96 protein-coding genes and 1 other RNA gene (1 of these 97 cut by a window edge) are annotated in these 115,343 nt (G+C 32.2%); 43 read left to right on the top strand and 54 right to left on the bottom strand.

The genetic code is table 11. The annotated features are described in order from the left end of the window. Positions 1–38: 38 nt before the first annotated feature. The 4 genes from LY08_RS05700 to LY08_RS05715 form a co-directional block, all read right to left on the bottom strand. Positions 39–380: a DUF2853 family protein gene (locus tag LY08_RS05700; protein ID WP_111659487.1), complete on the bottom strand. Its 342-nt coding sequence runs from the start codon at positions 378–380 to the stop codon at positions 39–41. Between the two features lie 125 nt (positions 381–505). Further along, positions 506–2,254 carry a 2-succinyl-5-enolpyruvyl-6-hydroxy-3-cyclohexene-1-carboxylic-acid synthase gene (gene menD / locus LY08_RS05705; RefSeq protein ID WP_111659619.1) on the bottom strand — a complete coding sequence of 583 codons (1,749 nt, stop codon included), beginning with the start codon at positions 2,252–2,254 and terminating at the stop codon, positions 506–508. A 42-nt stretch (positions 2,255–2,296) separates the two neighbouring features. After that, positions 2,297–3,409, bottom strand: a complete 1,113-nt coding sequence (locus LY08_RS05710; protein WP_111659488.1) for a chorismate-binding protein — start codon at positions 3,407–3,409, stop codon at positions 2,297–2,299. A 3-nt stretch (positions 3,410–3,412) separates the two neighbouring features. Beyond that, positions 3,413–3,838 (bottom strand): PaaI family thioesterase, encoded by a 426-nt coding sequence (locus tag LY08_RS05715; RefSeq protein WP_111659489.1) that lies wholly within the window; start codon positions 3,836–3,838, stop codon positions 3,413–3,415. Positions 3,839–3,883: 45 nt separating this feature from the next. Here LY08_RS05715 and LY08_RS05720 point away from each other — a divergent pair, with 45 nt between their 5' ends. Next, positions 3,884–4,456, top strand: coding sequence for a GNAT family N-acetyltransferase (locus tag LY08_RS05720; protein ID WP_111659490.1), 573 nt, complete (start codon positions 3,884–3,886; stop codon positions 4,454–4,456). Here the strand turns inward: LY08_RS05720 and LY08_RS05725 are convergent. The 5 genes from LY08_RS05725 to lon all read right to left on the bottom strand — a co-directional run bounded on the left by LY08_RS05725 (position 4,453) and on the right by lon (position 10,847). Next, positions 4,453–5,736, bottom strand: a complete 1,284-nt coding sequence (locus LY08_RS05725; RefSeq protein ID WP_245907557.1) for a hypothetical protein — start codon at positions 5,734–5,736, stop codon at positions 4,453–4,455. The two genes, LY08_RS05720 and LY08_RS05725, sit on opposite strands and share 4 nt — an antisense overlap. 95 nt (positions 5,737–5,831) lie before the next feature. Then, positions 5,832–6,854 (bottom strand): type IX secretion system protein PorQ, encoded by a 1,023-nt coding sequence (gene porQ / locus LY08_RS05735; protein ID WP_146603201.1) that lies wholly within the window; start codon positions 6,852–6,854, stop codon positions 5,832–5,834. 55 nt (positions 6,855–6,909) lie between these two features. Continuing rightward, positions 6,910–7,857 (bottom strand): LysM peptidoglycan-binding domain-containing protein, encoded by a 948-nt coding sequence (locus LY08_RS05740; protein WP_111659493.1) that lies wholly within the window; start codon positions 7,855–7,857, stop codon positions 6,910–6,912. A 46-nt stretch (positions 7,858–7,903) separates the two neighbouring features. Continuing rightward, positions 7,904–8,392, bottom strand: a complete 489-nt coding sequence (locus LY08_RS05745) for a LysM peptidoglycan-binding domain-containing protein (protein ID WP_111659494.1) — start codon at positions 8,390–8,392, stop codon at positions 7,904–7,906. 7 nt (positions 8,393–8,399) lie between these two features. Then, positions 8,400–10,847: an endopeptidase La gene (gene lon / locus LY08_RS05750; RefSeq protein WP_111659495.1), complete on the bottom strand. Its 2,448-nt coding sequence runs from the start codon at positions 10,845–10,847 to the stop codon at positions 8,400–8,402. A gap of 263 nt (positions 10,848–11,110) precedes the next feature. Here lon and LY08_RS05755 point away from each other — a divergent pair, with 263 nt between their 5' ends. The 4 genes from LY08_RS05755 to LY08_RS05770 are packed head-to-tail and all read left to right on the top strand — an operon-like array spanning position 11,111 to position 14,049. Then, positions 11,111–11,665, top strand: coding sequence for an RNA polymerase sigma factor (locus tag LY08_RS05755; RefSeq protein ID WP_111659496.1), 555 nt, complete (start codon positions 11,111–11,113; stop codon positions 11,663–11,665). 5 nt (positions 11,666–11,670) lie between these two features. Next, positions 11,671–12,222, top strand: coding sequence for a hypothetical protein (locus LY08_RS05760; RefSeq protein ID WP_111659497.1), 552 nt, complete (start codon positions 11,671–11,673; stop codon positions 12,220–12,222). Next, on the top strand, positions 12,206–13,288 hold the full coding sequence (locus LY08_RS05765) for a hypothetical protein (protein WP_111659498.1): 1,083 nt from the start codon (positions 12,206–12,208) through the stop codon (positions 13,286–13,288). The genes LY08_RS05760 and LY08_RS05765 overlap by 17 nt, the downstream gene beginning before the upstream one ends. Positions 13,289–13,314: 26 nt before the next feature. Then, positions 13,315–14,049, top strand: coding sequence for a head GIN domain-containing protein (locus LY08_RS05770; RefSeq protein ID WP_111659499.1), 735 nt, complete (start codon positions 13,315–13,317; stop codon positions 14,047–14,049). Between the two features lie 70 nt (positions 14,050–14,119). Here the strand turns inward: LY08_RS05770 and LY08_RS05775 are convergent, their stop codons facing one another. From LY08_RS05775 to LY08_RS05800, 6 genes are all read right to left on the bottom strand, one after another. Then, a complete protein-coding gene (locus LY08_RS05775; RefSeq protein WP_111659500.1) occupies positions 14,120–15,466 on the bottom strand; it encodes an MFS transporter in 1,347 nt (448 codons plus the stop codon). A gap of 89 nt (positions 15,467–15,555) precedes the next feature. Continuing rightward, positions 15,556–16,386 carry a M48 family metallopeptidase gene (locus LY08_RS05780; RefSeq protein WP_111659501.1) on the bottom strand — a complete coding sequence of 277 codons (831 nt, stop codon included), beginning with the start codon at positions 16,384–16,386 and terminating at the stop codon, positions 15,556–15,558. 128 nt (positions 16,387–16,514) lie between these two features. Next, positions 16,515–18,920 (bottom strand): glycoside hydrolase family 31 protein, encoded by a 2,406-nt coding sequence (locus LY08_RS05785; RefSeq protein WP_111659502.1) that lies wholly within the window; start codon positions 18,918–18,920, stop codon positions 16,515–16,517. Positions 18,921–19,090: 170 nt separating this feature from the next. Further along, the gene (gene glgB / locus LY08_RS05790; protein WP_111659503.1) at positions 19,091–21,004 is read right to left on the bottom strand and encodes a 1,4-alpha-glucan branching protein GlgB; all 1,914 of its coding nucleotides are present in this window, start codon (positions 21,002–21,004) and stop codon (positions 19,091–19,093) included. Between the two features lie 3 nt (positions 21,005–21,007). Beyond that, positions 21,008–22,273, bottom strand: coding sequence for a glucose-1-phosphate adenylyltransferase (locus LY08_RS05795; RefSeq protein WP_111659504.1), 1,266 nt, complete (start codon positions 22,271–22,273; stop codon positions 21,008–21,010). Between the two features lie 5 nt (positions 22,274–22,278). Continuing rightward, positions 22,279–23,682 (bottom strand): glycogen synthase, encoded by a 1,404-nt coding sequence (locus LY08_RS05800; protein WP_111659505.1) that lies wholly within the window; start codon positions 23,680–23,682, stop codon positions 22,279–22,281. 132 nt (positions 23,683–23,814) lie between these two features. Here LY08_RS05800 and msrB (LY08_RS05805) point away from each other — a divergent pair, with 132 nt between their 5' ends. Next, a complete protein-coding gene (gene msrB, locus LY08_RS05805; RefSeq protein ID WP_111659506.1) occupies positions 23,815–24,303 on the top strand; it encodes a peptide-methionine (R)-S-oxide reductase MsrB in 489 nt (162 codons plus the stop codon). After that, on the top strand, positions 24,296–24,688 hold the full coding sequence (gene msrB, locus LY08_RS05810) for a peptide-methionine (R)-S-oxide reductase MsrB (RefSeq protein WP_111659507.1): 393 nt from the start codon (positions 24,296–24,298) through the stop codon (positions 24,686–24,688). Before msrB (LY08_RS05805) ends, msrB (LY08_RS05810) begins: the two co-directional genes overlap by 8 nt. A 34-nt stretch (positions 24,689–24,722) precedes the next feature. On the opposite strand, the gene LY08_RS05815 is transcribed toward msrB (LY08_RS05810), so the two are convergent. Continuing rightward, complete coding sequence (locus tag LY08_RS05815; protein ID WP_111659508.1) at positions 24,723–26,006, bottom strand: NAD(P)/FAD-dependent oxidoreductase; 1,284 nt, start codon at positions 26,004–26,006, stop codon at positions 24,723–24,725. 118 nt (positions 26,007–26,124) lie between these two features. On the opposite strand from LY08_RS05815, the gene lpdA reads away from it, so the two are divergent. Then, positions 26,125–27,501 (top strand): dihydrolipoyl dehydrogenase, encoded by a 1,377-nt coding sequence (lpdA, locus tag LY08_RS05820; RefSeq protein WP_111659509.1) that lies wholly within the window; start codon positions 26,125–26,127, stop codon positions 27,499–27,501. A 97-nt stretch (positions 27,502–27,598) separates the two neighbouring features. Here lpdA and aroQ read toward each other — a convergent pair whose 3' ends face one another. Both aroQ and LY08_RS05830 read right to left on the bottom strand, forming a co-directional pair. Further along, positions 27,599–28,015: a type II 3-dehydroquinate dehydratase gene (gene aroQ, locus LY08_RS05825; protein ID WP_111659510.1), complete on the bottom strand. Its 417-nt coding sequence runs from the start codon at positions 28,013–28,015 to the stop codon at positions 27,599–27,601. 81 nt (positions 28,016–28,096) lie between these two features. After that, positions 28,097–28,627, bottom strand: coding sequence for a hypothetical protein (locus LY08_RS05830; protein ID WP_111659511.1), 531 nt, complete (start codon positions 28,625–28,627; stop codon positions 28,097–28,099). A 176-nt stretch (positions 28,628–28,803) separates the two neighbouring features. Here LY08_RS05830 and xerD point away from each other — a divergent pair, with 176 nt between their 5' ends. Then, a complete protein-coding gene (gene xerD / locus LY08_RS05835) occupies positions 28,804–29,700 on the top strand; it encodes a site-specific tyrosine recombinase XerD (protein ID WP_111659512.1) in 897 nt (298 codons plus the stop codon). Between the two features lie 105 nt (positions 29,701–29,805). Next, positions 29,806–30,954: a sensor histidine kinase gene (locus LY08_RS05840; RefSeq protein WP_111659513.1), complete on the top strand. Its 1,149-nt coding sequence runs from the start codon at positions 29,806–29,808 to the stop codon at positions 30,952–30,954. Between the two features lie 32 nt (positions 30,955–30,986). Here LY08_RS05840 and rny read toward each other — a convergent pair whose 3' ends face one another. The 4 genes from rny to LY08_RS05860 all read right to left on the bottom strand — a co-directional run bounded on the left by rny (position 30,987) and on the right by LY08_RS05860 (position 33,396). After that, positions 30,987–32,558, bottom strand: a complete 1,572-nt coding sequence (rny, locus tag LY08_RS05845; RefSeq protein ID WP_111659621.1) for a ribonuclease Y — start codon at positions 32,556–32,558, stop codon at positions 30,987–30,989. Between the two features lie 52 nt (positions 32,559–32,610). Next, a non-coding RNA gene (gene ssrS / locus LY08_RS05850) (6S RNA) lies at positions 32,611–32,737 on the bottom strand. Between the two features lie 58 nt (positions 32,738–32,795). Then, positions 32,796–33,089 (bottom strand): cell division protein ZapA, encoded by a 294-nt coding sequence (locus LY08_RS05855; RefSeq protein WP_111659514.1) that lies wholly within the window; start codon positions 33,087–33,089, stop codon positions 32,796–32,798. A 16-nt stretch (positions 33,090–33,105) separates the two neighbouring features. Continuing rightward, a complete protein-coding gene (locus tag LY08_RS05860) occupies positions 33,106–33,396 on the bottom strand; it encodes a hypothetical protein (protein WP_111659515.1) in 291 nt (96 codons plus the stop codon). Positions 33,397–33,572: 176 nt separating this feature from the next. On the opposite strand from LY08_RS05860, the gene LY08_RS05865 reads away from it, so the two are divergent. From LY08_RS05865 to LY08_RS05875, 3 genes are all read left to right on the top strand, one after another. Beyond that, complete coding sequence (locus LY08_RS05865) at positions 33,573–35,261, top strand: M23 family metallopeptidase (RefSeq protein WP_111659516.1); 1,689 nt, start codon at positions 33,573–33,575, stop codon at positions 35,259–35,261. Between the two features lie 9 nt (positions 35,262–35,270). After that, on the top strand, positions 35,271–37,736 hold the full coding sequence (locus LY08_RS05870; protein ID WP_111659517.1) for a TonB-dependent receptor: 2,466 nt from the start codon (positions 35,271–35,273) through the stop codon (positions 37,734–37,736). A gap of 116 nt (positions 37,737–37,852) precedes the next feature. Continuing rightward, positions 37,853–38,020: a Lacal_2735 family protein gene (locus LY08_RS05875; RefSeq protein WP_111659518.1), complete on the top strand. Its 168-nt coding sequence runs from the start codon at positions 37,853–37,855 to the stop codon at positions 38,018–38,020. Here LY08_RS05875 and LY08_RS05880 read toward each other — a convergent pair whose 3' ends face one another. Further along, positions 38,021–38,803, bottom strand: a complete 783-nt coding sequence (locus LY08_RS05880; protein WP_111659519.1) for an alpha/beta fold hydrolase — start codon at positions 38,801–38,803, stop codon at positions 38,021–38,023. 38 nt (positions 38,804–38,841) lie between these two features. After that, on the bottom strand, positions 38,842–39,981 hold the full coding sequence (locus LY08_RS05885; protein ID WP_111659520.1) for a cysteine desulfurase family protein: 1,140 nt from the start codon (positions 39,979–39,981) through the stop codon (positions 38,842–38,844). 110 nt (positions 39,982–40,091) lie between these two features. Between LY08_RS05885 and LY08_RS05890 the strand changes: the two genes are divergently transcribed. Further along, positions 40,092–41,045, top strand: coding sequence for a hypothetical protein (locus LY08_RS05890; RefSeq protein ID WP_211305920.1), 954 nt, complete (start codon positions 40,092–40,094; stop codon positions 41,043–41,045). On the opposite strand, the gene LY08_RS05895 is transcribed toward LY08_RS05890, so the two are convergent. Together LY08_RS05895 and LY08_RS05900 are read right to left on the bottom strand one after the other, a co-directional pair. Beyond that, a complete protein-coding gene (locus LY08_RS05895) occupies positions 41,042–41,602 on the bottom strand; it encodes a Smr/MutS family protein (RefSeq protein ID WP_111659521.1) in 561 nt (186 codons plus the stop codon). The two genes, LY08_RS05890 and LY08_RS05895, sit on opposite strands and share 4 nt — an antisense overlap. Further along, a complete protein-coding gene (locus tag LY08_RS05900) occupies positions 41,599–41,811 on the bottom strand; it encodes a hypothetical protein (RefSeq protein WP_111659522.1) in 213 nt (70 codons plus the stop codon). The genes LY08_RS05895 and LY08_RS05900 overlap by 4 nt, the downstream gene beginning before the upstream one ends. A gap of 74 nt (positions 41,812–41,885) precedes the next feature. Between LY08_RS05900 and LY08_RS05905 the strand changes: the two genes are divergently transcribed. Both LY08_RS05905 and LY08_RS05910 read left to right on the top strand, forming a co-directional pair. Further along, a complete protein-coding gene (locus tag LY08_RS05905; RefSeq protein ID WP_111659523.1) occupies positions 41,886–42,902 on the top strand; it encodes a tail fiber domain-containing protein in 1,017 nt (338 codons plus the stop codon). A 15-nt stretch (positions 42,903–42,917) separates the two neighbouring features. Further along, positions 42,918–44,690 (top strand): T9SS type A sorting domain-containing protein, encoded by a 1,773-nt coding sequence (locus LY08_RS05910; protein ID WP_111659524.1) that lies wholly within the window; start codon positions 42,918–42,920, stop codon positions 44,688–44,690. Between the two features lie 76 nt (positions 44,691–44,766). Here the strand turns inward: LY08_RS05910 and rocD are convergent, their stop codons facing one another. After that, the gene (gene rocD / locus LY08_RS05915; protein WP_111659525.1) at positions 44,767–46,047 is read right to left on the bottom strand and encodes an ornithine--oxo-acid transaminase; all 1,281 of its coding nucleotides are present in this window, start codon (positions 46,045–46,047) and stop codon (positions 44,767–44,769) included. A gap of 223 nt (positions 46,048–46,270) precedes the next feature. Here rocD and rlmD point away from each other — a divergent pair, with 223 nt between their 5' ends. The 3 genes from rlmD to LY08_RS05930 are packed head-to-tail and all read left to right on the top strand — an operon-like array spanning position 46,271 to position 48,905. After that, positions 46,271–47,683, top strand: coding sequence for a 23S rRNA (uracil(1939)-C(5))-methyltransferase RlmD (rlmD, locus tag LY08_RS05920; protein WP_111659526.1), 1,413 nt, complete (start codon positions 46,271–46,273; stop codon positions 47,681–47,683). Between the two features lie 9 nt (positions 47,684–47,692). Then, entirely contained in the window at positions 47,693–48,211 is a 519-nt protein-coding gene (locus LY08_RS05925) for a DUF6452 family protein (protein WP_111659527.1), read from the top strand. Next, the gene (locus LY08_RS05930) at positions 48,177–48,905 is read left to right on the top strand and encodes a DUF6048 family protein (protein ID WP_111659528.1); all 729 of its coding nucleotides are present in this window, start codon (positions 48,177–48,179) and stop codon (positions 48,903–48,905) included. The genes LY08_RS05925 and LY08_RS05930 overlap by 35 nt, the downstream gene beginning before the upstream one ends. Here the strand turns inward: LY08_RS05930 and LY08_RS05935 are convergent. Genes LY08_RS05935 through LY08_RS05945 form a run of 3 tightly spaced genes read right to left on the bottom strand, consistent with a single transcriptional unit; the run spans position 48,902 to position 52,768 of the window. Then, positions 48,902–49,972: an acyltransferase family protein gene (locus LY08_RS05935; protein WP_111659529.1), complete on the bottom strand. Its 1,071-nt coding sequence runs from the start codon at positions 49,970–49,972 to the stop codon at positions 48,902–48,904. The two genes, LY08_RS05930 and LY08_RS05935, sit on opposite strands and share 4 nt — an antisense overlap. Position 49,973: 1 nt before the next feature. Beyond that, positions 49,974–51,605 carry a sulfatase-like hydrolase/transferase gene (locus tag LY08_RS05940; RefSeq protein WP_111659530.1) on the bottom strand — a complete coding sequence of 544 codons (1,632 nt, stop codon included), beginning with the start codon at positions 51,603–51,605 and terminating at the stop codon, positions 49,974–49,976. Continuing rightward, on the bottom strand, positions 51,605–52,768 hold the full coding sequence (locus LY08_RS05945) for a THUMP domain-containing class I SAM-dependent RNA methyltransferase (protein ID WP_111659531.1): 1,164 nt from the start codon (positions 52,766–52,768) through the stop codon (positions 51,605–51,607). The genes LY08_RS05940 and LY08_RS05945 overlap by 1 nt, the downstream gene beginning before the upstream one ends. Positions 52,769–52,972: 204 nt before the next feature. Between LY08_RS05945 and LY08_RS05950 the strand changes: the two genes are divergently transcribed. The 7 genes from LY08_RS05950 to LY08_RS05985 all read left to right on the top strand — a co-directional run bounded on the left by LY08_RS05950 (position 52,973) and on the right by LY08_RS05985 (position 61,962). After that, positions 52,973–53,704, top strand: coding sequence for a class I SAM-dependent methyltransferase (locus tag LY08_RS05950; RefSeq protein ID WP_111659532.1), 732 nt, complete (start codon positions 52,973–52,975; stop codon positions 53,702–53,704). An 8-nt stretch (positions 53,705–53,712) separates the two neighbouring features. Then, positions 53,713–54,384 (top strand): ZIP family metal transporter, encoded by a 672-nt coding sequence (locus tag LY08_RS05955; RefSeq protein ID WP_111659533.1) that lies wholly within the window; start codon positions 53,713–53,715, stop codon positions 54,382–54,384. A gap of 217 nt (positions 54,385–54,601) precedes the next feature. Beyond that, complete coding sequence (locus LY08_RS05960) at positions 54,602–55,030, top strand: DUF4268 domain-containing protein (protein ID WP_111659534.1); 429 nt, start codon at positions 54,602–54,604, stop codon at positions 55,028–55,030. Between the two features lie 367 nt (positions 55,031–55,397). Further along, a complete protein-coding gene (locus tag LY08_RS05965; RefSeq protein WP_111659535.1) occupies positions 55,398–57,308 on the top strand; it encodes a hypothetical protein in 1,911 nt (636 codons plus the stop codon). 175 nt (positions 57,309–57,483) lie between these two features. After that, on the top strand, positions 57,484–59,589 hold the full coding sequence (gene dndD, locus LY08_RS05975; RefSeq protein ID WP_111659536.1) for a DNA sulfur modification protein DndD: 2,106 nt from the start codon (positions 57,484–57,486) through the stop codon (positions 59,587–59,589). Beyond that, complete coding sequence (locus LY08_RS05980) at positions 59,582–61,150, top strand: DndE family protein (RefSeq protein ID WP_111659537.1); 1,569 nt, start codon at positions 59,582–59,584, stop codon at positions 61,148–61,150. Before dndD ends, LY08_RS05980 begins: the two co-directional genes overlap by 8 nt. A gap of 281 nt (positions 61,151–61,431) precedes the next feature. Next, positions 61,432–61,962: a DUF4440 domain-containing protein gene (locus tag LY08_RS05985; protein ID WP_111659538.1), complete on the top strand. Its 531-nt coding sequence runs from the start codon at positions 61,432–61,434 to the stop codon at positions 61,960–61,962. A 2-nt stretch (positions 61,963–61,964) separates the two neighbouring features. On the opposite strand, the gene trhA is transcribed toward LY08_RS05985, so the two are convergent. Next, positions 61,965–62,591: a PAQR family membrane homeostasis protein TrhA gene (gene trhA / locus LY08_RS05990; RefSeq protein WP_111659539.1), complete on the bottom strand. Its 627-nt coding sequence runs from the start codon at positions 62,589–62,591 to the stop codon at positions 61,965–61,967. Beyond that, the gene (locus LY08_RS05995) at positions 62,591–63,277 is read right to left on the bottom strand and encodes a DUF4294 domain-containing protein (protein WP_111659540.1); all 687 of its coding nucleotides are present in this window, start codon (positions 63,275–63,277) and stop codon (positions 62,591–62,593) included. Before LY08_RS05995 ends, trhA begins: the two co-directional genes overlap by 1 nt. Before the next feature lie 120 nt (positions 63,278–63,397). Between LY08_RS05995 and LY08_RS06000 the strand changes: the two genes are divergently transcribed. The 9 genes from LY08_RS06000 (at position 63,398) to LY08_RS06040 (ending at position 74,530) form a co-directional block, all read left to right on the top strand. Further along, positions 63,398–64,486, top strand: a complete 1,089-nt coding sequence (locus LY08_RS06000) for a M42 family metallopeptidase (protein WP_111659541.1) — start codon at positions 63,398–63,400, stop codon at positions 64,484–64,486. A gap of 80 nt (positions 64,487–64,566) precedes the next feature. Next, positions 64,567–65,727 (top strand): aminotransferase class V-fold PLP-dependent enzyme, encoded by a 1,161-nt coding sequence (locus tag LY08_RS06005; protein ID WP_111659542.1) that lies wholly within the window; start codon positions 64,567–64,569, stop codon positions 65,725–65,727. 1 nt (position 65,728) lies between these two features. Beyond that, complete coding sequence (locus tag LY08_RS06010; RefSeq protein WP_111659543.1) at positions 65,729–66,277, top strand: NUDIX hydrolase; 549 nt, start codon at positions 65,729–65,731, stop codon at positions 66,275–66,277. Between the two features lie 9 nt (positions 66,278–66,286). Further along, positions 66,287–66,964 carry a PrsW family intramembrane metalloprotease gene (locus LY08_RS06015; protein ID WP_111659544.1) on the top strand — a complete coding sequence of 226 codons (678 nt, stop codon included), beginning with the start codon at positions 66,287–66,289 and terminating at the stop codon, positions 66,962–66,964. Positions 66,965–67,041: 77 nt separating this feature from the next. Then, a complete protein-coding gene (locus tag LY08_RS06020; protein ID WP_111659545.1) occupies positions 67,042–67,527 on the top strand; it encodes a biotin/lipoyl-containing protein in 486 nt (161 codons plus the stop codon). 1 nt (position 67,528) lies between these two features. After that, on the top strand, positions 67,529–68,971 hold the full coding sequence (gene accC / locus LY08_RS06025) for an acetyl-CoA carboxylase biotin carboxylase subunit (protein ID WP_111659546.1): 1,443 nt from the start codon (positions 67,529–67,531) through the stop codon (positions 68,969–68,971). 108 nt (positions 68,972–69,079) lie between these two features. Then, positions 69,080–70,621, top strand: coding sequence for an acyl-CoA carboxylase subunit beta (locus LY08_RS06030; protein WP_111659622.1), 1,542 nt, complete (start codon positions 69,080–69,082; stop codon positions 70,619–70,621). Positions 70,622–70,822: 201 nt separating this feature from the next. Then, positions 70,823–71,692: a serine hydrolase gene (locus tag LY08_RS06035; RefSeq protein WP_394341193.1), complete on the top strand. Its 870-nt coding sequence runs from the start codon at positions 70,823–70,825 to the stop codon at positions 71,690–71,692. A 75-nt stretch (positions 71,693–71,767) separates the two neighbouring features. Then, positions 71,768–74,530, top strand: coding sequence for an Npt1/Npt2 family nucleotide transporter (locus LY08_RS06040; protein ID WP_245907558.1), 2,763 nt, complete (start codon positions 71,768–71,770; stop codon positions 74,528–74,530). A gap of 1 nt (position 74,531) precedes the next feature. On the opposite strand, the gene LY08_RS06045 is transcribed toward LY08_RS06040, so the two are convergent. The 5 genes from LY08_RS06045 to LY08_RS06065 form a co-directional block, all read right to left on the bottom strand. Beyond that, positions 74,532–75,848 carry a serine hydrolase gene (locus tag LY08_RS06045; protein ID WP_111659548.1) on the bottom strand — a complete coding sequence of 439 codons (1,317 nt, stop codon included), beginning with the start codon at positions 75,846–75,848 and terminating at the stop codon, positions 74,532–74,534. A gap of 4 nt (positions 75,849–75,852) precedes the next feature. Then, entirely contained in the window at positions 75,853–78,756 is a 2,904-nt protein-coding gene (locus LY08_RS06050; RefSeq protein WP_111659549.1) for a PEP/pyruvate-binding domain-containing protein, read from the bottom strand. A gap of 217 nt (positions 78,757–78,973) precedes the next feature. Then, the gene (locus LY08_RS06055; protein ID WP_111659550.1) at positions 78,974–81,652 is read right to left on the bottom strand and encodes a T9SS type A sorting domain-containing protein; all 2,679 of its coding nucleotides are present in this window, start codon (positions 81,650–81,652) and stop codon (positions 78,974–78,976) included. An 18-nt stretch (positions 81,653–81,670) separates the two neighbouring features. Continuing rightward, complete coding sequence (locus LY08_RS06060; RefSeq protein WP_111659551.1) at positions 81,671–84,259, bottom strand: exo-alpha-sialidase; 2,589 nt, start codon at positions 84,257–84,259, stop codon at positions 81,671–81,673. A gap of 130 nt (positions 84,260–84,389) precedes the next feature. After that, on the bottom strand, positions 84,390–85,916 hold the full coding sequence (locus tag LY08_RS06065) for a helix-turn-helix transcriptional regulator (protein WP_146603202.1): 1,527 nt from the start codon (positions 85,914–85,916) through the stop codon (positions 84,390–84,392). Positions 85,917–86,087: 171 nt separating this feature from the next. On the opposite strand from LY08_RS06065, the gene LY08_RS06070 reads away from it, so the two are divergent. Together LY08_RS06070 and LY08_RS06075 are read left to right on the top strand one after the other, a co-directional pair. Continuing rightward, positions 86,088–87,284 carry a multidrug effflux MFS transporter gene (locus LY08_RS06070; RefSeq protein ID WP_111659553.1) on the top strand — a complete coding sequence of 399 codons (1,197 nt, stop codon included), beginning with the start codon at positions 86,088–86,090 and terminating at the stop codon, positions 87,282–87,284. Between the two features lie 54 nt (positions 87,285–87,338). Next, positions 87,339–87,626, top strand: a complete 288-nt coding sequence (locus tag LY08_RS06075; protein WP_111659554.1) for a DUF2188 domain-containing protein — start codon at positions 87,339–87,341, stop codon at positions 87,624–87,626. A 15-nt stretch (positions 87,627–87,641) separates the two neighbouring features. Here LY08_RS06075 and LY08_RS06080 read toward each other — a convergent pair whose 3' ends face one another. From LY08_RS06080 to LY08_RS06130, 11 genes are all read right to left on the bottom strand, one after another. Continuing rightward, complete coding sequence (locus LY08_RS06080; RefSeq protein ID WP_111659555.1) at positions 87,642–90,785, bottom strand: type I restriction endonuclease subunit R; 3,144 nt, start codon at positions 90,783–90,785, stop codon at positions 87,642–87,644. A 20-nt stretch (positions 90,786–90,805) separates the two neighbouring features. Beyond that, positions 90,806–92,542, bottom strand: a complete 1,737-nt coding sequence (locus LY08_RS06085; RefSeq protein WP_111659556.1) for a DUF262 domain-containing protein — start codon at positions 92,540–92,542, stop codon at positions 90,806–90,808. A 21-nt stretch (positions 92,543–92,563) separates the two neighbouring features. Beyond that, positions 92,564–93,133: a hypothetical protein gene (locus LY08_RS06090; protein ID WP_111659557.1), complete on the bottom strand. Its 570-nt coding sequence runs from the start codon at positions 93,131–93,133 to the stop codon at positions 92,564–92,566. Beyond that, a complete protein-coding gene (locus LY08_RS06095) occupies positions 93,123–93,794 on the bottom strand; it encodes a hypothetical protein (protein ID WP_111659558.1) in 672 nt (223 codons plus the stop codon). The genes LY08_RS06090 and LY08_RS06095 overlap by 11 nt, the downstream gene beginning before the upstream one ends. 2 nt (positions 93,795–93,796) lie before the next feature. Continuing rightward, a complete protein-coding gene (locus tag LY08_RS06100) occupies positions 93,797–94,315 on the bottom strand; it encodes a hypothetical protein (RefSeq protein ID WP_111659559.1) in 519 nt (172 codons plus the stop codon). 14 nt (positions 94,316–94,329) lie between these two features. Beyond that, complete coding sequence (locus tag LY08_RS06105; RefSeq protein WP_111659560.1) at positions 94,330–96,123, bottom strand: AAA family ATPase; 1,794 nt, start codon at positions 96,121–96,123, stop codon at positions 94,330–94,332. A 10-nt stretch (positions 96,124–96,133) separates the two neighbouring features. Then, the gene (locus LY08_RS06110; RefSeq protein WP_111659561.1) at positions 96,134–97,291 is read right to left on the bottom strand and encodes a restriction endonuclease subunit S; all 1,158 of its coding nucleotides are present in this window, start codon (positions 97,289–97,291) and stop codon (positions 96,134–96,136) included. After that, the gene (locus tag LY08_RS06115) at positions 97,275–98,849 is read right to left on the bottom strand and encodes a type I restriction-modification system subunit M (RefSeq protein WP_111659562.1); all 1,575 of its coding nucleotides are present in this window, start codon (positions 98,847–98,849) and stop codon (positions 97,275–97,277) included. Before LY08_RS06115 ends, LY08_RS06110 begins: the two co-directional genes overlap by 17 nt. Positions 98,850–98,852: 3 nt before the next feature. Further along, positions 98,853–99,086 (bottom strand): HTH-like domain-containing protein, encoded by a 234-nt coding sequence (locus tag LY08_RS06120; protein ID WP_111659563.1) that lies wholly within the window; start codon positions 99,084–99,086, stop codon positions 98,853–98,855. A 627-nt stretch (positions 99,087–99,713) separates the two neighbouring features. Further along, entirely contained in the window at positions 99,714–100,097 is a 384-nt protein-coding gene (locus LY08_RS06125) for an HU family DNA-binding protein (protein WP_111659564.1), read from the bottom strand. Between the two features lie 464 nt (positions 100,098–100,561). Then, positions 100,562–102,586 carry a hypothetical protein gene (locus LY08_RS06130; RefSeq protein WP_111659565.1) on the bottom strand — a complete coding sequence of 675 codons (2,025 nt, stop codon included), beginning with the start codon at positions 102,584–102,586 and terminating at the stop codon, positions 100,562–100,564. Between the two features lie 243 nt (positions 102,587–102,829). On the opposite strand from LY08_RS06130, the gene LY08_RS06135 reads away from it, so the two are divergent. After that, positions 102,830–103,567 (top strand): SOS response-associated peptidase, encoded by a 738-nt coding sequence (locus LY08_RS06135; RefSeq protein WP_111659566.1) that lies wholly within the window; start codon positions 102,830–102,832, stop codon positions 103,565–103,567. Positions 103,568–103,610: 43 nt separating this feature from the next. On the opposite strand, the gene LY08_RS06140 is transcribed toward LY08_RS06135, so the two are convergent. Together LY08_RS06140 and ahr are read right to left on the bottom strand one after the other, a co-directional pair. Next, complete coding sequence (locus LY08_RS06140; protein ID WP_111659567.1) at positions 103,611–104,486, bottom strand: sterol desaturase family protein; 876 nt, start codon at positions 104,484–104,486, stop codon at positions 103,611–103,613. 152 nt (positions 104,487–104,638) lie between these two features. Continuing rightward, positions 104,639–105,643 carry an NADPH-dependent aldehyde reductase Ahr gene (gene ahr, locus LY08_RS06145; protein ID WP_111659568.1) on the bottom strand — a complete coding sequence of 335 codons (1,005 nt, stop codon included), beginning with the start codon at positions 105,641–105,643 and terminating at the stop codon, positions 104,639–104,641. Between the two features lie 160 nt (positions 105,644–105,803). Here ahr and LY08_RS06150 point away from each other — a divergent pair, with 160 nt between their 5' ends. After that, on the top strand, positions 105,804–106,292 hold the full coding sequence (locus LY08_RS06150; RefSeq protein ID WP_111659569.1) for a YybH family protein: 489 nt from the start codon (positions 105,804–105,806) through the stop codon (positions 106,290–106,292). Positions 106,293–106,381: 89 nt separating this feature from the next. Here LY08_RS06150 and acs read toward each other — a convergent pair whose 3' ends face one another. Further along, positions 106,382–108,328 (bottom strand): acetate--CoA ligase, encoded by a 1,947-nt coding sequence (gene acs, locus LY08_RS06155; protein ID WP_111659570.1) that lies wholly within the window; start codon positions 108,326–108,328, stop codon positions 106,382–106,384. A 421-nt stretch (positions 108,329–108,749) separates the two neighbouring features. Next, complete coding sequence (locus tag LY08_RS06160; protein ID WP_111659571.1) at positions 108,750–110,135, bottom strand: alanine/glycine:cation symporter family protein; 1,386 nt, start codon at positions 110,133–110,135, stop codon at positions 108,750–108,752. A gap of 60 nt (positions 110,136–110,195) precedes the next feature. Here LY08_RS06160 and LY08_RS06165 point away from each other — a divergent pair, with 60 nt between their 5' ends. Next, entirely contained in the window at positions 110,196–111,284 is a 1,089-nt protein-coding gene (locus LY08_RS06165; protein WP_111659572.1) for a heparan-alpha-glucosaminide N-acetyltransferase domain-containing protein, read from the top strand. Between the two features lie 142 nt (positions 111,285–111,426). On the opposite strand, the gene LY08_RS06170 is transcribed toward LY08_RS06165, so the two are convergent. Further along, complete coding sequence (locus tag LY08_RS06170) at positions 111,427–112,377, bottom strand: phosphoribosylaminoimidazolesuccinocarboxamide synthase (RefSeq protein WP_111659573.1); 951 nt, start codon at positions 112,375–112,377, stop codon at positions 111,427–111,429. Between the two features lie 81 nt (positions 112,378–112,458). After that, entirely contained in the window at positions 112,459–113,412 is a 954-nt protein-coding gene (locus LY08_RS06175; RefSeq protein ID WP_111659574.1) for a PhoH family protein, read from the bottom strand. 120 nt (positions 113,413–113,532) lie between these two features. Between LY08_RS06175 and LY08_RS06180 the strand changes: the two genes are divergently transcribed. The 3 genes from LY08_RS06180 to gldF form a co-directional block, all read left to right on the top strand. Next, on the top strand, positions 113,533–114,366 hold the full coding sequence (locus LY08_RS06180) for an SAM hydrolase/SAM-dependent halogenase family protein (protein ID WP_111659575.1): 834 nt from the start codon (positions 113,533–113,535) through the stop codon (positions 114,364–114,366). Positions 114,367–114,407: 41 nt separating this feature from the next. Beyond that, positions 114,408–114,704, top strand: a complete 297-nt coding sequence (locus LY08_RS06185; RefSeq protein WP_111659576.1) for a putative quinol monooxygenase — start codon at positions 114,408–114,410, stop codon at positions 114,702–114,704. A 77-nt stretch (positions 114,705–114,781) separates the two neighbouring features. Further along, a protein-coding gene (gene gldF, locus LY08_RS06190) for a gliding motility-associated ABC transporter permease subunit GldF (RefSeq protein ID WP_111659577.1) crosses the window boundary here: on the top strand, positions 114,782–115,343 show its 5' portion. It continues 152 nt past the right edge of the window; 562 of the gene's 714 nt are visible here — the first part of the coding sequence; the start codon lies at positions 114,782–114,784; its stop codon lies off the right edge, out of view.

The raw sequence follows: 115,343 nt of genomic DNA on the forward strand, positions 1-115,343 counted from the left end.
TTACATAAGTGTAACGCTTTTTTTATATTTTTTTTATCCTATTTATAAACAGACTCTTTTTTAAAGTGTTTAGTCAATAAATAATATACAACAGCTCTGTATTTGTTTTTGTTAGATCTTCCGTAAGTATCCATAACAGAATCTATTGCTTTGTCTAAATCTGCACTATTTTTTAATCCTAATTTTTTGATTAAAAAATTATTTTTAACTGTATCTAATTCCGATTGATCACTTCCAGATACTGTTGCAGCATCTTTATTGTATATAGAAGGTCCACATCCAATTGTTACTTTTGTTAATAAATCCATGTCTGCTTTTACACCACATTTATCCTTTAAATCTGCAGCGTACTTTGCGATTAGCTCATCACGTTTACTCATAATTTCAAATAATTTTAGATTAATAATTTTTTAGCATTTTAAAGGTACACTTTTTTTGTGTTGCTAAATAAACTACGCTTTAATTATAAGATGTTTCCGATAAACGTCAATTTTTATCGACAAAACTATTTAATAAACTGAAAATAATCCAATAAAATCGCATCATTGTCTGTAGAAGGTGTCATAATTTCTAATAATTTAGGCTTACCTTCATCCTTGTAAAAATCTGATAATGTGCCTTCTAGATCATTTTTATTATTAACCGTATAATATTTAAAATTAAACATAGCACACAAATGCTGAGCAGTTAATTGATGTTTAGTTTCAAAAAATTGATCAAAATTTTCTGTGTTTTTATGTCCTGGAAGAATTCTGAAAATTCCTCCACCTTGATTGTTAATCAATACTATTTTAAAGTTGTTAGGAATATAGTTATTCCATAGCGCATTACTATCATAGAAAAAACTTAAATCACCAGTAATAAAAACTGTAGGTTTTGAATTTGCTAATGCAGCACCAATTGCAGTACTTGTGCTACCATCAATTCCGCTTGTCCCTCTGTTACAAAAGACTTCTAAAGTAGGATTTAAATTAAACAACTGCGTGTAACGTATTGCAGAACTATTTCCAACCTGAAGTTGGCTAAAATCTGGTATACTATTTAAAATAAGATCGAAAGCTTTAATGTCTGAAAACGGAATTTGTTGCATGTATAACTGATGCTTTTGGTTTCTAATATCCATTTGATGACTCCAAAACGGATTGTAAGTGCTTTTAACGCTTTGCGTTAGAGGTAAAAATTGTTTAAAAAAAGAATTTATAGACTGTTTAAATACGTTGTTTAAAACAAAATAGGTGTCATTTGCACCTTGCTCTGCAACATGCCAATGGTGATTTGGCTTGAAGGTCCTTAAAAACTTCTTTATTTTTTTTGATACAACCAAACCTCCAAAAGTTAAAAGGATTTCGGGTTGTAGTAATTTAAATTCGTCTTCTGTTAAAGCACCTATTAATTTATCTATGCTTGGACAAAATTGATTATGGTGTAAATTAGAAGTGGTTTCTGTAAGTACCAGTACACTTTCATCGTTTGCAAGTTGGTCTAAATAGTATTGTTCCACGCTATGTGGTGGTAAAACACCAACCAATACTAGTTTTTTAGTTGAGTTGTTCCAGAGGTTTGCATATTTGCTATAATCTTCCGTAATGGTTTCTGTCTCTACTGGAATTATTTTTGGATTTACCGATAATTCTTCAACCATATCATATAATGGTTCATCAAACGGAATATTAATATGTACAGGACCTTGAGATACAATAGCAGTATTTAGCGCTTTGTTAATTTCGGTTTCATTTTGTTGTTGGATGCTTTGTTGCAAGCCTAAATATTTTTCAATTTTATTTTCAATACTCTTCATAATCGGCAAGTCTTCCGCGAAAGCGTTATCCTTTTCTGGATTTAAATCTTGCTTTAAATTTGCTGAATATTGAATATGATTATTATAGACATGTTCTTGATTTATTGTTTGTCCATCGCCAATTCCGACCAGATATTTAGGTCTATCTGCACTTAAAACTACTAATGGAATGTGGCTATAAAAAGCTTCTGAAACTCCTGGATAATAATTAAGTAAAGCACTACCAGAGGTACAAACTACTGCAACAGGATGTTTGATTTGTTGGGCAATACCTAGAGCAAAAAAAGCAGCACATCGCTCGTCCACAATACTATAACACTTAAAAAAAGGATCATGTGTAAACCCAATGGTTAAAGGTGCATTTCTGCTACCAGGAGAGATAACTATATGCTGAATATTCTTAGCTTTACATAGCTGAATAACGGTTTGTGCTAACGGAATTTTTGGGTACTTAATCATTAGTGTAAAAATACAAAACGTTAAACCTATTTTATACCTTTATAAGAGGTTTTTAACAGTTTTAGTTTTTGCTACAGTTTCTTCCCACTCTTGTACTGGGACAGAATCTTTTGTTATACCACCACCAACATAAATATGTGCTTGATTATTTTTTATTTGTAAGCATCTTAAGTTAACAAACAGATGCGAGGTTGTTTTTATTGAAGTATAGGCATTATTCTCTACATTTCTTCGGTTGGTGTTTCTGGATTTGGATTGCTTAATATTGATTTCGCCTAAAAATCCAGTATAAAATTCACGATTATAACCTTCGTTTTTTAATATAAATTCTTTAGCAGTGTGCTTTGGTAATCCACACACTGCAGGAGTTGGATGTAGTATATTAATTACTGAAAGCAATCCGTTTTCAGGATTTAAAAGACCTGATATTTTGGTTTTTAAATGTAATAAATTACCTGCTTTTACAGTTTCTAGTTTACCTACATTTAGGCTACTAACAGACGATTTTAAATTACTAACTATATAGTCCGTTACTAATTGCTGTTCTTCTAATTCTTTAGTTTTCCATGTCACCTCAGCAGAATTTGAAAAAGATTGTGTGCCAGCTAAAGACATGGTCTTAAACCTTTTACCTTCCACTTGTAATAATGTTTCTGGAGTGGCTCCCAACCATAATCCAACTTGTGGATGATACCAACAATATACCATTGCTGTTGTATAGCTTGCTAGTAAATTTTTGAATAATTGAACAATATCTTTATCAAATTCTTGAATTTGTACTCTAGACAAAACTACCTTCTTCAAGGTACCACTTTCAATACTTTTTATGCCTTTTTGAATCAGTTGAATGTGTTGTTGTTTTTGGTCTATTTCAGTATCAATGGTGTCATTGTTATCATTGTCTAGGTCTTCAAAATTTTCTTCTAAAGAGATGACATCACACTGGTTTAAAGGAAATAGAACTGATTGTTTATTAGTATCGAATGGCGAAAACACAAAACCACTTTCTTTAAAATCTATTACAGAGTGAAGCTGGGCATCTTTTTGAAGCAACGCCTTAACTTCTAAGCTGTTTGGTTTTCTGAAAGCGACAAAAGGTAATTTGGCTAAAAAGTGACTGGACAGTTGATTGAAAAAATCTTGAACAATCATGAATTATTTCTTTTTGGGTAAAGAAATGGTCGATAACTTACACACAGAAATAAGATTATCCTGCTCATCTGTAACACGAATATCCAATAATTGCGTGGTACGACCTTTATGAATAAAGGTTGCTTTGGCATAAATAAAACCAGAGCTTACACTTTTTAGATGGTTGGCTGTAATCTCTAAACCTCTAATCATTAGCTTGTCGGCATCTAAAAAAATATGAGACGCAAAACTACCAACACTTTCTGCTAAAGCAGCAGTAGCACCACCATGTAAAACGCCATCTGGTTGATGTACCCTTGGAGTAACAGGCATTTTAGCTACTAAAAAATCTTCACCATAATCAATCATTTCTATTTCTAATGTTTCCATTAAAGTGTTTTTACTGGCTTTATTTGCTGTTTCTAATAGTTGTGCTTTAGAATAGTTCATGTATCTTTAATTTTGATTACAAAAATACAAAACAAACCGCTTACAATGACTGCACCTACACTTGAAAACCAACGTGCAAAACTAATTCCTTTAGATTTAAGTAATTACAAGCATCTGTTAGACATAGCTCAAGAGAAAAATTTAATTTATTACTCGCCAAGCAACATTTCTACACCTGAAACATTAAAACAATATGTACAAACAGCAGTAGATGGACTGTATCACAATACCACGTTACCATTTATTATTTACGACAAATTAAAACAAGCGTATGCTGGAAGTACACGATTTGGGTTAATTAACTTTAATAATAAAGTATTACATATTGGCTGGACATGGATAGGTCATAATTTTCAAGGGACTGGATTAAATAAACATGTGAAATTTTTAATGCTACACTATGCGTTTGAAACCTTACACTTTGAAAAAGTTGAATTTAGAATAGATGAGCGTAACATAAAATCTAGAAAAGCAGTAGAAAAATTAGGTGCTACATTAGAAGGCATATTACGTGAAGATACTGTAATGGCAGATGGTTTTAGACGAAGCACGTGTTGTTATGGTATATTAAAACGCGAATGGAACAATATTAAAGACCATGTATTTAAAAATTTTTAATTCTTGTTAATACACTCGAAACACTCCATTAATCTAGAATCGATATCTAAATCTTCAGACCCTTTTAACTGTTGCTGTAGTTTACCTTTTTCATCAATCGAAGCTTTAAACGCTTTAGCATAGTTTACTAAATCATCTCTTCTAGATTTAATTTTATTAATAATTTCTTTTCCATCTAGATCAGCAATACTTTTAGGCCAAACTTTTAGAGCTTGCTCTAAAACAGAATCATTAAGCATGATTTGAAGTTGTTTTGCTTGATCTACAAATAAAGCTTCTGGAGTATTTAATAAGAAATATCTATCAAAAGGATATACTAAACCAGGCATAAAGTCTATGTCATTCTCAAAAGGTCTTAATTCTTCAACAACATATTTATTAGACAGTAAAGTAGGTACTATCCCTTCAAGATTAAAAAAAGCATTATCCCTATCTCCTGCTATAGGATGCGCAATATACTTACCATTAGTATCTTGAATAGCCCAACCCCATTGTTTGGTATGTCTGTCCCAATCGCCAATTAATAAATCAAATAGTCTTGCTCTAATTAGTTCTGTTTTATTGATAAAAACTTTTTCTGGATATTTTAATTTTAATTCTTGTAAATCTTCTGTATCTATGGTGTTAACAATACTATCTAGTTCAGTCCAATTGGTTTTACTTTCGGTTTCATATTCTAGTAAATACAATCGGTTACGGTATTTATCGCTATACTGCTTTAAAGTTTTTTGTTTAGGCACAAACACTACTTTAGGTTTAGTGTTTAAAAGATTAGCTTTATCTGCCAGCTCTGCTGCTAAAATGGCACCATAAGGATGTTGAGCAGAAATACCATCTACAATTATATTTTCTAAACCCAAAGTTTCAGCTATTTCTGGTATTAATTTTTTAGGATCTTTATTAACACCTCTAAGCGTTAATTCTATACTATCTTTAGTAATTAGTTTTAACGAATGGGTTTGTTTACCACCTCCTTCTTTTAAAATAGTTACGCCTCCCAACAACGTATCCAAGTACATTACCGGAACCTTAATAGGTGTTGCCCAAGCTTGTCTATACTGCTCACCTTGAATTAAAGTTTTAATCTCATCTGCCTTATACAAAGAGCTAGCGGTAACCATAACGGAATCAATCGCTTTAAAATTTACAGCATTCACATTATCATAATTAACTAAATCTGATTTTATAAATGTTTTTTCTGTGGAAGATACTGACCAATACATTAAGCCTATAAATATAATAAGCACTATTATGATTAAAGAGACTATTTTTTTTATCAATGTAATGGAGTTTGGTTGTTACTGCAAGTTACTAAAGATTTATGTTCTTAATCTTAAAAAAAAATTAAAACAAATAGTACTAATCAATAAACTAGTTATTGCAAATCAATATGCAATCCAAAAAAGTTAGCATTACTAGCTGCAGTGTATTTAGCATGTGTGTAGCTAAAGCGTAGTTTGTTTATTTTGATAGCAAATCCTGCAGATAGCCCAGAAAAGTTACGTTGGTCTACAATTCGCAATTCTTCTGCACGTCTAAAGTTATAGCCTAGTCTGATATTAAATCCTTTGTCTGGAAATAACTCTGCACCAATTATAGTATGACGCATGACATTACTAATAAATCCAACCTCTTCTTGTGTTTGGTTACCTTCTAAATCTGTGGTTGCTCTAGCAGGGTTGGACACACCTATTGGCCACTGCTGTAAATTCTCGAAAGTTAAGTGCCAACGCAATGGAATGTGCTCTAAGGTTTGGGATAATCCTAAGGTAATATCTAGAGGCAAGCTTTCGCGCTGTCCAGCATACGTTGTTATTTGTGTTCCCAAATTACGGACTACCAATGCTGCTTGAAACTCTAATTTTTCATCTATATACATTAAACCCAAATCTGTTGCTATTCCTAAAGAACTATACTGTTCTAGACTAGAAGTAATAAACTTAACATTAGACCCAAAATAAAAATCTGAATACCCAATTTGCAATGCGTAACCAACAGATAAGGCTGCTTCGGTACCAGTAAATGTACCTGTAGATATTCCGTTTTCATCATAACCATCAAAGTCGCCATAATTGATGTAGGTCATTCCAGCATGTATAGTTTGTGTACGTCTATCCCAGGTATAAGCATAGGCTGCAGTACCATACGTAATACCACCTAAGTAATTACTAAAATTTAAAGCAAGTTGATTATCCATTTCTGGATTAATTGCAGATGGGTTGTAAATAGCTTGAGTAACGTCGTAATCTATATTTGTTAGGACTTTACCTCCTAAAGCTGCTTGACGTGGTGAGGATACTAAGTTTAAAAATTGATAAGTCGATTGTCCACCTAATTGCGCAAAGCAAAACGTACTAGTTAGCATGACAAAAAAAGGGACAATTGTATTTTTAAACATAGTTTGCAAAGTAAATAAATCTACTTTAAAACGAAGATATAGAAGATTTATTTTTTTACTTTAAAATAAGCTTTTGCCCAATTTTTAAATTGTTGAATTTAACTTCATTAAGCTGAGTTAATTTTTCTACCGTAGTATTGTACTTCTTAGCTAAGTTATACAAGTTATCACCTTCTTTAATAATGTGATAATCAACACCTTCAACTGGATTTTTATTAGTAGAATCACTATTTAACTCAGAAACATCCTTTATTATGCTTTGTTCTGTACTAGTAGCCTCTAGATTTTCAGCTTCTTTGGTTTCAATTTCCTTTTTAACTGCTTCTTTTTTAATTGCTTTTTGTTTAGCAAGCTCTAATTTTTTTTGTGCTTCTTCCAATTGTTTTCTTGCAGCAATAACTTCTTCAGATTCTTCTTCCTCTTCAATTGTATCATTTGCATTTGGAACTATCATTGGCTTGTAATACGTGCTAGTTCTTGATACTGGTTTTTTTGCATCAGGACTTGTAGTTTTTTGTGGTGCTTCTACTTGTGTAGGCATTGCATCTGGAGGTGGAGGTGCTAACGTAGATGGTGATTGTCCTGGTCTTAATTTAGCAATAATACGCTCTTCTCCAACATAACTAATAACTGGGCTACTAGAAGGAACTAATACTCGATTGATAATTTTAAGCTCTTGTCCTAAACTTAATTTACTAGACGTTAATTTATTATCTGTTTTTAATTGATTAAGATCTAACTTATGTTTTTTTGCAATTGAAGATAAAGTTTCTCCCTTAACCACTTTGTGTATTGAAATATCGTTGTACACTACTCCACTTGCTGTGGTACGCAACTCCTCTGGATTTGTGTCTGCATGCGAACGAAAAACGTATTCTCCTGTTTTTGTAGACATAAAGGCTTCTTTATCTTCTACAATTATTGGTAAGAATTCTTCTTCAGTTTCTTGTGCAAAACTAAAATTTGCACAAAACAACATTAAAACAAACAGTATATTTTTCATTTTAAATAATAGTTTAATTTTGACAAATATAAACTATTGATTTTAACTATTTTAAAGTTAAAAGTTGCCCAATAGCTATGGTGTTATTTTCTAAGCTATTTAATCTTTTAATTTCTGAAACAGATACGCCTGTTTTTTTTGATATAGAATATAACGTATCGCCTTTAGCAACCGTCCATGTTGCTTTATTATTAACCTTAGCGGAAGTTGCATATCCAATTTTTAACACTTGTCCAACCAATAACGTATTACTTGTAAGTTTGTTAATAGTTTTAATATGTGGCATACTAACTCCGTATTTTTGAGAAATAGAATACAATGTATCTCCTTTATCTACCACGTGTATATCAATAATATCTGCACTATCATCTGTAGATGTAGTTGTTGAAACCTCATTATTAGTAGTAAATGTTGTTTCACCAGTTTTAGTGTTTAAAAGTGCTGGTTTTCCGTTTAGCATTATTTTTACTACATGCTCTTGTGCTAATGCAGTCAAGGAATTTAATACGATTATTATAACAATAAGTACTTTCATTTTTATATTATAATTTTTTAGCGTTTTTTACTTTTTGATTTGTAATTGCAATATTTACAACATCCATCATATCTGTTACATAATGAAATGTCAATCCTTTTAAATATTCTGGCTTGATTTCTTCTATATCACGTCTGTTATCTTCGCAAAGCAAAATTTCTTTAATTCTAGCACGTTTTGCTGCTAATATTTTTTCTTTAATTCCACCAACTGGTAATACTTTACCACGTAGTGTTATCTCTCCTGTCATTGCCAAGCTTTTCTTGACTTTACGTTGTGTAAATAAAGACACTAACGAGGTTAACATTGTCACACCAGCACTTGGTCCATCTTTTGGTGTTGCACCTTCAGGTACATGTATGTGGACATTATATTTTTCAAAGACTTCTGGGTTAATTTTTAGCTGGTCTGCATGAGCTTTTATAAACTCCATTGCAATGGTAGAGGACTCTTTCATTACTTTACCTAAGTTACCTGTAATGTTTAAAGCTCCTTTTCCTTTAGATAAAATAGATTCTATAAATAAAATATCACCACCTACTCTAGTCCAAGCCAATCCTGTAACCACTCCTGCTACATTATTATTTTCATATTTATCGCGTTCTAGTTTTGGTCCACCTAATACGTCAACAATTATATTATTGGTAACTTTAACTTCATACGCTTCGTCCATTGCTATATTTTTGGCTGCATAACGTACCATTTTAGCTAATTGTTTTTCTAAACCACGTACACCAGATTCGCGTGTGTAGCCTTCCACAATTTTTTCTAATTGCGGTTTACCTATTTTTAAGTGCTTGTCTTCTAAACCGTGTTCTTTTAATTGTTTTGGTAACAAGTGGCGTTTTGCAATCTCTACTTTTTCTTCAATAGTATAACCTGTTACATTTATAATTTCCATTCTGTCGCGTAAAGCAGGCTGGATGGTATTTAAACTGTTAGAGGTTGCAATAAACATGACTTTAGATAAGTCGTAACCCATTTCTAAGAAGTTATCATGGAACTCGCTATTCTGCTCTGGATCTAACACTTCTAATAATGCAGACGACGGGTCACCTTGATGCGAGTTTGATAACTTATCAATCTCATCTAAAACAAATACGGGATTAGAAGTACCTGCTTTTTTAAGGCTTTGAATAATACGTCCAGGCATGGCTCCAATGTAAGTTTTACGATGTCCACGTATTTCTGCTTCATCACGCAAACCTCCTAAACTCATACGAACATACTCACGTCCTAATGCTTCTGCAATAGATTTTCCTAAAGAGGTTTTACCAACTCCAGGAGGTCCATACAAGCAGATGATAGGAGACTTCATGTCATTACGTAGTTTTAAAACTGCAAGATGCTCTATAATACGTTTTTTGACATCATCTAAACCGTAGTGATCACGATCTAATATTTTTTCTGCACGTTTTAAATCAAAATTATCTTTACTAAACTCGTTCCAAGGTAAATCTAAAAACAAGTCCAAGTAATTACGTTGAATAGAATACTCTGCTACTTGAGGATTCATTCGCTGCATTTTTGCTAATTCTTTTTCAAAGTGCTTAGCGACTTTTTCATCCCAAAGTTTAGATTCAGCTCGAGATTTCATCTCTTCAATTTCTTCTGCATTTCCACCTCCAAGCTCTTCTTGAATTGTTTTTAATTGCTGATTTAAGAAATATTCACGTTGTTGCTGATTTAAATCGCTTTGAACTTTAGACTGAATATCGTTTTTAAGTTCCAATTTCTGAAACTCGATATTCATAAATCGCAAAGTTTCTAAAGCACGATCTTTTAGATGATTCATTTCTAAAAGCGCTTGTTTTTCGTCTACACTTAAATTCATGTTTGACGATACAAAATTGATTAAAAACGAATCGCTTTCAATATTTTTAATAGCAAACGTCGCCTCTGTTGGGATATTTGGACTATCCTTAATAATTTGTACTGCTAAGTCTTTAATAGACTCTATTATGGCACCAAACTCTTTGTTTTTAGCAGCAGGTTTTGCTTGTGGCACCTCTTTAACTGTAGCTTTTATATAAGGTTGTTCTGTAATAACTTGATCAATCTCAAAACGTTTTTTTCCTTGAATAATCACAGTAGTATTGCCATCAGGCATTTTCAATACCTTTAATATTCTAGCAACTGTACCTATTTTATGTAAGTCTTCTGCTTTAGGATCTTCTACGTCTTCGTCTATTTGAGAGACTACACCTATAACTTTTCCACCGTTATTTGCATCGTTTATTAATTTTATTGATTTATCGCGACCTGCAGTAATTGGAATAACTACTCCAGGAAATAATACGGTATTACGTAGGGATAGAATTGGCAAAGTTTCAGGAAGTTCTTCTTTTTCAATTTTTTCTTCATCCTCTGGAGTCATTAACGGAATTAACTCTGAATTTTCATCAAAATCCTGTAATGACAAACTGTCAAGTGATATAAAGTTAGATTTTTTCATATGCATATATAAGCCAAAATGTCACTTTTTAGGGTGTATTTATAGCTTTATCTTTTAAATAATTATTTTCAATTTTAGCTATAGTACTGATATACTTACAAGTAACACGACATAGCTATTGTATTTAGATATTAAAAATTCAATTAATGTGCCACTCTTTGTTTATTGTATAATCATCTAATAAATTAAAAAATCAATATTTTTTTTAATAAAGTGTAACAAACTGTTTTAACTTTCCTCTTTATTACAACAAACCATTTTTTTTGACACTAACCCATTACAATATCGAGCAACTTGTTGCACTTTGTTTATCTGGCAACCAATTGGCACAATTGGAAATTTACAATAGATATTACAAAGCAATGTACAATACCTCGTTTAGAATTGTAAATAATAGCTTTGAAGCTGAAGATATTATGCAAGAGTCTTTTTTGACTGCATTTACAAAGCTTGAAAAACTAAAAGAGAAAAGCACATTTAGTGCATGGTTAAAGCGAATTGTAATAAATAACAGTATTCAAGCTTTTAATAAAACCAAAAAAAATGGTGAAGTTGCTTTAAACGATCTTTTGTATAAAATTGAAGACCAACAAGGAATAGAGACTAGTACCGAGTTAACTTCTGTAAAAGCAAAACAAATTTTAGAAGGTTTAAATGCTTTAAAATCTAATTATAGAATTGCCCTAACCCTTAATTTAATCGAAGGGTATGATCATGAAGAAATTAGTCAAATTATGCAAATAAGCCATGCTAATTGTCGGACAACCATCTCTAGAGCAAAAGAAAGTTTAAGACAAAAAATAAAACAATTAAACTAATTGTTATGAATGATAATATAGAAAAACTATTTAGTGATTTACAAGATCAATTTGATGTGCATGAGCCAAATACTGGGCACCAGCAACGCTTTTTGGAACAGTTAAATCATGCTAAAACCCAAACCAAAGTTGCCAGTTTAAAAACCAGTTATTGGAAACCACTATTGGCAGTTGCAGCATCTGTAGCTTTATTATTAACCATCACTTTTAATGTAAAGTCGGATACTATTGAAAAAGATTTAGCAAGTGTATCTCCAGAAATGGCAGAAACACAACACTTTTTTTCAAATACTATTACTTACGAATTAAAAAAACTGAATACCGTAAAAAGTCCAGAGACTGAAAAACTGGTTAATGATGCTTTATTACGATTAGAACAATTAGAACAAGAATACCAAACTCTAAAACTAAATTTAACTGAAAGTGGAAAAGACCAACGTGTTATTTACGCAATGATTACCAATTTTCAGAACAGAATAGATGTATTACAAAGCACACTTTTACAAATAGAAGAGTTAAAAACCTTAAAACAAAACAATTATGAAACTACTTTATAAACTAACCCTTTGCCTAATACTTCCAGTATTTGCTTTTTCTAATAATGGCAATTGGGATGGCAAACACACCAAAAAGAAAGTAATTAAAAAAGAGTATACTGTCAATAAAGATGCGACATTAAAAATTTCTAATAAATATGGAAATTTAGATGTGGTTACTTGGACAGGAAACACTATTAGTATTGAAGTTACTATCACTACCAATGGTAACGACGAAGATGAAGTTGTAAAAAAATTAAATGAAATAGATGTTGAATTTTCTGCTACAAGCAGTTTTGTATCTGCAGAGACCATAATTGGTAAAAAGAAAAAGAATTCTTGGTGGAATTGGTCTAATAACGATAATGTAAATATGAAAATAAATTACATTGTTAAAATGCCAATTACCAATAATGTTAACTTTAGCAATGACTATGGTAACATCACACTTGGTACTTTAGAAGGACGTGCAGAGATTAATTGTGACTACGGTAAAATTACCACCAAAGAATTATTAGGAGATAATAACAGTCTTAATTTTGACTATTCTAATAATTGTTATTTTGAATATATCAAAAACGGAAAAATAAACGCTGACTATAGCGGTTTTACAGTTGCAAAAGCTAAAACATTAGGTATTGTTGCAGATTACACTAAATCCCTTGTAGAAATTGCTGAAAACATTGAATACAACTGCGACTATGGAAGTCTACGGGTTAATCAATTAAATAATATTAATGGTAATGGCGATTATCTAACTGTAGTGCTTGGAGATGTTTACAAAAATGTAAATATTAACGCTGATTATGGTTCTATTAAAATTGGCAAAATGAACAAAAATGCTGGTGATGTTACTATTGAGTCGGATTACGTAGGTATAAAAATTGGGATTGACCCAGAATATGCATTTGATTTTGAAATTAATTTAGAATATGGTGGACTAAATGGTGAAGATGATTTTGAAATGGAAACACGCAGAGTGCAACATTCAGACAAGTATTATTCTGGTTACCATTTTAAAAATAACTCTGGTAACTTAATTAAAATAAACTCGGAGTACGGAAGCGTTACTTTTGACAAACAATAAGCTATTAATCATTAAATACAATCATCATGAATTTTTCATCAAAAACTCAAACCCTAATTTTAAGTTTACTTGTAATTACTATTACATCATGTAATGCACAATGGGGAAAAACTATTAAAGGTAACGGAAATATTACCACAATTACTAGAACTACTTCAGACTATAATGCTATCAAACTAGCAGGTTGGATGGACTTTATTTTGGTTAAAGGTACAGAAGGAACTATAACTATTGAAGGCGAAGAAAACTTATTAGACTATATTATTACAGAATCTAAAAATGGTGATTTAGTAATCAAAACTGAAAATAATATTAACTTAAAACCAAGTGGTAATAAAACCATTAAAATTACGATACCTTTTGAAGACATAGACAAAGTATCGCTTTCTGGTTCTGGAGATGTAATCTCTAAAGCATTAATAAAATCTAACAATTTTGAAGCTAAAGTATCAGGATCTGGAGATGTTACTCTTGAAGTAGATTCTGATAATGTTGAAGCATCAGTGACAGGGTCTGGAGACTTAACCTTGACTGGTAACACAACTAATTTACAAGTAAATGTGACAGGTTCTGGAGATTTTCATGGCGAACGTCTACAAGCTGATAATACTGAAGCAAAAGTCACAGGTTCTGGAGATATTGTTGTGTATGCTAAAAAGAACTTGAAGGCTAGAGTTACAGGATCTGGAGATATTGAATATAAAGGAAATCCTGAGAAAGTAGATACTAAAGTCACAGGATCTGGAGATATAAGTAATTAAAATAAAATTCTATAAATTAAAAAAGTCCCTATTTTGAATAGGGACTTTTTTATTATGTGTAATATTTAAATTAATTTAATTGTCCATGTTTTGGCACTCTAATTAATAAAATAATTCCCACTAAAAAGAAGATGAATAGAAACAAAATGGCATTACGCATACTACCAGTTATTTGGTCTATAGTGGCAAAAATCACCATACCTATAACGATTCCTATTTTTTCTGCAACATCATAAAAACTAAAGTAAGATGTTGTGTCTTCTGTTTCTGGTAAGAATTTTGAATAGGTCGACCTAGCTAAAGACTGTACACCTCCCATTACAAATCCAACACATCCTGCTGCTAAATAAAATTGTAATGGAGTTACCATAAAATAAGCATAAAAACAAAGTAACATCCATATAATATTAACTATAATAAGCGTCTTTACATTTCCAAATTTAGCTGAAGCTTTAGAAGTTAAAACCGCTCCTAAAATAGCTATTAATTGTATGATTAAAATACTTCCTATTAAGCCCATAGTTTTAGCATCCTCTCCACCCCAAGCAATTTCTTCTTCTCCAAAATATACAGCAACCAACATAATAGTTTGTACTGCCATACTAAATACAAAAAAGGCAACTAAATAGCGTTTTAATCTCAAGTTTTGCTTTAGTTGCAACCATACTAGCTTTAATTCTTTTAAACCATTAAACACTATTGCTTTTGTAACCTTATGACCAGAAGACACTCCTTTAGGTAATATATAAAATGAATATTGACTAAACCCAATCCACCAAATACCTACCATTACAAAAGAATAGCGCATTGCAACTTGTGCAGCAGTTTCTATGACCTCTCCATTTTCTGCTATATTATCTTTAATAGCTACTAAATCGGGATACAACACCATAAAAAGATTAATAACTAACAATAAAACACTACCTACATAACCTAAGCTAAATCCCTTTGCGCTAATGCTGTCTTGTTGCTCTGGATACGCTATGTCTGGTAAATAAGAGTTGTAAAATACTAGACTTCCCCAATACCCTATTAATCCCATAAAATAAAATAGTAAACTTAAATGGATATTATCTAAGCTAAACCAATACAAACCAATACATCCAAGACCACCAACATAACAGAAAAATTTCATGAAATTTTTCTTATTTCCTACATAATCTGCAATACCAGATAATATAGGTGAAGTAAAAGCAACTACTAAAAACGTAAAAGCTGTAACATAGGTAATTAATGCTGTACTTTTAAAAACCATTCCAAAAGCAGGTACCGTTTTTTCAACTTGAGATACAAATAGTGCCGAATAAAAAATAGGAAATATAGACGATGCAATAGTTAGCGTGTAAACGGAGTTTGCCCAATCGTAAAAAGCCCAAGCGTTTAGAAGCTTTTTATTACCTTTTTCTAGTTTTGACATGAAGTGATAGTTAGTTAGTGTATAAAAATACAAAAGCTGCACTTAATTAAGAGCAGCTTCGAAAATAACTAAATATTTTTAAAAGTAACTTAGTATTTACCTAAAGGTCTAAAACTTGTTACGCCAAATTTTCTGGCTTCGGCTTTTGCAGCTGGTGCTAACTCTGTTAAATTATCAATTCGTGTTTGGTTTGCTGGATGCGTACTTAAAAACTCTGGTGGTGCTTGTCCTCCACTAGCTTGTGCCATACGTTTCCATAATTCTGCAGCTTCATCAGGATTATAACCAGCAATTGCAGTTAAATATAGTCCAATACGATCTGCTTCATTTTCATGACTTCTACTAAACGGTAGCATTCCTAACACATTAGAACCTACACCGTAATATTGATTAAAAGCATTTCTACTTTGTTCATCTTTTATAGCTATATTACCTGCAATTGCTAGACCTTGTTGTAACATTCCAGCACTCATACGTTGCTGACCATGGTTAGCTAAAGCGTGTGCTACTTCATGTCCCATTATAGCTGCTATAGCAGTTTCATTTTCTGCAACTGGTAAAATCCCAGTGTAGAATACAATTTTACCTCCAGGCATACACCATGCATTAACAATATCCTCAGCAATTAAATTATACTCCCATTGATAATCGTTTAAATAACCTTGCTGACCATTAGCATTTAACCAACGTTCTGCAGCTACAGCTATACGTTGACCCACACGTTTTATCATATTAGATCTAGTAGTACCAGTTTCTACATTGCTTTCTGTTAGAACTTGATTATACTGTGCAAATGCAGTAGGAAATAATTGTGCATTTGGAATAAAAGCTAAGGTTTTTTTACCTGTAAATGGATTGGTTGCACAAGACAAAAACATAATTAATGTTAATGAAGCAACTATAGTGTTTTTAAATTTCATAATTAATATTTTTTTTGTTCTATAAATTTACAAAAACTTCGCCAAAAATGTACAATGGATATAATTTACCTTGAAAGAATTAAACAGAACACCTTCTTATAAAGTATTAAAAACCTATTTTAATGTCATTATTTTCCAATTAAATGAATTTCGCTAAAGTTTTTATCAACTACCATTGCAACTGTACCATTAACTTTTAATTGCTCAATAGAGATGGTTTCATTATCCAATTGAATTTCATTAATTTCAAATGGTAATCCATGAATATTTAATTTAAACGTTTTATAAGAGGCTTCATACTTACCTTCTTTATGTTGTTGCAAAATCAACTCGTTGGTCTTTCCTGTCAACTTAAAGGTTCTGAAACTGTAGCGTCCCTTAGTATAATCATAACCATCATGAGCATCATCAAAAAGCTGAGACGTTTCTTTACCTGTTTTAAAATACACATCTAAAACTAGCTCTTCTATATTTTTTTCGCCAACATATTGTTGAATTGGGAATTTAGGAATTACCGCTCCTTCTTTAATAAAAATTGGCATACTGTCTATTTCTGCATCCACCCACTTTTCTTTTCCACCATCAACCACTTCATCTGTCCAGAAATTATACCAGGTTCCTCTAGGAATATACATTCTTCGACCCTTCGCATTAGGTTCTTGAATTGGGCAAACTAGTATTTGGTTACCATAAACAAACTCGTCTGTTCTGTAGTGCGTTTGATTATCTTCTTGATCAAACATTACTAACGATTTTAAAATTGGTGTACCATGTTCTACCAAATTCCAAAATGCAGTATATAAATACGGTAATAATTGGTATCTAATTTCAATAAACTTACGTACCACATCTGTAACATCTTCATCAAATGCCCAAGGTTCTTGATCTCCATGGTCTCCAGAGGAATGTACACGACAAAATGGATGGAAAATTCCTAATTGTATCCATCGTGTAAACAATTCGCCTTGTGGTTGCTCTGCAAATCCACCAATATCGCTTCCTGCAAAACTAAATCCTGACATAGCCATACGTTGCGCTTGCACGTTGGCAATCCATAAATGCTCCCAAGTAGCAACATTATCTCCTGTCCAAGTAGAACTGTAGCGTTGCGTACCCGAATAAGCTGCACGAGTAATTACAAATGGACGTTTTGGATAGTTAAACTTTTTCATACCATGATACGTCGCTCTAGCCATTTGCATCCCATACACATTGTGTGCTTTTCTGTGGCTACACGGATTACCATCGTAATCATGACGTACATCGTCTGGAAACGTTTTGTTTGGCACTTCCATTACTGCTGGCTCGTTCATATCATTCCAAACACCTCGTACGCCTATTTCTTCAACTAATTCTTTAAATAATCCAGACCACCAATCTCTAACTTCCGGTTTTGTAAAATCTGGAAAATAACATTCACCTGGCCATACTTTTCCTTTCATGTAAGGTCCATCTGCACGCTTACAGAAATAATCTTTATCTAATGCTTCTTTAAAAACATCGTATTCGTTATCTATTTTAATTCCTGGATCTATAATAGCTACTGTTTTAAACCCATCATCATATAATTCTTGAACCATACGTTTTGGGTCTGGAAAATGCTCTTTATTCCACGTAAAACATCTAAATCCATCCATATAATCGATGTCCAAATATATTGCATCGCATGGGATTTGAAGTTCTCTAAACTTAGAGGTTACAGCTTTAACTTCTGCTTCTGGGTAATAACTCCATTTACATTGGTGAAACCCTAAAGCCCATAATGGTGGTAGTTGATGTGGCTTTCCTGTTAAATCTGTATAACTCTCTACAACATCTTGCATTTGAGGACCATAAATAAAATAGTAATTCATTTCTCCTCCTTGAGCCCAAAAGCTGGTGACATTACGTCGTTCTTGACCAAAATCAAAATACGATCTAAACGTATTATCAAAGAAAATACCATAAGCTTTACCATGATGTAATCCAGTAAAAAACGGTATAGCTTTATAAATTGGATCTGTTTCTTTTCCGTAAGCATAAGAGTCTGTTACCCAATTTTGAAATCGCTTCCCTTTAAGGTTTAAATGCTCTGGTTTATCTCCTAAACCAAAGTAGCTTTCACGCTCGTTTACAACCTTACTCATTTTTACTATGTTACCTCCATATTCGTAGCTTTCTTCCCAATGAAAACCAATTTCATCTTCATTGATAAGCTCGTCGGTTTTAACATCATAAATAGATACTCTTGCATCTTTTTTAGATACTTCACATCTTAATTTTGAAGTTGTAATAGTAAAACACTCATCGTTTTCGCTAATCTCAAGTTTATTATAACCTGTACTTGCGTATTTGGTGATGGCATAAGAGAAATCGTTATCAAAAGTACCAGTTGTAGAGTATCTAAATCTTAGCACACTATCTCTTAACACAGTTAGCTGAAGGACGACATTGTTTTCTGTATAAAAATATAAGGTATCAACGTCTTTCTTAAATTTTATTATTTGTGAAGGAAATAAGTTTCCTTTTTGTTCTAGTTCTGTATTTACAATCATAATTGTATAATGTATAATTTAAAGTAAAAAAACGGAAAATAAAACTGTTACGAAAGCATTGATACTATATATTATCACGAATTATTAACTATAACGTTTTCGGAATTACAAATTATTAAATCCTTGGTTTTTAGACCTTAAAAAACGAAATAACAAAAGGTTAAAACGCACTAATTAGCACCATATTTAAATACTACCATCCCAAGAGGTGGAATAGTGATTTCTACTGAATTTTTTCTAGCATGCCATAATTTGGCTTGACTTGTTAAAGGTTTGTTTTTAAACTTTCCGCTACCATAAAATGTTGCGTTATCGCTGTTAAAAATCTCGGTAAGTGTTCCTTTTTTTGGTAATCCTATTCTATAATTTTCTAACGGAACAGGTGTCATATTACAAGCAACAATAACATTATCTTTTGCCTTATTACCTTTTCTTATATACACTAAAACCGAATGTTCTGCATCTCCATAATCTATCCACTCAAAACCGTCATGAGAAAATTGTTTTTCATGTAAAGCGGGCTCTGATTTGTATAAGGTATTAATGGCTTTTATATACTCTTGGATGCCTTTATGTGGTTTGTATTGCAATAAATGCCAATCTAAACTAGTTTGAAAATTCCACTCTTCGCTTTGCCCAATTTCAGCACCTTGAAACAAAAGTTTTGTTCCTGGATGCGTAAACATATAACCATATAAAACGCGTAAATTTGCAAATTTTTGCCACTCGTCTCCTGGCATTCTATTTAATATAGATTTTTTGCCATATACCACTTCGTCATGACTTAAAGGCAACATGAAATTTTCTGTAAACGCATAGGTCATAGAAAACGTTATATCGTTTTGATGGTGTTTTCTGTAAATAGGTTCTTTACCAAAATACTGCAACGTATCGTGCATCCAACCCATCATCCATTTCATACCAAAGCCTAAACCTCCTAAAAATACTGGTTTTGAAACACCTGGAAATGCTGTAGATTCTTCAGCAATGGATTGCACATCTGGAAAACTTCCGTAAATGGCTTGGTTAAGCTCTTTCATAAACGCTATGGCTTCTAGGTTTTCTCGACCACCATAAATGTTAGGCTCCCACTCGCCTTCTTCTCTACTATAATCTAAAAATAACATGGAAGCGACTGCATCAACACGTAATCCATCTGCATGAAATTGATCTAACCAGAATAAAGCGTTACTGATTAAAAACGATTTGACTTCATTACGTCCATAATTAAAGATTAAACTTTTCCAATCTTGGTGATACCCTTTTCGTTTATCTGGATGCTCATACAAACAAGACCCATCAAAAAAGCCTAAACCATGAGCATCTTCAGGAAAATGAGAAGGTACCCAATCTAATATTATTCCTATGTTGTTTTCATGAAGTTTATCTACTAATAACTTAAATTCTTCTGGATATCCAAATCGTGATGTTGGAGCAAAATAACCTGTTACTTGATAGCCCCAACTTGGGTCGTACGGAAATTCCATGACTGGCATCAACTCGACATGCGTAAAATTCATCTCCTTGACATAGTTGACTAAATCGTCAGCCAATTCGACATAAGATAAAAAACGGTTTTCTTCAATTTGTTTTTTCCAAGAGCCTAAATGGACTTCGTACACAGAATAAGGTGCATCTAGAGCATTGTGCTTTTTTCTGGATTTCATCCATTTAGCATCTTTCCATTTGTAATCATCTTCCCAAACAATAGAAGCGGTTTTTGGATTATGCTCGTAACGTCTCGCGTAAGGATCTGCTTTTTCTGTTACAATACCATTATTATGGCTTTGTATTTTGTATTTATAAGTGGTGCCTTTTCCAATATTAGGGATAAATCCTTCCCAAATACCACTTTGGTCCCAACGCACATTTAAAAGATGTTCGCCTTCTTTCCAAAAGTTAAAATCACCAATTACAGACACTTGTTTTGCACTTGGTGCCCAAACTGCAAAATAAGTCCCTTCGACACCGTTAACTGTAGTAATATGCGAGCCAAACTTCTCGTATAATTTGTAATGTTTTCCTGCTTTAAACAGATTAATATCGAAGTCTGTAAACAAACTATAAACCGTTACATCTGCCATAAATTATATTACAAATCCGTTAGGAATTACTGAATCTTTTTTAATTACTACTATACCTTCTTTAATAACATAAGTATCTGTCTCTGTATCTTCTAGATGATTACCACCATTAATTCTAACATCGTCACCAATTCTAACATTTTTATCGATAATGGTATTTTTTATAAAGCAACGCTCACCAATACCTCTTAAAATTTTAATTTTGTTTTTATCAATTTCTTCTAATGTTTCATAGGAATCGTTACCCATCATATAGGTATTAATAACTGTAGATTCTTTTCCAATTCTAGAACGAATACCAATTACAGATTTTTCAATTTTAGCAGCATGTATCAAGCAACCTTCTGCTATAACTGTTTTTTCTAATGCAGTACCAGAAATTTTAGAAGTTGGTAAAATCCTAGCACGTGTATAGACACTTTGGGTTTTATCGTATAAGTTAAATTTAGGAATATCGTCTGTCAAACCTAAGTTAGCTTCAAAAAACGAATCTATATTTCCAATATCTGTCCAATAACCTTCAAATTGATAGCTTAATGTTTTATGTTTTTCTATAGATTGCGGAATAATTTCTTTACCAAAATCATTAGTATCTGGGTTTTTCATTAAGTCAATTAACAAGTCTCTATTAAAAATGTAAATACCCATTGATGCTAGATGGTTCTTACCTTGTTTTTCCATTTCTGGACTTACAGCAGAGGTCCAATCTGGTAATAATGACGCATCTGGTTTTTCAATAAACGATGTGATCACATTTTTATCGTCGGTTTTTAAAATACCAAAAGAGGTGGCATCTTTAGCGTTTACAGGAATGGTAGCTATTGAAATTTTAGCGTTAGCTTTAATATGTGCATCTATCATTTCGTTAAAATCCATTTGATACAGTTGGTCTCCAGAAAGGATTAACGCATATTCAAAATCATGACTTAAAAAATGATGCATACTCTGTCTAACTGCATCTGCAGTACCCTGAAACCATGTGCTATTTCCTGGTGTTTGTTCTGCTGCTAATACATCAACAAAAGCCGAACTAAAAAAACTAAAATGATAAGTGTTTTTTATGTGTCTGTTTAAGGATGCCGAATTAAACTGTGTTAATACAAACATTCTTTTTATATCAGAATTTATACAATTTGAAATTGGAATATCTACCAATCTATATTTACCTGCTATTGGTACTGCTGGTTTAGATCGTGAAGCAGTTAAAGGATAAAGTCTTGAGCCTTGACCGCCTCCTAAAATGATAGAGAGTACTTTATTATTGATCATAGTTATTAGTTTATGGATTGGTATAAATTTATATATGCTTGAGCTGACACATCCCAAGAATGGTCAATAGTCATTATGTGTTTTCTAATGGTTTTAAATTTTTCTTGATTGTCATATAATACTGTTGCTCTGTGTATAGCATGTTCTACTTCTGCTGCATTAACATTATCGTGACACAATCCAAAACCTTCATTATCAATATCTATTACCGTGTCTTTTAACCCTCCAATACGTCTTACAATTGGAATGGTTCCGTAACGTAAAGCATACATTTGGTTTAATCCACAAGGTTCTACTCTTGATGGCATTAATAAAAAATCGGCTCCAGCGTAAATGATATGTGACAGTTTTTCGTCATAACCAATATACGCATTATATTTTCCTTGAAAAAGTGGTTTTAAATTATTTAAAGCATTTTCTGTTTCAGGTTGTCCAGATCCTAGCACTAAGATTGAAATTGCTTCTTTTTCTAAACTATTTTTAAATACTTCAGGAAACACATCTACTCCTTTTTCGCCTACTAATCTACCAATAAAAGCAAATAAAGGCTTCGTTTCATCTAAATTAAATTTGTCACAAAGCCATTTTTTATTGGCTTTTCTTCCAGATTGTACTGTTTTAATATCATAATTTTTAATAATGTAATGGTCCGTTTCTGGATTCCAAACTTCAGTATCAATGCCATTTAAAACTCCTACACATTTGTTGCTTTCATGACTTAGTAAGACTTCTAAACCATTTGCATTTTCTTTAAGTTCTTCCATGTAACTTGGTGACACTGTCGTTACACGCCAAGCACATTTTATGGCAGCTGCTAATGGGTTAATGGTGTTATTCCAATCTAACAACCCTGTTTTAGAACTATCAAATTCTGGAATTAAATGTAACTTATCATACCCAAACCAACCTTGGTATTGCGCGTTATGTATGGTAGTAATTACAGGGATTTTGTTTAAAGATTCATACTTATAGCTTTCTTGAAGCATAAATGGGATTAATCCTGTATGATGATCATGACAATGGATAATTTCTGGTTGTTCTTTACGCGATAATATCCAATCTAATACTGCAATTTGAAACGCTAGAAATCGTTGGGTATCATCTGCAGAATAGACAAACTCTTTGTATAATAAATCTGGTATATCTATAAAAAACACATCAAAATCTAATACTTTCTCTGTTGTTTTTAAGACATTAAAAACAATAGAAGACTCTCCTAAAGATAAAGTGGCTTCATAAACTTTGTCAAAGGAATTTGCTTGTGTAAATTTATTATTATAAAAAGGCATAACAACAGAGGTTGGATGACCTAAGTTATTTTGATATTTAGGTAAAGCACCAACTACATCTGCTAGTCCTCCTACTTTAGCTACAGGATAACATTCTGCACTGACGTGTAATATTTTCATAGAAAGGTTAATTCAATCAAGTTGAAAGTTACATTATAATTACCGAAAACTAAAATGTTATTTTTAACTTAAAAACACGACTAATAATCAACAGTTTATAGATTTTAAATTATCTTTATAAAAATGAAGATTATGAAAAAATTCGCAGTATTATTAATGGTTTTAGCATTTTTTAATTGTAAATCTAATGCGCAAGACACACCTGAAAATTCTGAAAACTCAACCTATAAAGTTTCAAAAACTGATGCTGAGTGGAAAAAAGAACTCTCTAAAAAAGAATACTATGTGCTTCGTGAAGCTGGAACAGAGCGTGCGTTTTCAAGTCCTTTAAATAAAGAAAACAGACCTGGAACCTACCATTGTGCTGGCTGTGACACACCTTTATTTAGAAGTGAAAATAAATTTGATTCTGGTACTGGATGGCCAAGTTTTGATAGATGTATAGATAACAATGTGGCTTATTCAACCGATAACGATTTGGGATACACCAGAACAGAAGAACACTGTGCAACTTGTGGAGGTCATTTAGGACATGTCTTTAATGATGGTCCAAGTGCGACTACAGGAAAAAGACATTGTATTAATGGAGCTGCTTTAAATTTTAAACCTAAAAATGAATAATTACAAAGTCAATAAAACAGAAGAACAATGGCGTCAAGAATTAACCGACGAGCAATATAGAATTCTTCGTAAAAAAGGTACAGAAATGCCACATACAGGCAAGTATAACTTGCATTTTGAAGATGGTACCTACCATTGTGCTGGATGTAATCAACAACTTTTTGAAAGCAATAGTAAGTTTGAATCCGGTTGCGGTTGGCCTAGTTTTGATGATGCAATTGAGGGCAGTGTACAAAATATCTTAGACAAATCTCATGGTATGATAAGGACTGAAATTGTATGCTCAAACTGTGGTGGTCATTTAGGACACGTCTTTAATGATGGGCCTACAGAAACAGGAACACGATTTTGTGTAAATTCTGCAAGTGTAGATTTTAAAAAATAAAAAAAAGCTCCTTTTAATGGGAGCTTTTTTTATGTTACGATTTTAGTTTCTTTTTGTATGGTCTAATAATAAGTCGTGCTTCTCTGTCAAATCTAATGTAGTTATACACCCAATTTACAAATACCACCATTTTGTTTCTAAATCCGATTAAGAAAAACAGGTGAACAAACATCCATACAAACCAAGCAAAAACACCTTGAAACTTAAAATTAGGTAAATCTACAACCGCTTTATTTCTTCCTACTGTAGCCATTGTGCCTTTATCTTTATAAACAAAGGGTTTCATTGGTTTTTTATCTAAAAGCCTTAATAAATTGTCACCTAAAAGCTTACCCTGTTGTATTGCTGGTTGTGCCATCATTGGATGACCACAAGGTAAATCTTCTGTTTCCATTTGTGCTACGTCACCAATTGCAAAAATATTATCAACACCTTTAACTTGATTAAATTGATTAACTAAAATTCTATTGCCTCTAGATACAAATTGACCCGAATCTAAGCCTTTTATAGCTGCACCTTTTACGCCTGCTGCCCAAACCATAGTTGCTGTTTCAAAAGTTAAATCGCTATTGGTGGTTACAATTTTTCCGTCATATCCTGTTACTCTTACATTTTTCCAAATCTGAACGCCTAGTTTTTCTAAAAAATCTTCTGCTTTTTTAGAGGCTTTATCGCTCATTTCTTTTAAAATTTTGTCTCCAGACTGCACTAAGTTAATTTGAGCCAATCGTGTATCCAAATCGGGATAATCTTTGGGTAGTATGCCTTTTTTAATTTCAGCTAAAGCACCAGCAAGCTCTACTCCTGTTGGTCCTGCACCTACAATTACAAAATTCATAAGGGCATTTCGTTCATGTAAATCTGTAGTTAAAAGCGCCTCTTCAAAATTTTCAAGAATTAAACTTCTTAAGTTTAAAGACTGTGGTACGGTTTTCATTTCCATACTATTAGCCTTGATAGATGCATTTCCAAAAAAATTAGTTTTAGACCCAGAAGCAACTACCAAATAGTCAAATTTTAGCTCACCAATATTGGTAATCACCTTATTTTTTTCGGTATTAATTTCTTTAACATTGGCTAATCTGAAGAAAAAATTAGGAAAATCCTTTAAGACCTTTCTAATTGGATAGGCAATAGAATCTGGTTCTAGTCCTCCTGTAGATACTTGATATAACAAGGGTTGAAACGTGTGATAATTATGCTTATCTAATAGTACAACTTGTACTTCTTGCTTGGATAATTTTTTAGCAAGTGCAATACCTGCAAAACCTCCACCAATTATAATTATGCGTGGAAAACTAGATTTTGGTATATTCATATTAAATACTTGTATAGCAAAGGTAATATAAAGTTATAATTTTTTAAGATTCTAAATTCTTTATTCAATTTTGGTTTTGTAACTTCGTAGCTTCATAAAAACTACAAAAAATAATAGAATGAGTAAATACGATGTTATTGTTCTTGGAAGTGGACCTGGTGGTTATGTAACCGCAATTAGAGCTTCGCAATTAGGCTTAAAAACAGCTGTTGTTGAAAAAGAAAATCTTGGTGGTGTGTGTTTAAATTGGGGATGTATTCCAACTAAAGCTTTAATTAAAAGTGCTCAAGTGTTTGATTATTTAAAACATGCTGAGGATTATGGATTAAAAGTGAAGGAAGCTTCTCATGACTTTGATGCTGTTATACAACGAAGCAGAAATGTTGCAGATGGGATGAGTAAAGGAGTTCAGTTTTTAATGAAGAAAAACAAAATTGATGTTATTAATGGTTTTGGAAAACTAAAACCAGGTAAAAAGGTAGATGTAGACGGTACAGAATATAGTGCAGACCATATTGTTATTGCAACTGGAGCTAGATCTAGAGAGTTACCAAGCTTACCACAAGATGGAAAAAAAGTAATTGGTTACAGAGAGGCAATGACCTTAAAAGACCAACCAAAAAAGATGATTGTTGTAGGTTCTGGTGCTATTGGTGTTGAGTTTGCTTACGTATATAACTCAATGGGAACTGAAGTTACTGTGGTTGAGTATTTACCAAATATTGTTCCTGTTGAAGATGTTGATGTGTCTAAGCAGTTAGAAAAATCATTTAAAAAGGCAGGAATTAAAGTAATGACTTCTTCTGAAGTTACCAAAGTAGACACTTCTGGAAAAGGTGTTAAAGCAACTGTTAAAACTGCTAAAGGTGAAGAGGTTTTAGAAGCCGATATTATTTTAAGTGCAGTTGGTATTAAAACCAATATAGAAAACATCGGGTTAGAAGATGTTGGTATTGCAGTAGATAGAGACAAAATCTTAGTAAACGATTACTACCAAACTAATATTCCTGGGTATTATGCTATTGGAGATGTAACTCCTGGACAAGCGTTAGCACACGTTGCTTCTGCAGAAGGGATTTTATGTGTTGAAAAAATTGCAGGTATGCATGTAGAAGCATTAGACTATGGTAATATTCCTGGTTGTACCTATTGTTCTCCAGAGATTGCTTCTGTTGGATTAACAGAGCAACAAGCTAAAGATCAAGGTTATGATATTAAGGTTGGAAAATTCCCATTCTCTGCTTCAGGAAAAGCAAGTGCTAGTGGCGCAAAAGATGGTTTTGTAAAAGTAATTTTTGATGCTAAATATGGAGAATGGTTAGGATGCCATATGATAGGAGCTGGTGTAACCGATATGATTGCTGAAGCAGTATTAGGTAGAAAACTAGAAACTACAGGACACGAAGTATTAAAAGCAGTACACCCTCACCCAACTATGAGTGAAGCTGTAATGGAAGCGGTTGCTGCTGCTTATGATGAGGTGATTCATTTATAAAATATAAGTGAAAAGTTTTTCACTCTAGTCATAAAATGAAAAAATGCGATTCTTACGAATCGCATTTTTTTATACTCTAAATTATAAATTTTAATTTTTACAAAAAACTCTGAATGGCTAACTCATAACTCTGTAATCCAAATCCAAGAATAATTCCTTTAGCATTAGGAGCTATGTAAGAGTGGTGTCTAAACTCTTCTCTACCAAAAGTATTAGATATGTGTACTTCTACAACTGGAGTTTCAATAGCTTTAACAGCATCTCCAATTCCTACTGAAGTATGTGTATAGGCTGCAGCATTTAAAATTATACCATCATAGCTAAATCCAACTTCTTGAAGTTTATCTATCAATTCACCCTCAATATTAGATTGAAAATGTTCGATACTAACTGTTTTGTATTTTTCTTTTATTGTATCCAAAAACTCAGTAAAAGACAAGCTTCCATAAATATTTGGCTCTCTTTTACCAAGTAAATTTAGATTTGGACCGTTTATGATAATTAGTTTTTTCATACTGTAAAAATACAAAAGTTATGGTATAAAAAAACCGAAGTTTTTAGGCTTCGGTTTTAACATTTATAAATGTGTTATGTTTTAGAAATATAGTGCAAATCCAACATTAACTTGAAAAACACCTTCATCTGTAAAGTCTTCGTTTAAAGAGTGGTTGTAACGTAAACCTGGCTCGATAGAAACATTGTTCCCTAAAAACCACGCATAACCTGCTCCAATACCTAACCACATTGGGTTTTCTGTAGCATCTTTTATTGAAGCTCCAGTTAGATCTAAAGTTATAGGAATCATACTATTTACATAATACTTACCACCTATTCTATAAGAAAAAACAGAAGTATCACCTAAATCAGCAGACACACCTCCATAACCTAAACCTGCTTTAAGTGCTAAATCATCAATAACAAAATAACCACCATCAAATCCGATGTTGTAAGATGTTACACCGTCTGATGTAGACAAATAAAAACCAGTATTACCTAATGTAGCATTACCAGTGTTGGCTTCAATTAACCATTTTCCTTCAGCTGTTTGACTAGAATCTGTGTCTTGAGCATTAACAGAAGTTAAACCAAATACAGCTACAGCAGCAATCATTAATAAATTTTTCATAATTCAATTAAGTTTATTTGATTAATAAGAACTAAACTAAAGAATTATTTAATAATATTTGAGCGTTATTAACAAGTTATTAACAGCGTTATTAACATTATAATTTCTTAAGCCTTGATTTTTAGACGGTTACAAATAGGTTTTTTTCAAGTCCATGAATGCATTATCTTTATATTATGAAATGGCAACAAGCACTATCTGATTATACATTATACCTTAAAATTGAAAGAGGATTATCTGAAAATACTATAAATAGTTATTTATTAGATATTAAAAAACTTATTGGTTTTTTAGAGTTAAATGACATTAAAAAAACGCCACTAACAATAGATAATCAAGTTATTAAGCAATTTATATATGAGGTTGCTAAATCATTAAATGCAAGATCACAATCACGTTTAATTTCTGGTCTTAAAGGCTTTTTTAGTTATTTGGTGTTTGAAGATTATAGACAAGATAATCCTTTGGATACCATAGACTCTCCTAAAATTGGAAGGAAACTTCCTGACACCCTTAGCGAAACAGAAATTAATCAACTTATACAAGCAATAGATTTAAGTCACCCACAAGGCGAACGCAATAGAGCTATTTTAGAAGTTTTATATAGTTGTGGTTTACGTGTTAGCGAGCTTATTAATTTAAAAATTTCGGATTTATTTTTTGAAGAAGGATTTATAAAAGTTACTGGAAAAGGAGACAAACAACGATTTGTACCTATTCTAGAAGACACTCAAAAATTTATAAATATTTATAAAAATCAAATTAGAATTCACCTAAATATTTTTCCAGAACATCAAGATATTTTGTTTTTAAACAGAAGGGGTAAGCAGCTAACAAGAGCCATGATTTTTACAATTATTAAAGACTTAGCTGTAAAGATTAATTTAAATAAAACTATTTCTCCACATACTTTTAGACATTCATTTGCTACGCATTTACTTGAAAATGGTGCCGATTTAAGAGCTATACAGCTCATGTTAGGTCATGAGAGTATTACAACTACAGAAATTTACACGCATATAGACAGAAGTCATTTAGCGACGGTTATTAATAATTTTCACCCTAGAAAATAACACTTTTTATCGTGTAAATTTGATTTTAATCGATAAAAATAACTATATTTGATTGTCTAACTTTTTGACTGAATCCCTAAACTAACTTGATTAAAACCTTAATTTATGTCAGAGTTATTTAATGGAATTCAATTAAACACTCAAACTCCTCATTTTGAAAATGAGAAATGGCAGCTTGCCTTAGAGATTTCTAAAGTTGGTATTTGGGATTTTAATGCAATAACAAATCAAGTTTTTTTCTCTCAACCCTCAAAAGCTATTATTGGTTTTGATGATGATGCTGATTTTGGTAAAAATCTAAACGATTGGAATGACCGTGTTCATCCTGAAGACAAAGAAAATTATTTTCAGGATTTTAAAGATCATTTAAACGGTTTAAAGCCTTATTACCAAAACAAACACAGGGTAAAACATAAAGATGGCACTTACCGCTGGATATTAGATAGAGGTCAAATTATTGAAAGGGATGAATCTGGCGCAGCAGTAAGAGTAATTGGTACTCATGTAGATATTACAGAATATGCTGAAAATGAACAAAAAGTCCAAGAAACTCTTGATTTAGTAGTCAAACAGAATAATAAGCTTCAAAATTTTGCACATATTGTCACCCATAACTTAAAGCAACATGCAGGAAACTTTGAAAGTCTATTAAGTTTTTACAAAGATGCTGAAACTGAAAATGATAAAGAAGAGGTAATTGACTATTTATGTACATTATCTGAAACATTAACTAAAACCATACATAGTCTAAAAGAAATAGTCTCTGTACAATATAGTAAACACACTAAAATATCTAAACTCTTTTTGTCAAAAGAACTGGACGCTATAATACAAAGTCTAAACTTTGTAATCACTAAAAACAATGCAATAATAAATAACAATATAGACCCTAAATATTTTATTTACTACAACCAATCTTATTTTGAAAGTATTTTTCAGAACTTATTTACTAACGCTATTAAATATAAACATCCTGATCGTGACCCAGTCATAAACGTTAATTTAGAACACATTAATAATGCCTTAATTATTACAATTGAAGATAATGGTGTTGGAATAGACTTAGAAAAATACGGTAATTCTATTTTTGAATTATATAAAACGTTTCATAATAATCCAGAAGCAGAAGGTGTAGGTTTATATTTAGTTAAAAGTCAAATTGAAGCTTTTAACGGTAAAATTGATGTAGAAAGTCAAGTAGGAAAAGGCACCACATTTATTATAACTATACCCAATAAAAAAATCCAGCACTAAGGCTGGATTTTTATTATAGTTTACACAAATATTTATTTTGCAATATTTACTGCTCTAGTCTCTCTAATTACAGTGACTTTTACTTGTCCTGGATATGTCATATCTGTTTGTATTTTTTGCGATATACTAAACGATAAGTCTGCAGCATTTTGGTCGCTAACTTTCTCACTTTCTACAATCACACGTAATTCTCTACCTGCTTGTATTGCATAAGCTTTTTTTACTCCGTTAAACCCAAACGCAATATCTTCTAGGTCTTTTAAACGTTGTATGTAACTATCTAGTACTTGTCTTCTTGCTCCAGGTCGCGCTCCAGAGATAGCATCACACACTTGAATGATTGGAGACAATAACGACTTCATTTCTATCTCGTCGTGGTGAGCACCAATTGCATTACACACTTCTTCTTTTTCACCATATTTTTCAGCCCATTGCATACCTAATATAGCGTGAGGTGTTTCCATATCTGCTTCTGCATCCGGAACTTTACCTATATCGTGTAATAATCCAGCACGTTTAGCTAATTTAGGATTTAAACCTAGTTCTGCAGCCATAACACCACAAAGTTTTGCTACTTCACGTGAGTGCTGTAATAAGTTTTGTCCGTAAGACGAACGATACTTCATACGTCCTACCATTTTAATTAATTCTGGATGTAATCCATGAATCCCTAAATCGATAACCGTACGCTTACCAACTTCTATAATTTCTTGTTCTATTTGTTTTTGAGTTTTATTAACTACCTCTTCTATACGTGCTGGGTGGATACGACCATCTGTAACTAATTTATGAAGGGATAGACGTGCAACCTCTCTTCTAACAGAGTCAAAGCAAGATAATATAATTGCTTCTGGTGTATCGTCCACAATAATCTCTACACCTGTTGCAGCCTCTATAGCACGAATGTTTCGTCCTTCACGACCAATTATACGTCCTTTTACATCATCACTTTCAATGTTAAAAACAGACACACAATTATCTACTGCTTCTTCTGTACCAATACGTTGGATGGTGTTAATAATAATCTTTTTAGCATCTTGCTGTGCAGTTAGCTTAGCTTCTTCCATTTTATCTTGGATATAAGCCATAGCGTCACTCTTAGCTTCACCTTTTAAAGATTCTACCAATTGTGCTTTTGCTTCTTCTGCGGACAAGCTAGAGATAACTTCTAATTGCTCTACTTGACTTTTATGTAATCTATCTAACTCTTCTTGTTTTTTCTCTAAAACATCTAATCTGTGATTGTAATCTTTTACTTTTTCTTCTATATCACTATTTAGTTTTTTATTTTTAGATAACTCGCTAGATATTTGCGACTCTTTATCTCTTATACGTTTTTCGGCATCAGCCATTTTCTTGTCACGAGATAAAATAACCTTTTCATGCTCTGCCTTAAGCTCTAAAAATTTTTCTTTTGCTTGAAGTATTTTATCTTTTTTAATACCCTCTCCCTCAACATTTGCCTCTTTTAAGATACTAGCAGCAGATTTTTTTGCACTTTTAATAAGCTTTGATGCGTTGTTTCGCTCTAACACTTTAGCTATTATAAAACCTATAAGGGCTCCTATTGCAATACCTGCTATAATTAAAATTGTATTATCCATTTTTGATTGTTTATATATAAAAAAAAAGCCTACACTAATTTTGGTTTTGTATAAACTCCTTAAAAACAAGTTTAGGGCTAACAAGCTGATCAATAATCTGCCTAAATAGTAATAAATTACTATTAGCAGCACGCTTTTACAGCTTAAAACTCACCCTTTTTAAAGAATTAACGTTGAGTTTATCAAAAAAATAATTAATGTAGGCAGTAACCTAATATTGTTATGTTATAAGAACGTTTATAAACTAAGATGTGATTGTAACATATCATTTAAAGCTTCTAACTTATCCTGAACTTGTTCAGTCACTTGGTTTTTATCTAGTGCTTTCTGTTCTACTTGACTTGCAAATTGTAAAGCACACATGGCTAATACGTCTTGCTTATCTCTAACAGAATAGCTTTGCTCAAATTGTGTGATCATAGCCTCAATCTTTTTTGCTGCTAAACGCAATCCTTCTTCTTGACTAGGTGCAATAGTTAATGGGTAGACTCTGTTTGCTATAGATAATTTTATTTTAAGCGTGTCTGCCATAAAAACTATGTTAACATTAACTTGACAACTGACTTATACAATGGTCAATATCTCTTATTAATGTATTTATTTTGAGCTTAGTTTCTCGTTTATCATTGTCACTGCCTAGTATGGTATTAGCCATTTTTAAAGTGTTATACTTTTCTTGCCAAGTCTCTAATTCTAAATCCTTTGCAACTAATTTAGATTGAGATTGTTCTAAAGCTTCTTTAAGCTTTGCGTTTTCTAGTTTTAAAACTTGTTGTCTGTGTAAGACTTTACTAATTTTATTTTCTAGAGCATCAACAATGGTTTCAATCTTACTCATGAACTAATACTAATACTTATCTTACAAAGTTAATCAAACCATAATACTTTACAATTAATTTTTCATAAAATTTTCAATACTATTTAATATATCTCATTTTCAACAGTATGGCTTAGTCTTTGATTTTACTTTGGTAATTAAAAGCTTATTTCTATTTTAGCAGTAACCATTTTTTTATGCGAAACACACTTATATTTTTCATTTTATTTTCTGTTTTTAGTCAAGCCCAAGACATCTATCCTCAAGATTATTTTAGATCGCCTTTAGATATAGAACTAGTTTTATCAGGGACTTTTGCAGAGCTTAGAAGTAATCATTTCCACTCTGGATTAGATATTAAAACTAAACAACGAGAAGGTCTCAATGTTTATGCGACAGCAAGTGGTTATGTTAGCAGGATTAAAGTCTCACATTACGGTTACGGAAAAGCCATATATGTCACACATCCAAATGGTTATGTAACCGTTTATGGGCATGTACAACGTTTTTCTGATAAAATTGAAGCCTATGTTAAAAAGCTTCAATACAAAAAAGAAAGTTTTGAAATTGAATTATTCCCTGATTTAAACGACTTAGTTGTAACTAAGGGTGACATCATTGCTTATTCAGGAAACACTGGTGGTTCTGGAGGACCTCACCTACATTATGAAATTAGAGATAATCAAGAAAGACCCATTAATCCTTTGCTTTTTGGTTTAAAAGTGAAGGATACTAAAAAACCTTTGGTTAGTAGTGTTTACGCCTATCCAATTAATGACTTATCGCATGTTAATGGTTCTAATTTAAAACAAAAATTACGCCTTATTCCTTTAAACAATGGGGATTATAAAACCGAAGATTTAACTGCTTATGGTAAAATTGGATTTGCTGTTAATACTATTGATAGACAGGATTTAGCTGCCAATAAAAATGGTGTTTTTAAAATTGAAACTTTTTATAACGGGATGCAAAATTTTACAATAGATTTTAGAAAATTCTCATTTAGCGAAACTAAGCATCTTAATCGATTAATAGATTATAAGCATTACAAAGACGAAAAAGAACGCTTGCAAAAATTATTTATAGATAGTAATAACCCTTTAAGTTTATATAAAAATGTTATTGATGATGGTTATTTAATTATTTATGACACCTTATCAAATGTCTACAAAGTAAAAATCACAGATTTTGAAGGTAATCAAACCAATATTGATATCAATATTAAAGGTATAGATCAACAACCTAATGATGTTGCCGAAACTTTTACGTCTCCCTACTATATTAAAACCAACGAAGTAAATGTATTAGAAGATCAAAATATTAAAGTAGAATTCCCTAAACAAACCTTTTACGAAGATTTTTTTATAGATTTTAAAGTTAGTGGAGATACCTTAAAATTAGATGACAACAACAAAGCAGTTAAAAAGTATTTTAAAATTTCTTATGATGTTAGCAGCTATTCACCTAAAGACTTAAAACAACTATATATAGCTAATGTGGTAGGATGGAATAATTTTTTAAACTACTCTTCTACCAAACAAGAAAAAAACACATTGTATACTAGGACTAAAAACCTTGGTACCTATTGTTTAACAAGAGATACTGTAAAACCTACAATAACACCTGTAAGTTTTAAAGATGGTCAATGGTTAAGTAAATACCGTTTTTTAAAACTTAAAATTGAGGATAAAGAATCAGGGATTTCTAACTACAGAGCTACTATTAATGACCAATGGATATTAATGGAATACGATTATAAAACAAAGACCTTAACATACGATTTTAACGATAAAGTCGTTACAGATACTAAGAATAATTTAAAAGTTATTGTTACAGATAATGTAGGAAATAGCAGTACATTTGAAGCAAGCTTTTTTAGAAAATAAATTATCACTTTGAAAAAACCTAACCACACCTTAAAAATACTTGCTTTTTTATTCCCTCTATTTTGTTTAGCTCAAACAGGAACTTTAAAAGGTGTTATTTTAAACGAATTTAACCAGCCTTTAGATGCAGTCAATATTAAAAGTGATGACCAAGGAACACAATCCAATCAAAATGGTTACTATGAGCTAAAAATACCTGCAAATACAGATGTTAAAGTTGTATTCTCTCATATCTCACATAAAAATATTACTGCAACATTCAACTTGAAAAATGGAGAGAGCTTAACTTTTAATCCTGTTATGAAGGAAGATGTTGAACAAATTTCTACAGTAATCATAAACAGTAAAAAAAGAAAAGATGTAGAAGGTATTGTTAACATCGATCCTGCTACGTTAATTAAAATTCCTGGTGCACAAGCTGGAGTAGAAAACTTATTAAAAACATTACCAGGTGTTAGTAGTAATAACGAGTTAAGTACACAGTATTCCGTTAGAGGTGGAAATTATGACGAAAATTTAATTTATGTCAATGGAATTGAGGTTTACAGACCCTTTTTAATCCGTTCTGGACAACAAGAAGGTTTAAGCTTTGTTAATTCGGATTTAGTACAAAATGTCGATTTTTCTGCTGGTGGATTTCAAGCTAAGTATGGAGATAAATTATCTTCTGTTTTAGACATTACCTATCGTAAACCCTTTGAAAATGCAGTAGCAGTAGATGCTAGTTTATTAGGTGCAAGTGTTGCAATTGAAACTGCAAGTAAAGATTCTAAATTTACTGGTATTGTTGGCTTACGTTACAGGGACAATAGTTTATTAGTTAATGCAAAAGAGACCGAAACTAACTTCAACCCTACTTTTGTAGATGTGCAAAGTTATTTAACCTATCAGTTTACAGATAAATTAGAAATTAGCTTTTTAGGGAATGCCTCTCTAAATAAATACAATTATATTCCGCTTACACGTCAAACCAATTTTGGTACTTTAGACAATCCTTTAGCTTTAATTGTACAATACCAAGGACAAGAAAAAGACCGCTACCAGACCTTATTTGGAGCTTTAAGTGCTAATTATGATGTAAACGACGATTTATCAGTCGCATTAGTTACTTCTACTTATCACACTACTGAAGAAGAGTATTTCGATATTTTAGCACAATATGCATTAGGTGAAGTCAATAGTAATATTGGAGATGAAAATTTAGGAGAAGTAGAATTTGCTGAAGGTATTGGTAGCCAATTAAACCATGGTCGTAACGATTTGGATGCATTAATTACTAATGTTGAAGCTAAAGGAACTTACACAAAAGATGACAACGAGTTTAAGTTTTCTGTTAAATATACCAACGAAGATATTCGTGACCGATTAATAGAATGGGAAGTTATAGATTCTGCTGGATTTTCTATCAATCCTCCAAGTTCAGACGCGTTTAACGATCAACCTTACACACCCTATGAAGGTCCATTAGAAGCTTTTCAAAATGTAAGAGCAAGAAATAATACCACCATTACTAGAATACAAGCTTACTTACAATGGAGCAAACGTAGTACCATTGGTGACCATGACGTTTGGTATAATGCTGGTGTTAGAAGTCATAGTTGGACCGTTAATGATGAAGCCTCTAATCAGGAAGTCTCACAATCTGTTTTTAGTCCACGTGCGCAATTTGCTATCAAACCCAATTGGGAAAAAGATATGTTGTTTAGGATTAGTGGTGGATTATACTATCAACCACCTTTTTACAGAGAATTGCGTGACCAAAATGGTGTTGTACAATCAGATGTTAAAGCACAAAAATCATTACATGTCGTATTAGGTAACGATTATAGTTTTAAAATGTGGGACAGACCTTTTAAACTTACAAGCGAGGCGTATTATAAAAAACTAACAGACGTAAATCCGTACACTTTAGAAAACGTACGTATTAGATATCGTGCCAATAACAATGCAGAAGCATTTGCTTATGGATTGGATTTAAGACTTAATGGCGAGTTTGTTCCAGGAACAGAAAGCTGGTTTAGTTTTGGATATTTAAAAACTGAAGAAAACATCAATAACAGAGGTTATATTGCGCGTCCTACAGACCAGCGTTTAAAATTTGCTGCGTTGTTTCAAGATTATGTTCCAAACATACCAAGCATGAAAATGTATTTAAACTTAGTATATAATACAGGATTACCAGGTGGATCACCAAGTTATGCAGACCCTTATGTGTTTCAGAGTAGATTACCAGATTACAAACGTGCAGATATTGGCTTTCAGTTTGTGTTAGTAGACAAAGATAAGCAATTTGATAGTGGATGGAAAAAACCATTCAAAGATTTATCCTTTGGATTTGAGATTTTTAACGTATTCAACGTACAAAACTCGATAACAAATACTTGGGTTAGAGATGTCTATAGCAAACGTCAATATGCTATACCTAACTACTTAACACCTCGTGTGTTTAATGTTAGAACTACGATGCGTTTTTAATTAAAAAACACTTAAGTTTTTACTACACCACTTGCTTTTTGGTTAATAGTTAGTTAATTAACAAATCCTTATAGAAACAAACGACTACCTAGCGTTATCTTTGAAAATAAAAAATCATGTTTGGAATATTTAAAAAGAAAAGTCAGCTAGATAAGCTTCAAGAGCAATATAAAAAACTATTAGAAGAATCTTATAAATTATCAACCACTAATAGAAGTGAAAGCGATAAAAAACAAGCTGAAGCACAAAATATATTGCAACAGATAGAAATCTTACAACAATAACTATCGCTTTATATTTATAAACTGGATAGTGGTTGTATTAAACAATTTTGGTTGCTCTACATTAACCACATGTCCACATTTTTCTACAACATATAAAATAGCTGTTGTGTGCGATTTAACAATAGTTTTAATAGAGGGTAAAAACAAATGATCCTCTGCTCCCATCACATACAACGTTGGGATTTTGATGTCTTTTGCTCTAAAAAACCGAAGTAAGGGATTAATTTCTGAAGTTAATTTAAACCATCTTATAAACTCCTTTTGGTATAACTTCTTTGCTTCATTCACAAATAATAATCGTGATGATTTGTGATTTTTTTTCGGCATAATGATAAATGCGAAAAATTTATACAAATACATGTAAGGCACCACACTTTTAAAAACTACGCCAAGCTTCATAAGTATTTGAGAGCGTGTATTAAGCTTCATAATTGCACCACCTAGTATCATACTTTTAACACGGTTGGGATGCTTTTCGGCTAAATTTCTTATTAAAATAGTTCCTAAAGAAATACCAACAAAGTGCGAGGTTTCTATTTTTAAATAATCAATAACTTCTAAAATATCGTGGGTAATCGAGTCAAACGTATATTTAGAATTAAAGGTATCTTTTAGCTTAGGCTTACTGTTTCCATGACCACGCAAATCTAAAATAAGTACATTAAATTGGGATTTAAAATCTCTAATTTGTTTATACCAAATAGAACTGCTTCCTCCTGCGCCATGAACAAAAGTGACCCATTCAGAGGATTTAGGATGTACGTATGTAGAGTAGTTGAGCAATAGTTTTTTATGATTTATAAAAATACAACATAAAAGCCTTACACAAATTCTTTTAACACCTCAATAACATAATCGACCTCTTCTTTAGTATTGTATTTACTAAATGAAAAACGTAAAGAAGGTTTTTGCATATCCTTATCACACAATATCTGAGACAACACATGACTACCTTTAGCACTTCCGCTTTGACAAGCGCTACCTTTAGAACAAGCAATTCCTTTTAAATCCAATTGAAATAATAATATTGGTGCTTTTTCTGGTGCAATAGGTAAACACACATTTAAAACGGTATAACTGCTTTTTTCAAAATCAGCACAGCTACCATTAAAAGTCACCTCAGGGAAGTTGGCTTGTAGTTGTTGTATGAAGTATTTCTTAAGGTCTATGATGTATGCTTTTTCTTCTTCTAAATTATCATAAGCTAATTTTAAAGCCTCTTCTAATCCCACAATATTATGTACTGCTTCTGTACCAGCTCTGTAACCACGCTCCTGCTCGCCTCCAAAAATTAAAGGTTTTAATCCAGAATTTTTTCTAACAAAAGCAAAACCAACACCTTTTGGTCCATGAAACTTATGTGCACTTACTGCCATAAAATCTATAGGTATTTCTTGTAAATCTAATGTATAATGACCAACAGATTGTACAGTATCACTGTGGAACATTGCTTGGTTAGCTTTACATAACTCGCCAACACGTTTAATATCTAGTACATTTCCAATTTCGTTATTAACGTGCATCAAACTAACTAATGTTTTTTTAGACGATTGTAGTAAATCTTCCAAATGCTTATAATCTACATGTCCATCTTTGTCTAAATCTACATACTTTACTGCAATACCATACTCGCGTTCTAATTGCTGTACTGTATATAACACTGCGTGATGTTCTATTCTAGAGGTGATTATTTGTTTAATACCTAAGTCTCTAACAGCACTTAAAAGCGCTAAGTTATCGGCTTCCGTACCACCAGAAGTAAAAACAATCTCTGAAGCAGATACATTTAAATGTTTTGCTACCGTTTTTCTAGCTTGTTCAACCAATGCTTTGGCATTACGCCCAAAACTATGCGTAGAAGATGCGTTACCATAACAGTCATGCATCACTTGCGTCATTTTTTCTATAACTTCTGGTCTTAACTGCGTGGTTGCAGCACTATCAAAATAAACGGATTTCATTGTGTTTTTGCTATTAATGGGCACAAAAATAGTTTAAATAAAATTAATTGCCATAAGCAGCGTTATAAGTTTGACAATTCTGTTATTTTTGTCTTTTAAACTTTAAAATAATGCGTAAACTTTCTGTTTTATTCCTTTTTATACTAAGTGTTTTATCTTGTGATGATGGTGATATTATTACTACCGAATTGGCGTTTGATGACACCTTTCAGGCTTGTGGTGATTTGGTCTTGTATAAAGTAAAAACAGATCCTAACGAAACGTTATCGTTGCAATTAAGCAACGCCAATTTTACTATTGCAGATTTAATAGAAACTGAACCAATATCTACAGGTAGCTTAGTTTATCAATTACAAGCAAATGAAAGTACTGAGTTTTCTGTAGCTGGCGCATTTAAATATAGAAGTTACACTAGTGATCCTTCAAACTTTTTTTGTAATGATGTACCACCAAACGGTATACAAATAACCCAAGAGTTTACCTCTACTAGCGGAACCGGAAAATTTACTATGGAATTAGTTGAAGATGATAATGACGGGATTCCTGCTGAAATGGAGGACATAAACGGAAATGGAGATTTGTACGACGATGATACAGATGGAGATGGTTTACCTAATTTTTTAGATGTAGACGATGATGGTGATAATGTGTTAACTGTAACCGAATTAACCGATTTTGATGATAACGATACTGATAACGACCCATTAACAGATCCAGAGGATACAGATGGTGACGGAATACCAAACTATCTAGATAACGACGATGATGGTGATGGCGTACCAACTAGAAATGAAGAAGTGAACTCGTTTGACAATAACCCAACTAACGATATTACAAATCCCGATTTTGGTCCTGATTATTTAAACCCTGATGTTTCTAATGATAATCCACCAACGTCGTTTAGAGAACATACTATCCAACAAGAGTTTACAGTTAATCTGCTTTTAGAAAACATCCAGTTTCCTGAAATTACTTATGACGAAACTGATTTTGGAACATTAACCACAGTAGATGGTGTGGATATTTTAAATGAAGTACGTACAGTTACACCACCATTTAATTAACTAGTTTTTGGATTTTGCATGATATAGACTTCAGTTGCACCAAATCCGTATTTTTTATAGTCCGCTTCATAGAATTTGACGTTGTCATATCTGCTAAAAAGTGTTTCTAATTCCATTTTTAAAACACCTTCACCTACTCCGTGAATAAAGACAATTTTTTGAATACGTTTGCGTATAGCAAACTCTAACTGTTGTCGTGCAGTGTCTAATTGAATAGTCAATTTATCAAAATTAGTCATGCCTCTTTCGTTATCTACCAAATGATGCAAATGTAAATCTACTTCCATAGTGGGTTGATAACGTTCTTTAGGCTTAATTTTGGTAGTCGAATGTCGCTTTTTTTCTGTTTTTTCTGATAAGACATCTTGTATAGAAGCAACATCAAATGCTTTGTTAACAAGCGTTGACGATTTAGTTTTTACAAGTTCTGAAGCTTTAAAACTAAGTTCAAACCCTTCATCAGTTTCAATAGTAACAGTATCTTTTAACACCGAAACTACTTTTCCAGAAAGCACATCATCTAAAACATCTACAGTATCTCCAATTTTTAGTTTCATTCTTCTTCATCAATAGGTTCTGATTCAACAAAGCTTTCTTTTTCTTTTTTGCTAGGTATAGTAGCTTGTAATTTAAAAACTCCAAACATTAAAATGACTATCCCAATAATTAAAACCAATAGGTTTTGTTCTTCATTCGCATTGGCGTAAATAGCTATGCCTGCGCCAATTAAAATAAAAATGTAGTATAGAATAGAATTTTCAAACATTATGTTAAAATTATTGAGTGAGTAATATATTTTGTATTTTAATGATATAATATTAACCTAAAAAATGTGTTGCTATGTACAAATTTAATCTTTTTAAAAGTGGGTTGGCATTATTTGTAATATTAAATATACCCCAAACCTCAAAATCTCAAGTTGGAATTGGTTTAACAAATCCAACCGCACAATTAACCGTTAACGAAGACGCTACTTTTAACGAATCTGGTGGTAATTTTGATTTTAGAATCGAAAGTGATACCCAAGCCAATATGTTTTTTGTGGATGCTAGTACCAATAGAATTGGTATAAACACCAACACACCTCTTTACACATTCCAAATTGTAAATAATGGTAATATCGGAGGTAATTTTTTAACAGAAAGCTCAAATAGTGGTATAAATGGAGTTGCTTTAGGAGGCTATAACACTAGTACAACTAATGGTTTCAATGCAATAGAGGGAATTACAAATTATAACGGAATAGCATTTACTCCTTCCGGTCTATACGGTTTAGCAATTAATACAACCTTGACATCAAGAGCTTATGGTACTACTGGGTTTTCTAATAGTAGAGATGGTGTAGGTGTTTATGGAGGAAGAACAGGCTCAACTGGTACTTTAGGATGGGGAGGCTTATTTATTAACGATTTAGGATACACAGGTTTTTTTGGTGCTGCTTCAGATAAAAACCTAAAAACCAACATTTCTTCAATTAAAAATAGTTTATCTATTGTTACCCAATTAAACCCTGTTACCTATCATTTTAATTTGGACAAATTTCCTAATATGGGATTAAATACAGAGTTGGAATATGGTTTTATTGCCCAAGAAGTCAAAACAATATTACCAGAAATTGTTAGGCAAAAAACTCTGAATTTAAATGCAGCTGAAGAACATAAACCTCACTCTGCTAATAAATCAAATTTTCAAGACTTTTTAGTCATGGATTATACTAGGCTTATCCCTATTTTGACTAAAGCTATCCAAGAACAGCAAGCGTTAATTGAAACTCAAAATTCTAAAATTGAAGATTTAGAGAACAAGCTAAAAAATCTTGAAAACAAACTAGATACTATCATTAGTAATAGCAAATAAATAAAAAAATATCCTATGAAAAAGTATATTATTTTTTGGCTATTATCAGTAACGGTATTTTTTAGTTTTGCCCAGCTCACCGTAAGAAACAACGCCTATGTTTTTGTAACAGATGAAGTTGTTTTTGTTGAAGATGATGTTAATCTTACCGAAGCTTCCACTCGCTTCTATTTAAGAGATGAAGCACAACTTATTCAAGGGTCTGGTAATACTGGTAATTCAGGACAAGGTCTTTTAAGTGTATATCAAGAAGGCACTGTACATAATTATGCTTATAATTATTGGTGTTCTCCTGTTGGAAATGTTACCGCAAATTCTGTTGGGAATAGGACATTTACACCCAATTTAAACCTTTATGATGTGGTAGATTTAACCAATAGTAATTTAGCCGGTTATAGCACTTCTGCGTATAACGGAACCAGTAGTCCACTAAATATTGAAAGTTATTGGATTTGGAAGTATGATCCAGGTACTGCTTACAGCGAATGGGATTATGTTGGTGAGTCTGGGACTGTAGATGCTGGATATGGCTTTACCATGAAAGGTACTATAGGCTCTACACCATCCTCAGGACAACAATATGATTTTAGAGGAAAACCCAATGAAGGCAACATCAATACAGCTATTGTTTTAAGCCAAGACACGTTAATTGGTAACCCTTACCCCTCTGCATTAGATTCTGCAGCATTTATTCATGATGCTAATAATGTATCTTTATTAGATTCTGCTACCTTATATTTTTGGGAACAAGATCAATCTGTAAATTCTCATTTGTTAGTCGATTATAGAGGTGGTTATGCTGCATTTACTATTAATGCAGCAGGTACAGTACCCTCTTTTGTGCCAGCTACTTTTGATTCTTATAATACGGATGGAACGCTAAACACAACAGGGTCTAGCTCTACTTCAGGAAAACAAGTTAGACGATACATCCCAATTGGTCAAGGATTTATGGTTACTGGTGCAGCAACTGGCTCTTTATTGACATCCGATAGTCATCGTGCTTATTATAAAGAGTCTGACACTAACAGTGAATTTTTTAGAACTTCTCAAAATCAAGAAAATACAACTCAATATAGTGCTGAAGGATTAGTTATTGTGCCATCAGATTTCAAGCGATTTAGACTAAATATAGATTTTAATGATGTGTATACTCGTCAGTTATTACATAATTTTCATAGCACAGCGTCTTCTGGTGAAGATTATGGTTTAGAAAGTAAAATTTTTAAACCTTTAAATTCTGATGCCTATTGGATACAAAATAATGAAGCTTTAGTGACTCAAGCCAATGCGTTTGATACAAACTTGACTATTCCTGTTTTTTTAAATTTAAATGAAGAGCAATTAGTACGATTCAGAATATTTGACATTCAAAACTTTGATAGCAATCAGCCTATTTATATTCATGATTTGGATAATGAAACATATGTTGATTTAAGACAACAACATTTTGAAATCTATTTACCAAAAGATACTTATAACAATCGTTTTGAAATTACATTTAAGAAGTCTGATTTTTCAATTGAGGAAAACTTTATGGAAAGCGAATTGACGGTTTTACAAGACAATTTAAATCAAGAATTAGTTATTAAAAATCCAAATGCTATTACAATACATACTATAGAACTTTATGATGTATTAGGCAAACAAGTATTAAACAAAGGATTTAATAAAACTGATACACTTATAACCGTTTCTACCACATCTTTTAGTGATGGCGTTTATATTGCAAAAATAAAATCTGAAGACAAACAAATTATAAGCAAAAAAGTTGTAGTTAAAAATTAACTTCATGAATACTATTCTAATAAAAAAGGATGAAACGTTAAGTTTCATCCTTTTTAATTTTTAAGACAATTGTCTTTTATTTTTCAAATTGTTGCAACGTTTTCGTAATTATTGAAATACAATCTAACAATTGCTCTTTAGTCATTACTAAAGGTGGTGCAAAACGGATGATGTTACCATGTGTAGGCTTTGCTAACAACCCATTATCACGTAAGGCTAAACAAATGTTCCAAGCGGTATCACTATCTTCTGTATCGTTAATTAAGATAGCATTTAACAACCCTTTTCCTCTAACTGCATTAACTATAGTTGAGTGCTCAATGTATTTAGATAATTCTGCTCTAAATAAGTCACCTAAATCAGATGCGTTTTGGGCTAGATTTTCATCTTTGATGACTTCTAAAGCAGCTATTCCAATTGCTGCAGCAACAGGATTTCCACCAAAAGTACTTCCGTGATTTCCTGGTTTAATCACATTCATAATATTATCATTTGCCAATACAGCACTCACTGGATAAGCACCTCCAGATAAAGCTTTACCTAAAATTAAGATATCAGGTTTAACTTCTGGTGTTCCAGAACAATGCTTATCTGCACAACTACAATTTCCGCAAGTGGCCAATAAACGACCTGTTCTAGCAATACCTGTTTGTACTTCGTCTGCAATAAATAAAACATTGTGTTTCTCACAAAGCGCTTTTGCTTTAGATAAATAATCGTCACTTGGTACAAAAACACCAGCTTCCCCTTGGATAGGTTCTACCAAGAATCCTGCTATATTTTTGTTACTAGTTAAAGCATCCTCTAATGCTTTTAAATTATCATATTCAATTTTAATAAACCCTTTGGTATAAGGTCCAAAGTTTTTTCGTGCAACTGGATCGTTTGAAAATGAAATAATCGTGGTCGTACGTCCATGAAAATTGTTCTCACAAACAATAATTTCGGCTTCATTTTCGTCTATTCCTTTAACTTCATAAGCCCATTTTCTACATAGTTTCAAAGCAGTCTCTACTGCTTCTGCACCAGTATTCATTGGTAACAACTTATCAAAATTAAACGTTTCTGTCGCATACTTTTCAAACTTCCCTAACATGTCGTTGTAAAACGCACGTGAGGTTAAGGTTAATGTTTGCGCTTGATTAACCATTGCACCAACAATTTTTGGGTGACAATGTCCTTGGTTAACTGCAGAGTAAGCAGATAGGAAATCGTAATATTGTTTTCCTTCTACATCCCAAACATGCACACCTTCTCCGCGACTCAGTACTACTGGAAGTGGATGGTAATTATGTGCACCATACTTGTTTTCTAAATCCATCGCTTGTTGCGATGTTAATTGGTCTAAAACAGCCATTTTAAATAATTTTTAATGTGAATAAAAAAGCTATTCCTTCTGTACCTTTATCCTTTCTAAATTCCGATAGAGTTCGGAACGAAAATTCAGCGTGGGAGAGAAATCATCCCTAAGAGCTTGCAAATTACTAAATATTAATGTTGATTTAAAAAATAGTTTCAAAAAAACTAAAAATCATAATTCAGAACTCGCAAATCGAAAATCCTTTCCTTACTTTTGCCACATGGCAAGAAAAAATACAAAAAAACAAGTGTTTACTCATGTTGAAGTTATAGATGCTGCAGCAAAAGGTAAAACGGTTGCAAAAGCACCAGATGGACGCGTCATATTTTTACCAAATGCAGTGCCTGGTGATGTTGTTGATGTACAGACCTTTAAAAAACGTAAAGCTTATTTTGAAGGTAAAGCAACTGTGTTTCATAAATTATCGGATAAACGTACGCAACCAGCTTGCGAGCATTTTGGCGTTTGTGGTGGTTGTAAATGGCAAGATATGGGTTACCAGCACCAATTGTATTATAAACAAAAAGAGGTGGTTAATAACTTAACCCGAATTGGACATTTAGAAGTGCCAGAAATAACACCCATTTTAGGCTCTGCAGAACAGTATTTTTACAGAAATAAAATGGAGTTTTCGTTTAGTGATTCACGATGGTTGACCTTAGAAGAAATCCAATCGGATAAAGATTTAGGCGATAAAAATGCATTAGGATTTCATATTCCAGGAATGTGGGACAAAATTCTTGATATCAAAAAATGTCATTTACAAGCAGATCCATCTAATGCCATTAGAAATGCGGTTAAAGATTTTGCAGTAAAACATAACTTAGAATTTTTTAACACAAGACATCAAACAGGTTTATTGCGAACTATGATGATTCGTACCTCCTCCACTGGAGATATTATGGTGGTCATTCAGTTTTTTAAAGACGACAAAGAGAAACGCGAATTATTGCTAGATTATGTAGCTGAAACTTTTCCAGAAATAACCTCGTTACAATACATTATCAACCAGAAAGCTAACGACACCATTTACGATCAAGAGGTGATTTGCTATAAAGGTGAAGATCATATTTTTGAAGAAATGGAAGGCTTGAAATTTAAAATTAATGCCAAGTCATTCTACCAAACCAACTCGGCTCAAGCATACGAGTTATACAAACTAACCCGAGAATTTGCCGATTTAAAAGGTGATGAGCTCGTATACGATTTATACACCGGAACCGGAACCATAGCACAATTTGTCTCTAAAAAAGCTAAAAAAGTTGTTGGTGTAGAAGCTGTTCCTGATGCTATTAGTGCTGCTAAAGAAAATGCCGAACGCAATAACATTACTAATTGCGAGTTTTTTGTTGGTGACATGAAAAACGTATTTAACCAAGAGTTTATCAATACGCATGGTCAACCAGACGTTATTATTACAGATCCTCCACGAGATGGCATGCATAAGGACGTTGTTAAACAAATACTAAACATTGCGCCAGAAAAAGTAGTTTATGTAAGTTGCAATAGCGCAACACAAGCTAGAGATTTAGCGTTAATGAAAGAGCAATATAAAATCACTAAAGTACAACCTGTAGATATGTTTCCGCAGACACATCATGTAGAAAATATTGTACTTTTAGAAAAACGATAGTTACTTTACATGAAGCACTTAAAATTAATTTCACTTATTGTCTTGTTATCAAGCGTTTTAACTTGCGAACGTGACGATTTGTGTCCAGAGACCACACCAACGACGCCTAGTTTAATTATCGAGTTTTTTGATAATGCAACACAAGACAGTCCTAAAAATGTGTTTAACTTATATGTTATCGGTGAAGATAATGATGAAGCGCTTCCTGGTTACAGTGTTGTAACTACAAACGAATTAATTTTACCACTTAGAACAGATCAGGATAGTACCACTTTTACAGTTATTAGCGATGCTGTTTTAGATGATAATGGTAATAATACCACAGGTAATGAAGATATTGTAACCATAAGCTACCAACGTGAAGATGTTTATGTATCTAGAGCTTGTGGATACAAAACTATTTTTAAAAATGTTGTAGTAAGTGTTGATGGTGGAACAGACGGAAACTGGATAATATTTACTGAAGCTGCATACGATAATTTAACAATTGAAGATGAAACCATTACGCACTATTTCTTTTATCATTAGTCTATTTTGGTGCTGTAATTACAACGTACACGCACAAGATACTGAAGTCTCAAACGACACCCTTAAACTACGTTATGGGTTACGTGTAGGTGCAGATGTTAGTAAATTAATTAGAACTGCTTTAGATGATGAGTATTCAGGATTTGAATTAAATGCAGACTACAGATTAACAAAAAATTGGTTTATTGCTGGAGAAATTGGTACCGAAGAAAAAACCTCTACTAACGAGTTTTTAAGTGTGACTGCTAGCGGAAGTTATTTTAAAGCAGGTTTTGATTATAACATGTACGACAATTGGTATGGCATGGATAACATGATTTTTGCTGGGTTTAGATTAGGTGCTAGTACGTTTAGCCAAACCAGAAATAATTACACGGTGTATAATACAAACCAATATTGGCAACCTCAATTTTCTTCTACAGAAAGTACTAAAGCTAGCGGATTATCGGCACTTTGGTTTGAACTCATGTTAGGAATAAAAGCAGAAATTATTCACAACGTTTATATAGGAGTAAATGCACAATTAAAGGGAATGATTACTCAAGATCAACCCGTAAATTTTGAAAACTTATACGTGCCTGGTTTTTACAAAACTTTTGATTCTGGTCGTATTGGTGTGGGTTATGGTTATAACATCTCTTATCTCATTCCTATTTTTAAGAAGAAAACTGTTAAGGAAGAAGACTCTAATTAATCCGTTTTAGGAATTAATTTAGACATCAAAAACTGTTCTATTGCTCTTAAAAGCAAAGCTGCAATAAAGACAGATACTATATGAAAAACCAATAACAAATAAGGAAACCACTCAGAGTTATTGTTTTTTAAAAGGTACAGCCAAGGTGTTCTCATAAACCCATTGACCACAAACAAATACATCGATAATTTACCTGTAAATAACAATGCGTTTTTTAATGTTTTAGTATTACAATAAGGTTTTAATATGTTATAAGTAATTAAAAACAGGGTTACAAACGCTATTTGAGACACATACCAAAAGTATCTATTATACTGTCCAAGAATAAAAATAACTAAAGCCAAAACCCAAACTAACTTTGAAATTTTATTAAAGTCAAATTTAATTTTAGCCAATATCATGCCTAGCACAAAAACTGGTAAATTACCTATAAAATTAAGGTATACACTCAGTTTTAATTGTTCAAAATACACTCCAAAAGTAAAAATAACCACATAGCTTAACAGGAGTACAACCCAAAGCATTTTGGTAGTAATTTTACAATATTTTACCAACCAATAAAATATAATATACATCTGAAAAATCATTGAATAAAACCAAAACGGTCCACTTAAAGTGTACCAAGCATTAGGTATCCAATTAGCTGTGAAAGTAATATTATACACTATATTTAGAGCAGCATCTGTATTAAAAGGTGCGTTTAATACCATGTGTTTTAAAACCACAATACAAAGTACTGCAAGTAGAAAAGCTGGATATAATTTAATCAAACGTGTACTAATAAATTGCCAAAAAGAGTTAAGCTTATTTTTGTAAGCTATCATTAAGCCATAACCGCTTAAAAATATAAAGAGCTGAACACCATAATGCCCAAAGTAAGAGAATAAGTACTGAAAAATATGCTCTGGATGTGTTGTAAATCTTGATAAGTAGTTGCTAAAAATAGTAGCATCAAAATAGAACTCATTTTCTAAATATACAGGCGGAATCCTATGCATAAAATTGTGAAACACAATAGCTAGTATGCCTAGTCCTTTTAGTAATAATGTGTCTGTTTTAGTTAGCATCTTAATCGTTTAGCAGTTGCTGTCGCTTATCATAATCCTCTTTGTTTTTAATCAATCTAGGTTTTCTGATAAATTGTGAACTAAAAATACTTTTAGTACTATCCATTTGTTTAAATCTAATCTTGGCTAGATCCGAAAAAGTATAAATAAAATCTTCTAAAATATAGGCTCTGCTAGTATAATTCTCAAATGACGCTGTGTTGTTTTGTGTTTTATAGTCCTCTGAAAACCAAGCTATAAATGGGACTTCGTACATTGGTCGTGTAGCCCAATACTCATTATGACCAACCATATCTAAAGTATCAAACAACTCGTCACCATGGTCAGACATATACACTACAAAACTATTGGTGTGTTCAGATTTTACGCGGTCTATGACTTCTCTTACAATCGAGTCGTTATAGCGTATGGCATTATCATAATCGTTAATTAACTCAAAAGCTTTGTCATGCTTAAATTTAGCATCAACTTTACGGTCTTTAAAATACTGAAAATGTTCTGGAAAGCGACTTTTAAATTTACCATGAGTACCAATTAAATGTAAAAAAATCATTTTCTTTTTACTTGGCTTTTTAAGAACAGTGTCTAAAACTGGCAACAACGCTTCGTCATAAATATTATCGTCAGAATTATTGGTAGCTACAAACATTTTTTCTGTTGCTGCATGGGCAATTATGGACGAAATCCGTTCGTGCATCCCAACAGGACGTTGGTTAGATATCCAATAGGTATCAAAACCTGCTGCATTAGCCAATTGTACAATTGACGTGTTATTTTTTTTGTTAGGCGAATGGATGTCCGAAAACGTCAACATTTTATCTAAGGACACAATGGTGTGTACATGCGGAGCGATAACACTGTCAAATACTAATAAGTCATCCTTTATTTCTGAAAGTCTCGGGTTTGTTGGTCTGTTATAACCATACAGTTGCATGTGCCAATTGGAAGTAGATTCACCAATAATAACCACATGAGTTTCTGGTGTGTCATCCTTTTGTTCAACAGTTACATAATTTGATAAGGGTTTAGCTAAATCGGTTTTTAAGTCTTTAAGCAAGCTGGTGTATTCTGTATAACTTTTAACAGTTGTCCAGATAATATTTTCCGACTCAAAATACTTATGAATTAGAAACAATGAAACAACAATAGATAAAACCGCAATACTTTTTACCCACTTAAAATAACCTGATATATCTAATGTTTTGAGTAAATAATGCGCTACAAAAGGGACAACAACTAAAAATAAAATTGCTGTTAGGATCACAAACCCATCAAAATAATTGGATAAAAAATCGGAACTCTCTGTAGTATCCGTTTCAAAAATAACATACAAGGCAGAAGCACTAATTTTTACACCATAGTTATGGTAAAAACTCAGTTTTATAAACACAAAAACAGAAAGTATTATTACAGAAAGTAATCCTAATAAATATCTTCTGGTTGCTATAGAAAATAGCACAACCATGCTAAAAAAGAACACCGTAAAAAACCCAAAACCTAGGATTTCTTTTATATAATCTAAAGTATCAGGGATTTTAAAAACACCTATACCTACTAATAACAACAACGGAATACCAACAATACCTGCTAATTTTACAAGCGAAATTATATTTTTGGCTAGTCCTTGTTTCATTAGTTATCCATGTACTTTCCTTTTTTACTTCCAGCGTAAATCTCGTATTTAACTAAACGCGATTCTAATTTAGCATTAAATAATTTAATTTTTCTTGAAGGACGCAACCCAACGTGTTTTAACGCTTCTAAATTAGACGTAATAAACCAAGCATCTGTATTTGGGTAATTCTGCTTAAGTGTATCTCCTATTTGCTTGTAAAAAGTTTCCATCTCTATATCTAGACGCTCGCCATAAGGTGGATTAAACACCATGTGCAATTTATGGTCATTGTCCTGACGTTGCGTTTTAAAAAAGTCTTCGTGTTTTACAGTTATAAACTCGTCTAAATGCGCATTTTTAATATTCTCTTTAGCTTTAGCAACTGCGCTTGGCGACTTATCAAAACCATAAATTTTATGATGAAAATCGCGTGTCTTTTTTAATAAGGATTCTTCAATTTTTTCAAATAAATCCACATCCCAATCGTTCCAACGCTCAAAACCAAACTCTTTACGCATAAGATTTGGCGGAATATTACAAGCTATCATTGCTGCTTCTGCTAACATGGTTCCACTACCACACATTGGATCCATAAAATCGGACTGTCCATCCCAACCAGATAGCATGATTAATCCTGCTGCTAACACCTCGTTAATTGGTGCAATATTTGTCGCAATTTTATAACCACGTCTGTGTAAAGACTCTCCAGATGCATCTATAGATATGGTACACACAGAGCGATCGATATGCACATTAATTTTTAAATCCGGAAAACGTAAATCTACATTTGGACGCTCTCCAGTGGTGTCTCTAAACTTATCGACAATAGCATCTTTAGTTTTTAAAGCTATGTATTTAGAGTGTGTAAAGTGGTTAGAATGTAAGGTTGCATCTACCGCTAAAGACCCATCGGACTTAAGGTATTTGTCCCATTTCATTTGGTAGACTTGCTTATACAAATCGTCTTCGGTAGATACCCTAAAGGTTTTAATAGGTTTTAATATTTTTATTGCAGTACGCAAGCCCAAATTCGCTTTGTACATAAACCCTTTGTCACCAACAAAAGTCACGTTACGTACACCAATTTTAACCTCTTGTGCGCCTAATTGCGTAAGCTCTTTTGCTAATAATTCTTCAAAACCAAATAAGGTTTTGGCTACCATTTTGAAATTTTCTTCCATTATTTTCGTCTAATACCTTGCAAAAATACTCTATTTTTGTCGGAAATATAACCTTTGCAAATAATTGGGTTAAGGATTGCAGCGACATCCTTTTTTTACTACCATCACTTAGACTACATTCAGTGACCAATTTGTAAAAAAAGATATAGCGTAAAGCCTGGTGCTACGTAGCTTAAGCGAAGTAGCAAACCCCAAAATTAAACTATGACTAAACAGACTAAACAATGGTACGCGTCTTGGTTTGACACACCATTTTACCACATACTTTATAAAGACAGAGATCATGCTGAGGCAGAACGGTTTATGTACAGTTTAACCGAGTATTTAAATATCCCAGAACAGGGAAAAATATTGGATTTGGCTTGTGGTAAAGGTCGTCATGCTATCTATTTAAACTCTATAGGTTACGATGTGATTGGTGCGGATTTGTCCGAAAATAGTATCCAACACGCTAAGCAATTTGAAAACGACACCTTGCATTTTAAGGTGCATAATATGTGTGAGCCTTTTGGCGAAACCTTTGATGCGGTGTTTAATTTATTTACTAGTTTTGGGTACTTTGATGATGAAGCCGATAATTTAGCTACCATTAAAGCCATTAAAGCTAATTTAAATGACACTGGGTTTGGTGTGATTGATTTTATGAATACCGAATACGTCATTGAAAACCTAGTACCAGAAAACGTTAAAACCGTTAATGGTATTGATTTTTTGCAGCAACGACGTGTGGAAAACGGTTATATAATTAAAGATATTAGTTTTACTTTTGAAGGCGAAAACTACCAGTTTCAAGAGCGTGTTAGAGCCTTTAGTTTAAAAGACTTTGAAGCTTTATTTGAGCAAGCTGGTGTGTATTTATTGGACGTTTTTGGTGATTATAAATTAAGCAAATTCCACAATAAAACCTCAGAGCGATTAATCATGATTTTTAAGTAATACAACACATGCAAAACTTTATTTTACCCATTATAGCTGTTGTTTTAGGATTTTTGTTAGTCTTAGTGTTTAAACCTAAACACAACCGCAATCTTAAATTACTACTCGCGTTTAGTGGTGCGTTTTTACTGTCTATAACGGTTTTCGACTTTTTACCAGAAGTGTATAACAGTCAGGACAAGCCCATTGGTTTGTTTATTATGATAGGTATTTTGCTGCAAATTATTTTAGAGTTTTTCTCTAAAGGTGCAGAACATGGTCATGTCCATTTGGATAAAAGCAGTGTCGATTTTCCGTGGTTGCTGTTTATTAGTTTGAGTATCCATAGTATTTTGGAAGGCATCCCAATGGAAGCGCATGAGCATTTAATTTATGGCATTATTATCCATAAACTACCTGTAGCTATTATATTATCTACGTTTTTCTTAGCCTCAAAATTAAGTAAAACCAAAAGCATATTGTTTTTACTGTTGTTTGCTTTAATGACACCTTTAGGAGTGTTTTTATCGACTCAATTTCAGTTTTTTGAATATTACTATTATGAAGTCTCTGCGTTGGTAATTGGTATCTTTTTACATATTAGTACCACTATTTTGTTTGAAAGTAGCGAAGGTCATAAGTTTAACCTGGCCAAACTAACCACTATCGTTTTAGGAATTGTAATTGCATATTTAATTTAATTTAAGCGTCAGTTCGAGTTGAGCGACAACGAAGCGAAGTATCGAGAACAAGCGAAGGTTGTAAAGCTTCTCGATACAATTGGTTTCGTAACTCAACCATTCACTTGAAGTGACGTCATGAATAAATAAAAATAAATCTTAAAAACTAACTACTAACCACTAACTACTAAACACTAACCACTAACTACTAACTACTAACTACTAGCTACTAAAAACCATGTTTTCTAAAGAAGAATCTAAACAACTCAAGCAACTGTTTTGGACCAGTTTTGGGAAATCTTTTCCCAGAAAATGGATCTTGTACAATACCAAACTAAAAGGCGTGAGTTTTAAGTTTTACTTCGATAACAAAAAAGCAATGGTGACTTTAGATGTGGAAGACGATTTAGAATACCGCATCAAGTATTGGGAAAAGTTAACTGCTTTAAAATCTATCCTATTGGACGATTACCTTCCTGATGCCATTTATGATGAAGCCTACCTTTTAGACAACGGAAAAGAAATTTCTAGAATTTACGTCACCTTACCACAAAAAGTATCTATCCACAATAAAAATACCTGGCAAGACGTGATGGTGTTTTTTAACACACACATGAGTTTGTTTGAAGCCTTTTTTGAGGAGTATAAAGAGGTTATTGAAGGGTAACTTATTTACACCTCTACTTCCCTATTTGGTGTTAAAAAACCACTATCTCACTGGTTTTTAAAGATTAAGACTAACATAACTGATTGATAAAAATACGTAGTTCTACGTATTTTTTTTAGTGCTTTTATTTTGTAGGTTTGGAATTACAACTAGCAGCTAAAAGTTGTTATATCTGGTTACTATAATGAGATATGGATAGTTTTTGTTGTTATATATATTGTTGTAAACAAGCTAAACCCAGCCGCACATTAGCCACATTTAGTTTTTGCCAAAGCTGAAAGAAAATTGAGTAAAACCGTAAACTGAATAAAAAAATAAAATGTAATTTAGTTAGTTCAACCGATTAAAAGAATCTTTAAGAATTAGAATGACAATAGACTATATTTATAGAAAGGAAGAAATTAGTGTCCGATCATACCATATTTGTAAATACAATAAATTAAATACAATAAGTGATTTAAAAGAATATTACTTTAAACATAAATCTTTTGATAAACTTCGAAACTGTGGTAGAAAATCTAATGAAGAATTAATTGAAATCTGCAACAAATATCAAGGAGAACATTTTGAAAATATAGAAACTGAAATAAAAAAAGAAAATCCTTTAAAAACAATAATTTCAGATTTAACAAGGGTTCAAAGGGAAGTTATTAATAGTTTTATTCTTGTAAACACAAACAGCCTTTCTGTAAGAAGTAAAAACGCTATTTCACTTCATTTAAAAAAGAATTTTAAAATTAAAAACTTTGCTGAAAAAGTATTTTTTAATTCTGTGGATATTAAACATTGGAAAAACGTTGGTGCTAAATCAATCCCTGAAATTGAACTTTATTTAAATATCATAAAAGATTTTGTAAAAGAAGTAAGTGAATCAAAAGAAGAAAAGTATCTAATATCATTAAAAAACAATTTCTTAATTCAACGTACTTTTTCTATCTCTAAAATCCCAAATAATGTACTTGAATCAGAATCAATTTTCTTACTTACAGATTTTTTATTAAACAGTAATGCCCTATTTGATAATACACAAATAGCAATTGTAAAAAAAGCTTTTAAGATATATCAAAACCAAAAGGAATTAACTCTTGATGATATTGCAGACGAAGTTAAATTGACTAGAGAAAGAGTAAGACAAATAAGAGTAATGTGTTTAGATGAATTGTTCGAGAAACTCTCTTTTATTCAAAACTTTAATGATGATTTATTCCAAAAATATAATATTGATACTAATTCTGAACAAATTGAAATAAATCAAGATCTAATTGATGTAATTAACATTACTAACCTCACATTTTTTTCAAGAGAATTTGTAACCTTCATACTTTACGTTTACTTGTCGAATAGATTTTCGTTGATTGGTTTTGTTGAGGATGTTATCCAACCAAAATATTTTAATGCTCGTAATAGACATAATTGGAACAATTTCTTTTTAATAAAAAAAGAAATTATTAAAGAAATTGATTTTAATGCTTTGGCTAATGATATTGATAATAGAATAAATGATAGAATTGTAGAATCCTATTCATTTAATTTTAAAAGCTACTTATCAAGATTTTTGATTAATGATAATATAGATATCTTAAATTCAGGATTTTCAATTGCTGAAAATATTCTTAATGAAGAATTTGAGATGAGTCTTGATTTAAATGAAAATATAATTTTTAAAAGAAATACACACAAACAAGTTCCTGAATATATTATTGAGGCTTTAGAAAATTTAAACAAACCATCAAAATTAAGTGAGATTTTTGAATGGATATGTAATCATTACCCGGAAGCAACTAAAAGTGAAGAAGCCTTAAGAGGTAGTTGTCAACGTAGTAATGAGATTATTTATTTTGGTAGAAGTAGCACTTTTGGTCTGAAAAAATGGGAAAACACAAGAAATGATATTAAGGGAGGGACAATAAAGGATATTGTAACTGAATTATTGGAGAACTCAAACACCCCTATTCATATAACTGAAATTCTTGAAGAGGTTCACAAATATAGAGCTAAGACAAACGAAAGAAATATAATAACCAATTTAAAGCTTGATCCTAATAAATCGTTTATAATTTTTAATCAAAAATTTATTGGTTTATTAAATAAAGTAAATGATTACGATTTAATAAAGTATGAAAATCTACCTATTCAGCTAGGTAAAATAATCAAAGGAAAACTGAAAAAGAATACTTTAAACGACATTAATCAAATGAGTAATTTTTTAAATAAAAATTACGATCTTACTTTAAAAGAAACAAAAAATATTCTTACTTCATTAAATATAAACTTATGAAAATAAAGGAAACCAAAATACTACAGAGTCAAAGACTCAAAGAAATTTGTAATGAAAAGGGTGTGAATTTTAATTCTATAGAAACTTTATTGGATTCTGTAAAAACAAAAAAATTACATTCTAGAAAAAACTATCATCAGCAAAAAATTGATGACACCATTAATAAATCCGTGAAATGAAATTATCCGAAATAAAAATCAACAATTTTAGGCAATATTACAAAGAAGTTAATATTGACTTAACTACCAATTCTGATGAAAATATTATTTTAATCGGAGGTAGAAATGGATATGGTAAAACTAATTTCCTAATTTCAATAGTTTGGTGCTTGTATGGGCGTCAAATTGAAAAAGTAGATAATAACTTTAAACAAGAAATTAAAAAAGAAAAAAATTATGATTCTTTTATGTTTCAATCTCTTAATTGGACTGCAAAAAAAGAGAATAAAGATACTTTTTCTGTTAGCTTACTTATTTCAGAAATTGAATTACCGGAACTAAAAAAATTAAATTCCAATTCTGAAAGCGTAATTATTACTAGGAAATTTAATGTTTCTAGTATGAGTGAAGAACTTATGATTTTAGATGCCGATTCAAAAATGGAAATTTTTGATGATGAAGCAGATAAAATTAACTTTATAAATGATTATATAATTCCGATAGATGCTGCAAAATTTGTCTTTTTTGATGCAGAAAAAATATCTGAAATAGCCAACTTATCAATTAAGGAAGAAGGAAGTTTTATAAATGATGCTTTAGGTAAAATTTTAGGGTTAGATACTTACGATACACTTATTGAAGATATAGAGTTTTATATAAATTCTCTTAAAAAAGAAGGAGCAACTAAAAATTTACAAGAACAAATTGTAGATAAAGAAAAAGCTATTGAACTCTTTAACATCGATATTGAAAAGCTTGAAGAAGAGAATGCCGAAAAGCTTAAAGAGATTGATGATTTAAAGAAATCTATCAGGAAATACGATAATTTTATATCACAACACAGTAAACAAGGCAATTCTATATTTGATAGAGAATCGATTTCATCCGAAATAGAAAAGTTACAAGCAAAGAGACTTGAATTATCCGAAAAATTTAATGAATTAAGCGAAATAATTCCTTTAACTATTTTAACAGGAAAACTTGAAGAAGTAAGCGAACATCTTGAAATTCAAGAGAAAAACGAATTAACACAAAATTCATCAAAAGAAAATTCTGAAAAAATTGAGAATTTTATTGAGCTTCTTTTTAATAAACCACCTGAACCAGACAATTCTACAATGTCTTTTAAAGACAAAAACTTTTATTACGAAAAAGCTAAAAATTTAGGTTCAGAGTTATTTAATGATAATGGAGATTATCAAGAACTAGAATTTGAACATGATTTGAATAATTCAGAAAAAAACATTATTAAAGATGCTATAAACTTAGTTAATGAGCAATCTAAAGGTTTATTCGAGACTACAATTGAGGAGTTTAATGAAGTGCAAATTAAACTTTTAGAATTAAATAAAACTTTGAGTAAAGTTGATGCAGATCAAGAAGACGAATATATTTTAGAGGCAATATCTGAAAAAGAAACTGCTGAATACAAAAGAGATATAAGTAAGGAACAGATTGGTGGGAATAAAGAGAAAATAAAGAAATTAGAAAGTGATATAGTTCGTTTAAATCAACAACTACATACGTTGGTGAAAAAGGTAGATGTAAATGAACAAAATAAACTAAAAATTAAAGAAAGTCAAAAATACATTGATGTCTTAAATTCATTCTTAGAAGAACAGAAAAGTAAACACAAAAATAGTCTTGAAAAAACAATTTTAAGCGAGTTAAAAATATTAATGCACAAACTAGATAGTGATGAAAACAGCAGTAAATTTATTGAAGATGTCAAAGTTACCATTCTAGCTTCAGGTCAAGGAATGAAAATTACATTATTAGATCAAGATGATAATGAAATAAGAAAAGAAAGTTTATCATCAGGAGAAAAACAAATTTATATTTCGTGTTTGATTAAAGCAATATTAAATGAATCAATACAAAGTTTACCAATATTTATAGATACACCTCTTGGTAGATTAGATGAAGAACACAGAGATAACATTACAAAAAAATATTATCCAGCTCTTTCAGAACAAGTCGTACTATTTTCAACAAATAGTGAGATTACACCTAAACGATATAAAGATATTTCAGAAAACATTTCAAAATCTTATCTACTGTTTAATGATGGAGCAAATACAAATTTAAAAAACGGTTATTTTAATACTACAAGCAATGATTAGATTTAAAATAGATTCAGAAAGTACAGAATTATTAGATAGAATTACAAATATCTATAATTTTAAAAGAGACACAATTACAGGAAGAATTGCATTGTCATTAAGTATTGAAAAAGGTCGTCTGTTTCACGAAAACGAAAATAGTCTACCTCAAAACGGAAGAGAATATACACCTACAAGTAACATCTTTGGTCGTTTAGTTAATGACGTAGATAATTTTACTCTTTATAAAACTATTTTCGATCAACACTATAATAAAGAATTAACAGAAAGTGAATTTATTAGGCTTTATAAACTTCATTTAAAAGATGGTCTTGAAATCTGGAATAATAAATTAAACAATAGTGACATAACGAAAGGAGAACATATCTCACTTTTATTGAAACCAGTAAAAAAAGGATTACATAAAAGAAAATCTAATGTGTATGTTTCAAGTTCTGATAAAACAGAAACAACTTATAATTTAATCAATAGCACAAATAAACCTATTGAATTAAACCTAGGAAACGAACTAAATGGAGAACCTATTAAAATTAAAATTAATGACGAAACAGAATATACAAGTCGTCATTTTGGCATTGCAGGTACAACAGGATCAGGAAAAACACAATTAGTATTTGATTTAATTTATCAAATTTCCAAACAAACAGAATATGAACTGAACTTTACTTTTTTTGATTTTAAAGGAACAGATACTAAAGAAAAACTTGATACATTTTTATCTTCAACTAAAGCTAATTTTATAGATATTAAGCATCAAATCGGTTTTCCTTTTAGTCCATTAAAAAACTATGATTTAAGTAATCAAAACTATATTGAGTCTTTTGCAAGTGATTTAAGAACTTTTTTTAAGAGTATTGGTCAAGTTCAGTCAGCTAGCTTGGTAAGAGAAATAAAAGACTATTATTTTGATAATAATTCTTCACCAACATTAGACGAATTATTAGAAAATATTTTAGAGAAAAATAAAGGCAAATTTGATACAACTACTAGTGTAATTCAACAATTAATTAACTCTGGTATTTATGATGAGTCAAAGTCATATTCTATATTTAATCAAAGTACATACATTTCAATGCCTTCAGAGGTTACAAAAGAGATTAAACAATTTGTAACATTTAATCTTTTGAAATATATGTATGATAGCATTAAAAAATCTGGAGATACAGCTGTAACAAATAATATAAAAGCTTTAAAACACGTTATTGTTATTGATGAAGCACAGAATTTTTTACAACATAAAAATGCAAGACCTGTAATTGAGTCAATGTTGAGAGAATTACGATCTATGGGAATAATAATCATCTTAATTGCTCAAGAAACTCAAGATTTTGTTTACAAAGATTTTAATTTTATGTCACAAATTCAATTTCCTATTTGTGCTAATGTTAAAGATAAATCTACGAAAAGAATTATTCCATTTCTTGGTAGCGTAAATAGTGAAGTCAAACTGAACACTCAATTAGAAAAACTTGAAGGAGGAAAAGCAATAATAAATATAGGAGAACCAAAACTAATTGAATTAAAGCAATGGTGGAAAACTAAAAAAGAGGAAAATATTTAAGCCTAAGCTATGTTCAAGCACATTTATTTTTTTCCAATGCTCAAAAATGCCAAACCAAAAAAATAAAAGAGCTTTCACGCCAAAGCTCACATTTGAACTAATAGAAAACATTGGAAAACCTAGCTGAACGAAATAAAGCCAGTTTACAACAACGTATATAATTTATTGCTAGTTCTCACCTACTTCTGAAAATCCACTCTAATCATTTATCTATTTTTTATTCACTAAATTAGTAAGCCTAATAAATAATTGGGCTTACTAACTTTTAATACACTTCTGTTATGTTTAAAAAATTAATGTTTACTGTAGTATTGTTTATGGCTTTTACATGTCAAAGTCACGCGCAATCTTTAGATAATTTAAAAGCTATCAATTATACGGTTTGGCTTAAATTTTATCAAGCGTTTAAAACTTTAGATTATACACTCATGGAACAAATCCATTCTAAAGATTTGGTAAGGATTTCTGGAGGAAAAAATATAAGAGATTACGAGTCGTACATCAATAATTATAAAGCTAGATTTAATTCAGATAAAGAAAATAATATTTCTTACAATATCTCTCTACGCTTTTTTGAGCGTATTAGCAATGACTCTGTAGCTTCAGAACGTGGAATTTACAAACTCATGATTAATCCTAATTCTGCAGATCCTCAAATATACTATGGACAATTTCATGTCTTATTAAAAAAAGAAAATGGCGTATGGAAAATTGTAATGGACTATGACTCAAATGAAGATAATACTATAGATAGTAAAGCTTATAATAAAGCTTATGGTATTAGTGAAACTGATAAGTTTGCGGAACACTAATTCTAAACCACAAAAAACAACACCATAAAAAAGTGGCAAATCGCACCAGCTAACACAAACAAGTGCCAAATCACGTGGTTGTAAGGTATTTTCTCTATGGCATAAAACACAATACCAACCGTATAGGCTAAACCACCAGCCATGAGCAGTAGGATTCCGTTGGGTGCCATAAGATTGGATAAAGTGGTAAAATCAAACACGATTAACCAACCCATGACCAAATACAACAACGTAGAAAAGGTATTAAAGCGTCCTGTAAAAAACAGTTTTAACACCACACCAAACGCAGCAATTGCCCAAACCACATAAAATAAGGTCCAACCCAAGCTTTGCTCTAAGGTAATGAGTAATACTGGTGTGTACGTTCCTGCAATAAGCAAGTAGATACTAACGTGATCGACGATTCTAAAATAGTGCTTCTTTTTTTCGTCAGAGATAATATGGTATAGCGTTGAGGCAGTAAATAAGATAATAATTGAGATCCCATAAACAATCACACTAAATAAACTGTACTCCGTTTTTTTAGTTTCAAACACAATAAGTAACACCAATGCGACTATACCAAAAAGCGCACCTATACCGTGACTTAAAGCGTTTAGTTTTTCTTCAAAAGGGGTTTGTTTTCGCATTAGTTATTGGTACTAGTTTCTGTGTTATCCCACTTATTGGTCAACTTAAAATATTCAAAATTTAAAGGCGATTTCACTAATTTTATTTGTCCGTTTTGCCACGCTCTAATTAAAATATCTTCAATTAAATAGTCTTCTTCAACGTGTTCTGGATCGTACTCGCGCTTTAACGAAATATTAAACAAATATGCAGTGCTGTTGTACCAAAAGGCGCGCCAACCATTACGCAATTCTTTAATCAAATCAAACGCAGTGGTTCCGGTTTGTCTGTGGATGAGTTTTACTAAAATCTGACCTTCCGTTTTGGTTAGTTTTTTAAGCTCTTCAGAAAACTGTTCTTCAATATACTTTTGGACTTTCTTAGCATATTTTTTCTTTTGGCGTTTGTTTTTTAAGGTGGCTAGACGTGTGTTTAAGGCATTTAAACGGTCTGCTGCTAACTTGGCATACGGATACACCTTTATGGTTTTTCGTCTTAAAATATAATAACGTCTGCGGTCTTCTTTACTTTTAAACGTCAGTCTATCCAATAGCATGACTTCATCTAAATAAATAGATTTGTGTGGTATAGAGTCGCCTTCAATAATGATGTATTCGACTTCAGTCGAGTCCTGAACGACCTGGTTGTCTTCTTGAGAAAACAATAATACTGGTACACATAAAAACAAAAAAATAATATACTTCATAGCTACTAGTCTGCTAAAACTATTCCAAAGCAGATATTAATAACGCAAAATTAATAATTAACGTGTAGCTTACTATTAAATAAGTGTGAATATTCTTATTTTAGACAAAAATTAATTTAAATGGCAACAAAACGTATACTTAACAAAAAGTCGATGGACTTTTTAGAAAAATATTTAAATAATGCAGCTCCGACAGGTTACGAATGGGATGGTCAAAACATTTGGATGGACTACCTTAAACCGTATGTGGACGAGTTTTTTACAGATACTTACGGGACAGCAGTTGGTGTTATTAATCCAAAAGCAAAATACAAAGTAGTTATTGAAGGTCATGCAGATGAAATCTCTTGGTATGTTAACTATATCTCAGACAACGGATTAATTTACGTGATCCGAAATGGCGGAAGTGACCACCAAATTGCACCAAGTAAAATTGTAAATATCCACACCAAAAAAGGCATTGTTAAAGGTGTTTTTGGTTGGCCAGCCATACATACCCGAAATAAAGCTAAAGAAGAACCACCAAAACCAAACAACATCTTTATTGATTGTGGTTGCAAAACTAAAGACGAAGTCGAAAAATTAGGCGTGCATGTTGGTTGCGTGATTACGTATCCAGACGAATTCCACATCTTAAACAAAGATAACTTTGTGTGTCGTGCTTTAGATAACCGAATGGGTGGTTTTATGATTGCTGAAGTGGCACGATTACTAAAAGAAAACAAGAAAAAATTACCGTTTGGATTGTACATAGTCAATGCAGTACAAGAAGAAATTGGACTACGTGGTGCACAAATGATTACCGACACCATCAAACCAAACATAGCAATTGTTACAGACGTAACACATGATACCACCACACCTATGATTGACCAAAAAGTACAAGGTCATGTAGAAAATGGTAAAGGTCCTGTGATTGCTTATGCACCAGCAGTACAACAAAAATTACGCGATTTAATTACAGATACAGCAGAAGAAAAGAAAATCCCATTCCAACGTGCAGCTTGCTCTAGAGCAACTGGAACAGACACAGATGCATTTGCGTATAGCAATGGTGGTGTGGCTTCTGCATTAATATCGTTACCTTTACGTTACATGCACACGACTGTAGAAACGGTTCACAGGGATGATGTAGAAAACGTCATTAAACTAATTTACGAAACCTTATTAAAAATTAAGGATGGCGACACATTTAGCTATTTTAAATAAGTCAATCATCAAAATTTGGCGATAATAGAAATAACCAATTAAGCCTCTTTTTGTAGAGGCTTTTTTTAATCTAAATAGATATGGGTTTAACGCACCAAAAGCACCTATTTGATATCCCAGAGGATGTCACGTATTTAAATATTGCAGCACAATCACCAGCTTTTAAAGCAATTTATGAAGCAGGCTTAGAAGGGTTGCAACAAAAAAACAGACCGTATACCATAACACTGTCAGATTATTTTGAGCCTGTCATTCAACTCAAAAAACTATTTGCAACCTTGATAGATGCAGACGATTATAATCGTGTGGCAACAATCCCGTCTGTATCTTACGGAATGGCAACTGTAGCCAATAATATTAAGTTGCAACCTGGTGATGAGATTGTGGTCATTGACGAGCAGTTTCCGAGTAACTATTATTCGTGGAAAGCGCTATCAGAAACCTATGATGCCACCATCAAAACAGTGGTTAAACCTAGTAAAACAGATTCTAAATCTTGGGACGATGCTATTATAGAAGCTATTACAGACCAAACCGCTGTTGTTGCTATGGGTAACCTACATTGGTCAAACGGAAGTTTATTTAACCTTAAAGCGATTAGCCAAAAAGCAAAACAGCATCACGCCTTATTAATTATTGACGGTAGCCAAAGTGTTGGTGCACTACCCTTTTCTATAAAAGACATTCAACCTGATGCATTAATTTGCGCTGGTTACAAATGGTTATTTGGACCTTATGGTTGTGCCTATGCGTATTATGGCTCTTACTTTGATAACGGAAAGCCCATAGAACACAATTGGGCCAACCGATTAGATAGCGAAAACTTTGCAGGATTAACAAACTATCAATCCCAATTCAAACCACTTGCTAATAGGTATCAAGTTGGAGAAAGCGGTAATTTTATTTATGTTAAAATGCAAATTGCAGCATTACAACAAATTATAGAATGGACACCAAATACAATACAAGAGTATTGCAAGACTATTTCGGTAAACGCTGTAAAAGAATTAAAAGCTTTAGGGTGTCATATTCAGGATGATAATGATAGATCACACCATTTATTTGGTATAGAATTACCCGAAGGACTTAATGTTGAAGCTTTTAAACAAGATTTAGCTAACAGACAAATATATGTTTCATTTAGAGGACGTTATATTCGTGTGTCGTGTCATTTATTTAATACAGAAGCAGATTTTAAGCCATTAATTGCTTGTTTATCTGCCCATTTACAACAGGTTTAATATGGACGAATTAATAGATATTGTAACCAAAGATGGTTTTCCTACTGGGCAATCGGTTTTAAAATCGGAAATCCATAAAAAAGGCTATTTCCATAATACAGCACATGTGTGGTTTTACACTACTCAAGGCGAGATATTATTACAACAACGTGCAGCTTCTAAAGTGATTTGCCCATTGCTTTGGGATGTTAGCGTCGCTGGTCATATTGATGCTGGAGAAACGATAACGTCGGGAGCTGTTAGAGAAATTCAAGAGGAAATAGGATTAACCATTGCAGAATCTGACTTAGAAAAAATTGGTGTGTTTGACTGTTTTCAAAGCTATCCAAATGGGATTATTGATAACGAGTTTCATCATACCTTTATCGCACTTTTAACCGTTCCATTATCTAAGCTAACGCCTCAAAAAGACGAAGTTGAAGACCTTAAGTTAGTCTCAATTTCAGCATTTAAATCACTGTTAGACAATAGTAACACAAATGGTCATTTTGTAGCTAGCAATTACAACTATTATCAAGCTGTTTTGCAGTCTATTGCCAAAAAACTATAATTTAGTCCTATGGAATTAATCATAATGGCTTTGGCACCTGTAGCCATCATCATATTTTATATTTATTTAAAAGATAAATATGAAAAAGAACCTAAACGGTTGTTAGTTATCTCGTTTTTACTAGGTGCAATTGTCAGTATTATTATCACCACACTACTCTACTCTGTGTTTCATGTTTACTTACCATTACAAGACCATTTAAGTGTTTGGGAACAATTTAAACAAGCCTTTTTTGTGGTTGGTTTTTCTGAAGAATTAAGCAAATATCTTATCGTTTTACTATTTGCTCAACAACGTAAAGAGTTTAACGAACCCTTTGATGGTATCGTCTACGCTGTGATGGTTTCTATGGGTTTTGCAGCTACAGAAAATATCATGTACGTCTTACAAAGTGGACCAGCTACTGCATTAGTAAGAGCGTTTACAGCCATTCCTGCACATGCCACGTTTGGGATTTTAATGGGTTATTATATGGGAAAAGCCAAATTTGCACCTAACAAACTCTATTTAAATGTATTGGGACTGTTCTTAGCTATTTTGTTTCATGGTGCCTATGACTTTTTCTTATTTATAGATTTTATTCCAGGGATTTGGGTTGGTGCCTTTATCTCTTTAGGTATAGGAATTGTATTATCTAGAAAAGCCATAAAATACCATCAAAACATTTCTGAGTTTAAAACAGAATAATAGTGTTATAAAACTATTAAATTTTCTACTATAACGTTATAGTTATGTAACTTTGTACAAACAAATACGCATACTACATGAGTCAAAAATTTAATGTTAACGTTAACAATGCCCAGTCTTTTGAAATAGATTCGGATAGTGTTAACAACTTAGATATTGTTGAAACAAATAAAGGTTCCTTTCATCTTTTAAAAGACAATAAACCCTATAACATAGACATCATAAAACGTGATTTTAATACTAAAAGCTACAGTGTAAAAGTCAATAACAACACCTACGAGGTAAACATTGAAGATACACTTGATGCCTTAATTAAATCTATGGGATTTGAAGTTGGAGCTTCAAAAAAAGTGGATAGCATCAAAGCACCAATGCCTGGATTAATCCTAGATATTATGGTTAAACCTGGTGACGAAGTACAAATCAACTCGCCTTTACTCATATTAGAAGCTATGAAAATGGAAAACAGTATTGTGTCACCTAGAGAAGGTATTGTAAAATCTGTAACTGGTATTAAAGGACAAACAGTTGATAAAGGCGAATTATTAATAGAATTTGAATAACATGAAGAAGATATTAGTTGCCAATCGTGGTGAAATAGCCATTCGCGTCATGCGTACAGCACAAAAAATGGGCATTAAAACTGTAGCTGTTTACTCGACTGTAGATAGAAACTCTCCTCATGTAAAGTTTGCAGACGAAGCAGTTTTAATAGGCGAAGCTCCTTCAAATCAATCCTATTTATTGGGTGAAAAAATTATTGAAGTCGCAAAATCTTTACATGTCGATGGGATTCATCCTGGTTATGGATTTTTAAGTGAAAATGCAGATTTTGCAGAGCTATGCGAAAAAAACAATATTGTTTTTATTGGCCCAAAATCGCACGCTATTAGAGTTATGGGAAGCAAATTAGCTGCTAAAGAAGCGGTTAAAGGTTACGATATACCTATGGTACCTGGTACTGATGAAGCTATAACAGACATCTCTGAAGCAAAAACTATAGCTAAAACCATTGGGTTTCCTATTTTAATAAAAGCCTCAGCAGGAGGTGGTGGAAAAGGAATGCGTATAGTAGATACCGAAGCCGAATTTGAATCGCAAATGAATCGTGCCATTAGTGAAGCAGTTAATGCATTTGGTGATGGTTCAGTATTTATCGAAAAATATGTTGGTTCGCCTAGACATATCGAAATACAAGTTATGGCAGATACACATGGTAATGTCATTCATTTATTTGAGCGCGAATGCAGTATACAACGTCGTCATCAAAAAGTAGTTGAAGAAGCGCCAAGTGTAGTACTTACACCAGAATTAAGAGAGCAAATGGGACAAGCAGCCATTAAAGTTGCTAAAGCTTGTGACTATGTTGGTGCTGGAACCGTTGAGTTTTTATTAGATGAATACAAAAACTTTTATTTCCTTGAAATGAATACCAGACTACAAGTAGAGCATCCTGTGTCCGAAATTATTGCAAATGTAGACTTGGTAGAACTACAAATACAAGTCGCTCGTGGTGAAATGTTACCTATTAAACAGTCTGACTTAAAAATTACTGGTCATGCTTTAGAATTACGTGTGTATGCTGAAGATCCTTTAAACGATTTTTTACCAAGTGTAGGACATTTAGAGGTTTACAAATTACCTGAAGGAACAGGAATTAGAGTCGATAACGGATTTGAACAAGGTATGGATGTACCCATTTATTACGATCCGATGTTAGCTAAACTAATTACCTATGGTAAAACTCGTGAAGAAGCTATACAGCTCATGCTTAAAGCTATTGCAGACTATCAGGTTAAAGGTATTGAAACCACATTACCATTTGGAACATTTGTCTGCCAACATGAAGCATTTACCTCAGGAGATTTTGATACACATTTTGTCAAAAAGCATTACTCGCCTGAAGCTTTAAAAGATGAAGCAGAACACGAAGCAAAAATAGCAGCTTTAGTGGCTGTAAAACAGTATTTAGAAGACCAGAAATTGTTACGCATACCAACTAATTAACCTGTTTTTGTCATTCTATTTTACGACGCAATATCTAATTAATTATTATTTACAAATTGTAATAGATTCTGCATCAAGCGCGAAATGACAGCAATAAAGATTAAAACTATGGAATCCAAAATAAAAACACTAAACGAAAAACTAGAACAAGCCCAACTTGGTGGTGGTCAAGCTAGAATAGATAAGCAACACGCCAAGAAAAAATTAACCGCAAGAGAGCGTGTTAACTATTTAATGGATGAAGGCTCATTTGAAGAAATTGGTGCTTTAGTCACCCACAGAACCGTAGATTTTGGGATGCAAGATCAAAAGTTTTATGGCGATGGTGTTATTACAGGTTATGGTACTATTAATGGACGATTAGTCTATGTGTTTGCACAAGATTTTACCGTATTTGGAGGTGCACTGTCCGAAACACACGCAGAAAAGATTTGTAAAATCATGGATTTGGCTCTTAAAGTTGGTGCACCATTAATTGGGTTAAACGACTCTGGAGGAGCACGTATCCAAGAAGGTGTTAGATCGTTAGGTGGTTATGCAGACATTTTTCATAGAAATGTCAAAGCATCAGGTGTGATTCCGCAATTATCTGCCATTATGGGACCTTGTGCTGGTGGTGCTGTGTATAGCCCAGCAATGACCGATTTTACAATGATGGTAGAAGATACCAGTTACATGTTTGTTACTGGACCAAACGTTGTAAAAACAGTAACTAACGAAGAAGTAACCAGTGAAGAATTAGGTGGAGCAAGCACACACTCGACTAAATCTGGTGTAGCACATGTCACCTCATCTAACGACATAGAATGTCTAGAAGACGTCAAGCGTTTATTAAGTTATTTACCACAAAGTAACTTAGAAAAACCAGCCGATTTACCTTACAAACTTGACACAGAAATTAGAGAAGAATTAGCCTCAATAATACCTGACAATGCTAATAAACCGTATGATATGCATCAGGTTATTAATGGTGTGATAGATGCGGATAGCTTTTTTGAAATTCATAAGGATTATGCCGAAAATATTATTGTAGGTTTTGCCAGAATTGCTGGTAAAAGTATTGGTATTGTCGCCAACCAACCTTTATTTTTAGCAGGTGTATTAGACGTTAATAGTTCGCGTAAAGCTGCACGATTCACGCGTTTTTGTGATGCCTTTAATATTCCGTTATTGGTATTAGTAGATGTTCCAGGATTTTTACCAGGAACCGATCAAGAATGGAATGGAATTATAGTACATGGTGCCAAATTATTATATGCCTTAAGTGAAGCAACAGTCCCTAAAGTAACCGTAATTACTCGTAAAGCCTATGGTGGAGCGTATGATGTGATGAATTCTAAACACATTGGTGCAGACTTAAATTACGCTTGGCCAAGTGCAGAAATTGCAGTTATGGGAGCTAAAGGAGCAAGTGAAATTATTTTTAGAAAAGAAATTAAAGCAGCAGATAACCCAGAAGACAAATTATTAGAAAAAGAAGCAGAATATGCAGACTTGTTTGCCAATCCGTATAAAGCTGCAGAACGTGGATTTATTGATGAAGTAATTTTACCAGAAACCACTAGACGTAAGCTAATTAAAGCATTTACGATGTTAGAAGATAAGGAAGAAACTTTACCTAATAGGAAACATGGTAATATTCCTTTGTAATTTTTATTATTGGTATACTTTTTGTATACTATAGAAACAACCCTAAAAATCAATGCATTGAAACTTTTAAAATACAGTTTAATACTTACTATATCAATAGTAGGAATAGTCCTTGTTGGGCTAAATATTTCTGACACTTCCAATATACAAACCTCAGTAAAACCTGAAGTTTTTGCTGAAGTTATCAAAAAAGAATTTCCAATTAAAATAAAGGATTCTTTAAAAAAATTACCGCTTCGTATTACCGATGAGATTAAACCCATTTCAGAAATTAAAAACAAGCAACTAGATTCTCTGCTTAACGCAGAAATTAATGCCAATCCAGTTTGGAAAAGTTTAGTAGCAAAAAAAATGATGTCTGTTGCTATTGTCGATTTAAGCGATGACACTAATTTTAAATATGCTGGAATTAATGATCAGCATATGATGTACGCTGCAAGCTTACCAAAAATTGCTATTCTTTTAGCTGCAATGGACGCTATAGAAAACAAAGAATTAGCCTATACTAAAGAAATTAAAAAGGATTTACGTTTAATGATTAGTAAATCTAATAATCAAGCATCTACCAGAATGATTGACCGTTTAGGGTACGATAAGATTGAAGCAGTTTTACGTGCACCTAAGCATAAATTTTATGATGAAGAAGTTGGTGGAGGATTATGGGTTGGTAAACGCTATGCTGCAGGTGGTAAAAGACACCCAGAGCCTTTAAAAGGCTTAAGTCATGCTGCAACAACCATGCAAGTGTGTAGTTTTTACTATCAATTAGCCTTAGGTAATTTAATTAGTACAGACGCTTCAAGAGAAATGCTTAAAATAATGAGAAAACCAGGTTTACATCATAAGTTTGTAAACACGCTTATTAGAATAGCTCCTAAAGCAGAGATCTACAGAAAATCTGGATCATGGAAAAACTATCATTCAGATTCGGCTTTAGTTTGGGGTCCAAACAGAAAATACATTATCGTAGCTCTTATAGATGATGCGTTTGGAGAACAAATCATTAGAAATTTGATAAAACCCATCGAAAAAGTTTTAAAAAAATCTAAAAAATTATCAAAAGAAGAGTAAATTGCTTTAGTGTTAAGCAAATTATTAAATAAAACGTTTGGTCTAAGAGATGGTGAGATATACATCTCTTTTTTAATGCAGTTATATATTTTTATAATAATAACTGTATTATTAATTGTTAAACCAACTGTAAACGCCATTTTCTTATCTCAATTAGGTGCAGACAGTTTACCTTATGGCTACTTATTAGTTGCTGTTGTTGCGGTAATAACCTCTTACTTTTATAATAAAGCTATCCGACGCTTTTCTATATTAAAAGTCACCACCATATCCTTAGTCTTTTTTAGTCTTTGTTTTATTGCGTTAAGTGCCATTTTAGAATATGGATTACTTAGTAATTGGGTGATTTTTGTATACTATTTAGGTGTGTCTTTATTTGCAGTTATGGCAACCTCACAATTTTGGGTGTTAGCCAATATGGTTTTTAATGCTAGAGAAGCTAAACGGTTATTTGGGTTTATTGGTGCTGGAGCAATAGCTGGTGGAATTTTTGGTGGTTACTTGACTAGTGTGGTAGTATCTAGTTTTAGTAATAAGATTGTAATAATAATTGCAGCATTATTAACTATTAGTTGCATCCCTATAATTGGTAAAATTTGGAAGCTTAGAATCCATAAACTTAACGTTTACATCAGAATGCAACGTAAGCACGAAGACAATACGTTTCAGCAAAGTTCTTTTAGTTTAATTGCTCAATCTAAACATTTAACTTATCTCGCGTTAATCACAGGAATTAGTGTGATAGTAGCCAAATTAATTGACTTTCAGTTTAGTGATTTTGCTAATAAAGCCATTTCGGATCCAGACGAATTAGCCTCCTTTTTTGGATTTTGGTTTTCTACATTTAATGTGCTTGCTTTAACTATTCAATTATTTATTACTAATCGTGTGTTAAGCAGAATTGGTGTAGCCTCTACCCTATTAATTTTACCTTTAGTCATTGCTTTAGGAAGTCTACTATTTTTAACGTTTCCAGAATTATGGGTATTAATAATTATAAAAGGGGTTGATGGTAGCTTTAAGCAATCTTTAAATAAATCGGCTACAGAATTATCCATAATGCCCATTCCGTTATTAATTAAAAACCAAGCAAAGTCCTATATTGATGTTGCAGTAGATAGTATAGCAACTGGTATTGCTGGGTTTATGTTAATTTTTTTAATCCGAAAATTAGATTTAAGCACCTCTTACATTACAATAATTATTTTATTGTTTGTCTTAATTTGGATGGTTTTAATCTTTAGATTAAGAGAAGCATATTTTGAATCTTTTAGAACCAACATACAACGCACACTACTAAAAAATAAAGATTCTGACACCAAAACTAAACGTGAAACAACTGTAAAGTCGGCATTAAGAATTTTAAATCAAGGGAGTGCTAAAGAGATATTATCGCTTTTAGACTATTTAGGAAACAACAATTTACAAATCCTAAAATCCAGCATTATAGGTTTAATAAACCATCCTTCTAATGAGGTAAAGACTGCTGCAATTAAACAATTTTATCTTTTTGATAAAGGTACAGCATTGCATAAGGTAGAACCACTAGTTCATTCTGAAGATCAAACTTTAGTGATTACTGCTTTAGAGTATATTTTAAACCACTCGTCTATACAAAACCATCATTTTTTTAACAAATACTTAGACCATACTAACGAGAATATATCAAATGCAGCCTTATTATGTTTAGCTAAAGAAGCATCTGCTAATCAAAAAACTGCATTACAATTTGGGTTGTATAACAGAATAGATCAACGCGTACATCTATTATCGCAATCCGAAAATCAAAACCAAAACGCTGCCTTACAAGCGCTGTTAGTGACAATTGCCGAATCTAATATGGCTAAGCATTTTTCGTTTATTAGCGCACATTTAAATAATCGTGACCCAGAAATTGTTAAACAAGCTATAAAAGCAGCAGGAATAACTTCCAACCAACTTTTTATTCCCACGTTATTAGAGTTACTTTCAGAAAAACTATACAGAGCAGATGTAGTTAATGCACTGAAAAGCTATGGGATAAAAATTATTGATCATATTATTTCGTTAGAAAATGAAGAAGCTATAAACAATAAAATGGCAAAGCATCTGCCTAAAATTATTGAAGCTTTTAAAACCCAAAAAGCGGTTAATATTTTAATGCGATTATTAAATAGTAAAGACATTGTTATTAGGCAAGCAGCTTCAAAATCTCTTGCTAAGCTTGAAAAAAGTAACACTAGACTTCATTTTAATAAACGTTACATTAAAAACAGAATTATTAAAGAAAGTAATTATTATAAGCGAAGCATTGGTGCAATAGAATCTATTCAGCATGTGATTAATAATACCATGTTGGAAGCCGAACATAATGATAGAGATATCGAAATATTAATTGCCAGACAAAGCATTATTGAACTACTGGAGCAACAGGCAGAAACCAGCATGGCGTGTTTATTTAATTTACTGAGTTTAGTGTATGAGGATTCTGATATCGAGATATCATATACTGCATTATTAAGTGATGTTAAGGAAGCTAGAGTTAATGCATTAGAGTTTTTAGACAACTTACTACAAAGCCAATTAAAGCAAACCATTTTACCTTTAATTGAATACTACGTCCAAAGTAATAATGATGCTGAAGCCACTCATGTCCTGAAATTAAAACTAATGAGTGAGCGTGCTTGCTTAACCATGCTAGCAAAAAACAGAGCTAAGCGAATGAAACTAGAAGTACTTCATCTTATTATTTTACTAAAAGATGCTAAATACAAACCATTACTTAATAGATTGAAAAAGAATAAAAATAAAGATGTAAAATTCTTTGCTTACGATGCTTTAGAAAAGATAAAATCTTAGACTAGTCAGATTCCTCTTTATCGTTTTTATATTCTGTTTCCTTAATTTCTTCCTTGTATTTATTATTATCTCTGTTAATAATATCGTCTATTTTACTGGCTAAATACATGTGTGCGCCAGCAGAATTTTTATTCAACACATTAGTCATTAAACACACAATATACTTTACGTTGTTAGGGTGTTCTACGATAATTACAGAATTCATATAATTAAATACGTTTCCAGCATAATCCTTACAATTTGGGTTTTTAGTTCGATCGCATTTGTAAAAACTTCCGGATTTAAAATAGACTGCAGCACTATCTAATCTAGAAGATCTTGCATAACGTATTCTACGGTCTGTAGAGTACATCAATCGTTTCATTTCTAAGCTAGATTTTTCGTCAATCACTTTTCCTTGCTCTAGCTGTACTAAAAATTTCATTAAGCCTTTTGGTGTCCCGATACTACCTCCTTTTCTACCTACATATTTTCCAGGTCCTCTAGTAAACAGACCTCCTAGTCTCCAATCGTTTTCAGAAATTCCTAATTCACGTAACGGATCGTTTACCACACTATGTGCTAAATTGGTTAGTGAGTCTCTAGGCGTTTCTTTAAAGTATTGCTCTGCTCTTTCTTCGGTTAAATTTACATAATCAGGTCCAAAAGCAGCCATTAACATCGCTTCACGATACATGACACTTGCTGCTCCGTTATTACTTACAGAGACCATATGATCTAACCACTCGTATAACGAAAACACATCACTTGCAACCACTTGGCGTTTAACAAGTTTATCTTTTTCAATATCGTAAATAGGAATGGTATGGTGGTCTCCTGTTCCCCAATATCTAGCAGACACATGTATGTCTCTTAAATACATCGTGCGCTCTTCCCAAGAGTCTGGACAAATTTTAGCCATTTGGTCCATAACTGCCAATAATACCGCTAATTTACCAACACTTCCTGGTTGATAGCCTGCATTTTCATTAAAAGCTGCATAACGTAATTTATCTGGATTAGACATGTCCATAATACTAGCAGAATAGCCAGCACCAGGAAATAGTCTGTTCATGTCTCGTGCAAATTCTTTGTCCTCGACTAATAACTCATTAATACTATCATCAACCTCTAAAAGATTTAATTTAATATCCTTTAAACCCAAATATGCACCATGAGGGATACGGTTGTATTTAACACCTTCTAGTTGCATTTTTCGAAGTTGATACAATCGTTTAATACCTGTTGACTCGTATCCATCAATAGGATAAGGTGTGGTAGTAAAACTGAAAGATATTGTAATAACTAGTAGAATTCCTATGTAAAATAACTGTTTCATAGTACTATAATTTGGTGTTTAAACTTATTAATTGATTGGTGTCTGTTTTAGTAGAAATGGATGCTAAATACTCAGAGCTTTTAGCTTGTTTGTTTTCTACAAATGGTCGTATTTGAAACAACCACAGTTTATCATCTTTAAAACCAAACTCGACATCATAAGCTTGATTTTTATTATCAGAATGTCCCGCCATTAGCTGTCTTATTTTAATTGCTAATTGTCTGATATCTTTGATGTTTTTTTCATTTAAAATAGGACGCTCAAAAGAGGTGTAATACTTTTTGGTTCCTCCAGTAACAGGTAAGCGTATATATTCTGGTTGTCGTGCTGGAGCTAATAATAGGTTGTCCTTTGTAGTAATTAGTCTTGTTTCTGCCATTTGACCATCTACTGCTCCTCCTGCTCCACGACTAAATGCTACTGTTAAATCATTATCGTTACCAGAGTTAATCCCTTTTGTAATCATAACACCAGAATAATCCACATCTACACTTGGGATTATTAAAATTGAAGGAAATACATTTTCTGGATTGGACAGGTATTTTTGTCGCCATTTAAAACTTCGTTCAGTGTAAGCCGAAGCCCAGACGTGCTTAACGCCTTCAATAATTTTATCTTCATCCTTAATATTAAATAAGGTTAGGTTTAAACCTGCGCCTGTAAACTCTTTTAAATCCTCCATATTGGTATCGCTTCTTAAAAAGACAGGCACGTTTCCTATGGAATTTTTGAATACCGATTTAAATTGTTGTCTTAAGTCTGACACAAAACTCTCGTCTAACGGAATCTCTAAAATAGCTTTGTGTAATTTGTCTAATGCCTTTAGCTGAAAAGCTTCAATGTTTTCTTCAGATTGACCCTGAGATTTCATAGCATTCGCCTCTTTAAACGTATCGTTTAAGTACGTCCAATAACTTTTATTTTGATTAGGCATCTCTTTATTCATATGAGATCTAAATATCCCAAACGGAATAATTAAACCCTCTACTACCTGTTCTGGAAATTGCTTTTTTAACTCTCCTAAATTCGCTGCTTTAGGTCCACACAGTTTTCCAGAATCTGAGGCATCAACTTCTCTCATATTTACCACAGTATTTACATCTAGCCTAATATCTTTTGTTGGGACTTCTATAACATTTTTAGTGCGTTCTTGTTTACTAAACAAGGCTTGCTCTGTTTTAGACATGTCCTTTTTAGCTTTTAAAATAACATTTCCTTTGTTGGATACTGCATAAAACACCTCTTGACCATCAAACGATTTTAAATCTTTTAAATTATCGTAAGATAAGGCTGCATTTGGGATTCCTAAATTTCTAGCTAATAACTGCACGTGAGACACTAAATTACCTTCTGAAACGGTCATAATTCCTGCTACAGGTTTTAGATCGGATGGTGGTTTTTCAAAAATATAGATGTTATTGGTATTGACTTCGACCTCATCCGGATTACCATCAATAACCACTAACTTACCAAAAGCGTAGCCTGGATTTAAGCCTCTAATAGCCGATTGGTTATCAATAGACATGACTTTATTTTCGATGTTAGATAATTTAGCCACTAACACGCCTAAATGGCTCACAGCATTACCCATAGACAATGCAATACTGCTGCGTACTCTATCGTCAATAAACCCATACGCTAAAGGCTCAAATGTTGTGTAGGTATCAACCACATCTTGGTAGTTAGCTTTGGTGGTCGCTGCACTCCACTCGACAATACTTCGGGCACTAATTAAAATATCGTTAAGTTGATCTATGCTTAAATGATCCGCCAAATCGTGTTGGTTTAACTGCTTTTCTATTGCAGAATATTCCCAAGTTTCTATAAGACCAGTGCCTAAAGACACACACGCTAACGTTTTAATTTTATGTAAGTTTTCAGATAAGGTTTCTGTGTTCCAATTTTGGGTTTCTATTAGCAATTTATTTTCTAATTGATTAGACACATCTAAAAGTTTTAAGCGCGTGCTTCCGCCTTTAACTGCTAGAATATCTTGTCTAATATTATATAATACATTGGCAATATCTGCTATTAACTGTTCTGAAGTTGGGTCTTGTTTGGCAGTTTCGATTAGTGTTTCAAAACTGGTATTAATATCTGGAGTTAGCCTTAATGCTTTAATCTCTTTTTCTAACGCAATGATATCTAAAGGCGCATAAAACTGCTCCATGGTTTGTAGCAATGCATTAAAATCTTTTTGTTGTGCTTCAGAAATTTTTGCATTGGTCGTTTTTAAAAAATTCTTAACCATGATAATATCTGATGCTTCTGGTTGCCCATGAATTTTTATTCTGGCATCCATAAACTTAGGTATGGCTTCCGACAAAAGTTTAGACTGACTTCGCATAGTTTGCGCTAAATTATCATCACCATTATGCGGAATATCTTTTAAGGCTTGTCGAATGAGATAATACTTAGATTGTACCAGTTGGTCGTCTCGCAAAATAGTCTCAAAAAATGTTTTACCCCAAGCTTCTTCATCTTCACTTTGTAAAGCACCTCTGTAAAACTGTCCTTTTCGTAACACCCAACCATCGTCTATACTAGCTAGGTACTTATTAATTTGATATTGTTTTAGTCTGCTGTAATTGTTTGCTTCATCTAAAAATTCTGGAATGGTATTGCTGGCTAAAATTTCGCCAAAAAACAAGTGATTAGTTTCTCTTAGCTTTAAAGCAGATTCTTTAAAAGTTGCGTGTTGGATTCCCTCTACATTATCTGGACAAGGGTCTTTAGGTTCTCTAATAGTACCATCTTCGCAAAACCATTTGATACGATGGTAAGGACCTCTAATGTCATTTTTATATATAGAAACTTGCTCTTTTATTTGTTCTGGAGACATTTTTTGAGCCATCAATGTAGCAGAAAATAATAATAGGATGAAGCAAAATAAAAAAGTGTTTTTCATTATAATTTATATGTTTATGGAAATATACAAAATAGTAAATTATACAAAGATTATAAATATATTTCTTTTTAAACTGTACTACTTAGGTTGCACTTTAAACGACATTGATTTCAAATAAATTATAAAAAATATGATACAATAAAAAAAGAGCCTTAACAATAAGGCTCTTTAAAATTTAATTTTTGGGTTTAAAAAGAATACAAAAAATTATTACACTTTACTCAATTATAATTTTTTGAGTGTAGACTTTATTTTCACTATTTATTTTAATAAAATAAAATCCACTTGCATTGTTTTTTAAATCTATAATAGTACTATTACTATCTACCTTACCTGAACTTATTCGTTTACCAATGTTGTTATAAATTACAAAATCAAATTCTGAGTTAGGATTTTGTAATTTAACATTTAATATACCTTGTTTAACAGGGTTAGGATAAAATATAGGTGCTTCAGAATCTGACATTGTCACAGTATTAACACCCAAAGTATTAAAATCAACATTAGTTTCCCAAGATCCTCTACCATAAGTAGCAGCTCTTAGTTTACCAGTTGTAGAAGAGGTATAAAACATCTCTAAATCCTGAACTGCATTTTTAGGTAAATTAGTATCGTAAGGCACCCAAGCAGACTGTGTATTATCAATATAATACACACCAATGTCTGCACCAATAAATAGTCCATCTTGTGTACTGTTTTTAATATGCAAAATGGTATTTATCGGTAAATTTGGTAATGTATTTGAGCTAACATCTGTCCAAGATGTACCACCATTAGTTGTTTTAAACACTTTACTGGTTGCATTATATCCAGAAAACACAACCCAAACTGTATTAGGATCTGTATTAGAAATTGCTAAGTTTTTTAATGTTGCAGAACCTACTGGAAGTGACCCAGTAACATTTGTCCAATTTACTCCTGCATTTGAAGATTTTGAAAGTCTATTTTCTGTAATAGCATAAATAATTTGATGGTTACTTGGTGCTATTTCAAAACGCAATATATTTTTTCCTGCATGCGGAGTGCCAAGTGCTGTCCAAGTTGGTTGCACATAGTCAGGATTGGTTAAAATATCTGTGCTTTTATATAAGGCTGGTCTTCCTCCTACATACACTAAACTTGCAGTTGTAGGATCTTGTTTAATAGGTGTAAACCATTCTGAGTTTAAAGAGGTATAACTAGAGACAACACCATTTTTATTACGTGAAAACTCTCCATTTGTGGTAGAATATATTTTAATATTATCACTGGTTCTATCTATAAAACCATCTTCTCCATCACCACCACCAAGTACAGACCAACTACCAGGAGATGTAGTTACTAAAGAACCTATATCTTGTAATCCTGTAAAGTAAGTATTGACATTTAAAGAAGAAAGTGCAATATTGGTTTGCTGCCCAACTGCTATATTATTGGTAATATCTACCCACGTTGATTGTCCATTAGAAATTCCTTTAGAAATTCCTCCATCACAAGTAGAATATAAAGTAGTATTATCATGTGGAGAATACGCTATATATTGAATATCTGCATGTATATATGGTTCTGGTTCAGTATTTTCTCCTGGATAATCAGGATTAGCACCTAACCAATAGGTTATACGTGTCCAACTTGTTCCTCCGTTTGCAGATTGCCACTGATTAATACCTCCTATGGTGATTAAATTTTCATTAATTGGTGACACTGCAATTGCTAAATCATGATTTGCTTGACCACCATCATATCCTGGTGTTGGAGGTGCTGGTGGATTGGCATCTGCATGTAAAATATTAGGATGTGAAGCTGTAGTTTGATACACTAATGTAAAACTACTTCCGCTATCTGTAGATTTATAAAACCCTTTTAATCCATTATTAGAATTACCAACAATAGCATAAACTAAATTAGGATTTGCAGCTGTTACAGCCATTTCAATTCTACTAACATCAGAGGTTGGTATTCCTGTAGCAATAGTCCAACTTACTCCATTATTTGTAGATTTATAGATATAACCTTCAGAACCATTATAAACACTTGCTGCATAAACTGTATTAGAGTTACCTGTTCCTGGTTTAAACTCAATATCATAAAAGGCCTCAACATTAGACGTTAATGTATTAGTTACCCATCCATCTGTAGTTCTGTAAATTCCGCCATCTGTTGCTACCATCATAACCAATGGATTTGCTGGATCCATAATTATTTTAGTGATTTTATAATTATCTGTAGCAGACCAAACTAAACTTGTAGGATTCCAAGTGGCACCACCATCTGTCGTTTTTAAAACACCTATACTTCTGCGGTCTGACCCTCTATCTCCTGTTGCTAAATACATGGTAGAGGTAGTTGTTGGATGAATCACTAACCCTGAAGACCCTATAACCGATAGATAATCTGTGTTAGTTGACCATGTTGATCCTCCATTAGTTGTTTTCCATAAACCACCATCTGGTGCATTAACATACATGGTTTGTGTATCTATAGGATCAAATGCAATATAACTTAATCTACCAGATCCAGAATCGTAACCAGATGCAATTGATGTTCCGTTTAATGAGGTCCAATTTGATGCATTAGACATATTAGCTCTAAAATTATTTTGGTCATTGATAGATTCTCTTGTGGACTGATACCTATTTAACCATGTTAAATAATTTTCATAATTAGAGGATAAAAGCGACATATCTCCAGAAGGATAAACACGTGGAGCGACTTGATTTTCCCAACGTTTAAAAATTTTATAACCTTCTCCTTTTTTTGGTGTTTTATCTTTCCAAAATTGATAGAAGTTATTTTGTACGTCGTAAAATGTTGCATTTTTATTATTACTTCTTTCCCACCAGTTTACGGTTTTTTTATCCTGCGCCATTAGGTTTACAGAGATAAAAAGTAATAGTAATACTATAATTTTTTTCATAATCAGTATCGTTAAAAATTAAAATAGAATTTTATTAATGGCTACAGAACCATTAACAAGTGTTGTTTTAACAAATAAAACACGCTGACTTTTGGTCATAGTATTATCAGTAAAAATCTTGGTATTAATACCTTCTTTTTGATACACTCGTTTTCCTAAAACATCATAAATCACTACTTTATCAATGTTATGTAAAGACGATTTTATTTGTAAGAGGTTACTAGTGTTAGTAGAGATAGTTACAGTACTTTGACTGGTTACACTAGTAAAATCTTCTACACCTAAGGTTTGAGAATTAAGCTCAGACTCCCAAACACCTCTTCCATAAGTTCCTGCTCTTAATTTATTGGTTGGATAGTAAATTTCTAAATCTCTTACTGCAGCATTTGGTAAATTTGTTTTAAAAGGTTGCCAAGAGGTTATATTATTATTTGTAATGTAAACACCTATATCTCCACCAACATAAATCTCATCTGCAATACCAGCGTTTCTAAATACAATGGTATTTATTGGCACATTTGGTAATCCTGCAGATATATTGGTCCAAGTAGCACCTCCATCTGTAGATTTAAATACTTTATTAGCACTATCGTAACCAGAACAAGTTACCCAAACTTTATTAGGATCTATATTAGAAACCGTAATGCTAGAATACGCTACAGAAGTTGGCAAAGTACCAGTGACATCTGTAAAAGATCCTCCAGAATTTGTTGATTTAGATATAGCATCTGTTTGTACCGTATAAATAATAGCAGGATTGCTAGGTGCCACCACAAAATCTTTAATGCTTCCTGTTCCAGATGAAGTCCCTAGAGCAGTCCAGCTGTTACCTTGGTTTGCAGAAGTGTATAAGGTTGGTGTACCACCAGAATATAATTTAAGGTGATTTACTGGGTCCATTTTAAATGGACTGTAAAAATCTATACCTGTAGGAAGTCCTGTTTGAATAGCAACTTTTGTTTCTGGTGAAGTACTATAATCTATACGACTATATTTACCTTCTACATACTGTACATAAACTAAGTTGTTATTAGTATAGTCAATAAAACATTCGCCACCATCACCACCATTGATACCATACCAATCGTTTAAAGTTGAAGTATTTAATATAGTACCATTATCTTGTTCTCCTGCTACAATTTGAGTTTCTACATTACTTGATAGACCTAATTTTACAACTTGTCCAATTGCTAAATTTCCGCTAATGTCTGTCCATTGATTTCCGTTATCTGTAGAAATAAATATTCCACCATCATTACACGAATACATGGTTGAAGAACTACCTGGATGGTAAGTTATCTCGTGTACATCTGCATGGACTTCACCAGAATCCCATACCGAAACATTTTGCCAAGTACTTCCACCATCAAAAGACCTCCAATGGTTAACACCTCCAATGGTAATATTATTTGGAGCTGTAGGAGAAGCCACAATGGATAGGTCAAAAAAGGCTTGACCACCAGAATCCGAACCATCAGATTCGTAACCTAGTAGATTTGGTGTTGTAGACATCGTTGTAAAGGTAGTACCACTATCTGTAGAACGATACGTTCCCATATAAGATTGATCGCTAGATTTTCCTATTAAGGCATACACATATGCATCATTTCCTGGTGTTACTGCAAGTGCTATACGAGAAATACCTGTAGTTGGTAACCCACTAGTAATTTGTGTCCAAGTCGTACCAAAATCTGTAGATTTATAAAACTTTGTCCCAGCAGCATAAACCGTATTTGCATTAAGTAGTCCAGGTTTAAATTCCAAATCTTTTATATCAGGATAGGTATTACTAAAGCTTGAATAAGAATTTGTTACCCAACCATTTGTTGTTGTCCAAACACCCTGATTACCAGACACTATCATTCTTGACGAATCATTTGGATCCATTAACAATTTAGATAAGGTCCATCCATTTGAAGAATTAATGACTAAACTTGTTGTGTTCCAAGTTATACCACCATCTGTAGATTTTAAAATTCCTATACTATTTCTATGACCTTCCAAATCTCCTGTTGCCAAATACATGACTTGTGTATTTGTTGGATCAATAGCTAAATCAGAACATCCTATAACCGTTAAAAAATCTGTATTTGTCGTCCATGTCGTTCCTCCGTTAGTAGACTTCCATAAACCACCATCTGGCGCACCAACATACATAATATTAGAATTGGTAGGATCAAAACGTAAAAAATTGACACGTCCTGCACCTGTACCTGTATATGGTGCAGGTCCTGATGCTGGACCAATAGGACCCAACTGTGTCCAATTGCTAGTTACAGAAGACGATGATCTAGCATTATAATAACCATTAGCCAATTCCCACTTCATATAGTTATCATAAGTAGTAGTGGGTAAAGACATGTCGCCAGACGGATACACTCTTGGTGCCATAAAGTCTTCCCAACGCTTAAAAGGTTTATATCCTTTACCTCTTTCTATGGTTTTATCTTTCCAATAATTATAAAAATTGTCTTGTACTTGATAAAATGTAGCGTTTTTATTGTTGTTCATTTTTGTCCAATCAATGCTAGAATCCGATTGGTTACGTGTTTGCGAAAACACCATTGTTGTAAATAACAGAATTGTTAAAGAGTAGATTTTTTTCATTAATATAAATAGGTTTAAATATTTCTATAACAAATATCTATATCCATTTAAAATAATGCATATTTTTTACCACGCACTTACCACGCAACTCACTAAAATTAACATATAACAGACTATATGACTAATAAAACTATTTAAAATTTTCGTGAAGGTATTCTACTAATTGTGCTTCTCCTTTTTGGAAATTTAATTTTTTTCTAATGCGATAACGCTTACTTTCTATAGCTCTAAAAGTAGTATTTAAAAAAGCTGCAATTTCTTTGTTTTTAAATCCTACAAAAATATAGTAGCAAACAATAATTTCTGAATGATTTAACTGTGGGTGTTTTTCAGCTATTTGTGTAAAAAAATTAATATTTAAGTCATTTATTAAATCTAAATGGTTCTCTCCCTTGGCTAATAATGTAGAAGAGTTATGATGAATATTCTTATATAAATCTTTAATTCTGATTTTTTGATCAGAAGTGTTATCTATAGAAGAAATTGTTTTAATTTCTTTTTTAACCTCACTAATATACTCTTCTAAACCATGTACTTTAGCTTTTAGCTTTTCATGATTAGATTTAAGATAGGACGATTCGTTCTCGTTATTTATGTACCTTCTATTTGTAGATTTAAATTTTTTATACCCTAAAATAAATAGCAACATTAGTACAGCTAAAACAGACGTTAGTATAACAATTAAATTTTTGCTGAATCGTTTTTTATCAGTTACAGAATCTAGCAAGTCTTCCGTTTTTTCTAAGGATTCATTAATTTTTAAACTTGCATTTATATTTTTTTCTAATAATGTAGTCTGAAAATTTGATAACGAATCTATATACTTAGCTTTCCCTTCTATGTCGTTTAAATAACCAAAGTAATCTGCATACGTTTTAAAATACAATTCTGTATCACTTGTATTCATAGCGTGTCTTAACTCTTCAGACTTTTTAAGATAAAACAAAGCTGAATCCATTGTTTTTTTATTTAAATGGTATTCTGCAAAACACGTTGTAAGGGTAACTTTATGCACATCATACAAGTGTTTTGATATTGTGGTGTCTGTTAATGATTTTAAACGATTATAATATTTATGAGATTGATATAAGTCGTCTTGATGTATGTAATTAGAGCTTAACATAAACAATGCATACATATAATAATAACCATCGTCCTTTATGGCTTTGTACTTATCAAGATGTTGTAAAATTAGAGCGTTACTTTTAGAATAATTCTTTTTATAAAGTTCTACATAAGCATACATTTGTTGTACTTCTGCAAGCCCATTGGTATTCTCCGATTTTTTAAAATAGGTTTCGGCATCTTTAAGATATTTAAAAGCAGTAGAGTCCTTTTTAATAAAATAGGTGTTAAAAAATAATTCTATGGAAGCAACACCTGCTACGTCGTAGTTTTTTTCAACTTTTCCATATTTTAATGCCATTAAAGAGTTCTGAATCAGTTCTGCTTTATTATTTAATCTATCATTTATAAAGACTTTTATCTGATAATATTCTGCAAGATAACCTTGTATAGAAACCTCAACAGGTTCTGGAATAGAATCTAAAAACAATTGGGCTTTCTGGGGTGAGCGATCTAAATAGTAATCTGCAGAGTCTATATACCTGACATAATTAGTATTAACCTTTTTTTGACCATAGACCAAACTATTCAATAACAAAAAGCAATAAAAAAAATATAAAGATTTGATTCTGTAGGTATTAAAAAAAAACAATTGTTGGCGATTAAAATTAATGGGTTAAAGATAATTATAATAAAGTAAAATAATAATGATATTATAAATTGTATCTCACTAAAATCCTTAATTAAAGTTTATTTTTGCAGCATGCAAAACCAGCCTGCCTTTAAAAAAGAATTTGTTGCCTTAATGGCATCGCTAATGTCTATTGTAGCGTTGTCTATTGATGCGCTTTTACCTGCATTACCAGACATTGGTTCGGCTTTACAAGTAAGTGATCCAGCCGAAAACCAAAAGCTAATCACCATGATTTTTTTAGGCTTAGGCTTTGGACAACTTATTTTTGGACCGTTATCGGATAGTTTTGGTAGAAAACCAATGGTCTACATTGGCTTTTTTATATTTATTATTGCCAGCTACATTTGTGTGACTACCAAAAGCTTTGAGGTGATGGTAATGGGTCGTATACTTCAAGGTGTCGGTTTATCCTCGCCTCGTACCATATCGCTTGCCATGATTAGGGATAGTTATAGTGGCGACTTTATGGCCAAAGTAGTTAGTATTGTGGTGATGTTTTTTATTTTGGTTCCAATAGTTGCACCAACCGTTGGTCAAACCCTATTACACCTACTTAATTGGCAAGCCATTTTTAATTTTAATGTTTTTATTGGATTAGGAATTATTATATGGTTTTGGAGACGTCAACCCGAAACCTTGCCCAAATCTAAACGTATAGCGTTTTCGCCAAGTATTTTTATAACAGGAGCCAAAGAATTTATACGCTATAAAGATGCTATTTCCTTTACACTTGCTTCAGGATTTATAACAGGATCGTTTATGGTGTATTTAAGCACCTCGCAACAGATTTTTCAAGAGCAATACCAATTAGGCGAGCTGTTTCCGTATATTTTTGCCAGTACTGCTATTGCTGTAGGCTTTTCGACGTTTACTAATAGTCGGTTTGTCATGCGTTTTGGCGCTTATAATATGGCGTATTATGCCACTATCGCTTATTTTGCAATTTCACTATTGTACGTGTTGGTATTCCATACTGGTCAAAATCCAAGTTTAGTGGTCTTGATGTTGTTTTTTTTAACACAGTTTTTTGCGGTTGGGTTTTTATTTGGAAACTATCGTAGTTTAGCAATGCAACCTCTAGGTCATATTGCAGGTATTGGAGCTGCTATTAACGGATTTGTCTCTACCGTTATGGCTGTACCTATTGCCAATTATATTGGTAGTTTTGTCACCGATTCTGTGCTCCCATTGTTTGTAGGGTTTAGTGTCTTTGGTGCTTTAGCCTTATTAGTCTTTGTGTTTTTAAAACGCACACAACGTGCTTAAAAAGGACTAATTTTACAAAAAATAGTATCTTACCACAGTACAACCAACATTACCATGTCTGACAATTCCACATTAAAAACCTGGTTACAAGTTATTATAGATCTGTTTGAAGCTTTTTTTAAAAGCTCTAGAACCACCAAACGGACGTGGCACCAACACGTGGTCCCTTACTATGGTGATTGGGCAGTACGCAGAGAAGGCAACAAACGCATTACCTCTAAGCACAGAAAACAAAGCACAGCCATTAACAAAGCCAAAAGGATAGCCAAAAAACGGAAAGCCGATGTGATTATCCACAGACAAGATGGAACCATTCGGGATCGGGTGAGTTTTGGGGATTAAATTTAAGTGAGAAAATTACTTATTATACTTCTTAAAATTTTCAGCCTGTTCAAAAATCTCTTTAAAAACCTCATCTTTAGTAATTGGTGGATAATCGTTTTCAGCTAAAAGAATTATTAAATCTACTTTTAACTCGGCTTTTATATCGTCTCGATGATTCCAGTCTGTATATTTTGCTTTATCATCTACTACTTTTTTCACTTCTTTGGCTAGATGAATTAATTTATCTTCTGGGTAATCGAAGTCATATTTATGTGCTATAGCTTTTAAAATATCGTAAAAAGCTTTTTCTTCAAAATCGATACCTATATCAGAAAATGAATTTTTTTCCTTTCTAAGGTCATGATACAAGTCTATGATTTCATCTGTAAAGTCTTCTAAAACGTTACTCTGTAAAATATCATTTTCACTACGCTCATTGTATTTATCTACGATGGTTTTAAACTTTTTAGAAAAGTCTATACCTTGCATTTTATTGGTTTTCTTTAATGCATCAATCGCTTTTAAAAGTAATTGTTGCAATAGTTTTATTTTAGTATTGGGTAATTTTATTTTTTCAATTTTGGCTAAATAAGCCTCATCAAAAATATCAATCTCACTTTGTTTATCTTCTCCTAATTTAAAAATCTCCTCTACACCATCACTTAGTAAGGCTTCTTTTATCATTTCACGCACTCTAGCATTCATCTGTGCGGTATCTGGTGCATTGCCTTTTGTTAGTTTAAATACAATAGAACGAATGGCAAGGTAAAAATGTATATGGTCTTTTTGTTCTTCGGTAAATGCATTGGCACTACAACAGATATCATAAGCTACTTTTAAACGTTTTACAATATTCATAAAACGTGTTTCAATATTTTTTGTTAGCTGTACATATTCAGCACCATTATTAAGACACTCCAATTGTTTAACACCAACTCCAGAAAAATAATCTGATGCGTCAAACTTATGAAAGAGTTTTGCTAATAAATCCAACTGATCTTTTACCACCACTATAGACGTTTGTATGTCTTCAAAATTCTGACCATCTACTGCAGAGTATTGCTTTAAAGCCAAATTCATTTGCTTTTTAAAGCCAATATAATCTACCACCAAACCTTTTTCTTTAGACTTGTACTTTCTATTAACTCTAGAGATAGTTTGTATTAAATTGTGTTGCTGTATAGGTTTATCTATATACATGGTATCTAAAAAAGGGACATCAAAACCTGTTAACCACATATCTACTACAATAGCGATTTTAAAGTTAGATTTTTCGTTTTTAAATTGTCGGTCTAATTCTTTTCTATCTTCTTTAGTACCTAAAAGGTTATACATTTCTTTAGGATCGTCCTTACCTCGTGTCATTATCATTTTAATGCGCTCCATAGGTTTGATTTCCTTTTTCTCTTTTTCTGTAAGCATAGAACCTTCTTCAAATGCTTTTACTTCTGCCCATTGGGGACGTAAAGCAATAATTTCTTTGTATAAATTAAATGCAATTGGTCTTGAACTACAAACAAATAAAGCTTTCCCTTTTATAGTTGCACCTTCTTCTATTCTGGTCTCATAATGTTTTACAAAATCTTCAGCTACTGCTTTAAGCCGATCTGGATCGCCAATAATAGCATTCATATTTGCTGATGCTTTTTTACTTTCTTCTATTTGGTAATCGTTAGCTCCATCTTCTGCACATTGATTATAATAATCTTCTATTTCTTCTAGTTTAGAGTTCTCTAAGACTACTTTAGCTGCACGACCTTCATACACAATACGTACTGTAATTTCGTCTTTTTCAGACTCAGTCATGGTATACGAATCTATAATATCTCCAAAGACATTTAATGTGGCATCAATGGGTGTACCTGTAAAACCAACATAGGTGGCGTTTGGCAAAGAGTCGTGCAAATACTTAGCAAAACCATAAGTCTTTTTTACACCATCTTCTGTTACAGTTATTTTTTGATCTAAGTTAATTTGACTACGATGTGCTTCGTCTGAAATACAAATTACATTGGTACGCTCTGTTAACAATTCTAAGTCTTCCGTAAATTTATGAATGGTAGTTAAAAATACGCCACCGCTCTTTCTTCCTTTTAGTAGTTCTTTTAACTCTTTTCTACTTTCAACACTAATAATACTATTGTCTCCTATGTATTGTTTTGCATTGGTAAATTGTGCGGATAATTGATCGTCTAAATCGGTACGGTCTGTAATAATAATTAGCGTTGGACTTTTAAAATGTGGACTACGCATTAACAATCTAGACAAAAACAACATAGTATAACTTTTACCACAACCTGTAGCTCCAAAATAAGTTCCACCCTTTCCGTCGCCTTCTGGTTTTTGGTGCTCCTTTATGTTTTCTAATAATTTTGTAGCTGCATAATATTGCGGATAACGACATACTATTTTAAGCTCGTGTTTATTAGAATCTGGAAAGTATATAAAATTATGAATGACCTCACGAAGTCTGTTTTTGTTAAATAAACCTTGTATCATGGTGTACATACTATTAATACCATCAACTTCTTTGTCTAAACCTAATACTTTTCGCCATGCGTAGTAAAACTCGTAATTACTAAAAAAAGATCCCATTTTACTATTAACACCATCGCTAATAATACAAAACGCATTGTATTTAAATAATTCTGGTATATCACGTCTGTAACGCGTAGTTAATTGTACATAGGCATCGTGTATGGTTGTGTTTTCTCGAATAGCTGTTTTAAATTCAAAAACTACTAAAGGCATACCATTTATATATAATATACCATCTGGAATACGCTTTTCATATCCATAGATTTCTAATTGATTTACTATTTTATAGGTGTTGTTGTCTTTATGTGAATAATCTATAAGATGAATGTATAAGTCTTTTTTAGAACGGTCTTCGCGCTCTAACTGAAAGCCATTACACACCAATTTCATGATTTGTTTGTTAGACTCGTACAAATCTGAAGCACTAAACACTTCTAGCTTACGGATTACCGAATTAATTTCGGCATCTGTAATTTGTTCGTTTTTATATTGGCTTTGTAAATAGGTTTTTATATCCGCTTTAATAAGCACTTCTTCTTGTTTGCGTGTAATAGTATTACCCAAAACATGCGGAATCCCTTCGTTACCCAATAACTCTATAAAAACGTTTTCTAGTTGTGCTTCTGTGAATTTGTTCATCTCTTAAATTTTATAAAAGTCTAATTCTTCCAAACTTTTATTGCATTATGCGCTAAAAATCTAGCACGTTCTTCAATTATTTCTTCATTCCATTCTGAACGTTCTAAGAAGTCACCCATAGTTTCTATACCTCGTGCAAAACGTTTTAAACCACCACGCTCTCCTCTTCCATTTAATTTAGTTTCCCAATTGGCATCTCTAATAGATGAATTTAATGATGAAGTTATTATTGCTAAATTCCCTAATGTTAAAAGCTTTCTATTTCTATTAATTTTTGCTTCTTCAGTATCTAATTTCTCCCAATTATTTTCCCATTTCTTTGGCATTAAATGCTCTAAACTATAAGAAGTTAGACCTAACAAAGCTGTTGATTGTGACGAGCGGTCTCGAATTTTAGATTCTAACATATAAAGAATACCACGAGTTTGACGATTAATTATTTTTGAATTTTGAAAACCATCAGACACTTCTTTATGAGAAGGCATATAATTTACTTGTCCTTCTAATGAATCTAAATATGCTTTTAAATCTTTTGAAGTTTTTATATTTCTACCAATAAAACGGTCTGTAAATAATTGATTATAGTTTTTATTAGAAGCTCTACAAATTATTCGTCTCATGATATAAGACTCTAATATTTCAAAAATCTTATTTCTTTCTTCATCTATTTCTACATTGTCATCTGTTGGTGCTGTGTTTTTTAAAACATATAAAACATAAGGTATTAATGTAGTGTTTTCTAATCCAAAAATTAAGGTGTTTATACGTTCTATACCAGCTTCCTCTGGTAATTCTTCTTCAATATCAGAATATAAAATATCATCATAATACAAGGTAGCATATTCTTTAATTTCTTGGATAATCTCCTTCTTATCTATATTATAATTTTCTATAAACGATTTATAAGATTCAAACAAACCATCAAATTTAGTATACACTAACTTATCTTCTGTTTTTACCTTTATGTTAGGTGCATTAATTTTTATTTGTAAAAACGCATAAAAAAACAATTCTATATTTTGGCGTTTTTGTCTACCAGCTAAAACTTCATATTCCCAAAAATCTACCGTTTCATCATCTTTTTCAAAAATTGGTTTCCAATTAGTTTCGTAATCTTCAACATCCTCTCTTCCAAAAAAGAAATTTTTTAATAATTCTGCTACTGTTAATCTTACACCTAAAGAGTTTATAGTGTCAAAAATCTGTTGTTCATCTTCTTTCTCATCTAAATCAATACCAACAAACATTATGTTGTTCATAATTCTGTCGTAATCTAAACTTCGCTTGCTAATATGTTTTCTAAAATAATTATAACATTCTATTATTTTACCATTGCCATTAAGCTCAATCAATTCATTTAAGTCAAGAACTTTATTAAAACTATCAATATCATGATGGTTATGCCTTAATGCAATGTCTTTTTCTTTATTTAAAATTCTAAATCTGCCATCAAACTTAAACGCATCTCCTGTATGTAAACACAATACTTTAAAAAAGATACTTAGAGTAGTTAAACGTTGTTGGCCATCTACAACAGACCTAACATCGCCTACCGTCTCAGAAGTTGTTGTAGGCTTTTGTTTTAAAATTACTGAGCCTAAAAAATAAGGTTTGTTAGATTTAGAGATTAGCTCCATATCGTCTAACAAACGTTCCCATTGTGCATCATCCCAAACATAAGCACGTTGAAAAAATGGAATTTCTAAAATACGTCCTCCATTAAAGACATCACTCACTAATTTTTTACTAGCATTCATTGATTATAGCGTGTTTTTATATTATATAGTTTTTTCTGGAATATTTAATTCTATATTGAAAGTTTTACAATAATTAGAAAAGTCTCGTAATTGCTTCAAAGCCTCATCTTGAGTAAAAAAACAATCTAAAGCGTAGTTTTTAAATACTAATTTTTTATCTTCAGATGCACCAAGTGTAGTTTTTGTAGATGCGGATAAAAGCGGAAAATTTCTATCTAAATCTCCTGCAACAAATATTAATTCTGTTTTAGACGTTTCTACTGGTTTAAATTGTTCTATATCTAACTCGTTAATTTTATTTTGTGCTTTAGCTTCATAAAATCCAGAGTCGTTTTTTAAAACTACAGAAAACTGTATAGGATTTTCATTATCCTTACCTTCAAATCTAAAGTCGTAGCAATACATATAAATCCAGTCCCAAGCCCAATGATTTAAACCATTTCCAGATTTTGAACTAAATAATGGCTTTCCTTTTTTAAATGGTAAATCATAGGTCTCACCAATAAACTTCATTAAGTCTAATATGCGTCTTTGATAATCGTAAAGTAACCTATAAGCTTTACGTATTTCTAATGGTAAATTATCTTTCATAATTAAAATTAAAGCTTTGTATCGCTTTAGTATTTATAGTAAATATTTCACATTCTTGTAACCACATTTTTTGATGAAACCCATGCATTGCAAATACATTTATTATATCTTCAAACAACAAAATTGTTGGTTTTTGATTTGGAATGCTTTGCTCTAAGTAGCTCTTATAAATAGTATCTATACTTTTTAGTAAACTTGTCCAATTGGTTTTGGATTGCAAAACCTTAATATTATTTATTATAAAATCTTCTTTCTTACAATTAATATCCAAACCACCAAGTTGTATTAAATACACTGTTTTTTGGTCATCTATATACTCATTTAAATAAGCTTTTATCTCGTTTTTTAATTGGTAATTACTTTGTTGATTAACATCATAACGTTTGGCTTCAATAATTAAATCAAAATCTTTAAAACGCATAAATACATCTGGCTCTACATAGTTTTTATTACTTGTATTTTTTGCATTCCATTTTGCCCAATACTGTATGTCTAAAATCTCACCACAATAACTAGGTAAATGGTCTTGGTGTAAGGCTTGTTTTAAAATATGCCAAAACAAATCTGTTGGTAAATATTTAAGTAAATCGAACACTGACGCTGTTAAACTATCTTCACAGACATCTAATTTGCCTTTACCATATTTAAAATAGGATATCATAATTATCTTCTATCAAAATTAACCAACTCCCATTGTGCAATGCTTTGCTGGCTCTCTTTGGCTTTACCTCTTATATCTTGAATAATTTGCATATAGGTATCCGCACATTCTAACTGTGTCCAATTCACTAAAGGTTGCTTGTATAAGCGTTGTTGTATAATTCTGTCTACAGGGCAATGTGGTGGTTGTGGTATGATACCCAAACACCAGTAATATTTTAAAACCAGATTAAGTAATTTTTGGCTGACACCGATATTAATAGCTGCTTTTAATACATGACTAAAGTTTTCTGTAAACCTACTTATGGCTTGTATATTTTCTAGATGAATGCTATCCTCAGTTATTGGCGTTTGGTATTGACTTACAATAGTATTCTCTACATAACCTCTTAGCTTGTTTCTAAAATAGGTGCGTTCTTTTTCTTTTGTCTTAGGTTTGTAAATACCTGTGTGCTGAAACGCACCACCAAAGGTGAGTAACCAAATTTCTTCTATTAAAAAGGCTTGTTGTTGATTATCCATTTAGCAATTCACTTTTAACTAATTATTTTCTCTAAAAAATCTATTAATTCTTGTTCCAACACCTCTTCAAATTGTTCTTTAGTCATTGAATTGAAAATATTAATATTGTCTTTCTTCTTTATTCCTTTTTCCTTAAAAAACTCTTGTAAATCTTCATCCTCTCCAAAAAAATGAATTTCATAAGGTTTTAATCTAAAATAGAAATCTTCTAAAACTCTTGGATGATAATAACTTTCAAGGTTAGATTTATGCAAAGCATAACCAGTACCAAAATTAGAATTGAAATTAACAATTGATTGAGCTTGAATTAGTGGCTTTTTAGGGTTTCTTATCGATAACCCTTTATCACTATCTAATAACAAAAATAGTTCTCGTCCATTTTTTTTAAAATATGAAATATTAATAAAGCTATCTACACTGCTTCCTCCAGTTGGTAGAACCAAAACATTTTCTTCCAAATCTTTATCAAAAAGCTTTTGACATATAAGCTTATAAGCGATTGCATCATCTTTACCTTCAACAAAAAGAATTTTCTCAAAACTATCTCTTAGGTTAAACGATGGTTTTATTCCTAATTCGTCAATAATTTTAAATACAAAATCTTCTTTTGTTGCTTCGGTTGCATATTCGTATACAGTTTGTCCATCTTTTTTACAAAGAATAACAGATTCTGGATTAGTGGCTCCTGCAAAAACTGGTGAATGCGTTGTAATTACTATTTGATTCTCTTCAGATAATTCTTTTAAAGCATTCAACAAATCTTCTTGAGCAGATGGATGTAAAAATGTTTCAGGTTCTTCAATTAAATAAACGATATTGTTTCCTTTATTTTTTTCTGCCAAATATCTAAATCTAGCAACCATAAATAAACGTCTATAACCAGTTCCTTTATGGCTCATAGGTATAGGATTAGCATCTCCATCAAACTGAAAACGAACATCTACATTTTTTATAGCATCTTTCCATGTTATTTGAGGTTTTATTTCAACCTTTTGTAATGATGAAGTATAATCAGACATAAAACTTTTAATTGAATCTGCTTCGTTTTGCATTTCTGCCTCAATCTCATTTTCTATAACTCGAAGGCGTTGTGTTTCATCTTGTGTTTCTCTGTTGAAGTAATCTGAAATCTCTGTAACAGAATTTGTTTTAAATTTTGTATCGGCTTCTAACCCGTAATCTGAAACAAATAGTTCTACTTGAGGAAATAAACTATTAATCTTAAAACTATCTACTATAAATTTACCTTCTATCTGAACACCTTTAGTGATAGCGAATTCTTTTATATGTTTTATTTTTTCAATTTTTGAATTTCGTCCTTTTCCTTCAACGGGAATTACTATTGTATTGTCTGCAATAATTTTGTTTAATTCTTCGTCAGTTTTAAAATATAAATTAGCAAACTCTTCATCATCAAAATCTTTAATTAATATGGATTCTTTAGTATATACTTTACCCGACTTACTAATTTCTCTTTCATAAATGATTGTTCCATCAAAAATAAAATCATTTAAAAATTCCTCTAATCCATCAGCCTTTTTAATCTTAGATTTTATTTTGGCTTCTAAAATTTCTTTTAAATTAGAATGTTCAAATACTACTTGAAATACAATTGAAGAATCAATATCGTTAAAATCTGAGTCTACAACAGAATAATTTTTAGCATCTAAAAAAGTAGCAATTGCATTAAGGACTATAGACTTTCCTGCATCGTTTTTACCCACAACAGATGATAAACTTCTAAGAGGTACTTCTTGTTTATTCTTAACACCTCTGTAATTCGTAATAGCAATATTTTTTAATTTCATATAATACTAATTAAGCCTCTACTGTTTTAGTTTCTACTTTTGACATTTTGGAAAGGATTAAATCTTTTAATTCATTCAACTTAACTATCTCTTTTAGGTTTAAACGAATTCTTTTAAGCATCCATAATGTTTTTAAACTAAATGATAATACTTCCTCCTTCGAAAAGCAAGGTATTGGCATATCCAAAATTTCACTTGGTCTAATTCTTTGATGACTATTACTCGTCCCTGTTGCCCTACTGGTTAAATATTCTATTGATTCATTCGATTTCAAAACAAAATAAATAAAACCAAATAAATCAATAGTTTTCGGAACGAAAACCAGAAATTCAGTTGAGCAAACAGCATTTTCATTTGCAATACCATATATATTCCATACTCTAGGAAAGCGAGGATTTAATTTTGATAATAAAATCGAATTTGATACTACTTTGTATTTATGACTTCTTATTGTTTTGGTTTTTTCGAATGATGGCAGACCTTTTTCATCATAATTAGGAATACTATAATGTTCTAAAATATCAAACTTGCATTTAGCAGGATGTATGGTTTCTTTTGATTGAAAAACGAGATCACTTAATAATATATTTTCATTATCAGTATTTTTCTTATCCACAAACCAATGTTTATACAAGGCTTGTGCAGTGTCTTCTAGTTTTTGGTTTAGGGTTTCGTTTAGTTTAATACGGTTGACGATGGTGTTGTATTCTGCTACTATTTCGCGTTGTTTTTCTATGGATGGGATGGGTAGTTCTAACTCGCATAAAGATTCCCAACTAAAACCACCACGAACACTACTATCTGTAGTAAACCAAACGTTTCTATCAAACTCTGAACGTCTGCACCACATCATTAAATATTCTGGATCTAATTCGTTATGGTCTAATATTTCAAAAACTACATAAGCTGGCGAAACTATTATTGGTTCGTCTTCTAACAACACACTGATTGGTAAAATTTCATCACGACCAACGTGCATTGGGTTGTATGCAAACTGATATTTTTCTACAACTCTATATCGCGATAAATCTGTTCCTTGAATATTAGCAACAGATTCCATAAATTCTTTATTTATACGAATCCCTTTTAATACAGAAACTGAACCATCAGTATTTTTCTTTTTAATCTGTTTTATGTAATTACCAAGTGGCTTATAATTCGATTTCATAGCCTAACTCTTTAAATACATTTAACAATTCGGTTTTAGATTTTGCTTCTTCTTTCAATAAATCTGAAAATTCAGATTGTAAAGTTTTCATCTTCTCATCAAAATTGATGTTCTCGTCTCGGTTAACAAACTCTATATATTTACTTGGTACTAAAGAGTAGTCTTTTTTGCGTATTTCTTCAATGGTTGCAGACTGACAAAACTCACCAATGTTTTCATAGTTATCTTCATATGACGCTTGTTGCCAATTGTGATATGTTGAAGATATTTTATTTATTTCATCAACGGAAAATTGAATGTATTTCTTTTCAAATGGTATTCCTACTTTTCTTAAATCAATAAAAAGAGTTTCATCTTCACGATTACGATATTGTTTTTCAACTCCATTAATAATAACTGTTCTTTCTTTTTTATTATTATTTAATACCCAAAGTGTAACACTAATATCTGTGGTATAAAACATCTTTTGAGGTAATACCAAGATAGCTTCTACTAATTTATTTTCAATGAGTTTTTTACGTATTTCGTATTCGGTTCCTCCACCAGATAATGCACCATTGGCTAGTATAAAACCTGCAACACCATTATCTGAGAGTTTAGACACCATATTTAGTATCCAAGCATAATTGGCGTTACCTGTTTGTGGTACCTCGTAACCTCGCCAACGTGGGTCGTCTAGTAACTCGTCTGTAGCTCTCCAATCCTTTTGGTTAAACGGTGGATTTGCCATAATATAATCTGCCTTTAAATCTGGGTGTTGGTCTTTGGCAAAGGTATCTGCTGGCACATCGCCTAGATTGGCAGAAATACCACGTATGGCAAGGTTCATTTTTGCTAGCTTGTAGGTGGTAGCTGTGTATTCTTGCCCATAAATAGAAACGTCTTTTTTATTACCATTGTGGCTGTCTATAAACTTCAGAGACTGTACAAACATACCACCAGAACCACAAGCAGGATCGTAAATTTTACCTTTGTAAGGTTCTATTAACTCTGCAATAAGGTTTACAATACTTTTTGGGGTGTAGAATTCGCCTTTACCTTTACCTTCTGCTATAGCAAATTTGCTTAAAAAATACTCGTACACACGACCTACAATATCTTGTTGTTGGTCTTTTAAGGTGTCTATATTATTTATGGTGTCTAGTAAAGCTGCTAACTTACTAACGTCCATATTTAGTCGCGAAAAATAATTGTCTGGTAAGGCACCTTTAAGCGATGGATTGTTTTTTTCTACGGTATATAAAGCGGTATCTATTTTTAAAGCAATATCGTCTTGTTTGGCATTGGCGATGATGTAGCTCCAACGCGATTCTTCGGTTAGATAGAATACATTGTCTTGCGCATAAAATTCTACCATATCTAGAAACTTCTCTTTACCATCATCAATTAATTCTTGACGGCGTTTTTGGAATTTATCACTAGCAAATTTTAGGAATATTAAACCTAGTACAACGTGTTTGTATTCTGAGCTTTCTACGGTTCCTCTAAGTTTATTTGCAGAATCCCAAAGGGTTTCTTCTATAGATTTTGTTTTTTTAGTGGTTGCTTTTATAGCCATGTATTAAATATTGTCTTTTACTGTTACGTATTTTGCTAGCTTGATACCTTTATTGATTTCTGCAAAATATCTATCAGATATATTAGCTGCAATTGCTATTTCCTTTTTGTTGCTTTTACTTTTTTTTAGTTCTTCCGCATATTTAATTCCAAATAAATGTATCATTGCTACTGCTTCACCTTTTGGTGCGTTGTGGTACATGTTTTCTAATGCTGCTGCTAATTGGTTGTCTGTCATGATTTACTTTTAAATGTATTGAAAAACACTAAGCTTCTAATAATAAGCGATTTACTTATTTATTAAAAGAATTAGCAAATAGGGAGAGTTTAAATATAAAAACTTTTTTAAAATTTAGCCCAATTGCAATGGGCTATTTTTATTGGTAATTAAAGGCACAATAACAACGTGTTTATTATCAGTTATTTAATGTCACTTTTGGGTTTTATTAAGGGTTATGTTTATATTTGTACCGTAATTTATAATTACACGAATGCGTAAGAACATTCAAGACCTTATTAAACCTAGCCTAAAAAACGAGATTCTAGCTGTATTTTTAGGCTTTTTTTATGCTTTACTTTTGCCTATTGTCCTTTGTTTTTTAATGATTTGTTATTGGGTAAAGGTGTTTTTTTATTAAAAGGTAGTGTATAATCTTAAACAATCCCACCTGAACCACTAAAAAAGTCCTAGCTTTTAATAAGATGCTCAACAAGGTAGGTCGACATAGGCAACATCAAATGCAAAGTACCGCAGCTTCCGTTAACAAGTTGCGCAACGACCTAGCCCATTTTTGGGCATAAAAAAAGGTCCTGAGCGGTAAGAAACACTCAAGACCTTATCAAATCTAACCTGATTTACGAGATTCTAGCTGGCTTTTTTATAGGTTAAATCTGTTAGTAAACTACGTAAGCGTCTACCTGGTCTAAACAAAACACGTGCTTTAGTAATTAAGCCTGCGTTGACTTCTTCTGGTGTGTCACGACCTTCTGAACTGACACTGACTTGAAAATTACCCAAACGCCCTAATTTTACAATTCGACCTTGATCAAGCGACCGTATAATATTACGCTCTAATGAAAGTAATACTGCGTAACAGTCAGACTCGGTTACTGTACACTCGTAAGCAATTTGCTCTGATAGTACATCTAAATCTACTTCGCCATCTGCTATTGCCGATGCGTAGTACTTCTCAGGTAACGTGATGTCCTGAGGATTTCGTTTGGCTTGCGCCTTAAATTTAATTGCCATAGGCTTTCTAAATTTTTATAAAAATTATAAAATAAATGTTTGTCTTAGTGCACCTAAGTGCCTAACTGACAGTACAAAGATTAGAAAATTATATTCAAATTAAAAAAGAACCTATCAACAAAATTACTTGAAAAATCTACAAGATATTGGGTGTTAAAAAGCATATAAAAAACCACTTTATCGATATTATAAAACCGTATACCTATAATTTTTTAGTGTTGCATTATTTAGTAAGAAATTAGCTACAAGTATTTTTTGTAAAGAAACTATACAATTGTTAATAACCTACAATCATGACACCGCTTTTTGTTCAATTTTAATAAAAAAAGTGACTTTTTATTCAATTTAAGATGTTTTTTAGCCCATTTAAGTGTAAAAAAGGGATAAACTTGTAGTTTTTATTACAAGGGTATAACTGTCTTAAAGAAAATTAAGACGTTAATTTAAAGCATCATGAAATAGAGTTACTTTGAATTAGATTTTGACTCATTTTTTCCAAAAATAAAGAAAGAATATCCTAATTGTATTTGAGAATAATTATTTGCAGAATAACCCATCTCATGATTTAAACGCCATCTTAAAAAGATTTGACCTTTATTTCCAACATCAACATAACCTTTAAATTCAAATTCGTTGACCCAATTAGATATTTTTCTTCTGTAGCCATCTACAGGATTGGCTTTACTTTTAAATTCTAGTTTATCACTAATTAAATGCACATACTTTGGTCGCCACATAGCATAAAACCCATAACGTTCTTCTGGTAATAAATGCATTTTAATTTCTGGATAAAAGGTCCAATAACTAACGGAATATTCTGTTGGTTTTAAATTGTCAGACCCAATACTCTTGATACTATCTTGTATTGCTGTACGATTAAACTTGAGACCACCATTAATATGAAATTGATGTTTTAAATCCGGGTTGTCTATTAGTATAAAATTTATATTTTGACCGACATTCCAGGTACGATAATTTAATAAATCTATAGGTGTTGTATAACGCTTAGCATCTAACACAACTGTATTATCTTCCAAAGTAATTTCATTGTCTATTCGTTCTGGGTGTAATCGTCGTTCTTTATCTTCAATTTTAGTAATTCCACCTGAAGCTTCTATATATTGAAATAAACCATAACCACTAAACAGCCAATTTAAATACCTGTAAGCATCTTTTCTTTCAGTATTAATGTTAAAGTGCTTAGAAAGTTCCATTTGTATTAAACCATTTGGTGACTCAGCATCAAACCCTTGAAAATCGCTATACACTTCCATTTCTAGAATTTTTCGAGATTCTTCTTTAGTTAAAGTTAGTTTATCTCCACCATTCACACTGGCTTTTTGGTCCATAGGACTGAAATCTCTAGTTAACTTATTAGGATAAAAATCATAATTTATAAGATCGTCCATAAAAATTTTAATCCGACTTTTTAAATTTGCATTATAAATTTCATTATCTCTGGTTAACCTATCAAAATCTCCAACCTTAAACTGCTTATCCACTTGGTTTAATCTTAATCCTACATTAAGAAGTTTTTTGTAATTTTCTCTACTAGTAAATCCAATACCATATAAGTTAGTAAATATCATTTTAGCATTATTCTTTAAAAAAGAAGGTATTAAATTACAGTTATAACTATTATTATCTGCATCACAATCTAAATGTCCAATAACCTTTATTATTTCTAAAAATCCTTTAGAAAATTCAAATTCTACGTTATCAATTACTAGAAACGTAAGTACGACATCATTTTTTTCTGGGATGTATTGAGGAAAGAGATTTGATAAATACTTATCTTTTAAAGCTTTATACGTTTCATTATTTTGTAGAAGAGATGAAGTATACTCATTAAATTTAATATACTTTTCCTCTTCCTCAAGATTGTCGTCAGCAATTAATTGGTACTTATCTATTCTAATTTCTTGAGCTATTTTTATAATACTATCTTGATAATTCTGTGGTTTAATTTTTATTAAAAAATCTATTTGCTTAACTTTTTCTTGAAATTTTAGACTAGCCTCATTCTTGTATTCTTTAATTAATTCTTTAAAATCATCGCTGTCTAAATAAACAGGTATTCTATCATTAACTTTAAGGATTCCAGTATTTGGTTTATAATCTAAATTGTCTAATACTCTAAGGTTATTTGCAAAACTATAATAGATACTTTCTGCTTCTTGATCTATTCTTTTTAAAGCATCAGCATCATAATCATCATCACTTTCAGTCATTGATTTTTCTAATAGACCTACATAAACTAAATTTCTGAATTGTTTTTTAAAATCAAAAAAACTTCCAACTGTGCTACCAATATTAAATTCTTCTTCTTTTTCTCCTTTAGATAACTTAATTTTATACTTACCGTCTGATTTAGAAATCTCTACTTCTATTCTATCCTGGTTAATAATAAAATAGTCTGTTAATGTTGTCTGAGCATAAGAAAATTGGACGATTAATAAGCATAAAGCAAATTGTAAAATAGTTTTCATAGGGGTTAGTTTTAGTATAAATTATTAGCACAAATCCTTTGTTTAAGGTGTGCTTCAATATTAAATTTTATAATATATTGCTATTAATTATAACCTGTCCAATAAAACGGTAATCTGCAAATAGGAAATAAATACTTTAGGGAGTATTCTATAAATTTAATAAAAATAAATTAAATCCTAAGTCTATTCATATGCAAACCGTTATTTAAAATAACTTTTTGGTATCTTTAAAATAAAAACCACATGTGTTTTCATACTAGTGTTAAAGATCGGGTGATTAAAATAGAAAAACGCTTTGGTGTAACCATTAGCGACACTAATATTGTGACCCTTTTTGACCAACCCAACTACCACCTTAATGGGTTTGCGCATCCTAATATGTTAGTGATTCCGCAAGGAAAACCAGAAGTGCTAGCGCCTGGAGTTTGGGGCATTGTACCAGATGATAATACTCCAGAAACTATAAAACCCTATTACAAAGAGGCTGTACGTTTTGGTGGTGGTTTAAATGCACAAAGCGAAAAATTGTTTAGCCATTTTGTGTATAAAAATGTGGCACTTACCCAACGCTGTATTATACCTGTATCTGGTTTTTTCGAGCCACATACAGTAGGTAAAAAAAAGTTTCCGTTTTACATCCACAGACAGGATGACCAACTTATGGGATTGGCTGGTATCTATACCGTTATTGGCACCTATATTACCTATAGTATTTTAACTAAAAAAGCGTCGCCTTTATTTGCCGAAATACACAATGTTAAGAATAGACAACCTGTTATTTTAGAGCCTTCCCTAGAACAGGATTGGCTGAACCCAGAATTATCGACTACAGAAGTTATGGAGTTGATCGCGGAACCCTTTCCGGATAGTACTTTAGAGACCTATCCTGTAAGTAAAGAGCTGTTTAGTCCTAAGGTTGATAGTAATACAGCAGACAGTATAAAACCTGTGCAGTATCCAGAATTAAATACCTTGTTTTAATACCACTTACATCAAGCGATAATGCTATAGATTGGATTACAGATTAGCGTTGTCCTTTTTTAAATCCGTAGGTGTTTTGATGGATAAAATCTTTAGGAAATTGATCGTCGCCTTTAAACCCAATAAGTACTTGACCACTATCTTCTGGGATGTAATTGGTTTTAAAAATATAATCCCATAGACTTAAACTAATACCATAATTGACTCCGTGAGTGCCTTTTGGTAAGGTGTAGGCATGATGGTATAAATGCATCACCGGATTATTAAAGATGTATTTAAAAACGCCCCAAGTTATTTTGATATTGGCATGGTTTAAATGCCCAATAGTAATAGCAATAAAATGAACAATATAGGCTTGTTCGGGCTCAAAACCTCCAAGTATCATAACACCAAAGGTTTTTAAAGGTTTGTACAAGATATTTTCCATCCAATGGTAACGTAAATGCGCAGCAAATCCCATTTCTTTGACACTGTGGTGCACCTTATGAAACTTCCATAAAAACGGATAGCGATGCAATAACACATGGGTAAACCATTGCACAAAATCTAGAACTACAAAAAACACCAGTAATTGTATCCACATAGGCCAATGGGCAATATCGATAAGCGCTAAGCTTTTTACAGTTATATTTAAATCTGTAAACAACACACCCAATACCTTGTAAACGCCTGCTATAACAATAGCAAAAATGAAAAAGTTAAAATACATATAGAAGGCATCTAGCCAGAAATCTTTACGGAAAATAGCTTGTTGTTTTCGCCAAGGAAACGCAATTTCTAACAGCCATACAACTAATGAAATCAAGGTGAGTCCCCAAAAATAATTGGTGTACCAAGGGACTTCAAACAAGATCGATTTCCAGGTCCAAGACACTGTCCCATTAAAAGCAGTTACAAATGCATCAATATATTTTTCCATTGGTAATGTATACAGTTTTGAAAGGTTAAAGTTAAGACATTTACATAATGTATGATGTAATATATGTTACAGAAGTTGTCGTAAAACAGATGTGTACATAACAAAAAAAGTGCTCATTTACTGAGCACTTATTATAATCTTAAACGTTAGTATTACGCTTTTAATACCACTCTAAATCTAGCGTTACCGTCTTCCAGGTGTTTAATGGCTTGGTTAACGTCTTCTAGTTTAAATTCTTCAACCGTAGGATAGATATCATGACGTACACAAAACTCTAACATTTTTCTGGTGAGTGCGATGCTTCCTAATGGGCTACCTCCAACCGACTTTTCGCCAGATATCATGCTAAATGCTGGGATTTCCATGGGTTCTAACACAGCTCCAACGGTATGTAGTTTTCCTTGTGGTGCTAAGGTGCTTAAAAAAGCGTCCCAATTTAACTTCACGTTAGTGGTATTTAATATAAAATCTAAAGTTCCAGCAATGCTTTCCAGTTCTTCACTATTAGTAGAATCGACTACATTGTGTGCTCCCATTTTTTTAAGCGCATCCGTTTTATCTTTATTGGACGTAAATGCAGTCACCTCGCAACCCCAAGCTTTTAAAAACTTAAGTGCCATATGCCCTAATCCACCAATACCTATCACTCCCACTTTATCTGTAGGTTGTACACCTGATAAGACTATAGGGTTAAACACGGTAATTCCGCCACAAAATAAAGGTCCAGCTTTAGCCATATCAATACCTTCTGGTAATAGTGTAGCCCAAGACCAATGTCCTCTAACTATATCTGCAAAACCTCCATGACGACCTACTATCGTTGCTTCTGCCGATCCACACAAGTGCTGTTTACCATCCATACATTGGTTGCAGTGTAAACAAGAAGCACTGTACCAACCTAGTCCTACTTTGTCTCCTTTTTTTAGTCCTTTAACCTCTTTACCAACATCTAACACTTCGCCAACAATTTCGTGTCCAGGAACTAATGGATATTGAGATAATCCCCAATCGTTATTGACCATACTTAAATCGCTGTGACATAACCCACAATAATGGACTTTAATATCGACTTCTTCGTTACCAATATCTGGTAAATTATAATTAAAAGGTTCTAATTGTTCTCCAGCAGCTTTGGCTGCATATGCGTTTACTTTCATAGTGTTCTTTTTTTGTTATTCTTAATCTAATAAAGGTACTAACTAATTTTTGAAGCAAATCATATATTGAAGGTGATCTATAATAAAATTATGTTAAAATAGAATGTCATTAGTTTTATTAGTATATTTATCTAATAACCAACACAATACATAAACCATTATGAAAACAAACATTAAATTATTTGGGATTTTAGTTTTGGCAGCAGTATTATTTTCTGCTTGTGAAACTAAAGAAAAAGAAGTTGCTGTAGACAAGGATGCTTTAACTGCAGAGCTACAAGCAATGGAAGATGCTTTTGCAGCAGGTCAAAAAGCTAAAGACGCAGACGCAGTTGTTGCCTATTATAGTGACGATGCCATAAGTTATGGTCAAAATGAAAAACCTAGAGTAGGAAAAGCAGCCATTAAAGCTGATATGGAAGAAGGATTTGCAAAGGACACTTTGGGACATTACAACGTCTATAAAGTTGTAGATGTTTTTGCTGATGGAGACTTAGCTGTAGAAGTAGGCTCTTGGACACGTTATGACTCCTCTGGTAGTGAAGTTAATAACGGACATTACATGTCGGTTTTTGAAAAACGCGATGGTAAATACGTTTGCGTTAGAGATATGGGAAGCACTGCAACACCATTAAAAAAAGATGAATAAGCCACTTTAGTTTAGCGCTTAATTTAAAAAAGACAACCTAAACAGGTTGTCTTTTTTAATTGACTTAATATTATTAGTTTCTACTCAATTTATAGTACATTATCCATAATCTCTTGCACACATTCTGGATTAAGTAATGTACTGGTATCACCAAGGTTATCGGTTTCACTAGCTGCTATTTTACGTAAAATACGACGCATGATTTTTCCGCTTCGGGTTTTTGGTAATCCACTAGTAAACTGGATTTTATCCAACTTAGCAATAGGTCCTATTTGCTCTGTAATTAACTGGTTAATCTCCAAACGTAAAGCCTCTTGGTCACTAGTTGATCCAATATCTTTTAACGTGACAAAACCATACAGCGCATTCCCTTTAATGTCATGAGGAAAACCTACTATAGCGCTTTCTGCAACTATTGGATGCTCGTTAATAGCATCTTCTATTGGTGCAGTCCCTAAATTATGTCCAGAGACAATAATAACATCGTCCACACGACCAGTAATACGGTAATTACCAGATGCATCACGTAATGCACCATCGCCTGGAAAGTACTTGTTTTTATAGGCAGAAAAATAGACATTTTTATACCGTTGATGATCGCCATAAATAGTTCTAGCAATGGATGGCCAAGGAAATTGTATTGCTAAAATACCTTCTGCTGGATTCCCTTCAATTATAGTTCCATCTGTATCTAATAGTACTGGCTGAACACCAGGTAATGGTAAGGTTGCAAAGGTTGGTTTGTCTTTAGTCACACCTGCTAAAGAGGATATCATAATACCTCCTGTTTCGGTTTGCCACCATGTATCTACTATTGGGCATTTTCCTTTTCCGACGTAATCGTTATACCAATTCCATGCTTCTAGATTAATAGGCTCTCCTACTGTGCCTAATGTTTTTAAATGTTTCAGATTATAATTATCTGCATAATTAGTGTCCTGTTTTGCTAAGGCTCTAATAGCTGTTGGAGCAGTATAAAACTGATTGACTTTGTGTTTTTCACAAATGTCCCAAAAGCGACCATAATCAGGGTAACTTGGCACACCTTCAAACATTAATGTGGTTGCACCATTGGCTAATGGACCATACACAATATAACTATGACCTGTAATCCATCCAATATCTGCAGTACACCAATACACATCTTTTGGGCTAGATCGTGTATAATCTCTACCAAAATCGTTGGTTTTACTGCAACTATATTGAAATACATTTCTAAACGTATACGCTGTATAGACCATATATCCACCACAAGTATGTACCATACCTTTTGGTTTTCCTGTAGAACCAGAAGTATATAATATAAACAACATATCTTCTGCATCCATGATTTCTGCAGGACAATTATCGTCTACTGTCTTAAGTTGATCATGCCACCATACTTGGTTTTTTAATAAAGTCACATCATTATTAACACGCTTTAAAACAATGGTTGTTTGTATGGTTGGACAGGTTTCTAATGCTTGGTCTGCAATGTCTTTTAAAGGCGTTATTTTGGTGCCTCTAAAACCACCATCTGCGGTTAATAACACTTTACATGCTGCATCATTAATTCTTGCTGATAAAGCAGATGCAGAAAATCCTGCAAATACAACCGAATGAACTGCACCAATTCTGGCACAGGCTAAAACAGCAACAGTTAATTCTGGTACCATTGGCATGTAAATACACACACGATCGCCTTTTTTTACATTATTGGCTTTAAGCACGTTAGCAAACTTACAGACTTTGCTATGTAATGCTTTATAAGTGAAGTATTGCGCACCTTCATTAGGATCGTTAGGTTCAAAAATAAGTGCAGTTTCATTACCTCTATCTTTTAAATGTCGATCTAAACAGTTTTCTGTGATATTGAGTTTTCCATCTTTAAACCATGTGACTTCAGGTTTTGTAAAATCCCATTCTAAGACTTTAGACCACTTTTTTTTCCAAACAAAAGACTCTGCTATTTCTTCCCAAAAAGCTTCTGGGTTATCTATACTAGCTTGATAAGCTTTTTCATATTCTTTGTAAGAATTAATTTGAAATCTTTGCATCGGTTTATAAGTATTAAAAGTGAATTAAAAGTACTAAATATTATTAATATTTCTGATTATTTTACTTACTGTCACTAATTGGTTTTTATATATGTTAATACTTGGTATTTGTTTTAATCAAAACTGCACAGTAATTAATGAATTAAACAAAATATGAATCGAATATTAAACAATCCTAAAGTTAGCGATCCATCTAATTTAGCTTCTGTTCATTTTTCCTTGATGAAAAACGAACCAAAAAATCACTATCAAAATTAGGAAATTGCTAAAGCACCAGTCACTTTCGGAGCTACGTGCTTAATGCTACGCATTGCATCTCCACTCCTTCGTTCATTATTTCTGAATTTTGATGTTTTCCGACGGTGTCGGAATTTCAAGTCGCATTTGTATTCATCATTTAAAACACACAATAATTATTGTTTTAGCTATTGTTTTGTTTCATTCTTTTAAAATAGGCTTTAGCTTCTTTAACCACTTTTGGAGCTAAAATTAGCGTTGCCAACATGGTAGGAATTGCCATTAAAGCAAATACACCATCTATAAGGTTAATCATCATCTCAAATGGTGTGGTTGCTGCTAAAACAATACTGGTAATATATAAATACTTATAATAATGTTGGTTTTTTACTCCTACTAAAAACGACATACATTTAGTACCATAATAGGCATAAGAAAATAGCGAAGACACGCTGAATATAAAAACACAAATCATTAATAAATACTGTCCATACCCAGGAATGGCTTGCTGAAATGCAGATGCAGTTAGCGTCACTCCGTTGTCTGATGTGGTTTCCCAAACACCTGTCACTAAAATAGCCAAAGCGGTTAAAGTACATACAATTAATGTGTCAATAACTGGTCCCATCATTGCTACTAATCCTTCTCTAACAGGTTCGTTAGTTTTTGCTGCGCCATGCGCCAATGGTGCTGTACCTATACCTGCTTCGTTAGAAAACGCACCACGTCTAATACCTAAAATAATTAATGCGCCTAACATACCTCCAAAAACAGCATCGCCTTTTATGTAATTAGCTTCAAAAGCATCTGTAAATATTAAAGTGAAGTATTTTGGGATTTCGGTATAATTAATTCCTAAAATAATCAAGACTAAAATAAAATATAGAATCACCATTGAAGGTACCATTTTGGACGCAATGGTACTAATACGTTTTAATCCTCCAAGAATCACTATAGATGTAAAAACCACTAAAATAGCTGCCAATATAAGGTTTGAAGTAAAACTAACTTCCACACCATTTGGAATTAATATAATATCATTAATAGCTTGTTTTAATTGATTTACATTAACAACGGGAAGCGCTCCTAACATTCCAAAAAAGCTAAACATAACTGCTAAAAATTTCCAGTTTTTGCCTAAACCTTCTGTAATAAAATACATGGGACCACCTTGAATTTGACCTGCAGAATCCTTTCCACGATACATAATGGCTAAAGTTGATGTAAAAAACTTTGTTGCCATACCTACAATTGCACTTATCCACATCCAAAACATGGCTCCTGGCCCACCTACCGAAATAGCTAACGCGACACCTGCAATATTTCCCATACCAATGGTAGAAGATAATGCTGTAGTTAATGCTTTAAAATGACTAATTTCTCCTAAATCTGACGCATTATCGTACTTCCCTCTTAACACTTGAATGGCGTGTCCTAAATACCTAAAGGGTAAAAATTTAGAAAGTACCAACAAATAGGTACCTCCTCCAATTAATAATATTAATAAGGGTAAACCCCAAACAAATGAAGAAAACTGCTCTACTAAAGTATTTAATGTATCGTACACCATATAAAAATTTAAAGTTTAAATATAACCTATTATATTTACACCACTAACACGTAATACCATTTGAAACCAACACGTCTTTTTTTTCTGGATGCAGTCAGAGCATTTGCTATTTTAATGATGCTACAAGGTCATTTTATTGATACACTATTGCATCCTATTTACAGAGATAATTCTTATACTGCTTATACGATCTGGTCCTATTTTAGAGGGATTACTGCTCCTGTGTTTTTTACAATTACAGGTTTGGTTTTTGTGTATTTATTATTAAAATCTAAAGAAAAAGGTACAGACAACAAGCGCATAAAAAAAGGGTTAAATCGTGGTTTGCTACTTATTGGATTGGGTTATGCTTTGCGATTTTCTTTTATTAGTTTAATGTATGGAAAGGTAAACATGAACTTTTTACAAGTTGATGTGTTACAATGCATTGGATTGTCACTTATTCTATTAATTATACTGTATAGACTTAGTTTTAAAAACGAATGGCTTTTAGCAACCTTATTTTTAGTTATTGGTTTTACTGTATTTGTTACCGAACCCCTTTACAGAACACTAAAACTAGAAGCTGTGCCTGTGCTATTTTCTAATTATTTAAGTCTTGCAAATGGCTCTGTGTTTGCAATAATCCCTTGGTTTGGGTACGTGGCTTTTGGAGGGTTTACAGCAGTTTTATTTTCTAAGTTTGGACATAAAAACAATTATAAACCTTTTAAGATTATTAGTTTTTTAGTGATTGGTTTACTATTAATTTTTTATTCGTCGATAGCACTAAAAGTTTTAGATAATATGTTTAACATCCCTTTATTTACAAGAAGTGCAAATTATAATTATTTATTTAGCAGGCTAGGAAATGTGCTGGTTATATTTGGATTATTTTACGCTTTTGAAAGCTATTTAAAGCAAGCTCTTATCTCAAAAATTGGACAAAAAACTTTGTCAATTTACGTGATTCATTTTATGATTATTTACGGAAGTTTTACTGGATTAAGCTTAAAACAGTTTTTCTATAAAAGTTTAACACCAACCGAAGCTATTATAGGTGCTATTATATTTATGATAGTGGTTTGTCTAATTTCTTTTTACTATGTCAAAACCAATACCTTTATTTATAAGAAGATTCGAGGTTTGTATGAGAAGTTGAGAAGGTGAAATAAGTCCTGATTTGACTTTATTAAATAAATCAATTTACTACGTTTAACGACCGATATTAAACATTTGTACTCAACTTGCCAATGTATTGAAACGTTTTATAATGCATAAGTTAAACAACACTCTACAAAATTATCAAAATTTACCCTTTCAAATACTCCAAAACGTTTTCTTCAATACGCTTTTGAATATCACTTACATCAGCTTTTACGAATGGTTCTCCCATAATGTTTTCGTATAACTCAATATAACGCTCAGATACGGTTTCGATATATTCATCACTCATTTCTGGAACGGTTTGCCCTTCTAAGCCTTGAAAGTTGTTAGCTATTAACCACTGACGAACAAACTCTTTTGATAATTGCTTTTGTGCTTCGTTATTATCTTGACGGTCTTGGTAACCTTCTGCATAAAAGTAGCGCGAGGAGTCTGGTGTATGTATTTCGTCTATCAATACTATTTTTTCGTCTTTAGTTTTTCCAAATTCATATTTGGTATCTACTAAAATTAATCCTCTGGATGCAGCTATTTCTGTTCCACGTTGAAACAATTTACGTGTATAATCCTCTAAAATCAGGTAATCTTCTTCACTAACAATCCCTTTTTTTAAGATGTCTTCTCGCGAAATATCCTCGTCATGATCTCCCATTTCGGCTTTTGTAGCTGGAGTAATGATAGGCTCTGGAAACTTATCATTTTCCTTCATTCCTTCTGGCATCTCAACTCCACAAAGTAATCGTTTACCTGCTTTATACTCGCGTGCAGCATGACCTGACAAATACCCACGAATCACCATTTCGACTTTAAAAGGAGTACACAAATGTCCAACTGCAACATTAGGATCTGGAGTGGCTGTTAACCAATTTGGCACCAAATCTTCAGTAGCTTTCATCATGCTTGTGGCAATCTGATTAAGGATTTGTCCTTTGTAAGGGATTCCTTTTGGCATTACCACATCAAACGCACTAAGTCGATCTGTTGCAATCATGACCAGTTCTTCGTCATTGATATTATATACCTCTCTAACTTTTCCTTTGTAAACGCTTTTTTGGTTTGGGAAGTTGAAATTGGATGCTATTATTGTGTTACTCATTAGTTGATTTGTTTACACTTCGACAAGCTCAGTGTGACATTTAGTTATTATTTATACTGTCTACTGTGACTGCTTTATAGACTACTCCCTATTCTCAATATTTTTATAAGCTGCAATAATTTTCTTGACTAGTTTATGACGAATCACATCTTTATCATCAAGAAAAATCATACCTACACCTTCAACTCCTTTTAAAATAAGTAAAGCTTCTTTAAGTCCAGAAATGGTACGACGTGGTAAATCTATTTGACCAGGATCACCTGTTAATAAAAACTTAGCGCTTTTACCCATTCTGGTTAAAAACATCTTCATTTGCGCATGTGTGGTATTTTGTCCTTCGTCCAAAATCACAAACGCATGATCTAGCGTACGTCCACGCATAAAGGCTAAAGGTGCGATTTGTATGGTTCCGTTTTCGATATACTGTGCTAGTTTTTCCGCAGGAATCATATCGCGCAAGGCATCATATAACGGTTGCATGTAAGGGTCTAGTTTTTCTTTTAAATCGCCTGGAAGAAATCCTAAATTTTCGCCTGCTTCTACTGCTGGACGCGTTAAAATAATTCGTTTAACTTCTTTATTTTTTAGGGCTTGTACAGCTAATGCGACTCCTGTATAGGTTTTACCTGTTCCTGCAGGACCAATAGCAAAAACCATATCGTTTTTACGCATCAGCTCGACCATCTTACGTTGGTTGGCTGTTATGGCTTTAATTGGTTTACCGTTTGCACCATGGACTAAAACTTCTCCGCTTTTTTCAGAAGTTGTATAATCGTCACTACTTTGACTAGTTAATACGCGCTCTATGACGTTTTCGTCTAATTTATTGTACTTAGAAAAATGCTTAAGCAACATAGTCATGCGTCTATCAAACTCTTCAAGAAGCTCTTCGTCACCATAGGCTTTTACTTTGTTTCCTCTAGCAACTATTTTAAGTTTAGGGAAGTATTTTTTTAGTAGTGTAATGTTTTCGTTTCCGGTTCCAAAAAATTCTTTTGGAGAGATCTCTTCAAGTTCAATAATTATTTCGTTCAAAAGCGTTGCATTTATTAAATTAATCTGTACAATTTTATTAGTTTTGTTTTCGTGATGCTAACCTAACAAACTTACACAATTTTTATGTGTTTGTGGTTAAAAAAATATCAACAATAATACATGCCAATAATAACATTAACGACAGACTTTGGAGAGAAAGATCACTTTGCTGGCGCAATAAAAGGTGCTATTTACAGTGAATTGCCTGAGGTTAAAATTGTTGATATCTCGCATTCTATTTCTCCTTTTAATATTGCTGAGGCTGCTTATATTATTCAAAATGCTTACAGTAGTTTTCCTAAAGGAACCATTCATGTTATTGGTATAGACTCTGAAATCAACCCAGAAAACAAACATATTGCTGTAGAGTTGGACGATCACTATTTTGTGTGTGCCAATAATGGGATTATGAGTATGATTGCTAACGAGATTGCACCTTCTAAGCTGGTAGAAATTAATATCCATGATAAGATAGAAACAAGCTTTCCGGTGTTGGATGTGTTTGTAAAAGTAGCATGTCATATTGCACGTGGTGGTACCTTAGAAGTTATTGGTAAAGCTATTGATAAGATTAAACCCATAAAAAATTTGGTGCCTTACGTCAATGAAGAGCAAACCCAAATTATAGGCAGTATCATTTATATTGATAATTACGGAAATGTCGTGACCAACATTAGAAAAAACTTTTTCGAAAAGCTGCAAAAAGGTCGCAATTACGAGGTGTCTGCAAGAAATTACAAGTTTAAAAAAATACACAGTAAGTATAGTGATATTATAAATTTTGACATCCCAGAAGACAAGCGTAATGATGAAGGACGAGGGTTAGTGGTGTTTAATAGCTCTAATTGTTTAGAGATTGCCATTTATAAAAGTAACAACCAAACTGTTGGAAGCGCAAGTAGTTTGATGGGATTAGCGTTACGAGATACAGTGACAATTAATTTTTTAAAGTAATAAGATTTTCGCTTTCGCGGAAATTACAAAAGGGAGTATTTATGTTGGTAAGAATTGTAAAATTAAGTTTTGAAGACGCACATATTGACACCTTTTTGGCTAATTTTGAAACGGTAAAAGATAAAATTAGAAGCTTTGAAGGTAATCAATTACTAGAATTGTACAGAGACAAGCACAATAGCAATGTGTTTTTTACGTATAGCTATTGGAACAATGAAAGCGATTTAGAAAATTACCGAAACTCTAATTTATTTAAAAGTATTTGGGCTAAAACCAAACCTTTGTTTAATGCTAAACCTGAAGCTTGGAGTGTGGATAAATTGGCGATTTTAGATTGATGATTTACGATTGAAATATAATAGACTGTTTTGTAAACTTTAAATACTTTTAACTTTATAACTTTTAACTTAAATTAATGCTAGCCATACTTAAAAAAGAAATCAACTCCTTCTTCGCTTCACCAATAGGGTATTTAGTGATTGCCATATTCTTGCTATTAAATGGACTTTTTTTGTGGGTGTTTAAAGGCGAATTCAATATTTTAGATAATGGTTTTGCAGATGTATCGACGTTTTTTTTATTAGCACCTTGGATTTTAATATTCTTGATTCCAGCGGTAACTATGCGAAGTTTTAGTGACGAGAAAAAACAAGGGACTTTGGAGTTGTTACTTACCAAACCCATTAGCACCTTACAGTTAGTTTTAGGTAAATATTTTGGAGCATTTATATTAATCATTATAGCTTTAATACCAACATTACTTTATGTTTACACAGTATATCAATTAGGTAATCCTGTAGGTAATTTAGATTTTGGAAGTACTTTAGGATCGTATTTTGGGTTGTTATTTTTAGTAGCAGCCTACACCGCAATTGGTGTATTTGCATCAACAATTTCAGATAACCAAATAGTGGCTTTTATAATAGCTGTATTTTTATGCTTGTTCTTCTTTATAGGTTTTGAAGGTATTGCAGACG

The sequence above is a fragment of the Olleya aquimaris genome, from assembly GCF_003259525.1.
Lineage (GTDB): Bacteria > Bacteroidota > Bacteroidia > Flavobacteriales > Flavobacteriaceae > Olleya > Olleya aquimaris.

Coding starts and splice junctions, on each gene's coding strand:
- LY08_RS05995 (WP_111659540.1), bottom strand. CDS start 63,277: ATGAAGTATATTATTTTTTTGTTTTTATGTGTACCAGTATTATTGTTT.
- LY08_RS06110 (WP_111659561.1), bottom strand. CDS start 97,291: ATGAAATCGAATTATAAGCCACTTGGTAATTACATAAAACAGATTAAA.
- LY08_RS06015 (WP_111659544.1), top strand. CDS start 66,287: ATGGAATTAATCATAATGGCTTTGGCACCTGTAGCCATCATCATATTT.
- LY08_RS06010 (WP_111659543.1), top strand. CDS start 65,729: ATGGACGAATTAATAGATATTGTAACCAAAGATGGTTTTCCTACTGGG.
- LY08_RS05885 (WP_111659520.1), bottom strand. CDS start 39,981: ATGAAATCCGTTTATTTTGATAGTGCTGCAACCACGCAGTTAAGACCA.
- LY08_RS06075 (WP_111659554.1), top strand. CDS start 87,339: ATGTCTGACAATTCCACATTAAAAACCTGGTTACAAGTTATTATAGAT.
- rocD (WP_111659525.1), bottom strand. CDS start 46,047: ATGGCTGTTTTAGACCAATTAACATCGCAACAAGCGATGGATTTAGAA.
- LY08_RS06160 (WP_111659571.1), bottom strand. CDS start 110,135: ATGGTGTACGATACATTAAATACTTTAGTAGAGCAGTTTTCTTCATTT.
- xerD (WP_111659512.1), top strand. CDS start 28,804: ATGAAATGGCAACAAGCACTATCTGATTATACATTATACCTTAAAATT.
- LY08_RS05955 (WP_111659533.1), top strand. CDS start 53,713: ATGCAAAACTTTATTTTACCCATTATAGCTGTTGTTTTAGGATTTTTG.
- LY08_RS05815 (WP_111659508.1), bottom strand. CDS start 26,006: ATGAATATACCAAAATCTAGTTTTCCACGCATAATTATAATTGGTGGA.
- LY08_RS05960 (WP_111659534.1), top strand. CDS start 54,602: ATGTTTTCTAAAGAAGAATCTAAACAACTCAAGCAACTGTTTTGGACC.
- LY08_RS06150 (WP_111659569.1), top strand. CDS start 105,804: ATGAAAACAAACATTAAATTATTTGGGATTTTAGTTTTGGCAGCAGTA.
- LY08_RS05710 (WP_111659488.1), bottom strand. CDS start 3,409: ATGATTGTTCAAGATTTTTTCAATCAACTGTCCAGTCACTTTTTAGCC.
- LY08_RS05905 (WP_111659523.1), top strand. CDS start 41,886: ATGTACAAATTTAATCTTTTTAAAAGTGGGTTGGCATTATTTGTAATA.
- LY08_RS06080 (WP_111659555.1), bottom strand. CDS start 90,785: ATGAACAAATTCACAGAAGCACAACTAGAAAACGTTTTTATAGAGTTA.
- LY08_RS05985 (WP_111659538.1), top strand. CDS start 61,432: ATGTTTAAAAAATTAATGTTTACTGTAGTATTGTTTATGGCTTTTACA.
- LY08_RS05740 (WP_111659493.1), bottom strand. CDS start 7,857: ATGAAAAATATACTGTTTGTTTTAATGTTGTTTTGTGCAAATTTTAGT.
- LY08_RS05745 (WP_111659494.1), bottom strand. CDS start 8,392: ATGAAAGTACTTATTGTTATAATAATCGTATTAAATTCCTTGACTGCA.
- LY08_RS05765 (WP_111659498.1), top strand. CDS start 12,206: ATGAAACTACTTTATAAACTAACCCTTTGCCTAATACTTCCAGTATTT.
- LY08_RS06135 (WP_111659566.1), top strand. CDS start 102,830: ATGTGTTTTCATACTAGTGTTAAAGATCGGGTGATTAAAATAGAAAAA.
- LY08_RS06030 (WP_111659622.1), top strand. CDS start 69,080: ATGGAATCCAAAATAAAAACACTAAACGAAAAACTAGAACAAGCCCAA.
- LY08_RS05895 (WP_111659521.1), bottom strand. CDS start 41,602: ATGAAACTAAAAATTGGAGATACTGTAGATGTTTTAGATGATGTGCTT.
- LY08_RS05775 (WP_111659500.1), bottom strand. CDS start 15,466: ATGTCAAAACTAGAAAAAGGTAATAAAAAGCTTCTAAACGCTTGGGCT.
- ahr (WP_111659568.1), bottom strand. CDS start 105,643: ATGAAAGTAAACGCATATGCAGCCAAAGCTGCTGGAGAACAATTAGAA.
- LY08_RS06000 (WP_111659541.1), top strand. CDS start 63,398: ATGGCAACAAAACGTATACTTAACAAAAAGTCGATGGACTTTTTAGAA.
- rlmD (WP_111659526.1), top strand. CDS start 46,271: ATGGCAAGAAAAAATACAAAAAAACAAGTGTTTACTCATGTTGAAGTT.
- LY08_RS05760 (WP_111659497.1), top strand. CDS start 11,671: ATGAATGATAATATAGAAAAACTATTTAGTGATTTACAAGATCAATTT.
- LY08_RS06060 (WP_111659551.1), bottom strand. CDS start 84,259: ATGAAAAAAATCTACTCTTTAACAATTCTGTTATTTACAACAATGGTG.
- msrB (WP_111659506.1), top strand. CDS start 23,815: ATGAAAAAATTCGCAGTATTATTAATGGTTTTAGCATTTTTTAATTGT.
- LY08_RS06120 (WP_111659563.1), bottom strand. CDS start 99,086: ATGACAGACAACCAATTAGCAGCAGCATTAGAAAACATGTACCACAAC.
- LY08_RS06005 (WP_111659542.1), top strand. CDS start 64,567: ATGGGTTTAACGCACCAAAAGCACCTATTTGATATCCCAGAGGATGTC.
- accC (WP_111659546.1), top strand. CDS start 67,529: ATGAAGAAGATATTAGTTGCCAATCGTGGTGAAATAGCCATTCGCGTC.
- LY08_RS06055 (WP_111659550.1), bottom strand. CDS start 81,652: ATGAAAAAAATTATAGTATTACTATTACTTTTTATCTCTGTAAACCTA.
- LY08_RS05910 (WP_111659524.1), top strand. CDS start 42,918: ATGAAAAAGTATATTATTTTTTGGCTATTATCAGTAACGGTATTTTTT.
- LY08_RS05940 (WP_111659530.1), bottom strand. CDS start 51,605: ATGAAACAAGGACTAGCCAAAAATATAATTTCGCTTGTAAAATTAGCA.
- LY08_RS06115 (WP_111659562.1), bottom strand. CDS start 98,849: ATGGCTATAAAAGCAACCACTAAAAAAACAAAATCTATAGAAGAAACC.
- LY08_RS06100 (WP_111659559.1), bottom strand. CDS start 94,315: ATGGATAATCAACAACAAGCCTTTTTAATAGAAGAAATTTGGTTACTC.
- LY08_RS06090 (WP_111659557.1), bottom strand. CDS start 93,133: ATGAAAGATAATTTACCATTAGAAATACGTAAAGCTTATAGGTTACTT.
- LY08_RS05795 (WP_111659504.1), bottom strand. CDS start 22,273: ATGATCAATAATAAAGTACTCTCTATCATTTTAGGAGGCGGTCAAGGC.
- rny (WP_111659621.1), bottom strand. CDS start 32,558: ATGGATAATACAATTTTAATTATAGCAGGTATTGCAATAGGAGCCCTT.
- LY08_RS06170 (WP_111659573.1), bottom strand. CDS start 112,377: ATGAGTAACACAATAATAGCATCCAATTTCAACTTCCCAAACCAAAAA.
- LY08_RS05950 (WP_111659532.1), top strand. CDS start 52,973: ATGACTAAACAGACTAAACAATGGTACGCGTCTTGGTTTGACACACCA.
- LY08_RS05855 (WP_111659514.1), bottom strand. CDS start 33,089: ATGGCAGACACGCTTAAAATAAAATTATCTATAGCAAACAGAGTCTAC.
- LY08_RS05965 (WP_111659535.1), top strand. CDS start 55,398: ATGACAATAGACTATATTTATAGAAAGGAAGAAATTAGTGTCCGATCA.
- LY08_RS05980 (WP_111659537.1), top strand. CDS start 59,582: ATGATTAGATTTAAAATAGATTCAGAAAGTACAGAATTATTAGATAGA.
- LY08_RS05875 (WP_111659518.1), top strand. CDS start 37,853: ATGTTTGGAATATTTAAAAAGAAAAGTCAGCTAGATAAGCTTCAAGAG.
- LY08_RS05720 (WP_111659490.1), top strand. CDS start 3,884: ATGACTGCACCTACACTTGAAAACCAACGTGCAAAACTAATTCCTTTA.
- LY08_RS05945 (WP_111659531.1), bottom strand. CDS start 52,768: ATGGAAGAAAATTTCAAAATGGTAGCCAAAACCTTATTTGGTTTTGAA.
- LY08_RS05715 (WP_111659489.1), bottom strand. CDS start 3,838: ATGAACTATTCTAAAGCACAACTATTAGAAACAGCAAATAAAGCCAGT.
- lpdA (WP_111659509.1), top strand. CDS start 26,125: ATGAGTAAATACGATGTTATTGTTCTTGGAAGTGGACCTGGTGGTTAT.
- LY08_RS06140 (WP_111659567.1), bottom strand. CDS start 104,486: ATGGAAAAATATATTGATGCATTTGTAACTGCTTTTAATGGGACAGTG.
- LY08_RS05900 (WP_111659522.1), bottom strand. CDS start 41,811: ATGTTTGAAAATTCTATTCTATACTACATTTTTATTTTAATTGGCGCA.
- LY08_RS05785 (WP_111659502.1), bottom strand. CDS start 18,920: ATGATTGTAAATACAGAACTAGAACAAAAAGGAAACTTATTTCCTTCA.
- glgB (WP_111659503.1), bottom strand. CDS start 21,004: ATGGCAGATGTAACGGTTTATAGTTTGTTTACAGACTTCGATATTAAT.
- aroQ (WP_111659510.1), bottom strand. CDS start 28,015: ATGAAAAAACTAATTATCATAAACGGTCCAAATCTAAATTTACTTGGT.
- acs (WP_111659570.1), bottom strand. CDS start 108,328: ATGCAAAGATTTCAAATTAATTCTTACAAAGAATATGAAAAAGCTTAT.
- LY08_RS06070 (WP_111659553.1), top strand. CDS start 86,088: ATGCAAAACCAGCCTGCCTTTAAAAAAGAATTTGTTGCCTTAATGGCA.
- LY08_RS06045 (WP_111659548.1), bottom strand. CDS start 75,848: ATGAAACAGTTATTTTACATAGGAATTCTACTAGTTATTACAATATCT.
- LY08_RS05860 (WP_111659515.1), bottom strand. CDS start 33,396: ATGAGTAAGATTGAAACCATTGTTGATGCTCTAGAAAATAAAATTAGT.
- LY08_RS06020 (WP_111659545.1), top strand. CDS start 67,042: ATGAGTCAAAAATTTAATGTTAACGTTAACAATGCCCAGTCTTTTGAA.
- LY08_RS05890 (WP_211305920.1), top strand. CDS start 40,092: ATGCGTAAACTTTCTGTTTTATTCCTTTTTATACTAAGTGTTTTATCT.
- LY08_RS05780 (WP_111659501.1), bottom strand. CDS start 16,386: ATGAAATTTAAAAACACTATAGTTGCTTCATTAACATTAATTATGTTT.
- lon (WP_111659495.1), bottom strand. CDS start 10,847: ATGAAAAAATCTAACTTTATATCACTTGACAGTTTGTCATTACAGGAT.
- trhA (WP_111659539.1), bottom strand. CDS start 62,591: ATGCGAAAACAAACCCCTTTTGAAGAAAAACTAAACGCTTTAAGTCAC.
- LY08_RS05925 (WP_111659527.1), top strand. CDS start 47,693: ATGAAGCACTTAAAATTAATTTCACTTATTGTCTTGTTATCAAGCGTT.
- LY08_RS06130 (WP_111659565.1), bottom strand. CDS start 102,586: ATGAAAACTATTTTACAATTTGCTTTATGCTTATTAATCGTCCAATTT.
- LY08_RS06180 (WP_111659575.1), top strand. CDS start 113,533: ATGCCAATAATAACATTAACGACAGACTTTGGAGAGAAAGATCACTTT.
- LY08_RS06125 (WP_111659564.1), bottom strand. CDS start 100,097: ATGGCAATTAAATTTAAGGCGCAAGCCAAACGAAATCCTCAGGACATC.
- porQ (WP_146603201.1), bottom strand. CDS start 6,854: ATGTTTAAAAATACAATTGTCCCTTTTTTTGTCATGCTAACTAGTACG.
- msrB (WP_111659507.1), top strand. CDS start 24,296: ATGAATAATTACAAAGTCAATAAAACAGAAGAACAATGGCGTCAAGAA.
- LY08_RS05930 (WP_111659528.1), top strand. CDS start 48,177: ATGAAACCATTACGCACTATTTCTTTTATCATTAGTCTATTTTGGTGC.
- LY08_RS06040 (WP_245907558.1), top strand. CDS start 71,768: ATGCAGTTATATATTTTTATAATAATAACTGTATTATTAATTGTTAAA.
- LY08_RS06050 (WP_111659549.1), bottom strand. CDS start 78,756: ATGAAAAACACTTTTTTATTTTGCTTCATCCTATTATTATTTTCTGCT.
- LY08_RS06105 (WP_111659560.1), bottom strand. CDS start 96,123: ATGAAATTAAAAAATATTGCTATTACGAATTACAGAGGTGTTAAGAAT.
- LY08_RS05865 (WP_111659516.1), top strand. CDS start 33,573: ATGCGAAACACACTTATATTTTTCATTTTATTTTCTGTTTTTAGTCAA.
- LY08_RS05800 (WP_111659505.1), bottom strand. CDS start 23,682: ATGAAAATATTACACGTCAGTGCAGAATGTTATCCTGTAGCTAAAGTA.
- LY08_RS05935 (WP_111659529.1), bottom strand. CDS start 49,972: ATGCTAACTAAAACAGACACATTATTACTAAAAGGACTAGGCATACTA.
- LY08_RS05840 (WP_111659513.1), top strand. CDS start 29,806: ATGTCAGAGTTATTTAATGGAATTCAATTAAACACTCAAACTCCTCAT.
- LY08_RS05830 (WP_111659511.1), bottom strand. CDS start 28,627: ATGAAAAATTTATTAATGATTGCTGCTGTAGCTGTATTTGGTTTAACT.
- LY08_RS06095 (WP_111659558.1), bottom strand. CDS start 93,794: ATGATATCCTATTTTAAATATGGTAAAGGCAAATTAGATGTCTGTGAA.
- LY08_RS05770 (WP_111659499.1), top strand. CDS start 13,315: ATGAATTTTTCATCAAAAACTCAAACCCTAATTTTAAGTTTACTTGTA.
- LY08_RS06185 (WP_111659576.1), top strand. CDS start 114,408: ATGTTGGTAAGAATTGTAAAATTAAGTTTTGAAGACGCACATATTGAC.
- LY08_RS05700 (WP_111659487.1), bottom strand. CDS start 380: ATGAGTAAACGTGATGAGCTAATCGCAAAGTACGCTGCAGATTTAAAG.
- LY08_RS06085 (WP_111659556.1), bottom strand. CDS start 92,542: ATGAATGCTAGTAAAAAATTAGTGAGTGATGTCTTTAATGGAGGACGT.
- dndD (WP_111659536.1), top strand. CDS start 57,484: ATGAAATTATCCGAAATAAAAATCAACAATTTTAGGCAATATTACAAA.